Genomic DNA, 94,745 nt, shown 5'->3' with positions numbered 1-94,745 from the left:
CGCCAGCGTTCAATCTGAGCCATGATCAAACTCTTCAATTAAAAAGTTTTATGTCTTTCGACAGCTCAATGAATTCTGAATTTATTTTAATATCTTTCGATATTGAATTGACTGTGCCGAATAATTATCGAAATAACTATTCTGTTGGTCACTCAGTTTTCAATTGAGACTCTAATTTGTTTGCCTCGCTACTTGCTCAATAAAGAACGAAGTAGGTTGGCTGTTAGAACTCAATCTGTACGAGTGCCCACACAGATGATTGCTTTATATTGTTAAAGAACGTTGCGGTTAAAGTTAAACTTTATCTCGCTAGGGCTGCGCATATTACGCTTTCCTATTTTTTTGTCAACACTTAAGTTTAAACTTTCTAAAAAGATTCAAACTTAAATTTTACTTAACACCCTGAGTTGTTCGTGCCTCGCTATGCGTTGGCGTTTCCCGTCTCAGTGGGGTCGCATTATAGGGAGATCCGAAAACAGATCAACCCTTTTTTGAAGAAAACTTGAAATAATGTGCTGTTCGCTGAGTATTTGAGCTAAACGCTCAAAAACACAACTAAACTACCAATGTTAATAGGTTCTTATAGCTATTTGAAATGAAAATTATGATAACTACTAACAGGTAGAGATATATTTCGATCACCTATGTGGAAAAACTAACCAATAGAGTAAGAGTCGTATTGCTATAAATCATTTAAATTAATCAAAAGCGGATAATTGGATTGATCAGGCTATATTTAATAATAGTTTTACATATTTAAGAAGGAAGTTTGCATGGGCCATAATAGTTAACTTTACTATGAGGTTCTTAGTACCGGTCTATAGATAAGAGAGACCACGTTATATTTTCTAATCAGATCTATAAGTAAAAAGTTCGTTAGGCTTGCTTTATTTGTAGCTCAATTCGCAGCGGTATTATTAATAGCTGTAAATCACATATATAGTGGAAATGATCTTTGACTAGAATCTGATAGGCTATTTTGAATGAATGGTAAGTGAAGAGTAATTGGGTAGAGCTATTAAAGCAGCTGTCAAAACAACTTATCAATTCAGTATGTACTCACAATAGAAGGTAATTACTGGTTCATATAGTTTGACAAATTTTAGACAAGAAAAAGCCGAGCATAAGCTCGGCTTTTAGGTTTCTTTAAGACTTACTCTGCAGACTGTGCGTCTTCTTGAACTGCTTCGCTAGTCGCTGGGCGACCAACTAGTTCAATATAAGCCATTGGTGCATTATCACCAGTACGGAAGCCACACTTAAGAATACGAGTGTAACCACCTGGACGATCCGCGTTACGTGGACCGATTTCACTGAATAACTTACCAACAACTTCATTATCACGCGTGCGAGCAAACGCTAAACGGCGATTTGCTACACTGTCAGTCTTAGCCAGTGTGATTAAAGGTTCAATTACACGACGTAACTCTTTCGCTTTAGGCAAAGTAGTTTTGATGATTTCATGTTTCACCAAAGAACCTGCCATATTGCTAAACATCGCTTTACGATGGCTACTGTTACGGTTTAATTGACGACCACTCTTACGATGGCGCATGACCCTATCCTTCTAACTAAACTAATATAGTGATTTAGATTATTCAGCTAAACTTGCAGGTGGCCAATTTTCTAGGCGCATGCCCAGAGAAAGTCCACGTGAAGCTAGCACGTCTTTAATTTCAGTTAGAGACTTCTTACCTAAATTAGGCGTTTTAAGAAGCTCAACTTCAGTGCGCTGAACTAAATCACCGATATATTGAATTTGCTCGGCTTTCAAACAATTTGCTGAGCGTACTGTTAATTCAAGATCATCAACTGGACGAAGTAGAATAGGATCGAATTCTGGCTTCTCTTCTTTCTCTTCTGGCTCAGTTACATCACGTAAATCTACGAATGCATCTAATTGCTCAGCTAAGATAGTAGACGCACGGCGGATCGCTTCTTCTGGATCTAAAGTGCCGTTTGTTTCCATATCAATGATTAACTTGTCTAAATCTGTACGTTGCTCAACTCGAGCTGATTCAACCGAGTACGCAATACGTTCAACTGGGCTAAATGATGCATCAAGCAACAATCTACCAATTGGACGCTCATCGTCATCAGAGGATAAACGACTAGATGCCGGCACATAACCACGACCGCGTTCAACACGAATACGCATGCTGATCTCGCTGTTATTTGTAGTTAAATTACAAATAACGTGATCTGGATTAGCAATTGTTACATCGCCATCGTGCTGAATATCAGCCGCAGTAACAGGGCCTACACCAGATTTAGTCAGGGTCAGAAAAACTTCATCTTTGCCTTCTAACGTTACTGCTAAACCCTTAAGGTTTAATAGTATTTCAATGATGTCTTCTTGAACGCCTTCTTTCGCGCTGTACTCATGTAAAACACCGTCGATTTCAACTTCAGTTACTGCACATCCAGGCATAGATGAAAGTAATATACGGCGTAAAGCATTACCCAGAGTATGACCAAAGCCACGCTCTAATGGTTCTAAAACTATTTTAGAACGCGTTGGGTTGATAGCGTCGATGTCGACTAACCTTGGTTTTAGAAATTCTGTAACAGAACCCTGCATGTTATCCTCTCTTAACTCTTAACTTTACTTAGAGTAAAGTTCGACGATTAGTTGTTCATTAATGTCCGCAGACAAATCTGAACGCTCAGGTAGGCGCTTGAAGCTGCCTTCCAGTTTCTTACCGTCAACTTCAACCCAAGTCGGCTTTTCACGTTGCTCAGCCAACTCTAGAGCAGCGATGATACGTGCTTGTGTCTTAGACTTCTCACGGATTACAACAGTATCTTCTGGAGTAATTACGTATGAAGGAATGTTCACAACACGACCATTAACTAGAATCGCTTTATGGCTTACTAACTGGCGTGCTTCAGCACGTGTGCTAGCAAAACCCATGCGATATACAACATTGTCTAAACGTTGCTCTAAAAGCTGTAACAAGTTTTCACCTGTGTTGCCTTTAAGGCGAGCAGCTTCTTTGTAGTAGTTACGGAATTGCTTTTCTAATACACCGTAGATACGACGTACTTTTTGCTTTTCACGTAATTGTAAACCGTAATCAGATAAGCGACCTTTACGAGCGCCGTGCTGACCAGGTGCAGTCTCAAGTTTACACTTAGAGTCGATAGCTCTTACGCCGCTCTTAAGGAACAGGTCAGTACCTTCACGACGACTCAGCTTGAGCTTAGGGCCCAAATATCTTGCCATGTTATTTCTCCTAACCTATTGTTAAACGCGACGTTTCTTCGGTGGACGACAACCATTATGTGGTATTGGCGTCACGTCAGTTATGTTGGTAATACGGTAACCAGCAGCATTCAAAGCACGTACAGCAGATTCACGACCTGGACCTGGACCTTTGATGAAAACTTCTAGATTTTTTAAACCGTATTCTTGAGCAGCAGTACCTGCACGCTCTGCAGCAACCTGAGCAGCAAATGGTGTAGATTTACGTGAACCACGGAAACCTGAACCACCGGCAGTAGCCCATGATAGTGCATTACCTTGACGGTCGGTAATCGTTACAATAGTGTTGTTGAAAGACGCATGAACATGAGCCATACCATCAGCAACTTGTTTTTTAACCTTTTTACGACGAATTGGTGTCTTAGCCATAATACTATCCCCTTATCGCTTAATAGGCTTACGAGGACCCTTGCGGGTGCGCGCGTTAGTCTTAGTTCTTTGACCACGTAGTGGTAAAGAGCGACGGTGACGTAGGCCACGATAACAACCAAGGTCCATAAGGCGCTTGATATTTAAAGTAACTTCACGACGAAGATCACCTTCAACAGTGTACTTGCCAACTGCATCACGCAGTACGTCAAGAATTTCGTCTGAAAGTTCACCGATTTTTGTGGTTTCGGCGATACCAGTCGCTACTAAGATAGCCTTAGAGCGAGTCTTACCTATGCCATAAATAGCTGTTAAACCAATAACTGCATGTTTATGATCAGGGACGTTAATGCCAGCAATACGGGCCACTAACACATCTCCTATATTCGAATTTGGTAATCATCTGTTTGAAAAGCCCGTAAGGATACTCAAACGAAGACCAAATTACTACTAAAAACACAGGCCGAGAAAACTCAGCCTGCACGCTGTTTACTTAACCTTGCCTTTGCTTATGCTTAGGCTCACTGCAAATTACGCGTACTACACCAGCACGTTTAATAACTTTACAGTTACGGCATATTTTCTTAACGGAAGCACGTACTTTCATTGCTCAACTCCGTAAACTGACCTTATCGACCGTAGCCTTTAAGGTTCGCTTTTTTCAGCACAGAATCATACTGATGAGACATCAGGTGAGTCTGTACTTGTGCCATAAAGTCCATGATCACTACAACGATAATCAAAACTGATGTACCGCCGAAGTAGAATGGCGTTTGCCACGCCATCGTCATGAATTCAGGCACCAGACAGATAAAGGTTATATACAAAGCACCTGCCAATGTCAGGCGTGTCATCACTTTATCAATGTATTTAGATGTCTGCTCACCTGGACGAATACCTGGGATAAATGCGCCAGATTTCTTAAGGTTATCTGCAGTTTCACGTGGGTTAAACACCAACGCTGTATAGAAAAAGCAGAAGAAGATAATAGCCGCAGCTAAAACAAGCGAGTACAACGGCTGACCTGGGGTCAACGTAGTAGCAACAGCTTGTAATACATCAGCGACTGGACCTTCACCTTGGCCGAACCAGCTGGCAATTGTACCAGGGAACAGAATTATACTGCTAGCGAAGATTGGTGGAATAACACCCGCCATATTTACTTTTAGTGGTAAATGCGTGCTTTGGGCAGCAAATACTTGACGACCTTGTTGGCGTTTCGCGTAGTTAACAACAATACGACGTTGCCCACGTTCGAAAAACACTACAAGATAAGTAACAGCGAATACGATTACCGCAACCATCAACAGTACAAAAACATTCAAATCACCTTGGCGCGCCATTTCGACTGTCGAACCAATAGCAGACGGCAAGTTAGCTACAATACCAACAAATATTAGAACAGAGATACCGTTACCGATACCGCGCTCTGTTATTTGTTCACCCAACCACATAAGGAACATAGTACCAGTAACTAAACTCACCACTGCGGTGAAATAGAAACCCATACCAGGGTTAACAACTAACCCCTCCATCATGCCCGGTAAGCTAGAAGCAATACCGATTGATTGAATAGTAGCTAGCACAAGCGTGCCATAGCGTGTGTACTGGCTAATTTTTTTACGCCCTTGCTCACCTTCTTTCTTAAGCTCTATAAACGGAGGATACATATGCGTTAATAGTTGCGTAATAATCGAAGCCGAGATATACGGCATAATACCCAGTGCTAACACTGAAGCTCGCTCAAGAGCACCACCACTGAACATGTTGAACATCTCAACAATGGTGCCCTTTTGTTGCTCGAAGAAATCGGCAAGTACAGCGGCGTCAATCCCAGGGATCGGCACAAATGAACCTAGACGGTAAATTATGATAGCACCCAATACGAAGAGTAATCGGCGCTTCAATTCCGAAAGTCCACCTTGTGCACTTTGTGTATCTTGACCTGGTTTAGCCATTAGTACTTCCTTAGTCTTCTACCTTGCCTCCGGCAGCTTCAATAGCTTCGCGAGCACCTTTAGAGGCTTTAAGGCCTTTAACGGTAACAGCGCGTGAAACTTCGCCAGATTTAACAACTTTAACGAAAAGAACGTTCTTTTTAACTAGACCAGCTGCTTGTAACGCGCTTAGGTCTACCACATCGCCTTCAACTTTAGCGATTTCAAAAAGGTTTATTTCTGCAGATACTAAAGATTTGCGAGAAGTAAAACCAAATTTAGGTAGACGACGTTGCATAGGCATTTGACCGCCTTCAAAACCAACGCGTACTTTGCCGCCAGAACGTGATTTTTGACCTTTGTGACCACGACCGCCAGTCTTACCTAGACCAGAACCGATACCACGACCAACACGTTTTGGAGCAGTTTTTGAACCTGCAGCAGGTGAAAGTGTATTCAAATGCATCGAATTAACCCTCTACCTTAACCATGTAAGAAACCTTGTTTATCATACCACGTACACATGCTGTGTCTTCTAACTCAACAGTGTGGTTGATACGACGTAAACCAAGACCGCGTAATGTAGCTTTATGTTTCGGTAAACGACCGATAGAGCTTTTTACTTGTGTTACTTTTACAGTTTGATTTGCCATGGTTACCCCAGTATTTCGTCTACGCGAAGGCCACGTTTTGCAGCGATTGACTGTGGAGAATTCATATTCTCAAGAGCCGAAATCGTTGCACGTACCACGTTGATTGGGTTAGTAGAACCGTAACATTTAGAAAGTACGTTCTGCACACCAGTCACTTCAAGTACTGCACGCATAGCACCACCTGCAATGATACCAGTACCTTCAGATGCTGGTTTCATGAACACTAGTGAGCCAGCATGACGTCCCTTAACAGGATGCTGTAATGTGTTGCCATTTAGGTCTACGTTGATCATGTTACGACGTGCTTTTTCCATTGCTTTTTGAATAGCAGCTGGAACTTCACGTGCTTTACCATAACCAAAACCTACTTTACCTGCGCCATCACCAACTACAGTTAGTGCAGTAAAGCTAAAGATACGACCACCTTTAACTACTTTAGACACACGGTTCACCGCGATTAGCTTTTCAGCTAGATCAGGCTGTTGTTGCTTTGCTTCTACGTTAGCCATAGTCTACTCCTAGAATTGCAAACCGGCTTCACGCGCAGCATCAGCTAGCGCCTTCACACGGCCGTGATATTTAAAGCCACTGCGATCAAAAGCAATCTTTTCGATGCCTTTGTCAGCCGCACGTTCAGCAACCGCTTTGCCAACTGCTTGCGCAGCTTCAACGTTACCGGTGCCTTTAACTGTTTCGCTAATAGCCTTTTCAACAGTAGAAGCAGCAGCCAGTACATTACCCTCAGCATTTACAACTTGAGCGTAGATGTGACGTGGCGTGCGGTGGATAACAAGACGCGTTGTGCCTTGTTCAATATAATTTCTACGAGTGCGTTTAGCACGACGTAGACGAGCTGTTTTTTTATCCATCGTCTTACCTTACTTCTTCTTAGCCTCTTTACGGCGTACATTCTCATCTGAATAACGAACACCCTTACCTTTATAAGGCTCAGGTTTACGGTATGCACGAATGTTAGCAGCTGTTTGACCAACTAACTGCTTGTCTACGCCCTTAACTAGAACTTCTGTTTGGCTTGGAGTTTCAATCGTAATTCCTTCAGGAACTGCGAAATTAACTGGGTGTGAGAAGCCAAGAGTTAAATCTAATGTTTTACCCTTAGCTGCAGCACGGTAACCCACGCCTACTAACTGAAGTTTCTTCTCGTAACCTTCATGCGTACCAACAACCATGTTGTTGATTAGAGCGCGAGCAGTACCTGCTTGAGCCCATGCATTCGCTACGCCATCACGAGGTAAAGTAGTAATAACGTTGTCATTAACTTGTACTTCAACAGCGTTGTTGATAGTACGAGTAAGTTCACCGTTTTTGCCTTTAACTGTGATTTCCTGGCCTTTTAATGTAACTTCTACACCGGCAGGAACAGTAATTGGTGCCTTTGCTATGCGAGACATAGTTCCCCTCCGATTAAGCTACAAAACCAATGATTTCACCACCAACACCAGCACTACGTGCTGTGCGGTCTGTCATTAGGCCTTTAGAAGTTGATACGATAGCGATACCAAGACCACCCATTACCTTAGGTAATTGGTCACGTTTCTTATAGATACGTAGACCAGGGCGACTTACACGCTGGATATTTTCAATTACAGCTTTGCCTTCGAAGTACTTCAACTCGATAGAAAGCTCAGGTTTAGTTTCACCGTTAACGGCGAAATCTACGATATAACCTTCGTCTTTTAGTACTTTAGCTAATGCTACTTTCAGCTTTGAAGTTGGCATCGTTACAGATACTTTCTTCGCTGATTGACCGTTACGAATTCGTGTAAACAAATCCGCGATAGGATCTTGCAAGCTCATAGTCTTACTCCCATGATTCTATTACCAGCTAGCCTTTTTAAGGCCAGGAATTTCACCGCGCATAGCTGCTTCGCGAACTTTAATACGGCTCATGCCGAATTTGCGAAGGAAACCATGTGGGCGGCCCGTAATGTTACAACGATTACGTTGACGTGCAGGGCTAGAATCACGAGGTAAAGCTTGTAGCTTAAGTACCGCGTCCCAACGATCATCTTCAGATGTATTAACATCACTGATGATAGCTTTTAGTGCTGCGCGCTTTTCAGCGAACTGAGCAACTAGTTTTGTGCGCTTTGCTTCGCGCGCTTTCATAGAATTCTTTGCCATAACCCTACCCTTATTTCTTAAATGGGAAGTTAAACGCTTCTAACAACGCACGGCCTTCCTCATCAGATTTCGCAGAAGTAGTGATAGTAATATCCATACCGCGTACACGGTCTACTTTATCGTAATCGATTTCTGGGAAGATGATTTGTTCACGTACGCCCATGCTGTAGTTGCCACGTCCATCAAAAGACTTAGCACTTACGCCACGGAAGTCACGAATACGTGGGATAGCGATTGATACCAAACGCTCAAAAAAGTCCCACATACGCTCGCCGCGTAGGGTTACTTTACAACCAATCGGGTAACCTTCACGCACTTTGAAGCCAGCAACAGATTTGCGTGCTTTAGTGATTAGAGGTTTCTGACCAGAGATTGCTGCTAGATCCGCTACTGCGTTATCTAAAATCTTCTTGTCAGCTAGGGCTTCGCCCACGCCCATATTCAATGTGATCTTTTCGATCTGAGGGACTTGCATGACAGAGCTGAAACCAAACTTCTCTTGAAGTTCAGCAACTACTTTGTCTTTATATACTTCATGCAGTTTCGCCATCATTCTACTCCAACTATTAGATAGTTTTACCAGTAGATTTAAAGATACGTAATTTCTTACCATCTTCAATCTTGAAACCTACACGATCAGCTTTACTCGTTTCCGAGTTGAAGATCGCAACGTTTGATGCATCCATAGATGCTTCTTTCTCAACAATGCCGCCAGCTTGGTTCAATTGTGGAACCGGCTTTTGGTGTTTCTTGATCAAGTTTATGCCTTCGACAAAGATTCGACCAGATTCAGTAACAACTGAAAGCACTTTTCCGCGCTTACCTTTGTCTTTACCTGCTAGTACGATTACTTCGTCATCACGACGTATTTTTGCTGCCATGATTGGCTCCTTACAGTACTTCTGGGGCTAGTGAAACGATTTTCATGAACTTATCATTACGAAGTTCGCGAGTCACAGGGCCGAAAATACGTGTACCAATTGGCTGCAAGTTATCATTTAAGATAACAGCCGCGTTGCTGTCAAAACGGATCAGAGAACCATCTGGACGGCGAACACCTTTTCTGGTACGCACAACTACCGCGTTTTTAACATCACCTTTCTTCACTTTACCGCGAGGAATAGCTTCTTTTACAGAAACTTTAATGATGTCGCCAATCGCTGCGTAGCGACGGTGTGAACCACCAAGGACTTTTATACACTGCACTTTGCGAGCGCCGCTGTTATCAGCAACTTCCAGCTGAGTTTGCATTTGGATCATGTTAATGACCTCCGGTGTAGTAATTACAACGTGTCTAAAATTCGTTTGAAAATCAGACATTTCGATTAAATCCCAATCAAAAAACAAACGAGTTGTCTCTTAAGGGCGGGCAATTGTACCAGCATTGAGGGGGTAGTGATAGGTTATTTTTTAATTAATTTAGAGCGTACGGTTATTAAAGTTGAGTAATTACGGCTATGTAGCTATTTTACAGGTGGTTACAAAACAAACAAGGCACTATATAAGTGCCTTGTTTGTTTTAACTATAGATGATTAACCGAATAAACCTTTTAATTTATCTTTAATCTTATCCTTTGCTTTGTCTTTGGCTTTTTCTTTTGCCTCATCGACTTTTTGTTTAGCTTCATCTTTAAGCGCATTACCCACATCAAGCTTTATACCAACATCGTGGAAAGGCCCTTTTATACGTAGTGGTATTTTAAAACCAGTACTGTCATCAGTGGTTCCCTGTCCTTCGATTGATCCAACTATGCCTGTAACCAAACGGTAGTTAACCGCTGTTTGCGGTAAATCAACATCGCCTTCACCTGATATTCTTATGAGTGGGCTAATAAGTGATAAATCAGTATTTTTACCAACACCATTAGTAAAATTAAAACTACCAGTTAGTGCAGAGAAATCTGTTTGCTCAGATTCTTCAAATCCGGTATCCAGCCCTTCAGACGCTGCACCAAAGTTTCCTGAAATGAGTTCCTTACCTTTACGAACCATCTCAGCTATATTCGCACCTTTTACAGCCCCATCAGCAAACTCAAATCCAAGTTTTCCGTTAAGCGCACCAATAAACGACTTTTGACTTTGGCCAGTTGTGTTTAGGTTCCAATTTAAAGAACCCTTACCCATTAGCTTGTCAAAACCTGCCGCATCAGTTAATAAAGGCTGTGCATCTATACCAGCTAAGTCAAAGTTAGTTGATATTTTATAAGGCACTTGTTGTGCGTTTACATTGATAACCCCTTTACCTGACCCTTCATAAGCAGAAAAGCTATCTAAGCTTAGTTTTGCAACGCTATTTTTTAAAGCAACAGTAAATTGATTTGCGCCCAACTTAATATCGTTAGCTTTTAATCCACTTGAACGAATAACTACATTCGCATCTAGTGAATTTAACGCACTTAGATCAATTTTAGTGTCATCCCATACTATTGGCTCTGCAGGTTTATCATTTTGCTCTACTGGCTCTTCTTGTTTTGCTACTGCTTCAGGTAGGTACGGATTTAAATCAAGCATACCTAAATCAATATCAGCATTTACAGTTAAACGCTTACCTAGGTTAAGCTCGCTCTTACCTTTTATTTCCAATGCGTCTAACGTCGCAACTAAATCTTCTAAATTAAATTTCTCACCTGCTAGGTGCATTTTACCGTTTACACTAAATGCGTTAAAAGCATTATCTTTAGCGTCTAACTCTACACCTTGCCATTTCGCAATACGTTTAACAGACTCACCACTTAGTGCTAACTGACCTTTAATATCTTGGCCTTGCCCAGCGATGCTCCCTTCGAACGTTAGATCAACTAAACGAGAATCTAAGGTTTGTTTAACATTAAAAGTAGCACCTTCAATTGCTTTAGCAGGAGTATCTAATTTTATATCAAGCTCAAAACGCTCCTGCATATAAGTAATACCCCCTTTTACTTCTAATGTTTTACGAAGTGATGGAAGTAAAATAGCGAGTTCTAAATCACTAATTTGTTGCTTAGCACCTGTTAGACCATCTAGATAAGTAAATGTGCCGCCATAAATAGCAACCTCACCTAACTCAATATCAAAGTTATCTGGAAGCTTTATCGCTTCACCTGATTTGCTTTGCTCTTTAGGTTGTTCTGCAACTGCATCAAACAACTGCCAATTAGCTTTACCATTTTTGTCAGTTTCTAATAGGATATTTGGTTCGTTTATAACAAACTTATCTAATTTAAACTCACCACCAAATAATGAAAACCAAGGTATGTGTACAGCAAGCTGTTTCATACTCGCCATATCGGCGCGCGAACCTGATTCCATATTTGCAAAATGCACGTCGTTAAGTTCTAACTTTAATGCAGGGAATACGCTAAGTGTTTTATCACCTTTAATAGTAAGAGTGCGCCCAGTTGTTTGTTCTACCTGCTGCGACACTTTATTAAAAATAGTATCAGTAGGGATTAAAAACGGTGCGGCAACAATTAGTGCTATACATAATAAAAGTATTACACCTACAATTTTAAGTAAGGTTTTCATGATCGTCCTTTCAAACGTGCAAATAATGTTCTTATCATAGCTAGTGTTAGCCTTAAAATCATTGTAGTTGATGTAAAAAAGCCACTAAAACTACTTTACCTGTTCTATATGAATCTTTCCTGAAACATTTTGATACCTTTAGGTTACAAATAAGTATTGACCCGATGATACCCCAAGGTTACATTGATACCCAAAGGTTACAAAAAATAAAATACTATCACAGGATGAATACTATGAAACAACAGGATATTAAAACTGAAGAACAATTTATGGGTCAAAACATATGGATTAGTTTAAGCGCAGGGATAGTTTGTTTACTTCTCTGTGTTTACTCACTAATAAAACAAGATCAACATATTGGAGGGCTTTTAACTGTTGGAATGGGCGTTTTTTTTTATGTAGTTATAGTGATTATTTACCTCATTAAAGGGGGCTTTCCGTTAAAAATGTATTTTCAATACGCTTATAAAGATGAGTTTCTAAACACCATTGATACTAATGCCTATAAACATTTAAGTTTTGCATTTGTATTTTGCCTTCTTGGAGTTTTTTATAAAGGTGATGAAATAGCTAGCGAGGTCTCGCATGCAACTATGGCAATATTCTACCTAGGTATCATGCTCTTGGTATATGGCGCTTCATTGCTTTGGCAAAATCGTGATTAGGAGAGGAAATGCAAAATAACATAGCAAAGTATCGAAAAGAAGCCAGGCTTTCACAGCAAGAACTTGCTGATGCTATTAACGTGTCGCGCAAAACAATAAGTACCGTAGAAACAAACCGGTTTACGCCGTCGGTAATAATTGCTCTAAAAATAGCAAAGCATTTTAATACCTCAGTCGAAAGTCTCTTTGTACTGGATGAAAATGATTGATACATGTTAAAGCATTAGTCTCATTTTATTAGCAAAAATACTGATTTAGTCACTTCAATTGCAACGTATGGAGGACAGCGCTGTTGTTATTAGCGTAATTGCGCTAAAATAGACCAGCAAAAAAATATATATCTAAACCGGAGATTCTACAAGGCATGAAAAAACTGCTAATTTCACCGTCAAAAATGACGCTAGGCGAACAAGAAAATCAAATCTATCAGAACATTCTGAAGCAATCTTCAGAGTTAAGCCTTAACCTTATGGCCGTGAAAGTAGAAAACCACCCTGATGATTTTTTACCTTGGTGTTACGAATTGCTAAGTGCAAGCAGAGATCGTATGAACTACGATTTACTAGAGCCACAGCAGTTACCAGTACTTAAGAAGCTACACGATCAGCTTATTTCAGCTATCAGCTTTTTACAGGTTAAAACTTTACGTATTGCTCCGTGGCCTGTTGTAAGTGTATTTGTAGAACAACACAAAGATGTTATTGCACTTGATGAACAGCTTCGTTTGGTAGACTACATCAAAAGCATTCGTGAACAGTCTCTTAAAGATATGATTCCTGAAGACTTACTTACGTTTAGCGGTAAGCACATGGCATCACTTGATCCAAGCACATACAACTTTGACGTTGAATGGTTTGCATCTACAAAAAGTGCAAAGAGCTTCCATCAAATGCTTGGTGATTTACCAGGTGCTTTTGACGATGCACTAGTGAATATTCCACTTGAAGGTGATATTACTCAATACGAATATCAACAATTTGTTGCTGCTTATTCAAAAATATTCACCGACAACAACGAAAAACCAACACTTGCGCCTGCAACACGACTGCTTGCAATGCGTCGCCCTGATTTATTTACTCCGATTACAAATAATCGATTAGATGCATTATGTGGTGCCCTTGGTGTTTCTAAACTTAAAAATAGTGATTTTGAGCGTTACTGGCAAGATATCGTAAAAGGTATTCAAGCTATGTCATGGTACAAAATGGCTAAACCTAGTAATGAGTTAGAAGAACAATTGGTTGCTATTAAAGCATTAATTCCATGTTTCTTTCACTACGCTGATGCTAAAACACCAGATAACTCTAACTACATTAAACTGCTAACCAAGCCTAAACGTACTACAACTACTACAGGTAAAACTCAGCGTAGAGGTAAAGAGTCTGCAGAAATATTAGTAGACCGTGCACTTGCTGCTGACGATATTCCTGAGCATATTCGCAGTAAACGTGATTCAATTGTGAGTGAAGTACAAAAAGGTCGCAGCGTAAACGAAACAATTAGCCTTATGCGCACTATATTCGGTTAAAATCTTCTAATTTAGCCGTACTTTTATGGTGCGGCTAGGTTAATTTATGCACCAGCAATGTGCGCAATATCTTCCTTCATATTATCCCCCCATCCTATTCATAAAATTCAAGCTCATGTTTTTAATAAATAAAAAATAATTTTTAATAAAAAATAATGAAGCTGGCACATACAGTGCAATTATCCCGTTAGTTAAACAATAAAAAGCCGTCAGCCTAAAGGTTCCGATTACATAATAAAAACCTTGGCGAGCAAAAATCATATAACGGGAAATGGACATGCTAAAACTAAAAAAAACAATCGCTATCAGTGCTATAGCATTAATGGGCGCAACATCTTTAACGTCAACAGCCGTACATGCTGAAGTAACAGCAAACGCAGCGGCAACATCAAACTACTTATGGCGTGGTCAAGAGCAAACTGGGGGCGATGCAGCTATTTCAGGCGGTATTGATTATGCTAATGAATCGGGCTTTTATGCAGGTACTTGGGCTTCAAATGCATCGTGGGCAGATGAAATGACCTATGAGCTTGATTTATATGCAGGCTTTGGTGGCGACATTAACGAAAGCGTTAGCTATGATGTTGGCTATATTTATTACGCTTACCCAGATGCCGCTTCTGAAGCTGACGCAGATTTCTCTGAAATTTACGGTAGCATCAGTGTTGAAGGCTTTACCTTTGGTGCTTCAGTACTAGCAACATCAGCTGCAAGTGGTGATGGTACAGACTTTGGTGATTCACTTTACCTGACAGCTGACTACGGTTTTGCTGTTGGCAGTAACGGCACTGAAATGGCACTTCACTTAGGCCACTACTCTGGTGACTTTATTGGCGATGATAATATCTTAGATTACGGTGTATCAATTTCGAAAGATGGGTTCACTTTTGGTTTATCTGATACAGATATGGATGACTCAGATATTAAAGCTTACGTTGCTTATTCTGTAGACTTTAATTTATAAGAAAGAATGTGTTACTTGCTGCAACACGAAGGGCCTTTTGGCCCTTTTCTTATTTTTGAACAAGCCCCTTCACACCTGTTAACAAACCGTTACAATTGAATAAAAACAATACATACATTTTCCTTTATTCTATTACCTAGTCACTGGGCATTTATAACTGCCTAGCCATAAAATAGGTATAAAGGAATAATAATGAAATCACCTAACGCGTTTAGCGCCCTACTCGATATTTATATAAGTCCTAGTAAAGCTTTCAATGGTGTTGAACACGCCAGAGGTTGGTCATGGCTTGCTTTTATAGTCATGTCTTTAGTTTCAATGGCGAGTATTTATATTTTTTATTCCACTGTTGATATGCAGTTTTTGATTAATGAGCAAGTAGCAGCATCAACTATTGATGCGACGATTGGCGAGCAAAAAATGATTCGCCAAAGTATAGAGCAAAATGCAGAAGGCCAAGTATGGTTTGGTTTGTTTGGCGGCGTAATTGCGCTGGCTATCATGAATGCATTAATGGCACTTTATTATATGCTTGTGGCTAAACAGGATCCTGCATCAGAACATAGCTACGGAGCTTGGTATGGATTCTCTACCTGGACAATGATGCCAGTTGTTATTTCAAGCCTAGGAACAATTGCTCTTGTACTAAGTGCAAGTACAGATCAAATATCTCAACAAGCCGTATTTAGCTATGCATCCATTAACCAATTAATAATAGGACTTGAAATTGGCCATCCTTTTTATAGCTTATTAGAATCAATAAACTTGTTTAGCTTTTGGAGCATTGCGCTGGGAATGATCGGCTTAAAATGCTGGACTAATTTTTCAACTAACAAAGCACTCCTATTCTCTGCTCTTCCTTCAATTATTATTTTTGGTATTTGGGCAATCATTGCAGCAAGTTAACTCTTAAGTGGAGGTAGATACTAGCTCCACATTACTTAATTCACGGATAGATAAAATGAAAAAAGCAATAATCATCACACTCGCTGTAGGCGCATTTATAGCCCTAATTGTGTCAAAGCAAATTTCTGGCGATGAAAAACAAGCCGAAGTAAATATTGCTCAAGTAGAGCTTGGCGACATTGCTGACTCAATAATGGCTTCAGGTAATTTAGTTTTTAATACACAAGTGCAATTACGCTCTGAAGTGACAGGCCGAGTGGATAAAATATTTGTTCAAGAAGGCCAAGGAGTTAAACAAGGCGATATGTTAATGCGCCTTGATACAACTGCTTTTGAATCAGAAGTTACCCGTAGTAAAGCAATCCTTCGCGCCACAGAGATTGAAATTAAACATAGTAGAACACGCCTGACCAATCTAGAGCGACAACTTACAAGACAAAAAGACTTATACGATGTAGGTTTAGGTAATCAAGAAAGCTATGAGAACATTGAAAGCGCACGCGATCTAGCTAAAATCGATATTGAATCACGAATAGAGTCGTACAACCAAGCACAAGCGTCACTACAAATTGCGCAAGATCGCTTAAGTAAAAGTGTATTTAGAGCTCCAATGAGCGGCTTGCTTGCATCTGTAAATATTAAAGAAGGTGAAACCGTTATAGCCGGTACTACTAATATTATTGGCTCTGATTTAATGCTAGTAGCAGACCCAAGCGCTATTTTAGCCGAGCTACGTGTGGATGAAACTGACATTGCGAGTATTAAGCTTAACCAAAAAGCGAATATTTATGCGGCCGCATACCCTAATAAACCATTTAGTGGCACAGTAATCAATATTGGTACTTCAGCTAAAAACCAAGCCGGCTCTCAAGGTTTATCGTTTAAAGTAAAAGTATTACTCGATACTACTGAGCGCCAGCTATATGCAGGAATGAGTTGTAGAGCAGAGATCGCAACAAGTATTGCCGAAAATGGTTTAAAACTTCCAATAGAAGCAATCCATAAAGAAGACGATAAAACATTTGTATGGCGACTAAATAGTGATAATACAGTTAGCAAAATTGCCATAACTGTTGGAATATCATCTGATATAGAGCAAGCAATTACTGACGGCTTAAATGAAGGCGACAACATTGTTATTGGTCCTGCGCGCCCAGTAAGTCTTTTGACTGAAGGTGATGTGGTAAAACTTAAGTCAGATGCAGACAAGGAAGAAGCTTAATGTCTGCGGTAATCAAACTTGAGCATATTAATAAACAATACAAAATGGGCTCAGAGGTATTTAAAGCACTTGATGATGTAAACGTACATATAATGCAAAACGAGTACGTGGCGATTATAGGACCTTCTGGTTCAGGCAAGTCGACCTTAATGAACTTACTAGGTTGTTTAGATACACCCACCAGTGGCGAATACTACTTAAAAGACAAACTAGTAAAAAGTATGACCGAGACAGAGCTTGCTCATCAGCGTAATGAAAGCGTTGGGTTTATATTTCAAAGCTTTAATTTAATACCACGTGCAACCGCACTAGAAAATGTAATGCAGCCTTTAGTGTATCGCTTTATCCCTAGCAAACAGCGCAAGCAACAAGCCCTAGAAGCACTAAAACGGGTAGGTCTCGGTGATAAAGTTAATCATTTATCTAGCCAGCTATCGGGCGGGCAACGTCAACGGGTTGCTATTGCCCGCGCTTTAGTCACAAAACCACATATATTATTAGGAGATGAACCCACAGGTAATCTTGATAGTAAAACGACCCGCGAAATTATGGATTTGTTTGATGAGCTGCATAACGAAGGTCACACTATTATTTTAGTAACACATGAGCAAGAAATTGCCGATCATTGCCAACGCGTAATTCGTTTAGTCGACGGTAAAGTGGTAAGTGATGTAACTAAAGATGAAGGAATCAAGCAGCATGTTTAAATCAGCTCTTGCGATAATGGAAGGCACTAAAGCCGCTTTTTCAGCTATTAAAGCTAATGCAATGCGCAGCGCACTGACCTGTTTGGGCATTATTATTGGTGTTGCCGCCGTAGTTACTGTCGTTGCAGTAATGCAGGGTTTTACAAAGCAAATAAATGATCAATTTGCTGATATGTCGCCAGATGTAACAACAATAAAGCCTTACACCAGTATTGAACTCGAAATGGTTGGTAAAAATGCCAAGCTTACCTACGACGATTTTTTAGCTTTAAAGTCGCGTATAAAAGAAGCTGAAACGCTAACTGCCCTAATGTTTACCTGGCGTTTTTCGGGAGGGGCTGAGTATGGAAATAAAAGCCATTCATCGCGTGTAATAGGTACTGAGCAAGACTATCAAAAAGCGTATCGTACTTACCCTGAACTTGGCCGCTTTATTCGTGCCGAAGATGATGATAAACGTAGAAGAGTCGCATTTATCGGCCCTTCAATCATAGAAAAGCTAAACCTTCCTGAAAACCCAGTAGGTGAATATATAAAACTAGGTGGTGAATGGTTTAGGATTATTGGTGTTGCTGAAAAACAAGGTAGCTTATTTGGCTTTGACCAAGACGATTACATTAATATTCCAATTAGTACTATGAGTGCTTTAGAAGGCGGAAGTACACAAACTAATGTGCAAATTATGTTTAGGTTAAATGAAGGTACTAACGAAGAACAAGTGCTTGCAAAAATAACCCGTGTATTACGCCAACTACATAAACTAAAAGAGAAAGATGAAAACGACTTTGAATTTGAAACCGCTGAAAAATCTCGTGCCCAAATAGATAAATTTACCAGCAGTGCTACCGCTATTACTGCAGGTATTGTTGGCATTAGCTTACTCGTTGGCGGTATTGGTGTTATGAATATAATGCTCGTGTCGGTAACTGAACGCACACGCGTTATTGGTACATTAAAAGCACTAGGCGCAACGCCTGGCTTTATTATGCTGCAGTTTTTAGTTGAAGCCGTTGTGCTTTCACTCTTTGGTGGCTTAATAGGACTCATTATAGGGTATGGCGCCGCAGGGCTAATTTCATTCTTAGTCCCGAGTATGCCTGATGCATATATACCAGCATGGGCTGTAATACTATCGTTCGGATTTACATCAATGATTGGAATTATATTTGGTTTAGCCCCCGCAATTAAAGCAGCAAGACTAAACCCTATAGATGCACTACGTTACGAGTGATAGTGATAATAATTACTCAGCTTTAAATGGTACCTTATTACATTGTACTTCTACTGTTTTAGGGTACCAAGCTGGGCCGATTTGATTCACAACCACCTCAGCTAAACCATTAGTAAACGATTTATACGTATGAACGCTTTGCCACTCCCCTTGTGGGCAATGTGTTGTTAAATCTAACGGCTCTGTTCCCTCGTACAACGCAAGTGCAAAATTATGATGCCACTGTGAACTTTTTAGTGCTTTATTGCTTACTTTGCTCTGCATACCGTTATCAAAGTAAATATTTGTACATCCAGTTAAAATAATTAGTGTGCAACCGGCTGCAAATAACTTGATGCTCATAATGTCTCCCCTAGTACTTGCTCTTGGCACCACACTTTAATGGTATGGGGCGAGTATATTCCAAGCGTAATTAAACTCAGCGCTCCATCACTAAACGTTTGCTGTGACTGCATTTGAATAACCGGTGTATCTAAGCAAACTTGTTTTACATCTACCCGCTGCTCACCCACTAATCCCCATAAATAAAATGGGCGGCTATCCTCGTAGGTCGCTTTACTTGTAATTTTTGCGATAGCTTGTGGCTGAATGGTTACCGCAGAACAAGCACTGAGGCTTAATGCTATCGCCCCTATAATTAATGGTTTCATACTCTTCCTTATAAACTAAATACCAGTAAGGTAACTTTATAAGAGAACATAAAATATTAGCGTAAAAAGCTGTGGGGAATATGTAGAAACGCTATGAAGTTTTATACAGTTTATTACACATAAAGGCCGCATAAATGCGGCCTTTAAAGTAGTCAGTTTAAGTGGTTAGTAAATAAATAGACGTTAGAATTTAGCTAAATTATTTTTACTGTCTTTGTCGACCAGCTTAATGTAAGGATCTACCCCCGCAAATAATGGTTTTTCTTTTACTTTTAGCTCAATAGTATTGGTACCAGACACTATTTGATGCTTTTGCGAATAAATGACAAAGTCTTCAGCGAGTAAGTTTTCAGGATCATCGCTAAATAATGCAATATCAATTAGCTCATCGAGTGGTTGTTCAGTTTCTTCACCTTGGCCATCGGCATGCTGCTTAGTTGCTTCAACGCTCAGTGTTACCTTATAAAAACCTTCGCTATCAACATCATCTGTAACCGACACTTCTTTCATTTCAAGCTCATAAAGCGTTATATATTTAAACTGATCATCAATAAAACGTTGTTCAGCTTGTGTTGCATCTCGCTTTAAATAACTGAGTAAATCAAGTGTGGTTGGGTATGGCGTTGATTGGTATTTAAACTCATTCAAAAATGCTTTAAGTGCGGCATTTAAGCGTTTTTCGCCTAAGCGGTCATACAAAGCCATCATCGCAACTGAGCCTTTATTATAGTGAAGATACAGCTGACCCTGCGTTTTATATAGCGGCATTTCTTCAAAGGCTTCACCTGTACGGCCCATTAAGTATTTATCTAGCTCGTACTTTAAGAATTTACGAAGCTTCTCGGCGCCAAAGCGTTTTTTTAGCACCATTAGCGCACTGTATTGCGAAAGTGTTTCAGAAATAACAGCACTGCCCTCTACATTGGCCCCCGAAACTTGATGCCCCCACCATTGGTGCGCAACTTCATGTGCGGTTACATAGTAAGGTAGGTCAACTTTATTCTCATCTCTTAGGTCTGTAATAAAACCAATACTTTCAGAGTAAGGCACCGTATTGGCAAAACTTTGCGCAAACGAGCGATACTTAGGAAATTCAATAATACGTAACTGCTTATGCTGATACGGGCCAAAGGCTTGCGTGTAGTAATCTATTGAGTCTTGAACTGACTCAATCATGCGGTCAACATTCCATGCATGATCTTTGTGGTAGTACACCTCAATATTTACACCGTTATGCTCAACTTTTTTACTTTCAAGCTCTGCCGAAAGCACAGAGTAAAAGTTTAAAATAGGCGCATCCATTTCATAAACAAAAGTACGGCGCCCGTCTTTTACACTCTCACTTTTTAAGTAACCTGGTGTAATAGCAAATTGTGACTCATCGGTGGTTACCGTTGCCTTATAGTTTATAAAGCCATTAGCAGGCCCAAACTCATTTTGCGTATAATATCGGCTGTCTTCTAGTTTATGTGCGCGCTCAAGTTCAGGTAAATCGTGCTTGCGGCGCTCATACTTATCGGCAATTTGAATATACTTTTGATAACCAAAATTTGGTAATAATTCTCCATTATTTACAAATGTCCCGTTGTGCACGAGTTGAGTATCAGATCTTCTATCAACAAAACCGTCGTGTTCACGAGAAACTGAAAGCTCACCTTCGCGTACTTCATTAGGCATTAGCGGTTGTTCAAACTCAAACCATACCATGCCAAAATCGGTTAAACGCTCTACTATTTTTCCGCCCGCCATTTTTACATCCCAGCTTTTAGATTGGCTAGGCTCGTTGATTAACACACGGGTTATTGGCTCGTTTGCGGTATTGGTAAACTTAATTTTAGCCACGGCATTTAAAGCACGCTTTTTAGGATAAATATCAATGTTTAAATCAACATCAGTTATTATAGGCAGTGGCAAGTCTTTGTATCGTGAAAACTCTTGCTCATACCTTACTTGTAGCGCTTCGCTATCATCACTTGTTACAAACTCGTTGATTACACGGGTGTTGTAATAAATGTTATAACCCGCGCCCACAAATACCAATAAACTTATAACGGCTGCAATCTGGCCTTTTAAAGACATGTTGTAACGTACTAAAGATAAACGAGTACGCAATGTTTGCGACGGGCCGCGATGCCATAAAGCAAACCCTACAATAGCTAAAAACACACTCAATGCCCCCCAATATAGGGTATACCAATGCGCGCCTTGTAAAAAATGCCCGTAACCGTTTATATCTGAATACGGTACGCTACTGCTTTGCGAAAAATGATACATATGATGCTCAAACCCGTAAGCACCCATTACCATTTGAGCAATGTAATACAAAATAAATAAACCCATACCTATGTATTTATTAGGGCTAATTATTTGTAAAAAGAACGCCAATATAGCCATCATAATAAAAGGCAGTAATGTAAGGTAACCCAACCTAAATAAGTACTGGCCAAGCTCTAGGTTAAATTGCCCCTTAAACAGTTGCACTGCAATGGTAAACATCATGCCTACTAAATAAAGACCACAAACTGCAGTGATTAACGCAATAATTTTAGATACCCAAAACACACTGTTATGCACCGGGAAACTGTCAACAATATCACCCATACCACTGTGGCGTTCTCGCCAAACCAGCTCTGCGCTGTAATAAGCAATAATGATAAACATAAACAAAGCGGAGGAGTTTTGAATAATGCCCACCATGTTTTGTGTAAGCGGCCAATCTGTTGTGCCATACGCGCCAATAGGCGCAAAGAGTGGTGCGAGTAACATAGTAATACTGACACCCGCTAAAATCATAAAAGGGGCACTTAATATAACCTGCTTAAGTTCAAATAAGCTGCGCATTACTAATTGCGATTGCGTATTTACCCCTTTTGACTTGTAATTTTTAGCGCTGCTAATAAGTGCTGCTTGTTTATTTTTTACAAACGTTGAGACAGCAAATTGCTTTTTCTGTTTTTTACTTACTACGCGATTACCTAACTTTCCGAGGCCAAAAAACATCGCTAAACTTATTGCTACCCATAAAATACGGTTAATTAAAAAATCGCCCGAGAGCGTTAACACTTCGGTATTTTTATCACTTACAGTCCAGTAACGGGTTAAGTCAATTAACGAACCGAGGCCGAATGGATCTGCGTAAACAACAATATTCCTAAACGCTAAATCATCAAAATAGATACTCGCCAATTGGTAGGTTATATAAATCACTACGGCCGTTACATATACCGCCATCATGGTTTTAAAATAGACCGCCACACTATTAAAAATAGCACTGAGTACCAGTAAGCTGGGTATTGCTAAATATAAAAAAGGCGCTGCGTAATATATAAACTTATTAGGGCCTACTAGCTCACTATCAAGCCAGCCAACCAACAAGCCAAATTGAGATCCCAAAAACACGCCTAATGGCACAGTTAAAAAAACAACTAGCACAACCAAGTAAGCACCAAAAAAACGTCCTGATTGATAAACAAGAGGGTCAACGGGCTTACTAAATACCAGCTCATCCATTTTGCTTTCACTGTTGCGAATAGCGGAGCTGGCAACAAAATTAACCACTAAAAACATAGCGAGTGTACAAAATGTAACGGTTAAAAGCATAATAGAGAAAGGCGAGTTCATATGAACATTCGCCCCACCTAGCGGAAACTTACTACTGGAGCTTATAAAAAACGCCATAAAAAAGAAGATTAACGACGTCACATAAAACGAAGGCTGGCGCACAAAGTAGCGCAGCTCAAACGCGAGCATATTAAAAAACATAACGCCTCCTTATGCTACTTGGCTGTTACGATGATTAAGCAGAGTAGAAAAATACACATCTTCTAGGTTTGCATTACTTGCTTCAAACCCTTGTGGGGCTTGCTCTGCTATTACATGTAAAATTGTTTTCCCTGCAAATAGGCGCTTAGAAATAACCGGTAATTGTGGTTCCAGCTCTTGCGCTTCTTCTTGGCTCATGGCTTTGCGCCAGATTTGCCCTTGGAGTTTATCGGTAAGGGCAATTGGGTTGCCCTCTAATAGTATTTTGCCGCCGGCCAGTACGGCCATGTTTGGGCAAAGCTCTGCTACATCTTCAACAATGTGAGTCGATAATATAACGACTTTTTGCTCACCTAAGCTTACTAACAGGTTATGGAAACGATTACGCTCTTCAGGATCTAACCCTGCTGTTGGTTCATCAACGATTAGTAAATCAGGGTCGCCTAATAACGCTTGAGCAATACCAAAACGCTGACGCATACCGCCCGAAAAGCCACTTACGGCTTTAGAGCGATGTTGATATAAATTAGTGTGCGCAAGTAATCCTTCAACCGACTCTTTACGCTCGGCTTTATTATGAATCCCCTTTAAAACAGCCATATGATCCAGCAAATCGTAAGCACTAACACGTGGATACACACCAAAATCTTGCGGGAGGTAACCTAAACGTTGGCGCAGTGCCTGTGGGTCTTTAAAAACATCAATACCATCAAAAGTAATTGAACCTGAATCAGCCGACTGCAGTGTTGCAATGGTACGCATTAGCGATGATTTACCTGCGCCATTTGGCCCAAGTAATCCAAACATCCCTTTACCTATAGATAAATCAACACCTTGTAGTGCATGTACGCCGTTATCGTAGGTTTTAGATAACCCTGTTATTGATAGCATTTTTACTTCCTTGAATATGAGTAATTATTTTTATAATGTTTTATACCACAAGAAAAATAGGAACATAAGTTACTTGCTGGTTAAATTTGTAACAACAAATAAACATAATTTAAACTCATAACACTTGCCTGCACTGTATTCACTCGGTATAAAAACCACATATACTTTTATAAGAAGCGAAAAGCCATGCAAGATCACCAAAGCCAGCCATTAAACGACTTTATAGAATACCCACACGACGAAATGCTAAATCGCGCTAACGAGTTTTTAACCACTAGCCAACGCCGCCATAGCATTCGCAGCTTTAGCGATCGCCCTGTACCAAAAAATATTATTGAAGCATGTATAAAAGCAGCTGGCACAGCACCTAGTGGAGCGAATCATCAGCCTTGGCATTTTGTGGCTATAAACAGTAGCGATGTAAAAAAACAAATAAGAGAAGCCGCAGAAAAACTAGAGCGTTCTTTTTACGAAGGCAGAGCAGGTGAAGAATGGTTAGATGCGCTAAAACCGTTAGGTACCGACGCCAATAAACCTTACTTAGAACATGCGCCTTGGCTTATAGCTGTATTTAGTCAAAAAAAGGGGGGCGTAAGCACCGATGATAAAAATACGAATTATTATGTGCATGAGTCTGTTGGCTTAGCTACCGGCTTTTTAATTCAGGCTTTGCATCGTGCTGGTTTGGCAACCCTTACTCATACTCCAAAACCAATGAGTTTTTTAACCGACATATGTGGTCGCGATAAAGATAACGAGCGCCCGTATATGCTACTTATTGCAGGCTACCCTAGTGACGATGCCACAATACCCGCGCATGCACTGGATAAAAAATCTATTGATGAAATAGCTACGTTTATTTGAGTTGGTATTCAACCGCAAATTTTCGCTTGAGTTAAATCTTGCGATAACATGCTGCTACATATCTATAGTTTGGTCTAAGCATAGTAGCTGTTTTCGTACGAGCTCTATTTACGTACAAACATTTTAAAAATTAATAGCACAAAAGTAATAGAGCTGAGGTTATTCTTTTGTGCTTTCACTGCGCTACTGACGCAACTAAAAGCGTTAGTCTTTACAAAATAAGCTATATAGCGTGCTAAGTAATTGCACTGCGTTATCGTCAATTACACGATAATAAATAGTTTGGCTTTCACGGCGAGTGGCAACAACATTCGCTTTTCGTAGTGCAGCTAAATGCTGAGAAAGTGCCGATTGTGCTAAAGGTACGGCTTCATTTAGTTGCGATACGCTCATTTCTTTATCTTGCAAAGAGCATAAAATCATTAAACGATTTTTATTCGCTAAAATTTTTAATAACTGCTCTGCCTGCGCCACATTCCCAGCCATTGCAATAAAGTCGATGTCCATAACATGCTCTTATTATAAAAAGTGATTGGAGTATAAATATATACATTGTTAATGTCTAACATTAGAATTTACTAATATAGAAAAAACGAATATAGTAAATAAAACACTAAATAAAGCTCAATAGCTCATTTTTTAATTGCGGAACTCATAATTACCGTATTTGTGTTGCTGCAATATTTTGATCCTAGATGAATATGGCTTACTGTTTTTACTACAATAAACTTAATTCAACTGCTATTAGTTGCTGGTATCTGATGATCACACTATTACGCAAACGTAACCTTAAGGAATAAAAAAGCATGCTTACATCAATCCCTGATTTACTTAAAATTATCACACCTAACCAACGCCGTATTGACGCAGCGCAAGCGAAACTCGAGCTTGAACAAAATAAAGGTTTACTTATTGATGTGCGAGAACCTGCAGAGCATGCAACAAAAGCAGCTGTTGGAGCAATAAATATTCCGCGTGGGTTACTCGAAATGAAACTAATGGAAATAGAAAAAGACGCAGCACGTCCAATTTACGTGCACTGCGCAAGTGGTGCTCGCGCAACGTTGGGAGCAGAAGCATTAACGCGTGTGGGTTATGAAAACGTGACCGTTATTACCTGTGATGCAAACCAAATATGTAGTGTGTTTTAAGCATCTACTTAAGTGCATGCAGTTATGCACCTAACAAAGGTAGGCGTTTAACGCTGTGATAAGTCAGTGCTAATTTAATACACGCTTTAAGTGGGTGTTCTGGTAATGGCTTTTCACTATTTAACACTATTGCTCTATTTCCTTCAAAGGTAAGATTATGAGAGTACAATTCTCTAAATGTGCTTACTAGCTTTGATTGGCAATGAAAAAACAAATAACACGATGAGCCCTTAAAGCCTATGCGAATGGGGCTGCCATTTATTACGCTATAACTTGGCTATCCCCACTTTAGTGACTCTTCAACGGCTCCTAAGTTTTGCTCTTGTGCTACGATATAAATTAACTCTCGTAATTTTATGAGCTTACTTTTAATTAACTCAGGATAATTATTAAATATATTTTCGACACCCTTATTCATAAAAGCATCCTTCTTAGCAGAGCATTCGTTACATTTAAGGCTAAACTATTTTTGCTGCCTTTCATCAAGTAAAACTAGTAGCATCTGCTCAATATTTTTAACACTATAAGTAAGTGCTCTCAGTAGCTCTTTCTCACTTTGCTCTGTTGCCTGCTGCGACGTTTTACCTTGATTAGCCAATACATCTTTTTGCTCAAGTATCGCCTCTCTAAACTCACTCGCATTAACTACACCAAGTAAAGATACTAAAGCGCCATTTCCTGACTGCCCAGCTGTTTCAAAACTTAAACGGTACAACCCAAACAGTCGCATTAGTGGGCCTTGGCTTAAACCTACATCGGTTATTTTTTCAAGCGGAATAGATTTTTCTTCTTTAAATAATATGCCACGTTTAACTACCAATTTTTGTGGTAATAAGTCAGCAGACATAGCTGCGAGTATTCGCCCGCCCACTAGCCATACAATCGCTAAGACAATGGGTAACAACGGAATAGTCACCAGCGCTAGTACACTAAAAAAAGCGGCCATTAGCATCCAGTATTGCTGAACCTTCGGGTCGAAAGATGCACTTTTTAAAATATGTTTTGTCATTGTTTTAATCCTTTATCTATATAACTAAAAATACACTCTGCAAGCTTCAATAATCTCTACTCAATCTTACAAGCTAATAACAACTTTTATAGCAAGAGCAATAAACACAACACCCAGTATTTTATCAAGCCATGGGTTTTGCTTAGTAAAGCCAAAGCGGGTTTTAGAAACCTCGGTCAATAATGCCACCAGCAAATACCAGCCGGTATCAATGACAAACACCGTTAAACACATAATTATGCCCACACTTAAAGTAAGTGCCTGAGGGTCTATAAACTGTGAGAACAAGGCTAAAAAGAAAATAGCGAGCTTGGGGTTTAAAAACGCAATGGCAAAACCATCTTGTAATGCTTTAGCTTCACTTACCTCACTTTTTTGTACTTCAAGTTCGTTATTACTTGGTTTTGCTAGCAATATTTTTATACCTAAATACGCCAAATAGGCCGCACCTAAGTAAACTAGTATTTGATAAACAGTTGGAAACTGCGTCATTAAAGCGCCTAACCCCAATAACGATGCACCGGCATACAAGCCAACGCCAATACCATGACTGAGCGCGGCAAGCATACCGTTTTTCATACTGCCATTAAGTGAGTGCTTTAAAACCACCGCTAAACTTGGCCCTGGTGACATTGCACCCATCATGCAGATAGCCGCTAGGCTTAACCATACTGAAAGTGTCATCTAAAGCTCGTCAGTTTCAATAAATAATGTATAACCGTGCACTTGCCCATAAAAGCCAGTTAATGGCACTGCGTTTATTACTTTCCAACCATCTTGGTTTAATTCCTGTATGCGATCATTCAGTGCGACTATATCTACGCCACCCAAAAAACGGGTCTTTCTAAATTCGATTACTTTTTGCATTTTAGTCCTTGAGTATCTTATAACGTGTATTCAAAATCGTAGTAGTGAATCCCTTGCTCAATACGTATTTTCATACTGCCCGTTAACCCTTCTAGCTCATGAGTGCCTGAATCGGGAATTACATTTAAAATTAGGCTGTCTTGCCCTTTATCCATCGTGCCAAAATGCTGCAGTACAAAACTGCCTTTTTTGCCGTCAAGCTCACCTATCACTTGCTCTATGGCAACATAACCGGCACTGCCTTGGGTTGGTGTCATGGCGCTTAGCATTTCGCCCTGGCTGGTAGCATTAAGCACACCACTAAATGTTTTATCTATCGACATACGCCCTAAGTTAATACCATTTTGGCCGCTTGCGTAGCCTTCTATTGGCGCTAGATTTACATTAAATTCTCCACTTACGGTTGCAGTAGTCATAACGTTTCCTTATTGATGCTAATATTTAAGAGTATTGATTTTTATTATCTTAGTGCCATATCTATACCTTAACCTTTAAAAAGAATCCACTATGTCAAAAAACACCTCTGCATCCGAAAAAGCTGCGTTTAGCAGTTTATTACCTGTTTTTGCGTTTATTAAACCGTACAAATGGATGGTAGTAGCCGCCCTAGCTGCGTTATTAGTTACCGCAGGCGTTAACTTGTCATTAGGGCAAGGTGTTAAATTTGTTATTGATCATGGCTTTATTGCAGGATCAAAGGCCCAATTACAGCAGGCCGTATTAGTACTTATTGGTTTAATCAGCTTATTAGCGATAGGTACCTTTAGCCGCTTTTATTTAATGTCGTGGATTGGCGAACGAGTCAGTAACGATATTCGCAAAGCCGTGTTTAATCGCATTGTTACTTTGCACCCAAGCTACTTTGAAGAAAACCGCAGTGGCGAGCTTATGTCGCGTTTAACAACCGATACAACCTTACTGCAATCAATTATTGGTTCATCATTTTCTATGGCGCTTCGCAGTGTACTTATGCTGGTTGGTGGACTTGCTATGCTGTTGTTTACTAATTTAAAACTTACTTTAGTGGTTGTTGCTTGTGTGCCGCTAGTATTAGTGCCGATGATGGTATTTGGCAAAAAGGTTCGCAAACTTGCCAGTTCTAGCCAAGATGCAATAGCCGATATAAGCACCTATGCCGGCGAGATCATTCAAAATATTAAGGTAGTACAAAGCTATAGCCATGAAGAGCAAGAGCAACATGCCTTTGCGCTTGAGACCGAAAAAGCCTTTAACGTGGCTAAAAAACGTATTAAGCAACGTTCATTTTTAATAGCCGTGGTGATTTTTTTAACCTTTAGTGCCATTAGCGCTATGTTATGGGTAGGTGGTAATGACGTACTTGCAGGCACCATGAGCGGGGGGGAGCTAGGTGCGTTTGTGTTTTACGCTATTATGGTTGCAATGTCGGTGGCAACCGTTGCTGAAGTATATGGCGAACTACAACGTGCAGCAGGCGCTGCGGCGAGATTACTTGAGTTACTTGCTGTTAAAAGTGAGATAGAAAACCCGCTAAACCCACAAGATAGTCATTTACTGCATGATAGTAGTAGCCCTGCGATTACGCTTGAAAATATAAGCTTTAACTACCCTTCTCGCCCAGACGTAAGCGCGCTTAATAAAATAAGCCTAAATATAAATCAAGGCCAAACCGTGGCAATTGTTGGCCCTTCTGGCGCAGGTAAAACAACATTATTTGAATTACTACAGCGCTTTTACGATCCTGCTAGCGGAGCCATTAAATTTAAAGATGTAAACATTAAAGATTTATCACTTAATACTCTGCGCAATAAAATGGGCATGGTAGCGCAAAACCCTATTTTATTTAGCTCCGATGTAATGCATAACATTCGTTACGGCAACCCAAGTGTAACCGATGAGCAAGTATATGCCGCAGCAAAGTATGCGCATGCCGATGAATTTATCAAACAGTTACCGCAAGGTTATAACAGCTTTTTAGGTGAGCAGGGTGTGAGGTTATCCGGTGGGCAAAAGCAGCGAATTGTGCTTGCACGCGCCATATTAAAAGACCCTGAAATACTTCTTCTTGATGAAGCCACCAGCGCGCTGGATGCGCAAAGCGAACACCATGTACAAGCTGCACTTGAGCATTTAATGCAAAACAGAACAACGTTAATAATTGCCCATAGGCTGGCAACGGTAAAACATGCCGATGTAATTGTAGTAATGGAGAATGGGGAAATCATAGCAACGGGTACTCACCAAGCGTTGTTAGCAAGTAACCCGTTGTATCAAAAACTGTGTGAATTGCAGTTTAATAAAGATTAGGGTCTGTTGACCTTTCTAGGTTAAATTTACAGCAGTCTGTTTGGTATTTAGGCAAGGCAGAGCCTAAGTAGTGTGGTTGCTCCCCATAAATAGGCGATAACGTAGCATTAATGCCAAACAGGCGCTGCCCAAAGGGTTCTTCCTAGGGGCTATTTACTCTTTGTTGCCTACATGGATGTAGGTAAGGGGCGTGAGCAAGACGCGGAAGCTTTGCTCGCTTTTACTTAGCCCACTAGGTTACAAATCTCGCGCCGTGATTAAATAGCCCCTAGTTCGAACAAATTTTAATCCGCAAAGATCAGCAGACCCTAACCTTCGGTATTTGGCACTATCTGAATTTCTACACGGCGGTTTTGAGCACGGCCATTTGCACTATCATTAGTTGCAATTGGGCGTGTTTCGCCATACCCCATGGTGCTAATACGTGTAGCCATAATTTGTTGGTTCACTAAGTAGTCTTTCACACTTTGTGCGCGTTCACGCGATAGGTTCATGTTGAAGCTATCTTTACCCGTACTGTCGGTATGACCTTCTACACTAAGGTAGGTTTTTTCGTACTTGTTCATTACTTTAGCAATCGCATCTAACGTATCGTTAAAGCCTGATGAAATATAAGATTGAGCAGTCGCAAACGTAATGTTTGATGGCATTACTAAGCGTAAGTTATCGCCCTCTCGTACTACTTCTACACCAGAGCCCGCTAATTCATCACGAAATGCTTCTTCTTGCTTATCCATGTAGTCGCCAACAGCTGCGCCCGCTAGTGCACCAATAGCTGCACCAATAAAAATACGTTTATCTTTATGATTACCCGTAGCCTTACCTAATACACCTCCGGCTGCGGCGCCTATAGCGGCTCCTTTACCTGTGTTATTCATTTCACAACCAGAAAGTAATACAGCTACTACGGTTACGCTTAAAAGTGATTTAGTTAAAGTCATGGTGATACCTTATTCATTAAGAATTTAGCAAGAGTATGCAAATACATGTATGAACAAACTATGAAGAGAGTGTTAAAAGCAACGCATCTTGCTTGATTGTTAAACAGACCTCAAACTAATGTGCCATTTTAATAAAAATGTCATACTACGCTGTGACAATTTAATGAATTTTACAAAGGATATTGGCGCAATGTTAATTGCTATTTTTAGACAGTTTTTTTTACTAGGGTGTATGAGCTTTGGAGGCCCTGCTGCGCATTTAGGTTATTTTAAACGCCACTTTGTAGATTCGTTAAATTGGTTAACTAACACGCGTTACGCACAACTTATTAGTTTAAGCCAAGCACTGCCTGGGCCGGGCTCTAGCCAAGTTAGTTTTGCTATTGGTGTTGAGCGTGCTGGAGTACTGGGTGGTATAGCTGCTTTTGTAGGTTTTACTCTGCCTTCGTTTTTAATAATGGTGCTGCTTGCGGTTAGTGCTCATCAGTTTGACGCTGTTTACTTTGCTATTATTACAGGCTTAAAGTTATTTGCCGTTGTTATAGTTGCTGATGCCACACTTAGTATGGCTAAAAGCTTTTGTACAAGTGCTGCGCTTAAGTTACTTGCCGTAATGAGTACACTTGCTTTGGTATTATTTCCAATGATGGCCACTCAAATCGCTATTTTAATAACCGCTGCAACAGTAGGTGCTATATGGCCTTTATTAAAACTGGGTACAGCCACAGAAAATGTTAGCAGTACAAAAAGCAATATTAATTGGATTGCACTGGGGTTATTTGCGCTCTTACTTGGTGTGAGCTTTATTCCACTAGGCCATGAGTTTGCTTTGTTTGCCCCTTTTTACCAAGCAGGTGCAATGGTGTTTGGCGGCGGACACGTAGTACTACCAGTACTTCAAGCAGGCGTACCAGCATTGAGTGATGATCAGTTTTTAAGTGCTTACGCGAGTGCACAAGCGGTGCCAGGACCTATGTTTACTATTGCTACTTACTTAGGCGCACAACTTACTACAGAGCAACCTTTAGTGGGTGCTCTTATAGCTACACTACTTATATTTATGCCTGGTTTTTTACTTATACTCGCGTTTCAAAAGAGCTGGATTAACTTGGCAAGTAAGCCACGCTTTGCAAGCTCAATAGCGGCGCTTAATGCTGCGGTAGTCGGTTTTTTAGCGGCTGCACTGTATTCGCCAATCTGGACATCAGCTGTGCATAGTCTTTGGCAAGTTGCGTTAGTAATAATTGTATTTGCATGGCTGCAATTTAAAAAGCCACCTATTTGGTGGCTCTTAGCTTTGTTTATTACTGTGGGTCTTTTACAACACTATTTGCCATCACTCTAAATGTTGGCTTATCTGTTTGTTGCTCGTTAGGAGGGCTTAACTGCCCACTAACACTTTGATACGCCCTAAGCCCAAACACAGGTAATACCGCAAGCAAATGATCCATTATTTCGGCTTGTAAGTGCTCGTACGAAATCCAGCGTTTATCTTCACTAAAGCAATAAAACTCAATAGGCAAACCATGATTAAGTGGTTGTAGCTCTCGTACCATTAACGTAAGCGACGTATTAATTTTACTGTGCTGTTTTAAATAGCCTTCAGCATAGCGACGGAATAGCCCTAAATTAGAAACCTGAGCAGGTAATGTCGTCACTCGAATATAGTCGTGCAGCGGAATAGCCGCATCAATTTGTTTTCTAAACTCATCACCCACTAAACAAATACTGTGCATATCTATGTTAAGTGAACGTTTAATACGCCTACCGCCCGACTCTTGCATGCCGCGCCAGTTTTTAAATGAACCCGCTACCAACATATAAGTTGGAATAGTTGTTATGGTGTTATCCCAGTTACGTACCTTTACAGTGTTTAAACCCAAATCAATTACTTCGCCATCGGCGCCGTAGTTTTCTACTTGAATCCAATCACCATAGGTTACTAAACGGTTTGCTGCTATTTGAATACTGGCTACAAAGCCTAAAATAGTGTCTTTAAATACTAATAACGTAACGGCAGCAATAGCACCAAAGCCAGAGAGAATATAAGTAGGTGACTTCTCAAGAAAAATGCTCACAATTAAAATTGCACACACAATAAAGGTTATTAGCTTAACAACCTGAATTAAGCCTTGAATGGGTACTTCGCGGGCAAACTCTAACTGGTTATAAATAGTACCCGCAATGCTCACAATACTACTAAAAATGAACCCTGCATAAATAATGAGTAAAGCTTGTCCTATCGTTTTTAGTATTTCTGCTGCTATTTCGTTAACTGGGTATACACTATCAAATGTAGCTAAAAACAATACGCAGCAAAGCATTCCTGCAATACGTTTATTTAGCTTATTAAGCATAGGCGAAAGCGCACCAATTCGCTCAGGGGAAAGCCTCGTCACTATTTTTTGAATGCCAGGTAACATTAACCTACGAGTAAATAAGTAAACAATTAATAAAGAAAAGATCCCTATCGAGACTGCGGTGATTGAGCTAAGAAAATCCGCGTCGGGTACTTTTTCAAACCAAGGAGCAATTAATTCCTGTAGGTGGGTGTTGGTCATAGTGTTTCAATTTCCTTACTGATTTGTGGTTCAGGTAAATCTTGTTGAGCATAAATGTCGGCAAGCTGCTGATCTTTAGCAACCCATAGCTCATTCACATAATGTTGAAAATTAACTTTAAATACGTCATCGCTTTGATAGCTGCCCTGCATACTTTCATTAATGGGCGTTACATTTATTGAAACATAAATAGAATCTAGCTCACCTTTTAACAAGTTACGACAAACATGATCTGTTTTACCGCTATACACTAAACTTGTATTAAGCATGGCATCAAATTGATCCGCTAATACTTCAAGCGCAAAAGCAATGCCGCCAGCTTTAGGCTTTAATAAATACTTAAAAGGACTTTGTTGCAGATTATGTTTGGCTGGCGTATAGCGTGTACCTTCAACAAAATTAATGATGGTAGTAGGATGATGACGAAAATTACGACAGCTACGCTTGGTGCGCTCTACATCTAATCCTTTCAACTTTGGGTTTTTAGCTAGTTGCGCTTTGCTTACCCGTTTCATAAACGGCATACCCATAGCCCACGCACCAGTCCCAATAAAAGGCATGTATTTTAACTCGTCTTTTAAAAAGAACTTAGGGGCAGGCAATGCATGTAATGAGCTAAGTACGGTTATATCTAACCAACTCGCGTGGTTACAAATAAGTAAATACCAACTTTTTGAGTTTAAGTCGCCACTTATATCAACCACAATATTAGGGCAACCTAACCAAAGCCCTAAACGGTTGCCGTTACACCAACCTCGGTAAGCGCTGTGTAATATAGAGTTAACCACAGGCAAAGGCAGTAATAACTTAATAAGGCCCAGTACAAATACTAGCGAGCCAAAAAGTATCATGTTAGAAAACAATACGCAGCCTACAATTAAGCCGTTAAGCCAATTGGGTAACCACTTTTTTAGCATAACTGTAAGCTCATATTTTTACCTTTTACTTATGGTTTTTTCGAGCGATTGCAGTGTTTGCTCTTTGTTTTCCCATAAGCGGTTTAACTCGCTTTGAAAGCGAACTCTAAATTCAGAATCACCTGTGTAGTCACCAATAAGTTCTTCGCTTACCGGCCTTACTTCCACGTGTACGTTGATATTTTTTACCTTACCACCAGCAAAATCCATAAAAGTAGGAATGCCATCAGGGTAGTGAATTGTTACGTTAACCACTTTAGTAATTTGCTCGCCCATTGCTTGCATTACAAAAGCAATACCACCCGCTTTTGGTTTTAATAAATGTGGGAACGGGCTATTTTGACGTTCATGCTTTTGCGTAGTAAAACGAGTGCCTTCTACAAAGTTAACTACGGTTACTGGCATTTCTTTAAATTTTTCACACGCTTTACGCGTGGTTTCTAAATCTTTGCCACGCAACTTTGGATTCTTTTTTAATTGGCTTTTGCTCGTGCGAGTCATAAACGGAAAATCAAGCGCCCACCAACACAAACCTAAAATAGGCACGTAAATAAGCTCTTTTTTCAAAAAGAAGTTTAAAAATGGAATTTTTCGATTAAACACACGTTGTAATACTAAAATATCGACCCAGCTTTGGTGATTTGCTATTACTAGGTACCAATCCTTTAGTTTAAGGTCTTCGAGGCCAGTTACATTAAGTTTAGTTGGCGTAAATAACTTTTGATTTAAGCTATTAAAGGTAACCCAAATAGTTGCAAATTGCTTAGCTGCCCAGCTCATAAGCTTTTGTAAAGGCTTAATAGGGATAAGCTTTATAAGCCCACAAACAAAAATAGGCACAAACCAAAAAAGTGTGTTTATTGTGTAAAAAATAATACTAAATACACTGCGAATAACTGACATTACTTCCATTCCTTTAAACATTGCGCAGCCACTAATACTGCGTTTTCAGTTGCTTACAAATTAATCTTCAAAATAGGTATAGCCTTCAAGGCCTGCATTAAGCTCAGCTAAATAACCTTCTTTACACTGCGTCGATACATCAAGTTTATTAACTTGGTACGCAAAGTTGTCAGCTAAAATGGCGCTATCATAGTCAACAAACTTTAATACATCCTTAACGCTATCACCTTTTATGGCATTGGTTAACACATAACCTTCATCGTTAAGCTCTACGTGCACCGAATCAGTGTCACCAAATAAGTTATGTAAATCGCCTAAAATTTCTTGATACGCGCCGACCATAAACATAGCAATATGGTACTGCTCGCCATGCTTATATTCAGGTATTGGTAGGCTGGTTTCGATACCAGCGCCTTCAACGTACTCACGAATTTGCCCATCAGAGTCACAGGTAATATCTTGAATAATCGCGCGCTGAGTCAATGGCTGAGTTAAATTTTCGATTGGCATAACCGGAAACAACTGCTGAATACCCCACACATCAGGCAATGACTGAAATAATGAAAAGTTAACGAACAGTTTATCTGCAAGTTTTTCGTTTAAATCGTCGAGTACTTCACGGTGCGCGCGCGCGTTATTACTAAGTGATGCCCGCACACGATGTAAAATAGTAAAGTAAAGCTGCTCTATTTTCGCCCACTCTAGCATGCTTACTAAGCCATGCACGTACTGATCGTGCGCTTCGCTAAATAAGTGCATAGCGTCGTGATAAATCTCTAATGCCATACGCGGGTTTAAACGCTGTAAACACTGCCACATTTCATCAAGCACTAATGCGCTATTTTCAAGCGGTGGCTCTGGATTTAGATGATTAGGCGCTTTTTCTACGTCTATTACATCGGTAATTAATACCGCATGGTGAGCCGTTAAAGCACGCCCCGACTCGGTGATAATGGCCGGATGCGTAAGGTTATGCTGATCGCACACTTCTGCAAATGCATTCACTACGTTACGCGCATACTCTTCTACGGTGTAATTCATTGAACACGCACTACGCGAGCCAGAGCCCTCGTAATCAACGCCTAAGCCGCCGCCCACATCAACGGTATTTAACGGTACGTTTAATTGTGTAAGCTCAGCAAAGTGGCGTGCACATTCACGTAAAGCACGGTGAATATCACGAATGTTGGCAATTTGAGAACCAATATGAAAATGCACCATTTGCATTAAGTGCAGCTTATTATGCTTTTTAAGCACTTCAACAGCACTTAGTACTTGGCCTGCTGTTAAACCAAACTTGCCTTTTTCACCGCCCGTGTTTTGCCACTTGCCTTTGCCTACTGAGTTTAGGCGAATGCGAATACCAATAGCCGGTTCAATGCCTAGGTTGTCTATTTCTTCTAATAAGGTGGTCAGTTCTGAAAGCTTTTCTACCACAATTTTTACGCTGTGGCCCATTGCTTGACCAATACACGCTAAGCGTAAAAACTCACTGTCTTTATAGCCGTTACATACAATAGTGATTGGCTCTTTTGCCACGCCCAAAATAGCCATAAGTTCTGGCTTTGAGCCTGCCTCTAAGCCAACAAGCCCGCTTGGATGCGCTAATAATTTACTCACTACAGAGCGCTGTTGATTTACTTTAATTGGATAAACACAAGTGTATTTGCCGTTATATTCACGATTTGCTCGCGCTTGCGTAAACGCGTTAGTAAGTGTGTCTACACGATTTTTTAAAATATCAGTAAAGCGCACTAAAACCGGCAACGTTAAACCTTGTTGCTTAAACTGCTCAGTTAATTGCGTTAAAGAAATGGCCGGTTTTGTTTGGTCGCCATCTGGGTAAGCCACCAGTTCGCCTTGTGCATTAATATCAAAATAACCATCACTCCAATGAGCAACGTTATAAGTGGCGCGTGCTGTTTCTAAACCCCAGGTCATGGCAACTCTTCTTTAGTCAATTAGGTATAAAGGCGCATTTTAATACGTCACTATCCACTAGGCTAACAAAAATTGAACTTTCACTCACTCCTAACTAACTTTATTCGTCAAATCAGTTAAAATGTCATTGAGCAAAACGCCAAGCACTGGCAGAATTGCCCCTTTTTCATACTCAACCTAAAAAGTGTAATAGTAACTATGGCAAATTTAGATCAAAGTAAGTGGTTTACTGAAATTAGCGACCGTGATGGCAGCGCATTTTCATTACGTATTAATAAAAAGTTAGATGAAAAACAGTCTCCTTTTCAAAAGGTAGAAATGTTTGAAACCACAGACTTTGGTAATTTAATGATCATCGACGGGTGTACTATGGTAACAACCCGCGAAAACTTCTTTTATCATGAGATGATCAGCCACCCTGCACTTTTAGCGCATCCAAACCCTAAAAACGTCGTTATTATTGGCGGCGGCGACTGCGGTACTTTACGCGAAGTATTAAAACACCCAGGCGTAGAAACTGTAACGCAAATAGATATAGACGAAGTAGTAACGCAAATGTCGTTAAAATACTTCCCAGAGCTTTGTGAATCTAATAACGACGCCCGTGCAACGGTTATGTTTGACGACGGTATTAAATACATGCGCGAAGCCGCTGGCGAATCTATCGACGTGGTTATTGTTGATGGCACCGATCCGGTAGGTCCGGGTGAAGGTTTATTTAACCATGCGTTTTACACAAGCTGTTTAGATGCACTGCGCCCAGGAGGTATTTTAGTGCAACAAAGTGAATCGCCACTTACGCACATGCCATTATTAGTTGAAATGCGCGAAGCAATGCTAAGCGTAGGCTTTAACGATTTACAAACATTACCATTCCCACAACCAATTTACCCAAGCGGTTTATGGTCAGTAACACTTGCACGTAAATCACAAGCATTTGACGGCTTTAGAGAAGATGGCGCGGCACAAATAGCCGAGCACAGTGAATACTACAATAGCGGTATTCATCATGGCGCACTCGCTACACCTAACTACATGAAACGCGCATTCGATAAAAAATAATACCAATCTGCTTATATATGGGGTCTATTTAACGTTAAGAAAATTACGCTAGAACTAGGCAAAAATTTTTGTATCTAGTTGTTCTAAATAAAAAATTTTTAACGACGTTATAGTGCAATTTAATTCGTTAAATTGATCAAAGATTTATGCAGGTTGGTATAATCTATACCAATTTTATTAAACTAAAAAGGGAGCTTTAAATGCTCCCTTTTTTATACTTTTAAAAACGCCATTGCGCATTTAGCATTATTTGCTGCTGCGAGATTCGTTCATTAAATCCAATTGGCTCTCTATTTTTAGCAGCACTTTTAAGTGCAGAACCTTCAACCCCTATTTGTAGTTTATTAGTGAGCTGGTAGCGCCATGTTGCTGTTAAACCTTCGCCATTGCTTGCATTAGGGTCAAACGCGGTTGTGTCGTTGTCAGTAACTTTAAAATAATCGTAACGTACTGAAACGCGATGTTTGCCTTCTTTATGGCTTAGCATTAAATAATGACTATAAAAAGCATTATCAATTAATGCGTTACTGCCCATTTCAGTTTTACCATTGAGTGCCTGAGCAATAAAACGTGTCTTGCTGTTAAATTTATAAAGCCAAGCGGCGCTCGTAAATCGAGTATTCCAAGCATATTGCCCAGAACTATAATTAACAGTATTTGGATCGCCATTATTATCATAATAGTAGATTCTAAATTGAGACTGCTTTAAGTAATCCCAATGTATACCGGCGTAATAACCAAAGCGCCCGTCTACTTCCTCAAACGGTAAAACCTGATTAGCTTGCCAGCGTAATTCGTATTCATTTAATGCCGCTACAGGCGCAAATTGCACGCTTTCGTTAAACGTTGTTTGTCTATCGTGTAATGCAAAGCCACGCCATGCGAGTAAAGTACCTGCGGGGTCATTGCCTTTAAATGTCGCACCGACAAAGCTAAAGCTATGTCTGCTGTTGAAACGTTTTGCTGGGCGCTTAATAGTTACTTCAGCACCAACGGTACGCACTTCCTCACCTATCCAGCTATTAATAGCTGAATTTGTATAGTTATAAGGAGAAGTCCAGCCTATGTCAGGGTTTTCAAGCGACATAAGCGGATAAAATCCCCCTACGCGCACGTGCCATTTATAGTTACTGTTAGATAGTGGCTGATACTTTACAAAAGCTTGCGTAAAACCAAGGCCAACGTCAGGATCTTGATTCGCATTTAACACGCCGTGAGCCGACCAGCTAGATGCTAAATCAACATTAAAATCTAAAATACCTTGCGATAGAATAAGCTCATCACTTTTAGTATCGTGCCGATATAGTCCGATACCGCCTTCTTGAAAACTAAGCGTATTATCACCCTGCACGGCTCTAATTTGTATTAAGCCTTTTACTTGTGCATACAACACATTACTAAAACATAAAGCACCGGCTAAAAGTGCCAGTCTCATTAGCCTATTAATAATCATCAAATTCATCCGTAGCAAAATCAATTTGCTCCGCTATTTCCTGCTTTACTTTATAAGTGATAGGGTTGGTAGCCACAGTAATAGTTTGAGATTCAATCTTACTAATATCGCTAAACCCAGAATGCCAAACACTTAACGTGTATTCGCCTGCATTCGTGTTTAAATCTACATGTCCATTTTCATCAGTGATTGCAAAAATAGTGCTATCTACCACCACAATATAGCCTAACATCCAATCATGAATATTACAGCCAAGCTCAACAACACCCGTTTGATCAAAAGTAATGGGCGCTTTTGGATGCTCCTTATATAGTTTTAATTCAAACGTTTTAGCTTTAGAAAATGAATAAACATGATGCATGATTGAGTCCGCATTCGGAAACTCTACCTTTGCATTTTGTGGGACAACTAAAATACGCGGCTTAAATTCTCGATTTTGCTGGGTCATCGCATAAGGTGCTTCTGGAGGAATAACGCTAGAGGGGCCTCCTGCAGTTAGCCATACAACAGCATTAGGTAATGGGTCATTATTAGCATTTTTAATTGTAATATTTGCTGCAAAAACTCCAGTACTAACACTTAGTAAAAATACACAAAGTAAGCTTTTTATCATTTTCTTGTCGCTATTATCAATTTGTTTACATTATAGACCGATTAAGCCAGCAAATTCTTTCTATTTTTTAAAACATTGAATACGTATGTAGGCAGTCGTATTAATCATCAACAGTCATTATCCTTAAATGTCACCACCGACTCATCTAAGGACACACCATGAGAATACCAGCACTTGTGCTTTTAGCCTTTGCTAGTAATAGCTACGGACAAACCGTAGAGCTAAAATCGCCAGACACACAAATAACAGTAAGCATCTCTGACGAAAACAACACGCCAAGCTACGCAATAAAATTTAAAAACAAAGCGGTTATAAACAAATCTTTACTGGGGTTTGAATTTAAAACACAAGCGGCCTTTAGCGACGGCTTTAAAATTAAAAGCATTGAACAACAAAGCGTTAATACGCAGTGGCAACAACCCTGGGGCGAGCGCAAAAATGTTGTTGACGAATATAACGAAGTAGCTGTTACTTTTACAAAAAAAGAGCCAAATAAAGACACCTACACTATTCGATTTAAAGCATTCGATAGTGGCGTAGGTTTTAGATACGAAGTACCAAAACAAACCGGTTTTGAGCACACAGAAATAACCAAAGAGTTGACTGAATTTGCAATAAACAATAGCCATGATGCAACAGCATGGTGGATACCTGCTCGTGGCTGGAACCGCTACGAATATGTTTACAACACCACCCCACTTAACGAAGCTCCACTAGCCCACACACCATTTACGTTTAAAACAAGTGATGGTACTCATATTAGTATTCATGAAGCCGCACTTGTTGATTATGCAGCCATGGTACTTAATCAGCGTCGCTCTGGTACGTTTACTGCCGATTTAACGCCGTGGTCAGATGGTGTCGCCGTTAAAAAACAAGGTGCTTTTAAAACACCATGGCGCACCATTCAAATAGCCGACAGCGCTGTTGGCTTAGTTAACTCAGATATAATACTAAATCTAAACGAGCCTAATAAACTCGGTGACGTGTCGTGGGTTAAACCTGGTAAATACGTCGGTATTTGGTGGGGTATGCATATAAACACGCAAACTTGGGGTAGCGGTAAAAAACACGGCGCCACTACGCAAACCACAAAATACTATATGGATTTTGCAGCACAGTATGGTTTTGATGGCGTACTCGTTGAAGGCTGGAATATTGGCTGGGATGGCGATTGGTATTTTAATGGCGATGTATTTAACTTTACCAAACCGTACGACGACTTTGATATAGCAGCGCTTACTCAGTACGGCAAAGAAAAAGGCGTACAACTCATTGGCCACCATGAAACATCAGGCAATGTAAGCAACTACCGTGACCAAATGGAAGATGCTTTTGCCCTTTACGAAAAATCAAACGTAAGCCAAGTAAAAACAGGTTATGTAGCCGATGGCGGAAATATAAAACGTATAGACAAAAACGGTATTGCTCGCCACGAATGGCATGACGGCCAGTTTATGGTTAACGAATACCTTTATAACGTAAAACTTGCAGCTAAACATAAAATTAGCATTAACACTCACGAGCCAATTAAAGATACCGGCCTGCGCCGTACTTATCCAAACTGGATTGCGCGCGAAGGCGCACGCGGACAAGAATACAATGCATGGGGTTCGCCACCTAACCCACCAGAGCATGTACCAATGCTTGCTTTTACCCGCATGCTATCTGGGCCGATGGATTTTACGCCAGGTATTTTTGATATGAGCTTTAATGGTTTAGGAGGCAATACAAACCGCCCACAAACCACTCTCGCCAAACAACTCGCACTTTACGTTGTTTTGTATAGTCCAATTCAAATGACTGCCGACTTACCTAAAAACTACTTAGCTAAGCCCGATGCGTTTCAATTCATTCAAGACGTACCAACAGATTGGCAGCAAAGCATTGCTCTTGATGGTGAAGTAGGCGACTTTATTGTATTCGCTCGTAAAGAGCGTAAAAGCACTAAATACTCAGGAAACGATTGGTACTTAGGTGCTGTTACTGACGAAAAAGCCCGAACTATTGAGGTAAAACTCGACTTTTTAGAGCAAGGCAAAAAGTTCGAAGCGCAAATTTATAAAGATGGTAAAAACGCAGAGTGGAAAAATAATCCGTACGATATAACTATCGAAAAACGTATTGTAACTACAGACGATAAACTAACGCTTGAGCTGGCCACCAGTGGCGGCACAGCTATTCGTTTTAAAGCACTTTAATATAATAAAACCCCTGCATTTACTATGCAGGGGTTAATACTTTTATTGGCAAATATACTTGTGCACTTAAACCGCCTTCTGGACGGTTTTCTAGTTTTACTTTACCGTCGTGCATATCAACAATGCGTTTAATAATAGCAAGACCTAAACCACTGCCTTCACTGCCACGTGCAGCATCGCCTTGTTTAAAGGGCTCAAACACAGACTCTAATTCGTTTTCAGGAATACCGGGGCCACTATCGTTTACAGCAATAACCACGTATTTTTTGTTTGAATTAAAGTAGCTAAGTACTTCAATATCGCCCTCAGAATAACGCAGTGCATTACCAATCATATTGGTAATTACACGCTTAATAGCCACAGAGCTTAACGGTATATTGCCTATATTAGGATTACTTTTAAAGGTAATAGTACGTTGATGTTGAAGCTCAGAATTGACAACCTCGGCAACTAAAGCATTTATATCTTCGCAACTTAGTTCTTCACGTTTATGGTGGCGTAAATACTCAATAAACTGATCAATAATCCCGTTCATGTCCTCTATATCGTAAATTATACCTTCACGAAGATAATCATCTTCATCAACCATCATTTCGGTAGCTAAACGAATACGCGTAAGCGGCGTACGTAAATCATGAGATACACCGGCCATTAGTAAACGGCGGTCGTTTTCGAGTGCGGCAATTCCGCGCGACATTTGGTTAAACGCACGCGTTACTTCTATTACCTCTGTTGAGCCTTGTTCTTCTAACTTAGTAGAAAAATCGCCTTTACCCACTTTCACAGCAGCTTGTTGCAGTGCTTTTAATGGCCTATTAAGGTGCCTTGCAAACAACCACCCACCCAGCACACTTAAAAAACCAATACTTGATAAGTAAAACGTTAAAAACTCTAAGTTATTCTCTTTAAAGCCTTTAAGCGGTACCTTTACCCAATAACCTGGTGCTTGCGGTGCTTCAACCCAATAAATCAACGGATCAGTTTGGCTAATACGTACACGAGAGTAACCACCAAGTTGCTCAGTCATGCTACGCGATAGCATAGAATACTCGCGGCTTTGCCCAAGCCCTTGGCGCATTGCTTCTCGCTGAGTCATCACTTCAATGCCAGTGATTTCAAAAAACTTTGCAGATACTTCGTCGTTTATTTCAACGCCATCTTCCCAGTCAATAAATACCGTTTTAATTTGCTTAGCAAGCATCAAGTTAACCTGCTCAATGGTTGGTTTTACAACATAAAAACTAACCGTAACATAAGACACTATTTGATTTATGAGTAGCAGAGCCGCCACTAAAAAAACAGTTTGTCCAAAAGCACTGCGCGGAAACATGCCCATAAATATTACTTTTCACCGTCGGGAACAAACACATACCCCAAACCCCAAACGGTTTGAATATAACGTGGATTAGCAGCATCTACTTCAATCATGCGTCGAAGTCGCGACACTTGCACATCAATACTTCGCTCAAGCGCACTGTAATCACGCCCACGCGCTAAGTTCATTAGCTTATCGCGGCTAAGTGGCTCACGCGGATGCGAAACAAGCGCTTTTAGCACTGCAAACTCACCACTGGTAAGCGATATTGTTTTATCCCCTTCACTCATTTCGCGCGTTGCTAAATTAAGCGTAAATTTACCAAAAGCGATTAAGTTTTCTTCAGCAGCAGGTGCGCCTGGCACTTCTTTTGCGCGGCGACGTAAAATTGCTTTTATGCGAGCGAGTAGCTCACGTGGATTAAATGGTTTTGGAATGTAATCGTCAGCGCCAAGTTCAAGGCCAATAATGCGGTCTACTTCGTCGCCCTTTGCAGTAAGCATAACAATAGGAATTTCATTTTCTTTTTGGCGTAGACGGCGGCAAATCGATAAGCCATCCTCGCCCGGGAGCATTAAATCGAGAACCATTAAGTGAAAGTTTTCTCGCTCTAGGAGTCTATCCATTTGCTCCGAGTTTCCTGCGGTTCTAACAATAAAGCCTTGCTCTACTAAGTAACGTTCAAGCAAACTGCGTAAGCGCATATCGTCATCAACAACTAATACTTTTGTGGTTTCGTGTCCCATGATCTCTTTCTTATTTTTATATCCAATTACTAGTTAATATAAATGAAAAACTTAATAATCAAAAACTAATTACTTGCTTAGATTGTTACTGAACATTTCAAAGCTTACTTACTCGTACTTTATTATATTTTACGCTCGACAAGTTTTGACAAATTTAATAACGTGCACACCATTAGAGCTAATAAAGAATTCACCATGAAAACAAATTTAGTTACCCGCGAAGGTTACTTACAATTACAACAAGAACACGACCAACTATGGAACGTTAAACGCCCAGAAGTAACAAAAATAGTAAGCTGGGCAGCCAGCCTCGGAGATCGCTCTGAGAACGCAGACTATCAATATAACAAGCGTTTGCTACGCCAAATTGACCGTCGGGTACGCTATTTACGCAAACGCATACCTGATTTAAAAATCATCGACTACTCTCCCGTACAAGATGGAAAAGTGTTTTTTGGTGCGTGGGTCGAAATTGAAAACGAAGAAGGTGAAGTTAAAAAATTCAGAATTGTAGGTCCTGATGAAATTTACGACCGTAAAGATTACATATCAATAGACTCACCTATGGCGCGGGCGCTGATAAAAAAACAAGTGGACGACGATTTTGAAGTACCTACTCCTCAGGGTAAAAAGCAGTGGTATGTAAACAGTATCGATTACCAAAAAAAGAAATAAAAAGTTTTGATTCAGATCATGTTAACTTTTGATTGTGTAAATTAAAGCAATAAGCTATAACTGAATTATTCAAGTTGATTTGTTTAATTTGAAAGCAGTTAATTAAGGTCGTGGTTATGTCAAACATAGTACAGCGCATATTTAGTAATGCCGTATTGTTTGCACTTTTAATGAGTGTAAGTTTGACGCTGCATGCCAGCAACACTGACGTAAACCTTGATAACGCTAAACTATCTAATCACTTTATTGCTTGTGATATTCCTGACCAAGCAAACCTCGATTTTGACGTAGACTCTCACGTTAATACTATTACCTTTAGGTCGCTTCAACCACTTCCTAATGTCGTAGATTCTTTTTATAAGAGCACCAATCTAAACAGACCTTTTAGCACTGCATACCAACGCGGACCACCTAGCTATTTAATTTAATTCATTATTTTACAACTTAATTAAATTTTATAACTACTAAGGTGACTATTATGTCTAACTTTAAAGAATTGCGTACTCAGAATGTTTCTCACGGCGTTATAGCAAGCACATTTGCAGATGACCAACCATTGATTGATTTATCATCTCCAGCGCTAAAAATGGTAAATAACTTTACTCAAAAAACGCCTATTCGTGCAGAGCATACAACAACGATTACAGATGCACTTAAACAAATTAGTGCACAACAATCTGATTTTGTTTTAGTAACCGACGAGAACCAAAAATTAATTGGCCTAGTTTCTAGCGCCGATTTACAAAGCTCTAAAATTACTATTATTGCAGAGCGCTTAAATATGCAACGAAGCGAAGTAAGCTTGCGCGATATTATGACACCAGTTAACCGTCTTACCGGTGTAAGCATGCAAAGCTTAAGCTATGCATGCATTGGTGATGCGCTGCAAACGATGGAGCATCAGGGCACAATGTTTTTATTAGTTACAACAGCAAGTAGCGAAATTTGTGGTCTAATTTCAGCTCGCCAAATAGCTAAAACATTACATATTCCACTGCATATTAGCCCTATTGCTCACTCTTTCAGTGAAGTATTAGAAAACATTGAGCACCCTCACTAGGGCGCTCTTTTAGTTGAATTGATTTACTCCCTTCCCAACCATCTTAAAGCAAGTGAAATAGCTTGCTTTAAGAGCTTTTTATTACTACCTCCTGTGATATTATTCAAGCAATTAACGGCGCCAGTAACACGCTTCTGGTCTTATTTTATTGTATAAAAAGGTTTTTGCATGAGCGATATCTCTGCACGTTTAGCCGGTGAGTTAAACGCACAGCAGCAACAGGTTGTTGCAGCTACAAAATTACTTGATGAAGGCGCAACTGTTCCTTTTATTGCCCGCTACAGAAAAGAAGTTACCGGCGGCCTAGACGACACCCAATTACGCCTTTTAGAACAACGTCTATCGTACTTACGTGAACTAGAAGAACGCCGTAGTTTTATTTTATCGACCATCGAATCGCAAAATAAATTAACGCCAGAGCTAAGTGCCGATATAACTAATGCACAAAGTAAAACTGAACTTGAAGATTTATACCTACCTTATAAAGCTAAGCGCCGTACTAAAGGCCAAATAGCAATTGAAGCTGGTTTAGAGCCACTTGCAGATGCACTATTTAAAGATGCTAACCTTGACCCAGAGCAACAAGCCGAGCAATTTGTAAGTGCTGAAAAAGGCTTTGCAGATACAAAAGCGGTACTTGAAGGCGCTAAATTTATCTTAATGGAGCGCTTTGCTGAAGACGCAAAATTACTTGCTAAATTTAGAAGCCACATAAGCCAAAACGGTGCAATTGAAAGCACCGTAATTAAAGGCCAAGAGCAAGCTGGTGCAAAATACCGTGATTACTTTGAGCATCAAGAACTTCTCAAAAAAGTACCTTCTCACCGTGCGCTTGCTATGCTTAGAGCCCGAAATGAAGGTGTACTTCAGTTAAATGTTAACCCAGAGCCTAGCGCTGAAAATTCAGCGCAACTATGTGCCAACATGATCGCGGAGCATTACCGTTTAGATATTAAATATAAAGCGGCAAGTCCTTGGTTATTAAACGTTGTGCAATGGGCGTGGAAAATTAAGTTAGGGTTACACCTAGAGAATGAATTTTTTGCAGCAATGCGCGAAAAAGCAGAAGCTGGTGCAATCGACGTATTTGCCAAAAACTTAAAAGATTTATTAATGGCAGCACCTGCCGGCCCTCGTACTACTTTAGGTCTTGATCCAGGCCTTCGTACTGGCTGTAAGATTGCCGTTGTTGATAGCACAGGTAAATTACTAGCTACACAAACTATTTTCCCTCATGCACCACAAAATCATTGGGATAAATCAGTGCGTACGTTAGAGCAACTTTGTCGTCAGCATAAAGTTGAGCTAATTGCGATTGGTAACGGTACTGCATCACGCGAATCAGATAAGTTGGTTGCTGAGCTTATGAAAGCAAACAGCGAACTTAAACTTAGTAAAATTATGGTTAGCGAAGCCGGCGCATCGGTTTACTCAGCTTCTGAATTTGCAGCTAATGAATTTCCAGATTTAGATGTTTCTATACGAGGGGCTGTGTCTATTGCGCGCCGCCTTCAAGATCCACTTGCTGAACTTGTTAAAATTGAGCCAAAATCAATTGGTGTTGGCCAATACCAACACGATGTATCGCAAAGCCAATTAGGCCAAAGCCTTATTTCAGTAGTTGAAGACTGTGTAAACTCAGTAGGCGTAGATTTAAACATGGCATCGGTACCGCTACTTACACGCGTATCTGGTTTGAACAAAACATTAGCGCAAAATATCGTTAATTATCGCGATGCTAACGGCACTTTTACTAAACGTAGTGAGCTTAAAAAGGTTGAGCGTTTAGGTCCAAAAGCATTTGAACAAGCAGCTGGTTTTTTGCGTATTAACAATGGTAGCGATCCATTAGATAACTCATCAGTTCACCCTGAAGCTTATCCTGTTGTTAAACGCATTTGTGAACGCAATAGCGTAGATGTCAGTAACCTAATTGGTAACAGCGACTTTTTAACTAAACTTGCTGCTAACGATTATACTGACGAAAAATTTGGCTTACCAACCGTTACTGACATTATTACTGAGCTTGATAAACCAGGTCGCGATCCGCGTCCTGAATTTAAAACAGCTGAGTTTAAAGCTGGCGTTGAAAAAATTAGCGACTTAAAACCAGGTATGATTTTAGAAGGCGTGGTTTCAAACGTTGCTAACTTTGGTGCATTTGTTGATGTAGGTGTTCACCAAGATGGTTTAGTGCATATTTCAGCAATCACGAATAAATTTATATCAGACCCACGCGAAGTAGTAAAAGCGGGCGATATTGTAAAAGTGAAAGTAGTTGAAGTAGACGCTGCTCGTAAACGCATAAGCTTTACTATGCGTTTAGATGACGATATTGATACAAGTAATAAGTCAGCAGCACCAGCTACGCAAAAGCCACAAGCACGTGCTAATAATTCACAACCTCGTGCTGCAAAGCCTAAACGTGATAACGGTAATGCGTTAATGGGTAATGCATTTGCCGATGCGTTCGCTAATGCTAAAGTGAAAAAATAATACTTGTACAACTAAGCTAAAACGAAAAAAACCGCGTAAGCGGTTTTTTTGTGTTCACTTTACGAAATTATTAACCATACGCCGAAAAGCCACTTTCACTTTGTGGTGAACTCGTCATTTGATAAAAATTGGCAATGCGCCCAGCTCGAGCTTCCACATCGGCATCGCGAGATTGCTCTCTATTCGTGTCGCTTTCTGATTCTGCAGTGCTGGTTTCGTTGGCTGAAAGCTTATTACTTTGCTCATCTTCTTCGCTTTGCTCTTCTTCTGGCATCGCAAGTTCAGCTTGAGCAGCTGCCATTTTTTGTGTTGCATCAGCTGCTATTGATCTATCAGCTCCCGATGGCTCTGCAGGCGCTAATGCGGCAGCCCGCACGGTTTGCATCTTATCGATGGTGGCTTGCGGATCATTGGGGACTTCAGATACATCAATTTGTACCTCACCACTTACGGCATAGTTGGTGCCATCTGGACCGCGTTCATAACCATAGCTAGGCGATCCTGCATGTTGCCCGCCAACAGCAGCATGAGCTTGTTCGTGTACACGTACTTCTGTATCACGGGCTTTAAGTTCTTTAATTTGCTGTTGTTCTTGTTCGAGCTGTTGCTCTTCTTGCTCAGTTTCTTGTTGAGATGCTTCTTGTTCGGCATCTTGATCGGCACTCTCTGAATTTTCTGAGTTGCCTTCACGCTGCTCAATTGCTTTATCGTCAGCTAGTTTACCGGTAGCATCGTAAGTAGATACATCACTATTATTGCTTGGAAGTTTGGCTTTTTCAGCATCACTTTGCGCTTTGGTTTCTGTATTGCTTGCGCTACTAGATGCGGGAGCAGGAATAACTTCGCGTAGTTGGTTGTCACGCCGTGCAGTTTCCGTATAAACATTTGCTGTGTTTATATTGATAGACGGAAATGGCGTGACAATATTCATTATTGCTAAACTTTAATATCGATTAACGTGCCAAGTACATCATCGGCCGTTTGAATTGATTGCGTGTTTGCCTTAGCATTAAACTCTTCAACTTTTAAGTTAACAAGCGCTTCATCAACACGAGCTGGTTGTGCTACTGGTGCAGTAACAGCTTCTTCAGGGCGTGCTGCGCTAAGCTGACGTTGCTGCGCTAATTGTGCATCATCTTGCTGTTCTATACTGGCACGGTTAATCTCAGCACTGGCTTTTTCAATACCTTGGCTAGCGCGATTAAACCCTTCTACACCACTGTTAAATACAGATCCGATTGGCATATTAAAATCTCCACCAAATAAACATTGTTTAATTATCGCTCAGGTTCTGCTCAAAATAAAGCTTTAAACAGGGCTATTCTTAGCTCTATTTTAAAGCATTGATTTAACGACAGATAAAAACTCACTTTTATGAGAAATAAATGGTGCGTGCGACGCTTTATCTAGTACTTCGTATTCAAACTCAGTATTTAGTGCTGACATTTCACTAATTGCTTTATAAGGCACTAAGGCATCAAGTCGACCAAATACTCCTTTGATAGGTACTGGGCAATGAGCAAATAAATCACGTAAATCGTCGTTTTGTAAAATATCCAAGCCAGTACTCAGCGCTTCGACTTTTGGCGCACTATATTGGTTTAATAATTGTTTAAGTTGCTTTATATCATCACGTGCCGACTCGCTACCCATTGCTTGAATAGCTAAAAAGCGATCTATGGTTTTTTCTCTGTGATTAACTAATTGTTCTTTAAATTGGGTAAGTACTTTTGCTTTTATTCCGGGCCAATTGTCACATTCTGCAAAAAAAGGGGTGGAAGCAATTAAAATTACTTTTGACACTTTTTCGGGCCAATGCTTTGCAATATAAAGTGCAAATAAACCACCTAACGACCATCCCATTAAAATAGATTTAGGCTTTAACTGCTCACTTAAAATTACTGCTGCATCATGTAAAGTATAAGGGCTAGGGCAAACAAGGCTATTACCAAATCCCGGTAGGTCAAGGCTACGTACATTTCCTGAATATAAAGACTCAAGTTCTGGCTGTACTAACTGCCATACGCCCTGATTCACTCCCCAACCATGTAATAACACTAACTCATTTTGCATATTTGCCTAACCTTTACCAAACTTAGGCTTATCATAACGTTTAAATAGGTGGTTGTAATGCACGGAGTAAATCAATGAAACAAGCTGTTTTAAATTGGTTATTTCCCTCTTATTGCGTGCAATGTCAAAGCCCGATTACAGCTAATTTAGGGTTGTGTGATTATTGCCTTGAAGATTTACCGTTATTTGATTTTAGTAAGCATAATAATTTACTGCACCGACCCGATATTGTTGAGATGTTTCCTAATTGCGAGTTTGATAAGTTATTTGCCTGCGCTTTTTATCAACCGCCCTTTGAGCATTGGCTTAAACGGCTAAAATTTAATAACCAAATTCATTATAAAAAAGCATTACAGCAAACTATCAAAAAGCAGTTAGCGCAGTTTTTTGAGCAAAGTCCCGTTTTACCAAATATTTTTATTATTTTACCTCTCCATAAAAGCCGATTCATTACTCGCGGGTTTAATCAAGTAAGCCAAGTTTGGCGACCATGTTTAGATAATTACGCACCACTGAGTAACGTACTTATTCGCAATAAAAAAACACAAGCTCAGTCGGAGCTATCTAAAGCAAAGCGTATTAAAAACTTAAAAAATGCCTTTATTTGTACAGAGGATATGGGCGGTAAAACAGTCGCTATTGTTGATGATGTGATGACGACAGGGGCAACACTTAATGCGGCTACACACGCCCTAAAGCAAGCCGGCGCTAAACACGTTTGGGCTTTTACAACGTGTTTAACGCCAATTTAGTTTTAACGATTAAAAACGAGCTCTTATACCTAGGCTAACTGAACGACCAGGTAGAGGTGCCTCATCTTTTAAGTATGACGAATGTACCCGCCCTTCTTTATCAGCTAAATTCTCGCCTTTAATATAAATAGTCATATCAACATCGCCTAAATCAAGATAATAATTAGCTGAAGCAGAAAGCATAGTATAACCATCTGTATTAGTTTCATTTTCGGCTATTTTATCTTGCTTACTGTTACGGATAACTTCTACTTCAGTATGCCAATTTCCATACTCGTAGTGCACAGATGATCCAAATCTCATTGGTGGTATTCTTGGTACATTACCGCCTGCATCTAATTTAGCGCGTGTATAATCGGTAAAAACTTCTAAGCGCCAGTCATCATTTAAATGCCAATCAACTTGTGCCTCGTAGCCGTATAAGCGTGCGTCTTGCTGTGCAAACAACACAACAGGTAAGCCATCGGTTTCTTCATCTGGCTCACCTGATATAGCCACTTGCTCCTCAAAGTCAGCTGATGTGATAAAGGCACCATCGCTGATAACTAAATCTGTAAAATCTTCAAAAATATAATTATTAATCTCATTATTAAACACACTAACGCTGGCATTCCATGTATCTGCATTGTAACGATAAGTAATGTCTAAATTATTTGAGACCTCTTTGTCCATACTGTCACCAGTTTGCACAACATTATATTGACCGTTGTCGTCGTTAAGCTCAAACCCACCGCCTATTTCATAAGTACCCGATCCAATATGAGGACCATATGCATATATTTCTGAAGCCGATGGTGCACGTTGTGAATAGGCATAATTAAAAGCAAGTGAGTGTTTATCGTCAATACTCCAAACCACTCCAGCAGAGCCTGATACGGCTGTGTAATCTTTGTTGTCGAATGAAACAATATTTGATCCACTTAACTCAGTAAAAAATTCATTATTTACATTATGCGTTAATTGTTCAACACGCGTACCAACTTGCCATAGCAGTGAACCCACCTCTTTTTCTTCCATTAAAAATGCGGCAATACTGTCTGTTTTTGTTGGTGGAGTAAACGCTTCTTCACCTATCGCTTCAAAGTCGCTTTTGTTGTAATGCAAACCAACAATACCTTTCCAACCATAAACAGGTGCATGTTCAGCCCATAACCTTGACTCTATACTTTCGTTTTTAAAAGTAGTGCCAATTTCAGCACCTTCGATTTCAGAATGCTCATAGTCTGTATACGCATTTTGCCAATGCACTGCTTTAATAAAACCATCGAGATTATTCCAATCAACAACCCCTTGGTAGCGGTTTTGATTTAGCTTTATAAATACCCCCTCTTCACCCGGTAAACCGTATTCAGAGTCCATATGGCCATACGCAAGAGCAACTCGGGTATCATCTGTTATCCAACCAGCACCAAAATTATAACCGCTGGCATCAATAGCTGAGTTAGCAAGTGTAGTGCTGCCACCGTCTTCATCTATATTTGCCGGCACTGGGATTTTATAATCATCGGTTTTTCGGGTATATCCATCAATATGGAAAGCGAAATCACCTGAACCTGCATTTAAATCTGTTGAAACGGTGTTAGCATCTGCAACATTATCGTATTGTGCAAACACTTCACCACTCACCCCTTCTTGTCTTTGTGTGGGCAGTCGGTTATCAACCACATTTACCACCCCACCAATTGCACCACTTCCGTATAAAAGCGTGGCTGGTCCTCTTAAAACTTCAATTTGGGTTGCTGTAGAGGTTTCGGTAGAAACTTGGTGATCGGGTCCTACGCGCGATGCATCAGAGGCACCTAAACCATTTTGCACAACCTTAATTCGCGGTCCATCTAGGCCACGAATAATGGGGCTACTTGCAACAGGACCAAAGTAAGAGCTATGTACTCCAGGTACATTCTTTAAAGTATCACCTAACGTTGCAGCTTGGTTTTGATCTAGCGCTTCACCACTCAAAATGGTTACAGGTGTACTTGATTCAAGCACGGTGCGCTTTAGTGGAGAAGCTGTAATCAACACTCTTTCTATATCTGTTTCATCTTTTTGAATGTTTTTGTCAGCTGCATATGCCGTGCTACTCATTGCTGTTAATAAGGCAATCACTAAAGGCGAATAATTATTTTTCATGTCGTTATCTCTAAAAATACACAATAAAACTCACTCGCTATCATTAAATAACGAGCGTTTGAAATACGTTTAACTGGTTAGCTTTAAAGAACGACGGGTGGGTCTCTGTTACCTGTAATTGCAAAAAATACACTGTAAAAGTGCTGAGTATTTAACTTTGTAAAGGAGAAATAATGAACGTCTGACTCAAACAGAGTCACTTTAGCGGGTATAGAATCTTCTAAATCAAGAGAGCTTAAGCATAGCTCACATTCTTGACCCGTTTTTAATGCGTGAGAGGTGTCGTGCCAAGCAGAAAAAACACTGAATAGCACAACAAACACTAATATATATTTTAATAGTGTTGTTTGGTTTCTAAGTGAATGTAATGTAAATCTCAGCATGATAGATATAATATAACGTTACTGATATTTATGTCGATAGATTAATTTACTTTTTATCTACTTCGCATATAGACCCTGTTAAAAAATCTCTCAACAGGGTCTATCTTTTATACTTTAAAGCTATCCCATGGACCTGTAATAGCAAGTGTTTTAGTGGGTGAATATACGTTTACAAATAGCGTGTTACCATCAGGTGAAAAGCACGCGCCAGCAAGCTCTGTTTGCGCGGTTAAGCGAGCAAAGGTATACACATCTCCGCTAGGTGTTACACCACGTAAATGATTGTCTACTACGTCGGTATATTGATCTTCACATACGATTAAGTGCCCATTAGGTGCAACCGTTAAATTATCACCAAAATTAAACAACGATTTATCTTCACTTTCTACAAATAATTGCATTGTCCCTGGTGATGAGCTTTCATTCTCTTTGCCTTCAAACTCTGAGGGTTGGTATTTCATAACTTGCCCAAGTTGTTTTTTACCGCCATTAGTACAGCAAAAATAAAGCTCTTTATTACCCCAATGCACACCTTCACCTCGAGCAAAAAGTGCAGCACCTTGCTTATGTCCACGTATTCTTAAATCATCTTTAGGGCTTTGTGGTTCATCTAAATCAACCCACTCAACATCAAAACTGGTATGTAGAGGCATTATTGCTTCACTCCAATTTCGAGTATCAAACTGTGGAGTACTCTTTATAGCCATCGCTTGCAACTTGCCGCCGTTTTTAAGCTTGCCGTATTCATTAGGAATAAAACGATAAAATAAGCTATCCCCTCTGTCTTCAGTAAGATAAACAATGCCTGTACGTGGATCTATTGCAGCCGCTTCATGATTAAAGCGCCCCATTGCAACAAGCGGCTCTGGTTTTACCAAACCTTTTGCCGTTGCGGGCACTTCAAATATGTAACCGTGAGATTTACCTAATCCATCAGCCTGATCCGTAACGGTTTCTTCACACGTAAGCCAACTTCCCCAAGGAGTAATACCACCAGAGCAATTACGTATTGTTCCGCAGAGCGATAGAAATTCTTGTTCTTTTTTATGCTCTTTAATATTGTAAATAATGTGGCTTGTACCACCAGGGAGCGCTACACCATCATTAAATATATCGTAAGCTAAAGGCGTTTTATGCAACTTAATACTTGTTGCCGCCTGCTTAATATTTTTTGGTGAAAGCTCATGGTTACGTACCAATGCCACTCTTTCATTATCAAGCGCAATACAGCCCATACCATCGGCTTTATCTGGCACAGATAAGCCATCGTCCATTTTATCGCCCAGTTGAGAAATAACGCGGTAGCTAAAACCAGCAGGTAAATCGAGTAATTTATTAGGGTCAGGAATTAAAGAACCATATGCCAATACGCTATCGGCTAAGTTAGCTAAAGTAACTTTTCCAAATGCACTTTTAGAAAGGCCAATAAATGCGAGTGTGCCAGCACTTAAAAGAAACTGTCTTCTGGAAACCATAATTAAACCTATAGCAATAATGCTTTTAAAATAGGGTAGATAGTAAATTAAAATGACGGACTAAAATGCGTCTGTATTGCAAATTCATAGAAATGTCATATTTAAAACTAACCACAAATATATAAAACCCCGAGGCTTAGCAGCCTGCTTTAAATATAAATAGCATTAACCGCCATTAACTCTGAATGTATGGCCAAAAAACAAAGCGTTACTTAGTAAGCGGCTTGTGCCATACCAATACCCCCTAAACACAGGGTTATCTGTCATAGCGATAACACTTCCTCGCCCGTATGAGTGAGCAATTAAGCCTGCACCGCCAGCAACTTGCTCAACATTAACGGCATCGGTAAAGCCTGCCAATAATGGATTTTTAGTGTAGGTAAGCACATTTACAAACGGTGCATCGGAAGCTTCTAGCAACCAAGTACTGTTTTTGAATACGGGCAATGTATTACGCTTAAGTGAAAATGTAAGCGGATGAGTTAAATCTACGTTAGTATTAAAAATAGCACCTGCAATGCGCTGACGCCCTGCTAAATGATCTTTATCACCATAACTTAAACCTGTCGTTTTAAATGCACTTGCTACATCTTGTCGTGATAGATAACTTGCTTTGAGTAATTGCTGATCAGCTAAAAATTTAGCGCCGCCTTTGTGACCCCAAATAACGCCGCCTTTTCTTACCCAGCTTTTAATAGCCACTTTGTCGGCATCAGATAAGCTATTGTAATTGCCATGAGCAAGCACAATATGGCTGTAGTCACTTAATTCGAGTGAGCTTAAGCGGTTCATTTCAACAATTGTTGGTGCAACACCTACAAAGCGATCTAAGTAATACCACACTTCACCGACTTCGTACTGGCTTGCGCCTTGCCCGCCAATGAGCAGTACTTTTGGAGCACTAACAACCGCCATTGATCGCGACCCTAAATCGGCTCCTTTACTTGTTAAGCCTGATGTAATTGGTTTAATTGCAATACCAAACTCATTTTGTGCTTTATTTAGCAGAGTAATCCAATCTGTATTTGTTTGTAATCCTGCCGGTATAATAATACTTCCAGGTTTAAAATTAATTTCTCCTGATGTTGATTTAGCCGTTAACGCTTTTAGCGCTACACGTGCTTTTATACCTTGCTGTAATAAGCTATTTAACATTTTAGGTGCTAAATAATCATCCCACGAAAAACCAAATGCGTAACCCTCGGTGAGTGGAGAAAATGATGGGGTTGCTACTTTTTCCCATGCTTTATCAGCAACCTTTAATCCCCAACTACTTTTAACTTTAGAAAATGGCAGATTAAACGCATGCGCTAATGTCCAGCCTGATACATCGTAAAAAGTATTATCAGTAAAGTTTTTTTGCTCACTAAAAACCGCTTTTACCAAACGGTATTGTGGCTGCGCTAATGGTACAAAGTAGCTATGCGTACTGAAATTCTTACCATCTGCTTTTAATGATTTAGTAAGTGGGTAAGCGTTAATTTGATGCTGCTTTAACAATTCTAAAAAATGCTCAATACGGGTGTTGTCACTTGCACCTTCAACAACATAGCCTTCAAAGCTTTCATCACTGGCTAAATCAGCTGCCTGATTATAAAACTTAGCTTGGTAATCAAGTAAAGCAGTTCGGTTATCAACAGCCGCCTTAAAGGTTGATAAGCTCGTTAATAACTGATTTTTAATAGTAAAAGGAAAAGTCAGTGTACCGTTTATGGTTTCTTGCACATGTCCGCGAGAGCTGGCTTGCTCAAATAAAATACCGACACCACCATTTACATCAGGATAGGTTGAACCTTTACCGTAATAGAAGTCATCAAAGCTTTCTTCGGTAAAGTACAGTGCGTTGTTTTTATCTAACGTTTTTGCGTGATAGTTAGCAATCGCTTTGGTTAAAGTTACATTTTCATCCGGTGTTATTGGGTGTTTACGGCTTGGAATACCTGGTTGGAAAAAGTAACTGCTATTAGGCCCCATTTCATGAAAATCGGTTAAGACATTTGGTTTCCACTGATGAAATTTGGCAATACGCGCGCGCGATTCAGGATGTTGTAGTAATAACCAGTCACGATTTAAATCAAACCAGTAATGGTTAGTACGGCTACTTGGCCAGTTTTCAACATGCTCACGGGTTTTAGGGTCACTTGATAAGTTCATGCCTCGGTTACTGTTGGCCCAATTAGCAAAACGAGCAAGCCCGTCAGGATTAAGTGAAGGGTCGAGTAAAATAACCGTGTTATTTAATAGCTCATCTATTTCAGTACCTTGTGCAGCAGCTAAGTAATATGCCACCAGCAAAGATGAGTTACTACCTGATGACTCATTACCATGAACACTGTACCCCATCCATACAACGGCAGGATCGTCTTGTGCCTTACCACTGTTATTACTTAAGCGTGCTAAGTGGGCTTGCCGTGTCTGCTCTATGTTTGATAACTTATCAGCAGCAGTAATTGTTAGCATTACTAACGGGCGTTGTTCATGCGTGCGGCCAATCACCTCAAAATTTATACGGTCGCTTTTATCAGCAAGTATTTCCATATAACGTACGAGCTGATCGTGTCTCACGTGCCACTCTCCTACTTCGTAACCGAGTACTTGCTCAGGAGTAGGAATTGAAGGGTCAAATTTTACATCTTGTTCAAAATAATACGAAAGTGGCTTAGCTACACTTGAAAAGCTAAGCAACACCACCATTAATGTTAATACCAAACGCATATAAATCACTCAAAAAATGTTCGTTGTTTGCACGCTACCATTGCTTAAAATAGATGCCAACTTTTTACGCTCAACACTAGCCGCAACACGATGAGCGGAGTATGATACGCAGTATCCGAGTAATTTAGTCAAGTATAGATGGTTTTATGATTTCTATTTCCGAAACAGCGCAAGCGCATTTTGCTAAACTATTAGCAGATCAATCACAACAAACCAATATTCGTGTGTTTGTTGTAAACCCTGGTTCATCACAAGCGGAATGTGGTGTGTCTTATTGTCCAGAAGACGCTGTAGAAGCGAGCGATATTCGCCTAAACTTTAACGGTTTTGATGCCGTTGTAGATGCAGAAAGTGCTCCATTTTTAGAAGAAGCTGAAATCGATTTTGTTACCGACAAAATGGGTACTCAGTTAACGCTAAAAGCACCAAATGCAAAGGCGCGTAAAATAGGTGATGATGCATCGTTAAACGAACGTGTACAGCACATGCTAGAAACCGAAGTAAATCCACAACTTGCTAACCACGGTGGTCAAGTAAGCCTTGTTGAAATTACAGCTGCAGGTATAGCTATACTTCAGTTTGGTGGTGGTTGTAACGGTTGTTCTATGATCGATGTAACGCTAAAAGAAGGCATTGAAAAAGAAATGATAGCTAAGTTTGAAGAAATCACCGGTGTTGCTGATATAACAGAGCACGAAGCGGGCGATCACTCTTACTATTAGGCCTTTTAAATGCTAAAGCAGCTTATCTATCGCTTAGGGAGCAACCCTAAGCTGAGCTTAAAGCGCTTTTTTCGCGGCTTAGCACTGTTTGTGCTAGCCGTGATATTCATATCTATTGGGTATTACACTCACTACAGCTTACAAATAATTGGCGTTATAATTTTACTCCCCGCATTATTTTTTGCCGGTTGGGGCTACTGCGGTATTTTTGCCAATCGTTTTTCACAAGTTTTAAAAGATATGGGCCCTAAACACCACGACCCCGATCTCTGGAAATAAACCATTCATTTATTTAATCTAATAGCTGATTATTTATTTTTAAGTGGTAATATTTAATGATTAATGTAACCCCGCGCATTAACATAAAGCAGCTCATAGCCAGCCATAACCCATTATTTTCCCAGTCTATAAACACCAAAAACACACCAAAAAAACCAACTCCAGCGGAAAGTATCATACTGTTACGCATGTTCTTTGCTCTTGTGAGTCCAACAAAAACACCATCAAACAAAAAGCAGCTCATGGCCAAAATAGGCAATACTATTAGCCATGGCAAATAGTGAGTTGCCTCTTGAATAACCTCTGGCACATTGGTTAAAAGCTTTATTATAGTGCTGCCAAATAATGCAAAAAAAGCGCTATATAACACGCCAAAAAGCATGCCCCAAAATACACTTATTTTAACCCATAGTTCTATATTTTTAACACTTCCTTGGCCTTTAGCTTGTCCTACTTTTGCCTCAGATGCGTAAGCAACGCCATCAAGAGCAAAACTCACCAACATTAGAAAGTTAAGTAAAACAGCATTAGCGGCGAGTGTAGTTTCGCCAATTCGCGCTGCGTAGAATGTCATAAAACTAAAACATAATTGCAGTATCAAAGAGCGAATAAATATATCTCTATTCAAACTCAATAATTCAGCCATTTTGCTAATACTTAGCCAATTCGGTACATTTAGTTCAATACCTTGCTTTTTAGCTAATTTAACCACTAAAAACAGTGCAAATACTAAAGCCGTATAATCAGCAATAAGTGAAGCCCAAGCAGCGCCTGCAACTGCCCAATCTAAATAAACCACAAAATAAATATCGAGCACTATATTAACGATATTAGTGACGAGTAATAAATAAAATGGTCCTCGACCATAATGCACGCCAAGCATCCAACCCAATAACACTAAATTACATAATGCTGCTGGAGCACTAAAAATACGAATGCTAAAATACTGATATGCTTGGGTGAGTACATCGCCATTGGCGGCGGAGAGATAAGCAATAGCGTGCTTTATTAATGGGGATAACACAATTAATAGCAAAGCCACTGCGCTTGCAAGTAATAGGCTTCGTTTAAGTAAAGCGGCAAGTTGGGTTAAATCGTTTTTTCCGTACGCTTGTGCCACGAGTCCTGTGGTGCTCATTCTTAAAAAACCAGCAAGCCAAAATAAAATAGATATAACTGCAGAGCCAAGGGCAATACCCGCTAAGTAATGAGCGCTTCCTAAGTGCCCAATTACAGCAGTATCAACAATTCCTAACAACGGCACTGTGATATTTGATAGTATCATCGGACCCGCTAACAACAGCAAGCTTTTATGGTGTGCCTTATTATGTATAAGAAATTGTTTCATTTAGTATTATTTATCCTCATTAGTATATCTGTGCGGGCTCAAGCAGCCGTTATTTTACAGTATCATCATGTTAGTGAAACCCTACCCGCTGTAACGAGCGTTAGCGCGAATACTTTTACTAAACATTTAAGCTATTTAAAAGAGCACAACTTTAACGTTATTCCTCTTAATGAGTTAATAAGCGCGCTTCAGCAAGGTGAAACCTTACCTGATAAAACTGTCGCTATCACCTTTGATGACGGTTATAACAATAACTATGAACAAGCTGCACCTATTTTAGAAAAGTTTGGCTACCCGTACACTATCTTTGTAAATCCTAAATTAATAGACGAAGGTATGAGTTACGTAATGGGGTGGGATAAGCTCAAAGAATTATCTAAAAAAGGGGCATTAATAGCCAATCATAGCGGACAACATGATTACTTACACCTTAAGCTTGAAAACGAAACTGATGCGCAATGGCAATCACGTATTAAGCAAGATATTCTTAGCTCTCAAAAGCGTATAAAAGAAGAAATAGGCCACGACTATAAATACTTAGCATACCCGTATGGTGAGTTTAATAACGAGCTGCAAGCACTTGTGACAGGGCTTGGTTTTGTGGGTATTGGTCAGCACTCCGGCGCTGTAAATAAAGATTCCAATTTTAGCCGCTTACCGCGTTTTCCTGCATCAGGCTTTTACAGCAAACTAGAAACTCTTATTACTAAGCTTAACTCACGCGCGTTTAATATCACCAATTTAACTTATCAAGATAGCGTTACACAACAAAATCAACCTGCGCTCACAATTGAATTTAATATGGGTGATTTCCATAAGAGTCAATTTGCCTGTTACGTATCAAGCGTAGGACAAGCTGATTTAAAATGGATAAATAAAAATACAGTTGAAATAACCTCACCAAAAGTACTTAATGAAGGGCGCTCTCGCTTTAACTGTACTGCCCCTTCTATTTCAAGTCCTAGTGATTATTTTTGGTTTTCACAGCCTTGGGTAATCGAAGCGCCTAAACCTTAACGGCCTGATGTAAAAGCCGCTGGGTTATTTTATCCAGCGCAACTATTTCGTCTGCCGCATTTAGCTCAGCGGCAGCTTTAGGCATACCCCATACCACCGATGAGTACTCATCTTGAGCTAGGGTATACGCACCGTTTTGTTTTAGTGCAAGTAGCCCTTTTGCGCCATCACTCCCCATTCCAGTTAATATTGCTGCAACTACATTTTTAGCCCCAGTCTCTACTAATGAGTTAAACAACACGTCTACCGCGGGTTTATGTCTGTTGACCGGCTCGCCATCATCAAGCTGGCAATACAGGCTAACACCCCGTTTTTTAATACTTAAATGAAAACCACCTGGTGCTATATAAGCCCAGCCCGCGCTGAGCTTATCTCCATGTTCAGCCTCTTTCACATTTATCGCGCATGTACGGTTCATTCGCTCAGCAAATGAAGCGCTAAACACAGGAGGGATATGCTGAGTAATTACAATGGGCGGGCAATTTGGTGGCATTTTAATAAGTACTTCTTTTATAGCCTCAGTTCCACCCGTTGAAGCACCTATCGCAATTACTTTATTAAGTAAAAACTGAAAATGAGTATTAATAGGCTCATTTGTGATGGCTACTTTTTTATAGCTTCTTACTCTTGCTCCAGCAGCTATTCGCACCTTTTGCTGGACAAGTGATGCATATTGGCTCAATTGCTCTCTTACGTTGTTAGTCGGCTTAGCTATAAAATCAACAGCCCCTAATTCGAGTGCTTCTAATGTGATAGGAGAGCCTTTTTGAGTTAGTGTTGAAATCATCACTACTGGCATTGGCCTTAATCGCATTAAGTTTTTTAAAAAACTAATACCATCCATTTTTGGCATTTCGACGTCGAGCGTTAATACATCAGGACTGAGCTTTTTTATCATTTCACGAGCTTCGTAGGGATCCTCAGCGCTACCCACTACTGTAATATCTTCAGCTTGTTGTAATATTTCAGTGAGTAAACGCCTTATTAAAGGAGAGTCATCAATTATTAATACTTTAATCATGCATACTCCTAAAACAGCTCTATATCAGTCACTACTTCTTGCTTTTTAAGATTTTGTAAATAACGGACTTCGCGTTTTTCAATCGTATTGTTGTGTAGGTTTTTAAGCTTTTTCATATGAACTTTACCGGTATTCGGATGAAAAAATATTTTCCGCGGCCATGGTCCACCCATATCGTGGGCAACTAGATTTAATGCCTCTTCTTTAATATACGCCGCTGCAAAACTAATATTACCTAGCCCTATATCCGTCATCGCACTAATAATTTTACCCCCGCCAAAAAGCTTTACTTTTAGGTTGCATCGAGACGCGCCATTTTTTAAAACTTCATTTATAAGATACTCCATAGCCCAGTTGCCGTAACGACAACTTAAACTATGCGCATTTTTAAGGTCTGCCCCTTTTTGAATTGGCAACATAAAATGATTCATGCCTCCAATTCCTAGCACTTCATCATAAACGCAAGCCGCAATACATGAGCCCAAAACAGTAGAAATCAGCTCATTATTTTTAGAAACATAAAACTCACCCGGAAGCACTTTGGCAACAACGCTACCTCTGCCTGAATCCCAATATCGTTTAATATGTTCAAAGTTAGGTAATACCGGCCTAAACTCTGTGTGCATCTTGTCCCTTTTGGTACATAGTTTTTCCTAAATTTTTAAATTGCGTATGCTCTTTCCCCATACTTTCTGAGTGACCTAAAAACAAATAACCTTGTTCATTTAATATATTGGCGTAACGTTTAAACAGCTGATCTTTTGTTTCTTTATCAAAGTAAATAACAACATTACGGCATAAAATAAGATCAAATGATCCTTTCATTGGCCAATTTTGCAATAAGTTTAAGCGCCTAAATGAAATAGATTCTTTCAGCCTATCTTTAACTTTGTAGTTTTCACCATCTTTACTTTTTAAAAACCAACGCTTAAGTTGCACATCATCTAAGCCGTTAACATTCGCTGCGGTGTAAATACCCTTTTGTGCCTTTGCCAATACATTAGAATCTAAATCGGTTGCTAGTATTTTTACATCCCAATTGCTTGGAAATGCATTATTTAAAGTCATCGCCAAACTGTAAGGCTCTTCCCCTGTTGAGCAACCTGCAGACCAAATTCTTACTCGCTTACTGTCTTTATTTGCCTTTAAAAGAGCTGGTACAAGCTCAGATTTTATAAATTCAAAATGGTGTATTTCACGAAAAAAAGACGTTAAGTTAGTTGTTATAGCATTGATGAAGGCATCAAACTCTTTATCTTTATGGTTATTTAAATACTCTAAATACGCTTTAAAATCAGTTAGTTTACGCTCTCTAATACGTCTTGCTAAGCGTGAATAAACCATCTCTCTCTTATGTTCACCTAATACAATTCCACACGCGTTATAAACTAAGTTAGCAATTTCTTTAAAGTCGCGTTCGGTACACAAAAACTCTTTCATTGTTCGCTCTCAATTAAGCCTACCGAATAACACCTCGCTGTGATTATGTATCCAGCGAGGTATATTAAGAAGATTGGTTATTAAAACTCTTCCCATTCATCAGCAGAGTCTACAAAGTTATCGCCTCTGGGCTTATTACTCACAAAGCTACTTTGCGATCTATGAGATAATTTAGGCGTGTGCATAGTCGGCGAAATCATTGCCATCTCTTGCTGGCCTATTGAGAAAAAATTGAGTAGTCGACGCATCTCATTAGCTTGCTCAGCCATAGACTCGCCTGCTGCAGAAGCTTGCTCTACTAAGGCAGCATTTTGTTGCGTCATTTCGTCCATTTGGGAAATGGCTTTATTAACTTGCTCTATACCCGCACTTTGCTCTTCAGATGCCTCTGTAATATCAGAAATCATTTGTGTCACTCTTTGCACCGACACAACAATTTCTTTAAGTGTAGCGCCCGACTCATTAACTAATTGAGAGCCATCGGCTACTTTGCCTACGCTATCTCTTATTAACTCTTTAATCTCTTTAGCTGCACCTGCAGAGCGCTGTGCTAAATTACGCACTTCACCTGCCACGACGGCAAAGCCTCGACCTTGTTCACCCGCTCTTGCAGCTTCTACTGCAGCATTAAGCGCTAATAAATTAGTTTGAAATGCTATTTCATCAATGACACCAATAATGTCTGCAATTTTCTTACTCGATTCATTAATTGCCGACATGCTCGTAACGGCTCTATTAACAACCTCACCACCTTGAATCGCTTTTTCGCATGTTTCTTCTGCTAGATCGTTCGCTACTTTTGCGTTATCAGCATTTTGACGAACGGTACTGGTCATTTCTTCCATACTTGACGCTGTTTCTTCAAGTGACGAGGCTTGCTCTTCTGTACGTTGGCTTAAATCAGCATTACCTTGAGAGATTTCTTCTGCACCACTGGCTACTAGCGTTGCTGATGAATTTATGCGATTAATCACTTCCGTTAACTTATCTGCCGTAGCATTTGCGTCGCGTTTAAGCTTATCAAATGAACCTTTATATTCTTTTTCAATACGTTTTGATAGATCACCACTTGCCATCGCATCGAGCATATTGCCAGTGTCGGCAACTGCATCATCAACTATTTTAACTAAGCTGTTTAGCCCTTGAGCCAAACGTAAAAAGAACCCTTCCTTCCCATCTTCCGCCACTCTTGTATCTAATTCGCCATTACCTGCAGCACCAATAAGCTCAGCAATTTCTTTTTCAAGCGCAACTTCATTGGTCCTATCTTCCCACTCAACAATAGTGCCTAAATGCTTTCCGTCTTGACTAATCCAAGGTGAAGCAATCAAGGTGAAAGTGACACCCGCTAAAAGTAATTCGGCTTTATGAGGCTTATCGAGATTTTTTAATAAATCGCGCTGATGGTTAGGGTGTTTATGAAAATCATCAACACAGGTGCCAATTAAATTATCAACAGAAAAGCTTGGTAATACAGTTTGTAATTCTTTTTCACGTACTTTTAGCATTTTCTGAACACGGTCGTTCACAAATACTATATTGAGATCTTTATCAGCAATCATTACATTAGCTTGGCAAACTTTAAGCGCATTTGCTAAATCGGCTGCTTTGCGAGATGCTTTTTCAAGCTCTTTTTGTTCAGTAATATCAGATGCATATTTGATCACTTTAAACGGCTTACCGTTCATATCATAAATTGGGTTATAAGAAGCCTGGATCCAAACCTCCTGACCCTGTTTCCCTATTCTTAGATATTCCCCTGAATCAAATTCACCGCGACCTAGTTTGGCCCAAAACTCTTTATACTCGATACTATTTGCATGTTCGGGTTCAATAAAAAGCCTATGATGCTGACCTTTAATCTCACTGAGTTGATAGCCTAGCGCATTTAAAAAGTTATCATTAGCATCAATAATAGTGCCATCTAAATTAAATTCGATAACCGCTTGGGATTTACTTATAGCGCTAATTTGTCCGGAAGCTTCTGCTGAAATTAACTTTTGTTCAGTCACGTCGGTAGCAAATTTAACGACTTTTAATACTTGCCCTTCCTCATCAACAATTGGATTATAAGTTGCTTGAATCCATACCTCAGTTCCACCTTTAGCATTTCGCTTAAACTCATCTGAGATAAACTCGCCGTTACGCAAGCGTTGCCAAAAGTTTTTATAGTCGTTGCCCTGAGCTTCATCTGGGTCCACAAACATAGAGTGATGCTGGCCTTGAACCTCTTCAAGACGATAGCCCATCGCGTTTAGAAAGTTCATATTTGCAGTAATTATCTTACCGTTAGGTTCAAACTCAATCACCGCTAATGATTTATTTAATGCATCTACAATTAAATCGTTGCTTGATTTTGACTGCTTTGGATTACTAAACCATCCCATGCCCATCACCACCTTTAAGTTTATTATTCATTTAGTTTCTATTTGCTAAATATTCATTGTTTTTTGCAGGTCAATTAGCGCTACCATTTTTTCACCGACATTCACCAACCCCGCTACATATTCACAATTACTCGATTCAGATAAACTAGGGACCGCTTTCGCATCCTGCTCTGCAATACTGTAAACATCAGAGACGGCATCAACAGCAACACCTATAATTTTACTACCTAATTCAAATTCTATTTTGACAACGATAACCACCGTTAATGGGCCATAGTCGACACTTGGTAATCCAAAGCGCAACCGTAAATCAATAATTGGCACTATTGTTCCACGTAAATTAATAACGCCTTTTACAAATTCAGGCGCATTGGGCAGTACTGTAATTTCTTCCCAACTGCGAATTTCTTGTACTGTTAAAATATCAACGCCGTATTCTTCATCAGCCATAATAAAAGTTAAAAACTGTTTTACACCTTGCTGTTGCTGAAGATTTAATTGATTACTTAACTGGCTTTGCTCTGAGCTCATAACGCCTCCAAAGTGGCTTGCGTTTCAATCGTTAGTTCTTGGCTACCTGGTTTTTTTAAACCTGAGAGCTTTATTAAGCCGCTAACGTCAACAATCAGTGATACACGCCCATCGCCTAAAATAGTGGCTCCTGATACGCCATCAACTTTGTGATAGTTAGCCTCTAAACTTTTAATAACAACCTGTTGTTGAGACAGTAAATCATCAACTAATAAACCGACCTTTTGATTATCTGTTTCTACAACAACAAGTAGCGTTTTATCGAGTGATTCAATGGCATTTTTATGATTAAAAATATCGTAGAGCCTTAAAATAGGAATGTATTCGTCCCGAAGCCTCAATACATCAAGGTTTTTACCCACTCGACTCACTTTAGCAATATCAATTTGCAGAGATTCCACAATAGAAATGAGCGGAATAATATAAGTATGCTGAGCCACCTTAACTAATTGCCCATCTAAAATAGCGAGAGTAAGTGGTAATCTAATAGTAAACGTAGAACCAACACCGGGCTCTGAGGTTACCTCTACTGAGCCATTTAAAGATTGAATATTTCTCTTAACTACATCCATCCCAACTCCACGACCAGATAAATCACTTACCTCATCCATTGTTGAAAAGCCGGGCATAAAAATAAGCTCATTTATTTCATCGTTATTGAGGTGGTTATCAGCTGGGATTAATTGGTTAGCGATGGCTTTTTCTTTTATTTTTTTTGTATTTAACCCCTGCCCATCATCCATTATTTCAATAACAATGTTTCCACCCTGATGAAATGCATTTAAGGTTACTGTGCCAACGGGATCTTTACCTGCCGCCAGCCTTTGCTCAACAGTCTCTAATCCATGATCAAGTGAGTTCCTCACTAAATGGACCATAGGGTCGGATATTTTTTCCATTACTGTTTTATCAAGCTCGGTTTGCTCTCCAATCAACTTTAGCTCAACCTGCTTGTTTAGCTTTTGTGCTATATCTCGCACTAATCGAGGAAAACGGCTAAATACAAAGTTTATCGGGAGCATACGAATGCGCATCACATTTTCTTGTAAATCACGCGTATTATGGGCAAGTTGCGCTAGGCCTTCTTGTAGTAAAGTGATTGTGGCTGGTGTGATTTCTTGTTCGCTAAGCTGATTTAGCATAGCTTGTGTAATAACAAGTTCACCAACCATATTTATTAACGAATCCACTTTATCAATGCCAACACGAATGGAGGTGGATTCTGGTGTACTTGCAGGTTTTTTTTCTTTATTAGCAGCCGGTTGCTGAGGCTCACTTGGTAACTCAGCTACTTTTATTGAATCGGATTCTTCAAGCTCAACAGCTTTAGATATTTCACCTTGATTAGGTTGTATTGGCTCATCATTGCCAAATAAGCCTCCGCACAATTCAATTGTTATGTCGGCATCGTCTTCAACCCATTCAAATACTTCTTTTATGGCTTTTTCATCATGGCTAGTGCTTAAAAAAAAGCGCCAATGTAAAAAGCATTCATCACTACTTAAATCGGTGATTTCTGGAACTTCATCGTAAAATGCTGTGGTTTCTAACTCGCCTAGCTCTTCAAGCTCACTGATCATATACAGTGGCTCGTTTCCTGTTTTAAATAAATGATGATGAGGTTTAAAGTCTATTTGATAGGTATTACTGCCTGTTTGCGGTTCTTGGCTTTGAGGTTTACTTGCTTGTGTTTCGTTTTTCATTCCAAGTACATGTTCAAATTGTACTTTTAACGAATCTGCCTCGGTTAAATCAGGCTCTTGCTCACCTTGAAGTGCAGCAAGTAAACCGCGTAAGCAGTCCACAGCTTTGAGTAATAAATTTACATGATCGGTGCTAAGCACACGTTCACCTTGGCGAATTTGATCTAGTAATGTTTCAAGTACATGAGTAAAATCAGCAACGGAGCTAAAACCAAATGTTCCACTGCCTCCTTTAATCGAGTGAGCAGCTCTAAAAATAGTGTTGATAGTTTCTAAATCTTCCTCACCTGGCACTAAGTTTAATAGCTCAGCCTCCATGGTATCGAGGCCTTCAAAACTCTCTTCAAAGAAAACTTCAAAAAACTGACTTAAATCTATACTCACACTGCGCTCCCTAGCGAATAACCTTTTTAATTACCGCTAATAGCTGATCGGGATTAAATGGTTTAACAATCCAACCTGTTGCCCCTGCAGCTTTACCTTCTACTTTTTTTTCTAAACCCGACTCTGTTGTGAGCATTAGTAGTGGTGTAAATTTATAACTCGGTAAAGTACGCAGCTCTCGTATTAATGTAATTCCATCCATTATTGGCATATTTACATCTGAAATAACGGCATCAAAGTCTTGCTGTTTGGCAATAGCGAGTGCCTCACTACCATCTTTAGCTTCGGTTACATCAAACCCGGCAGTTTTTAATGTAAAGCTCACCATCTGACGCATCGATGCTGAATCATCAACCGCTAAAATTTTTTTCATATATACCCCTAACTTTTACTTTCGGTTGTTAAGTATTGGCTTAAGCCAAGTTTATTAATTGTATGTGTTAAGGCCTCGCTACTGCCTACCCATATTATTTTGTGCTGTATGGTAAGTAGGTGCTTTTGTAAGGCGCATAAAAGTTGAATTGAGGCAGTATCAGCAGAAATTACATCGTTAATATCAAGACAGATATCATCGTTGCTATTGAGTTCTTGTAGTAAATCTTGATGTAGTGTTTCAACTTGCGAAATAGCAAGTTCGCTCGGAAGTTTTAGCATTAAGTAAGTGCATTCCCTGTCAATTCAATTCATAACAAAAGCTTAGCCCTAGTTATTAAAATTGCCATAAAATGCTTAATTAAATTTAACTTGTCGTTAAAAAACAAAAAAAGGAGCCTAAAGCTCCTTTAAAATTGTTAAAAAGTAAAAACTAGTTTTTGTAGTAATCAGCTATTTTTTTAAACTCTTCAGTTAAAGTAGTCGCATTAATTAATGGCACACTACCTTGTTTAAATTCTGGTTTAAAAATAGCTCTAACGGCTCCATTTTGATCAACCATAGCGACCGAGGCACTATGATCAACAGCATATTCTGATTCACTACTATCGCTAATGGCGTAGATTAAACCAAGCTCTCGAACTACAGGAAAAAGGTGTTTATGCTCTCCTGATACAGCTAAAAAGTCAGGGTTAAAGTAATCTATGTATTGCTTTCGTTTAGCTGGCGTATCGCGTTTTGGATCAACCGATAAAAACCAAACTTGCAGCGGATAATCTGCTTGTAAATTTTTATAAACAGCATTTAACTTAGCAAGTGTTAATGGGCAAATATCTGGACAGCTTGTATAGCCTAAAAATACTAAATTCCACTGCCCTAAAAATTGTTGTTTAGTCACTAATTCGCCGCGCTGATCGTTTAGCGTAAAATCAGACAGTGGCTTTGCATTTTCGTAAACTAATGCATCTACATCTGGTCGACTATTTTCATTTGAACATGCTGATAAAAACAAAACTAAAATAACAATTAATCCAAGCCATAACTGCTTCATAAAGGGAGCCATTTATCTATAAATAAGATTACAAAGAGTACCATTAAATGAATAATCGAAAAATGAAATAAGTCCATTGCAGCCTCATCATTTCCAGCAATTTTTAATTTAACCGCTTTATATATAAACACTGCATTTAATACACACGCACCTATTAAATATATTAATCCAGACATACCAATTAAATAAGGCAATACGCAAACTACAGCGAGTAAAACAGAGTAAGCAACGACGCACGTTTTACAAAAATCGATACCATGTGTTACTGGCAGCATAGGGATTTTAGCGCGTTCATAATCACTTTTTCGTGCTATAGCCAGCGCCCAAAAGTGTGGTGGGGTCCAGGTAAATATTATCATTACGAGTAACCAAGGGGCTGCTGCCATTTGGTTTGTTTCTGACACCCAACCTAATAATGGAGGCATTGCACCAGCCAACCCACCTATAACAATATTTTGCGGCGTTGCACGCTTTAAAAATGATGTATAAACAAATGCATAACCTACCAATGCAAATAACGTTAATATAGCGGTTAAGACATTAGCCCACACCATCAGCATAATAAAGCCAGCAATCCCAATAACAGCTGCAAAACTAAGCGCATGTGTTTTACTTAAGCGCCCTTTAGCCACAGGGCGATGACGAGTCCGTGCCATTTTTGAGTCTATCTCGCTATCAACCACATGATTAATAACCGCTGCAGCAGCAGAAAGTAGCCCTATGCCTAACAAGCTAATAAACTGTACGACCATACCGCGCCCCACATCGGGAGCCAGCGCTAAACCAACCCAAGCTGTTAGCACCAGCATGGCTACCACTTTAAATTTACTAATTGCTAAGTAGTCTTGCAGCAAACTATGAGTACGCGAAATTAGCGATTGAGTATTAACGGGTAGCAGTATTTTTTTATCAATTATAAGTGCCATCATATTTCCCTTTTATGTGCGTGATTTTAGGTAATAACACAACCTAACCATGCTTAATAACAGTATGGCAGCCATCAAGTTATGCGCCAGTGCAACTCCCAACGGAATATGCCAATGTACTAAAATAAGCCCTAAACTAATTTGGCACAGCAGGACAAGTAATACGCTCACAACACAATTTTTAATTTTTTTAGAGTACGCTTGTCTGTATATTTTCCACATAATTAATGCCAGAACGATGCAAGTAACGAGTGCCCAAATGCGGTGTAATAAATGGATAGACATACGCGCTTGCTGTGATAACACACCAAACTCATAATTACTGTGCTCAAGTGGTAATTGAAATACGCTACTCAATGAAAACGGTTGTGCGTAATTACACAATGGCAAACCACTACAATGCGGAGCGGCGTAATTTGCAGCCAGCCAACCACCAAGTGCAATTTGGATAACCAACACACTAAGCGCTACTAAACTCAAACCAAAATAGCGTTTTGCGCCGCTATCGCCCCCCATAATAGGTTTTGCGGTTAGCCGTAAATATAAAAGTGTTATAAGTGACAAAATACTAAAGCCACCTAATAAGTGGCCCATTACAATAAGAGGCTGAAGGCTCATAGTTACTGTCCACATACCAAGGGCAGCCTGAAACACCACTAGTAGAAGCAAAGCCAAAGGCAATTTAACTGGCGTAGTTGGATATTGGCGTTTTAAAAAAGCCAACACAAATAAACCTAAAATAAGTAAGCCTAAAGCACCTGCAAAATAGCGATGAATCATTTCTTTCCACGCTTTTGCGGTTTCGAACATCATATCGGGGTAGCTTTGAATTGCTAAGGCTATATCGGCCTCATGCTTAGGTACCGTTAAAAAGCCGTAACAGCCAGGCCAATCGGGGCACCCTAAACCTGCATCGCTTAAGCGGGTGTACGCACCTAAAGCAACCACAATTAAAGCGAGTAATCCTGTTATTAATACTAAGTTTTTATAATTTTTATACATTAGACACTCCACTTAAATAAGCTGATCAATTAGCTAGAACGAGAATAGTTAAGTAATTTTTTTAGATCTTTTAATAACCCTTTTTGTACTATACGGTTTTCTTGTGGCTCGACCTTAAAGGGATATTCAAGTACCACTAACCCCATATGATCAATTAAATATAAACTTGCAGGTTTTAAGCTCTGTTGTTCGGTAATAATTTTCCATGGTAGATTTTTATTGTCGAGGCTTCCCATTACAGCCATATCAACCTTGCCTTGGTTTTTACCAAGTGCCACATATAAATTATTAAATGCATTGAGCTGTTCGCTGCATGGGGTGTTACATTCTTTTGAGTAATTAAGTGCGATAGTCCATTGTTTGGGATTATTTCGCGGCCAATTTTTAAGTTTTATTTCTTGGCTTAAAAACTCGCCATTATTAGTAATTGCAGTAGGCAACCAATCAAACTTTAATGCGCCATACGCCAAAACTAATGGGATTGCACAGCAACCCACAAACAATAAAAGGGGATTATTTTTCATTATGTGTCCTTTTTTTACTCGCAAAAATAGCAACAACAGCACATGCAACAGCAATTAAAAACCATTGCACAGCGTAGGCATTATGTTTTTGAGGGCTCATAACAACAGCCTCATAATGAGGTGTTGCAATCTCATCACCAGTACCTTGTCTGTAAGCCATAAAATTAATTAATGATTGCTGGCTTTGAGTGCTCAGCATATTCAAGTCGATAGATTGGATTCTTGTAGGTAAGTCGTTATTTGTAGTTTTATCTTCAAGCGTAAAGCTACTTAAGTTATTTTCTTTTATTTGCGCTTTAAGAATAAAAACACCTGTAGGCAGAGTAACCTTTGGCAGTGTACCTCTAGATATAGGCGCTTTTACCCATCCTAAATTAACTAAAATCACTTTTTCTTCGCTGTCTGGCTTTAGTAAAGCAAGTAAGTCGTACCCTACTTGCCCGTTATAAACTTGATTATCTAAAAGCCAATATTGGTTTTGTACAAACCGCCCTTTTAACTCAACCAATACACCTGTTTTGTTCCAGCTATCAGGCAGGTTAAGTAATTGAGACCAGCTCATCACACCACGAGTCTGTTGCTTAGCAATAGCGGTTAGTTGCTGCTGTTTTTGCTCACCCCGCTCCAGCTGCCAAAATCCTAGTCGCACACACACAAGTACAACAACCACAACCATACAAAGTGTGATTAGTGAACTAAGCTTTTGTTTGTGCCATAAAACTAACTGCATAAAGGGTCAACTCAGTGATTATTAAAATTATTATCGTACTGTTGTTAATATTTATACTTTTTAACTTATTTAGAGCATTGTTTATTATGGTGTCAGGAAAAACTGGGGGACGACCTATGTCTCACTTTTTAGGTCGTCGCGTATTGTTTTCGGTCGTTGTTTTAGTTGTTGTTATTGCAGCACTTAAACTTGGTTTTATTAAAGCAAATAATTCGCCAACAAACGCTACAGCACATATACAAATACAAACAAACACAGCCACACCACATCAACAAAGTGCCAATACCAAGCAGCTGCTTGAAAAGCAAAATGCTTATCTTTAGTAAAGTGCCCTTTTAATATCCGTAAAAATATTACAAATAAAAGTACGGTTCCAAGGGTTACATGCATGCCATGAAAACCAGTCAATAAAAAGAACGTATTACCGTAAACACCTGCATCTAGCGTTAAGTTTAAGTCGTTATACGCATGAATATATTCCTCAACTTGTAACCCTAAAAAGCAAACACCCAATAAAATAGTAGCGCCTAAAAAAACTTTAAGTGGAGTACGTTTATTGTTTTCCATCGCTACATGGGCAAAATGTAAAGTAACTGAGGAAGTAAGCAGTATTAAGGTATTAATAAGCGGCAAACCTTGCCAGCCCATAGCTTGAGTAGTTTCGCCTGCAGGTGTTGAAACTAGCGGCCAAACAGCTTCGAAAGTTGGCCATAATACTTCATTGGTCATTGCATTATTGCCTGCGCCTCCAAGCCAAGGTACCGACAATACGCGTGCATAAAAAAGCGCACCAAAAAAGGCCATAAAAAACATCACTTCAGAAAAAATAAACCAGCTCATACCTTGCCTAAAAGAGCGATCCATTTGTGCTGAGTACAAACCTTGGTCCGACTCACTAATTACATTTTTAAACCAGCTAAACAACATATACAAAAGCACAGCAATACCGGCATAAAGCAGGTAAACCCCGATCCCCCCTTCTTTGCCTACACTCATAACTGTTAAGCCTGCCCCTACTGCAATAAAAAACAATGCAACCGCGCCCACAATAGGCCACGGGCTTTGCTCTGGTACATAATAATGCTCATATTCTTGATTCATTTTATTTACTCCTAGTTTCACACTAGTTTAAAAAGCTAGTTATTACTTGCCACCAGCTGTTCACTAATATCAAATACGGTATAAGATAAAGTTAATTCTTCAATGTCGCTTGGCAGTGCGGTATCAACATAAAAAAGTAATTTAAATTCAAGTTCTTCCCCTGCTTTTAGAGGTTGCTGATCAAAGCAAAAACACGCTATTTTATGTAAATACTTTGCCGCTTTACCTGGCGAGACTGATGGTACAGCCTGCATTACTTTATCTAGGTTGCTGTTATTTTTAGCACTAAACATTACTTCACGCATTGCACCGGGTTTTACCACAACACTGTATTCTTTTGATTTAACTTCAAACGGTGCACCTCTTTGCGCGTGAGTAGTAAAACTAACGCCAACTTCTCGGTTTTGTACTATTTGTGTACTTTGCTCTGCTTGCTCAAGCGAAGGTTTTCCATTAAGCCCTGTTACGTCGCAAAACACGTCATACAAAGGCACTAAAGCAAAGGCAAAGGCAAACATGCCTATGCAAATAAGTACCAAACGTTTGAGTAGCGGTGCGTGTGTCACTACTTGATTACCGGCGGCTTAGAAAAAGTATGATATGGCGCTGGAGAGTCAACTTCCCACTCAAGCCCTTCTGCCCCTTCCCATACTTTTGCAGGTACTTTATCGCCACCGCGTGCACATTTAATTACCACAGCTACAAACAACAATTGCGATAAACCAAAGGCAAATCCACCAATACTTATGATTGCGTTAAAGTCGGCAAATTGGAGTGCGTAATCGGGAATTCGACGCGGCATACCGGCAAGCCCTACAAAATGCATAGGAAAAAACAGTACGTTCACGCTCACCAGTGATAGCCAAAAATGCCATTTAGCTAACGTGATATTAAACATATTGCCCGTCCACTTGGGCAACCAGTAATAAGCCCCTGCCATTATCGAAAATACGGCCCCTGTTACTAATACATAATGAAAGTGCGCCACTACAAAATAAGTATCGTGATATTGAAAGTCAGCAGGTGTAATTGCCAGCATCAATCCCGAAAAACCACCTAAGGTAAACAGCACAATAAACGCAATACTAAAAAGCATTGGCACTTCAAAAGTTATTGAGCCTTTCCACATTGTGGCAACCCAATTAAATACTTTTACGCCTGTAGGTACCGATATAAGCATGGTCGCGTACATAAAAAACAACTCGCCAGCGACCGGCATCCCAGTGGTAAACATATGATGAGCCCATACAATAAAGCTCAATAGTGCTATGGAGGATGTGGCGTATACCATTGAGGCATAGCCAAAAAGTTTTTTACGAGAAAAGGTAGGTACTATTGTAGATATAATGCCAAAGGCAGGAAGAATCATTATGTATACTTCGGGGTGACCAAAAAACCAAAAAATGTGTTGGAACATCACCGGATCGCCACCGCCTGCGGCATCAAAAAAGCTGGTCGCAAAGTACTTATCGGTAAGTACCATAGTGACAGCCCCTGCAAGCACAGGCATTACCGCTATTAATAAAAAAGCAGTAATTAACCACGTCCATACAAATAAGGGCAACTTCATCCATGTCATGCCGGGGGCACGTAAGTTCACTATGGTTACAATCACATTGATTGCGCCCATTATTGAGCTAATTCCCATAATATGTACGGCAAATACAAACAATGCAGTATTATCATTACTGTATGTTGTGGACAGTGGTGCATAAAAAGTCCAACCAAATGCAGGACCCCCACCAGGCATAAATAACGATGCCAATAGGATTAAAAATGCAAACGGTAAAATCCAAAAGCTCCAGTTATTCATTCTTGGCAATGCCATATCTGGCGCGCCAATCATTAGCGGTATCATCCAATTAGCAAGGCCTGTAAAGGCCGGCATAACCGCACCAAACACCATAATTAAACCATGCACTGTGGTCATTTGATTAAAAAAGTGAGGGTCGACCAACTGTAAACCAGGTTGAAATAATTCAGCTCTGATCACCATGGCCATTCCACCACCAATTAAGAACATGGTCAGCGAAAAAATTAAATATAAACTACCTATATCTTTATGATTAGTTGTGTAAAGCCAGCGTTTAAAACCTTTAGCTGGGTGATGAGCATGATGAGCTTCATTGGCGTTAGGTTGTTCTACTATGCTACTCATTAGTTCGCCTCCACTTTGGCATCAAGTGCTGCCTGTATTTGACTCGGTTGAATAACATCACCCGTATCATTACCCCACGCATTACGTTTATAAGTAATAACCGCTGCTAATTGCTTTATAGATAACTGCTTGGCAAATGCTTGCATTGCCGTACCAGGTCGTCCATGGATAACTACATCAATGTGATCTTTTATACCGCCAAGCACTATCGGGCTGCCTTTAAGTGCAGGAAATACACCCGGTAATCCCATGCCAGTGGGCTGATGACATGCAGCGCAATTGGCCATATATACTTGTTCGCCTAAAGTCATTAATTCTTCTTTTGGGAGGGTTTTATCAAGTAATGCGGCATCTGCTAATGCTGCTTTTTGTTTAGCCTGCTTTGCATCTGCAAGCCATGTTTTAAAATCAGCCTCAGATTTAGCAACCACCACAACGGGCATAAAGCCATGATCTTTACCACACAACTCAGCACATTGGCCTCGGTAAGTACCTTCTTCGTTTATGTTCGTCCATGTTTCGTTTATAAAGCCGGGATTCGCATCTTTTTTAACTGCAAAATCAGGTACCCACCAAGAGTGGATAACATCGTCAGAAGTCATTAAAAATCGTACTTTTTGATTTATTGGCAGTACGAGAGGTTTATCAACCTCAAGTAAGTAGTTAGGATTTTTATCTGCAAGATTAGCGATTTCATCTTGCGGGGTAGATAAAATAGAGTAGAACTCTACATCTTCGCCCATATATTCATAATGCCATTTCCATTGTGAACCTGTAATTTTAATAGTGAGATCAGCTTTGCTGGCATCTTCCATTGCAATTAGGGTTTTAGTAGCTGGTACTGCCATAGCAATTAAAATAACAAACGGAATTGCAGTCCAAAGTATTTCTACTTTAGTGCTTTCGTGAAATTGGGCAGGTACAGCCCCTTTAGATTTACGGTGATGAATAAGTGCCCAGAACATAATTGCGAACACTATCACCCCAATCACACAACATATTATAAATATGGTCATGTGCAGCTGATATACATTATTGCTTATATCGGTTACGCCTTTGCGCATATTGTATTGGCTGTTAGCCAAAACTGGGTGCGAAAAAACACATAATATAAGCCACAAGGTAGAGGTCAGTTTACCCATGTGGTGGCTCCTTTGATGCTATTGCGAATGCAAAGCGAAGAGGCATACGGCTTAAACGCCAATTCGTTATTTTTATTTTTTTAGCCAATCTCATTTAATATTGATTGGTTTTGCTGCGCCAACAACGTGTTTGTGTATATTGTGTGTTCTCAAAACTAAAAAGCTGTGAGTTATTATTAGCTCAGCACATTAACAACTAGCTAAAAAATGAACAACAAGCAAGTTTTAGTATAAAAAACAATCAGGTTGTAATTGGGTAATTAACAAAAAATCAGCAACTAGCTAGGCAACAGGAAGTTCAAAAGATGAGAAAAACAAAGGGGTTTAACGCATTTGGAGGGGAAATTATAAGTGCAAAAAAGTTTACAGGTTGAATAGTCAGTGGGCTGTTTACGCCCTATTTTAGTACGAATTTTAAAACAAAAATGCGTACTAATTAGTACGCATTTATAAAACTGCTTGTTTAAAAGCTATTTTTAAAGTCACATCCAATCAGCGTTTCTTATAACGCCAACGGCTAAGCCTTCAATATTAAAAGACTCATTCTCAAGATCTACTTCAATAGATTCAAAATCGTCGTTTTCAGCATGAAGTAATACTTTACGACCTGCTTTCTCAAGACGTTTTACAGTTACGTCTTCGTCTAAGCGGGCAACAACAACTTGTCCGTTTTCAGCGGTTTGAGTACGATGTACAGCAAGTAAATCACCATCCATAATACCAATATCTTTCATGCTCATACCGTTAACGCGTAGTAAAAAATCTGCAGCCGGTTTAAACATTAATGGATCGATTTTGCAGTGACTTTCAACGTGCTCTTGCGCCAAAATAGGTGAACCAGCAGCAACACGCCCTATAAGCGGTAAACCTAATTGTTCTGGCTCTTCTTCTTCAATTAACTGAATACCACGGCTTGCACCTGGCTTCATTTTAATGGCGCCTTTTTTAGCAAGTGCTTTTAAATGTTCTTCAGCAGCATTGGCACTTTTAAAACCTAATGTTTGCGCTATTTCAGCACGTGTAGGAGGCATACCAGTGTCTTTAATAAAAACTTTAATTAGTTCGAGTATTTGAGCTTGGCGGTTCGTTAATGGTCGCATACAACTGGTTTTCCATACAGTACATTTAACTGTGAGTATATACAGTTAAATAAAAATCGCAAATTTAAATTAAGCCTTAAAATAGCCAAAGTAATTTCACTTGTGTACATTTTAGGGATATAACTAAAACTAAGTTTATAAATGATAAAAAAAGCAAAGGAGTCATTATGAGTATTTGGTATCAACCTATTACTTTAGAGTTTTGCAAACAGCTAGATGAAGGTATAAATGGTCAAGGTACGCTGATGAAAACTATGGGGATAGAAATCACAGAGATTGGCGATGATTACTTGGTTGCCACAATGCCAGCAATTCCTGAGCATCATAACCCAATGGGGATGGTTCACGGCGGTGCTAACGTTGTACTTGCCGAAACAGTTGCCAGCTATGCAGCTAACTTTGTTGTCGATTTTACAAAATTTTACTGCGTGGGACAGGAAATTAGCGCAAGTCATTTAAAAGCGTCTCGTAACGGCACTTTAACAGCCACGGCAAGAGCATTTCATATCGGTAAACGTAGTTCAGTATGGGAAATAAAAATTACAAATAGCCGCAATGAGCTGTGCTGCGTATCTAAAATGACCGCAGCAGTCGTAGAGCGAAGATAGTTACTTTTCGATTGGGTAAATTGTAATTTCCATACCCGCACCAATCGCAGATATACGTAGTAATGTATCTGCATCTAAGGCTTGATTAAAGCACTTAGGAGAAGTGCCTGATTCAAAACCAATATCAAACGTTCTACGTGAACAGCTTAACCATTGCTTTAGCGCGTTACGCGAACACGATTCAATAAGCTCACATATATGGTTTATTGCTTTGTCAGGCGTGTTTACTACACCTGTTGCTTCAATACGCGCTAATTGACGGTATTCGTCTTTGTCATAATGTAAAATCGTAGCGACTTTTTTCAAGTCCGCCACTAGCAAACTAATATCTTGCTTTGATTCAAGCTCAAGATCTACATTTAAAAATTGAATTTCCGACATCGTTTCGTATTTATCCTCTAATAATTTCATTGCAAACTTTAACGCAGTTTTACCGTTATACCAAATCAACTATGCTCTATTAACCACTTTATATGGATATTTCGCAGCTTTTAAGTATTTATTAGCATTTAAAGCTAGCTAGATATCAAACATTCAGCTCAATTAAACAAATAAATCATGTTAGCAATTTAAGTGTAATCTTTTTTATTTTTAAATGATTACAGTAAGCTATAGTTTAAACTGCGACAAAATGTCGCAGTAACTTATCTCATTAATGTAATAAACTAGCCTCTAAAAATAATAAGACTAAAACATGAATAAAAAAATATTTAAACATGCTCGCAAGTTACATAAATGGTTAGGTTATTTATTAGCATTACAAATTTTAGCTTGGCTATTAGGTGGTTTAGTAATGAGCGCTATCCCTCTTGATAAAGTTCATGGGAAGCATCTTGCAACACGCACTCTTAATAACCCATTTACGCAAGCTGATTATGTTGCCTCCCTTGACGATATTGCATCTCAGGTGGCTAATCCAACACAAATAATTTTTGAGAACTTCTTAACCACACCTATAATTACAGTTATAAATAAAGATGAACAGCAAAGCTTTAACGCTATAACAGGCCGGCCTTTTGAGCCGCCAACTAAAATACAAATTACCGCAAATGCTAAAGCACACTTACTTATTGATGCTCAAGTGACAAGCGCTGTATTGCTAAAGCAAGGTATGCGAGAAGTTGGATATAAAACCAATGTTTGGCAGGTACAATTTGACGACACATTTAACACAACACTGTACTTGTCAGAAAATAACGGCAGAGTTGTCACCGTTCGCAGCACACTCTGGCGAATTTTCGACTTTTTTTGGATGTTACATATTATGGATTACGATGAGCGAGAGGATTTTAATAATCCGCTGCTTATTAGTTTTGCAGCAACCAGCGTACTTTTTTGTTTAAGTGGAATATTACTACTTATACAAAATATACGACTAAAACGATTTATCCGAATTAAAAGTAAGAATAAATCAAAGTAGTCATATTTCATATTGGTTTTTGAGAACTAGCTCACTCTCACCATAGAGTAAGTAAGCCCTAGGAAGTACACAAGGGCAGATTTTATTCCAAGTGTTTAAATCGACTCAAATGTCGCTTTAACATTTCGTTTTCGAAAATCAACTCATCACGCTCATCCAGTAATTGTAAAACTAAGGCTATTGCCGACCAATCTAACGAAAAGTCATGTTGAATACGGGCCGCTTTTTTAACTAAAGTCACTGCAGATACCGTAAATTGCCACTGCGTAACATGATCCCCCTCAATTGGAACCGCAATATTATGCTCAACTAGCTCATATAAAATTGCTTCGCTAATATCACTGCTCAAACATAGCTCTTTGCTAGTAAGTAAATCGTCTTTTTGTGTCACGATAATTTGCATTATAGTTTGCTCCAGTTATTACGGGGATCAAAGTGAGCTTTTTCGGCTAATTCTTCCCACAGTTTTTTACTGGCATCATCAATAGATGTTGGATTAACAATTTTAAGCACAGCAAATAAATCACCTTTGGCTTTTTTACTCATTAATCCCTTACCTTTAATACGCAAGCGTTGACCAGACTGACTATTAGATGGAATAGTTAATTGGATTTTGCCTGCCAACGTAGGCAAATTTATTTTTGTACCAAGAGCCGCTTCCCATGGTGCAAGAGGGACGACTATATTTAGGTTATGGCCTTCAACATCAAATAATGGGTGAGGCACTAAACTAATTTGTAAATACAAATCACCATTTTGCCCATTTGCTGACCCTAATCCGCCTTGCCCTTTTAGTCGAATTCGCTCACCATTTACTGAACCTGCAGGAATTTTCACTTTAAGTGATTTTTTAATTTCAGAGACACGCCCACTGCTATCTCGCTGCGGTAACATAAACTCAACAGGCTTAACGGTATCAACTAAAGTCTCTTCAAGAAAAATCGGGAACTCTATTTCCACATCTTGTCCTTTTTGCGCGCGGGCGGCGTTACTTCTGCTCTGCCCGGAACGATCGAACCCACCAGCTCCGCCAAACATTGAATTAATAAAATCAGAAAACTCTTGGTCGGTTTGAGGATCGCTTTGCTGGTAATTACTTTGCGAAGAGGTATTTTTACCACCATAATTACCTTGCTGTTGACGAGCACGATTTTGCTGGTGACGACGTAACTCGTCGTATTTTACACGTTCTTCTTTGTTATGAATGACTTCGTAAGCTTCTGCTATTTCTTTAAACTTATCTTCTGCTTGAGGCTCTTTGCTTACATCTGGGTGATATTTTCTGGCTAACTTTTTATAAGCTACTTTAACCGCTTTATCGTCTGCATCAGGCGATATTCCAAGCACTGCATAATAATCAACAAATTTCATTTGCAATCCAAATCCCCATATTGAGTAAGCTTTAAGCATACTCCTTAACGGGTAATCTTGTGTGGTTAAAATACGATAAATAGTAAGAAATAAATGAATAGTGAAAATAACTTTAAGTAAAAAATTAATCAGACACCTTTTAGTAATATAAGTACAGGCCTTAAGTTAACTTTATCTTTTATCTTCAAGGCTTTAAACTGCCTGTTCCTGTAGTTCACATTTGTGATGGATATGACTCGATTTATTCTGGCCTTACTGGCTTGTTGTGTGTGCGTTTCGGTATCTGCCGAACAATTTACCCGTTTTTCAACGGCTAAAAGACATTTAATTAAAACCCTACCAGACAACGCTAAAAGTATTTACTGCGGTTGTGATATTAAAAAAGAAGGCAAAAAACTCATTCCTGATCCTTCTAACTGTGGTTACATTCCTCGAAATACACTTACCCGCTCAGGTAAAGTAAATGTGCGAGCACTACGCATTGAGTGGGAACATATTGTTCCGGCGTGGGAATTTGGTCACCAGCTACAGTGTTGGCAAGATGGCGGGCGTAAAAACTGCCGTAAAGTAAGTGCTAAATTTAGAAAAATGGAAGCTGATATAAATAACTTAGCGCCAGCTATTGGCGAAATTAATGCCGATCGCTCTAATTATCGTTTTGGTATGCTTAGCGAAAACGCCACACAGTATGGTCGCTGCGAAGTAAAAGTAAACTTTAAGCAACGTGTAGTTGAACCGCCTGTTTATGCACGTAAACGTATAGCCGACACCTACACTTACATGCAAAAAACATACGGTTTAAAAATCTCAGATAAACAGCAAAAGTTATTTAATGCATGGCAAAAGCAAGCATTCGCAGATACAAGTAGTGCGAGCAAGCTCTAAGCTTTAACACTCATTTACATAAATCAAAGCTATAAATGTTGAATAAATGAGCGAGTGTTGTAATATTTTAAACAACTTATTTACAGAAAGTCCTTAACTATGTTTGAAAATAATAAAACCTCGCTAGCCATTTTTACAGCACTTTCGGGCTTTGCTTTAACGGGTTGTGGCGGCGGTAGCGGCATCGACTCTGCTCCTGTAATTACTACTCCTATCGTTACAACACCTGTTAGTAGCAGTCCAACATGGACAGCAGGGGTATTTGAGCCCTCTAATGATTTAAAAAACTTTTGCGAAACCCCTCGTACGGGTAACGATCCCTTTAATAACAACGAGCCTTACCCAGATCAAGCTGGCTCTGCCCTTTACGAAAAACTCTGGCTTCGCTCTTGGAGCGACGAAACCTACCTTTGGTATGATGAGATTACCGATAACGACCCTGAAAGCTTTGGCACAGTAGCCGATTATTTTGCCCAATTAAAAACAGAGCAACTTACCGACTCAGGGGCAAAAAAAGATAACTTTCATTTTTCAGAACCTACTGAAGATTACTTTCAAGAAGCGCAATCGGGCGTTACTTCTGGTTACGGTATAAATTGGGCGTTTATTGGCGATACAGCCGACCGTATTTTACGCGTCGCTTATCTTGAAGATGACTCACCCGCAAGCCAAATAGGCTTTCAACGTGGTGATACTGTACTTTCAGTTGACGGTGTTAGCATTAATACTAATACAGAGTCGGGTGTAGATACGCTTAACGAAGGTTTATTTAGCCCAACTAACGGCGATTCACATACTATTGTTGTACGCAGTAACGATGGCGCCGAAAAAACATTTAATGTAACCGCTGGTAATATTGAGCAAACACCAGTTCAAAATGTTAAAACGATTCCGACTGAAAATGGTTCAAACGTGGGTTACATGCAGTTTAATAGCCATATAAGCATTGCTCAAGAGGGCCTTATTACTGCGGTAAATAAGTTTAAAACCGATGGTATTGATGAGCTTGTAATCGACTTTAGATATAACGGCGGCGGGTTATTAGCGCTATCAGCTCAATTGGCTTATATGGTTGCCGGTAATGCCAACGTTAACAACCGCTTTTATTATCAAACTCAACAAAACGATAAACAGCCCGTAGATTCGCCTTTTCCATTTATTGATGAAGAAATAGATTACTCTACTTTTTTTAGCACAGGTGAAAACCTACCTGATTTAAACCTATCAAAGGTTTATGTATTAAGCACATCAGGCACCTGTTCGGCATCAGAAGCTTTTATTAATGGTTTAAAGGGTATAGACGCAGAAGTTATTTTAATTGGCGATACAACCTGCGGTAAGCCCTATGGCTTTACCCCAACTCATAACTGCGCAACAACCTATTACACTATTCAATTTAGTGGGGTAAATAGCAAAGGATTTGGCGAATACGCTGCGGGTTTTACACCAACCCCTACGCCACAATTTGATGCTGATGTTCAAGGTTGTGAAATTGAGGACGACTTCGATCATCAGTTAGGCGACAGTGACGAGGCCGTTTTAGCCACCGCATTATTTCATGTTGAAAATGGCAGTTGCCCAGTTAGAACGGCTGCTGCAAAAGCAGAGCCAGCTAGTTTTTCAGGCTCTCGTGAGTCCCTCATTCCTTTAAATATGCCTGAGCAATTTACCCAGCGTAATATGGACTTAACTTGGCCAACACTGAGTGAGGAAAGATAGTGGCTAAATTATTACTCCCATTAGCCATCTTGCTCACTTTAGGTGGATGCCAAAGTGTAAATAGTGAGCCCGCTAAACCCGCTATATTAACGAGCGTTAATCCCAGCGTTATTACAACACTACAACAGGCAATTCAAAAAATTAAGGGAGGCGCATTAGTAACACTTGCCGATTCGGTATTTACTAAACGTAGCGAACTGCTAATTGATCATGCAATGAGTAAAGGGTCTGATGGCAGAGTAATTATGGGCGCGCATAATATAAAATCTGAGAAGTTTATTTTGCAACTACGCAATAACCAATGCGAGCTTTACTATCCTAAAAAAGAGCTTACTACAGTACTTGAAGGTGTTACCTGTAAAGAATTATAAGGCACTTTAAAGTTTATAAAAAAGGCGCGCAGCACATCGCTGCACGCCTTTTTCTATTTTAAAGCGTTATTACAAGTCTTGGTGCGGACCAAACACTTCATAATGAATCTGCTCGTTTTTAACACCTAGCTCAAGTAACTGGTTTTTTATAAATGCCATAAACCCGGCAGGACCACATAAGTAAAAGTCGCCATTACTCAATGGTAGCTGTGCTTGTACTGCATTTAGGTTCATTAACCCTGTAAAGTCAGCGCCCTTTGTCGCTTGGTTAAACCACGTCATTGTTTGTAAGCGGTTATAAACTGTATTTAACTCATTTAAATATTTTGAAAACGAATGCTGCTGAGTATTTTCGCAGGCATGTAAATACACAATCTCTTGATTAGAGTTTTCACTTAATAGCGTTTCAAGCATAGCCAGCATTGGCGTTTGCCCAACACCTGCTGAAATTAGTACCGCTGGACTTGTATTATTACGTAAAAAGAAGTCTCCTGCCGGCGGGTATAACTCAACAATAGTGCCTTGCTCTAATGAGTGTAAATAATTAGACACCATGCCAGGCTTTGGCTGTAGCTCTTTTTTAACACTAATACGGTAGTTTTTAGCGTTACTTTTTTGTGAAATAGAATACTGGCGAATTTCTTCATATTCAGCGCCCTCTAGCTTAACTTTAATACCTAAATACTGCCCTGGTTTATGTGTAATAACAGCTTCGCCATCAACTGGCGTAAGTGTAAAGCTTGTAACAAGTTCTGATTCAGCCTGTTTGTTGGTTATTTCAAATTGGCGAGTTCCCGCCCAGCCACCGTGTTTATTTTTACTGTGCTCATACAAAGCAGCTTCTTCGGTTATACAAATATCAGCAAGTACGCCGTAAGCTTCGCGCCAAGCATATTCAACATCGGGAGTAAATTGATCAGGAATAAGCTCTTTTAAAGTACCAATTAAATGCGCACCTACAATAGGGTAATGCTCAGGTAAAATATTCAAGCTTGTATGCTTATGATTAATACGTGTTAGCGCTTCTTTTAATACGACTAAATTATCAATATTTTGTGCATACGCAGCCAATGCATTAAAAAGTGCAAATTGCTGACGACCTGTATCTTGATTCGCCATATTAAAAATATTTTTAAGCTCAGGATTATGGCTAAATAAACGCTTATAAAAATGATCGGTAACAACCGTACCCGCCTGCGCTAGTAACGGAACAGTGCTTTTTACAATCTCAATGGTTTTATCAGATAACATATGTGTTTCCTATGGATGAACTAATCACGACGCCCATCAACACGACGCCGCGTTAATATAGGTGTGCAGTGAATTAAAAATAATAAAAAAGCCACTAACCACAGCACAGCACTTATTTGCCAAGCAAGGTGAGGCCCAATAATAAAAGGGAGTAATGAACGAGTAATAGCGGCCACAAGCAAAAACGCAAAAGCAACAGCCATGTAATGAGGAATAGTGAGTGTCCGCCCTGTATGACCATGTGATACACGCGTCATCATTGCTAAAATCATCATACCTATTGTGCCAATAGTGATTAAGTGCAGCGCATCTTTAAATTGTATTGCACTGCTATAAAAGCTGAATGCAACCATCATTAACCCTACGCCTAACGTAAGGTAGGAGAAATGCAAAGACCATAACAACGGCACTCTCAATACCTTGCTGTCCCACCAAAAACCAGCCCTAAGCAGGTGAAGCGCAGCAACAGTTGCAACAACTAACGCAGGGTTAATCGTGTTCAAAAACAACTTGTTGATAAAAAATAAAGTGATAACCACAATAGATAAATACATCACTGCTTTATCTATTTTAGGCGTGCGAACTTGCTCGGTTAAACCCAGACCTTTAGCGGTAAAAAATGGTAAAACGCGACCCGCAACAATGCCAACTAGTAAAGTAATGACGAGTACTGCGGTATCAACCACACCAAGTGCAAGCTGCATGTTTTGCTGTAAAATGAGTATTAAATACAATACATTGAGCCCACAAAGCACAGCTAAAATAGCTAAAAACGGATAGTTACTTTTGCTATTGGCTTTTAATAACATATTAGCCAATACAGCTATGGCGCCTAGCCACCAAATAACTTGTAATGTAAGTGCAGCATATAAATTAAAATGAGCAATATCGGGCAATATCACAAAAAAGGCTAAGCGCGCTGCAAGCCATATAAACGTAAGCCACATAAGAGCTTTGCCACTTATGCTCGCAACGCCTGTCCATGTTTGTGCTGCGGTAAGTAAAAAGCCAACAGCTACAACTCCTGCAAAGCCAAACAGCATTTCGTGCGCGTGCCATAATGTCGCAGGTATCGATAAGTGCCAACTTGCATGGCCTGTTAAAATAAGTAGCCAATACCCCACCGACAAAAATGCCAATAAGCCACCGCCTAAAAAGAAAGGTCTAAAAGCGAGCATCCATAACGGCCATCGAGATACTTGATGAATAGCCACTCGTGCTGGCATTGGCTCAGTTAAGTTTATAGGGAGCATTATCGTACCTCCTGCCCTAAACCATGTTGTGCAACACAGCGCAGTACGTAACTTACTTTTAAAATAGCAGCAATAACAATAGTGCCAATATGAGCTGATACTTGCATCGCCATAGAAAAGTATTCAGCAAACGGGTAACTAATTAAAATACTGGCCGAAATACATACTAAACTCACGAGCAATGCAGTATTGGCAGCAAATAATACTGTTTCGTATAGTGAACTGAACTGTGTTTGATTGTTTAAATTATTCAGCATTAGTGTGTTCATAGCGACCTCTGTAACTAACTACGTTACTTAGCTATTACACATACTGTGCCAAAAAATTTAATTAACTAAATTCAATAAGTTAAATTAAACTACTTTACACTATGAGTCTTTATGACCTACTATAAATTAACTCATAAAACACGAATAGGTCATTTTGACATGGACCAGCAATTCAACCTTACACAAGTTGCTCTAGAGCTTGCTCAAAGTACACTACACGAGCATAGCTTTGATCAATTACTAGCAACGGTTGAGCGGGTAATTCCTAGTGATGCAAGTGCGTTATTAGTGCTTCAGGGCGAGCAATTAAAACCACTGGCAATTAAAGGGTTAATGTCCGACAGTCTTGGCAGACGATTTAAAATAGTAGAACACCCTCGCCTAGAAGCTATTTGCAAAAGCACACTCGCGTTACAATTTGCGCACGACTGCCCGCTACCCGATCCATACGACGGATTACTATTAGCTAAAACTGGCGACATACCGGTACATGCATGTTTAGGCTTACCTCTTTATGATAAAAACGCGCTACTTGGCGTACTTACGTTTGATAGCCTTAACGCCAATGCATTTAACAGCATAAGCGCTGATACACTCAATACCTTACAAACGCTGTGTAGTGCGCACTTTAAAACAGCTTTAGAGCTTGCCCATTACAAACAGCATGCACAGCACTCAAGTGCATTAGTGCAAGAACTAAATCGTGAAGCGTTAACACGGGACGGCGGTGAAATTATTGGTCAAAGCCCGCTAATGCAAACACTTAAAAACGAAATTAAACTCGTTGCAGCATCTAATTTTAGCGTGCTTATATTAGGTGAAACAGGGGTAGGGAAAGAACTTGTTGCGCGTAATATTCACTTAAATTCAGCTCGAAAAGATCAACCGCTTATTCACTTAAATTGTGCATCGCTCCCTGAGAATCTTGCCGAAAGTGAATTTTTTGGTCATGCAAAAGGGGCTTTTACAGGCGCACAAAATTCGCGCCAAGGTAAATTTCAATTAGCTGATGGAGGCACGTTATTTTTAGATGAAATTGGCGAACTGCCTCTTGCCATGCAAAGTAAATTATTACGAGTGCTACAAAGCGGCGAAATACAAACGGTAGGAGAAGACACGCCAAAGTACGTAGATGTACGCGTCGTTGCCGCAACCAACAGAAATTTAAAAGAAGAAGTAGAACAAGGTCGCTTTAGAGCCGATTTATACCATCGCCTCAGTGTCTACCCTATTACTGTGCCACCACTTAGTAAACGGGAGCACGACATAACACTCTTAGCTGGTTATTTTATTGAGCAAACAGCCCGTAAACTAGGGATAAAACAATTAAAACTGAGCCCTGAAGCGCAAGTATCGCTTAATCAATACAACTGGCCAGGTAACGTTCGCGAGCTTGAGCATGTTATTAGCCGCAGCGCCCTAAAAGCAAAACAAAGCCAATGGCAAAATCCAATAATAACCATTACAAGCGAGCACTGTGATTTAACACCGAGTGCACCGAAAAACTCTTTAGTAGCAAGCCAAAGTACAACCAACACCTTAATCAACCAACCTTTAAAGCAAGCTGTAGAATCGTTGCAATACAACGTAATTACTGAGCAATTAAAGAAGCATAACTACAACTGGTCAGCAGCAGCAAGAGTGCTTGAATTAGATAGAGCTAACTTAGTACGCTTGGCTAAACGCATAGGGATAGAAGTAAAAAAAACACTATAATCATCCAAAACACAGCTAAAATTATTGATTAGCAGCCAACTTACTAAAGTGTGTTTTTAACAACCCTGCAAAAGCTTGTACTTTAGCAGTGCGATGTACTAGGTGATGCGTGACTAACCATACATCTGTAGGCCAGCTTAACTCACTGTGTAATATAGGTACTAAATCAGAATATTGCGCCGCCACATCATGTTGTAATCCGCCAATGCCTAGCCCTTTAATTATTGCACGAGTTGCTTCTGCGGTTTCAGACACTCGCAGCTTTATTTGCGATGCGGGAATATGTTCATCAGCCCATGCAAAATAAGGCACGCGGGCATTAAAACCCGCCACACCTGATACAAAATTATGTTGTTGTAAATCACTTAATAATTTAGGCATGCCGTATTTATTGATGTAACGTTTATTAGCGTATAAACCCGATGAAAGCTGCGCTAAATGCTGAGCAATATAATCGCCCTCATCAGGTCTTGGGCCTGCACGCACTGCAATATGTGCTTGTCCGTGATCAAGTCTTAACCTTTTTTGTTCTAAAATAACCTCAAGCTGCACTTGTGGATGTAGTGCCTGAAATTGCTCACATACATCACCAAGTACATCCATAAAACCACTTACCGTCGTTAGTAATAAACTCCCTCTAAGAGTGCTATCGGCCGCTGCTATATCGTTATGTAACTGCTCTAAGGAGCTATGGATAGTTTGTGCTGTTGCAAATAATTTGGTGCCAATCTCAGTAACCTTGTAACCACGGGCATGGCGATGAAAAAGGCGTGTATTTAAGTTTTTTTCAAGATTATTAATTCGCCTAAGAACTGTGCTGTGGTGCACATTAAGCTCTTCTGCCGCCGCCGTTAACGTGCCTAATCGTGCTACTTCAAACGCTACTTTGACGTCTTGCCAATCTTCAAATTTTATCGCCATGCTGCTTACCTTATACTTATGTGCATTTACGCACATAAGTGTTGCGTTTATTGGGGTTTTCTACAAGCAAAATTTTGCTACATTAGCGTTGTAAGTTTAAACACTAAAAGGTCACTAACATGTCAGCACCAAAAATTATTGCCCTAGCAGGGAGCCTTCGCCAAGAAAGCTTTAATCAAAAAATTATTAATGAGGCAGCACGTTTTGCTCTACAAACAGGTGCTGAAGTAGAGGTAATAATACTAAACGGATTAAACATCCCACTATTTAACGAAGACATTGAAGCACAAGGTACACCAAGCGATGTACAGCTTTTAAAAGACAAACTACGTGCAGCTGACGGTATTTTACTAGCAAGCCCGGAGTACAACGGCTCTATAACTGCAGCGCTTAAAAATACGATTGATTGGGCATCGCGTACAGAGCAAGGTGCTGTTCCTGCTTTTCGTAATAAAGTGGTGGCGCTGTTTTCAGCATCACCAGGTGGACTTGGTGGGTTGCGCGGTTTAAATCATGTACGAGATATATTAAGTGGTATTGGATCGTTAGTGCTTGCCGATCAACTTGCAGTACCCGCTGTACACACATTGTTTGATGAAAGTGGGCAAATTAATGAACCTGTTACAGCTGAAAAAGTATCAGCACTTGCTCATCAGTTAGTAAGCGTTGCAAGTAAGTTAAAATAACTTGCACGCCTAAATAATTACTTTGTCGCCGCGATTTTTGCGGCGATAAAATCGGTATGCGTTACATATAAAAGCCCCGCTACTTTACGTATTACGTAGTCCTCCTGGGGATCTATTTCTCCATCAGCATAAGCCAAGCGCCATAGCAGTTCTATTATTTCAATGCGCTGAACTGCACTACAATGCTCATTAATTTGTTTTGAAAACTGAAAGTAGTCAATAGCACCATCTAAACTACTTGCTGCGTTATTAGTAAGCTCTTCAACTTCTGCATCTGTTAAATTAAAGTATTTTTTTAAGGTTACAGTCAGGGTTCGTTGTTCATCATGGTCAAGCTTAGTATCAGCACGCATAACCTCAATAAGCAATGCAGCGACCGCTGTTTTTAAATCATGCTGCTCTATACTAGGTTCCTGATCATCGAATACAGCAAAAAGCTGCTTTATTTGTTTGAACATCACATTATCCCTTTTTGGGTGTTAGACTAATACGTAAAGAAATCGATCTTATTACTCTTATTAATGGGTATAAAGTTCGCAAATTAAAGGATACATTTTATGAAAGGAATAAACACACCACGCTTATTTATAGGCGCTACACTGGTGGCTCTTTCGAGTGCAAATACTGCACTTGCCGAAAAAGCCGAAACAGAGAAGCTCTACGACTTTGACAACAAAGTGCATTACTACCAAACAAAAATTGGCGAAGACAACTATAAAATAGAAATCCAGTCAGACGATTACAAACACTTTACCAATCAAAGTGTATTTTTATTACGCCATGCTGACCGTCTATGTCGTGGCAACACCTTTATGTTGAAAATACTTGAAGGCGTGCAAGAGTACGAGCGCTTTCCAACAAAACCACGTGCTTATCAACCAGATTTAAGTGTTTTACTACAATGCGAAACTAAAGAAGATACAAACAAGGGTAAGTAACCTTAGTCTTTATAACCCCAAGGTGCTGATGGTGGAGTAATCGGTTTCGTTAAATCAAAATCCACCTTAAACTCACGTCCTTGGCGAATTAATCGATAAGTAAATACTTCTGGGTAAATATACATTTGCCATGTATTACCTACAGACTGTGCAATGCCTTCTTTTACGAATAACTCTTTAGAGTATTGATCTGCTGGAAACGACTGCATTTGCGCAAACCCTGCATCAAGCGTATGGCCACCATACATAGTTGATGCGTCGTCTGTTCCATCTTTATGACGATGATCGTGCTTTAAACTCAAGCCACTACCCGTTTTAGTTATGATCCACGTACGTGATGCATCGTCTCCTACATGAAACGGTACTTGTAACTCAGTCTCGCTACATTTACGTACATGCATAACCAGCTTTTTATCTGTAAATGAGCTTGGCCCCTTCGCGTTATCTACCGCTACTTCACCTTCAAAAGCTTTACCGCAATGCGCTGCAATACTATTAAAAAAGGCATCATGAGTAGGGATAGACACTAAAGGTGCAGGGCGTGAAAAAGCTGTCGATGAAGCAAGTATTAGAGTTGCTGCAGTTAATAATTTCATATTTTTCTCGTTATAGTTATTTTAAAACACCTGTAATAGTACAGCTTTCTTTAGTGCTTTATTAGAAGTATCTCTACCTAATTAAATATGCAATTCAGTTGAGTGTTTAATGGATAATTAAATGAACCATAATAACTCACGCATTATTTTCTGCAGACGTAAAAAAGCCCGACTCTTTCGAATCGGGCTTTCTACAATGTGAAGTCGGTGCGCTACACAGTAGAATGTCGGAGTGCCCACAGCGGTAAAAAGTCACCTAGCAAATGCTACATACTTATCGGCGTGCAGAGATATTGAGGGCTTTTGGTGTGATTCTAGCGTCGGAAGTCGCTTCGCTCGCCCTACGTGATAGGTGTTGATGTGAGTGTCTATTAATTACGCGCATTTTACTTTTCTGCAGACGTAAAAAAGCCCGACTCTTTCGAATCGGGCTTTCTACAATTTGAAGCCTGGTAATGTCCTACTTTCACATAGCAAATGCTACACTATCATCGGCGCTGTTTCGTTTCACTACTGAGTTCGGCATGGAATCAGGTGGGTCCAAAACGCTATTGTCACCAAGCAAATTTGGGCGTTAATCCGTATCGCTACGCACTAACTGAATTTGGAAAATATCTGATAATATTTTTTAAGTCTTTCAGTAATATCTACTTTAGTTATATTAACTTCTTCGCTTGTTTCACTATCACATAAAACGCGTTTGGCGTTGTATGGTTAAGCCTCACGGGTAATTAGTACAAGTTAGCTTAATGGCTCACACCACTTCCACATCTTGCCTATCAACGTTGTAGTCTTCAACGGCCCTTCAGAGACTT

The 94,745-nt window shown here is 39.8% G+C and carries 102 protein-coding genes, 2 rRNA genes and 1 pseudogene; 31 read left to right on the top strand and 74 right to left on the bottom strand.

The genetic code is table 11. From position 1 onward, the window contains the following. Positions 1 to 1,153: 1,153 nt before the first annotated feature. From rplQ to BW142_RS18115, 18 genes are all read right to left on the bottom strand, one after another. Positions 1,154 to 1,555, bottom strand: coding sequence for a 50S ribosomal protein L17 (gene rplQ / locus BW142_RS18200; RefSeq protein WP_002959450.1), 402 nt, complete (start codon positions 1,553 to 1,555; stop codon positions 1,154 to 1,156). A gap of 39 nt (positions 1,556 to 1,594) precedes the next feature. Continuing rightward, positions 1,595 to 2,581, bottom strand: a complete 987-nt coding sequence (gene rpoA / locus BW142_RS18195; RefSeq protein WP_002959452.1) for a DNA-directed RNA polymerase subunit alpha — start codon at positions 2,579 to 2,581, stop codon at positions 1,595 to 1,597. A gap of 24 nt (positions 2,582 to 2,605) precedes the next feature. Next, positions 2,606 to 3,226 (bottom strand): 30S ribosomal protein S4, encoded by a 621-nt coding sequence (gene rpsD / locus BW142_RS18190; RefSeq protein WP_002959461.1) that lies wholly within the window; start codon positions 3,224 to 3,226, stop codon positions 2,606 to 2,608. A gap of 21 nt (positions 3,227 to 3,247) precedes the next feature. Further along, positions 3,248 to 3,634 carry a 30S ribosomal protein S11 gene (gene rpsK, locus BW142_RS18185; protein ID WP_002959471.1) on the bottom strand — a complete coding sequence of 129 codons (387 nt, stop codon included), beginning with the start codon at positions 3,632 to 3,634 and terminating at the stop codon, positions 3,248 to 3,250. A gap of 12 nt (positions 3,635 to 3,646) precedes the next feature. After that, positions 3,647 to 4,003 carry a 30S ribosomal protein S13 gene (gene rpsM, locus BW142_RS18180; RefSeq protein ID WP_007584664.1) on the bottom strand — a complete coding sequence of 119 codons (357 nt, stop codon included), beginning with the start codon at positions 4,001 to 4,003 and terminating at the stop codon, positions 3,647 to 3,649. A 124-nt stretch (positions 4,004 to 4,127) separates the two neighbouring features. Further along, positions 4,128 to 4,241 (bottom strand): 50S ribosomal protein L36, encoded by a 114-nt coding sequence (gene rpmJ / locus BW142_RS18175; RefSeq protein WP_002959476.1) that lies wholly within the window; start codon positions 4,239 to 4,241, stop codon positions 4,128 to 4,130. A gap of 22 nt (positions 4,242 to 4,263) precedes the next feature. Beyond that, positions 4,264 to 5,592: a preprotein translocase subunit SecY gene (gene secY / locus BW142_RS18170; RefSeq protein WP_024599499.1), complete on the bottom strand. Its 1,329-nt coding sequence runs from the start codon at positions 5,590 to 5,592 to the stop codon at positions 4,264 to 4,266. Between the two features lie 10 nt (positions 5,593 to 5,602). Then, positions 5,603 to 6,037, bottom strand: a complete 435-nt coding sequence (gene rplO, locus BW142_RS18165; protein ID WP_002959480.1) for a 50S ribosomal protein L15 — start codon at positions 6,035 to 6,037, stop codon at positions 5,603 to 5,605. 4 nt (positions 6,038 to 6,041) lie between these two features. Then, entirely contained in the window at positions 6,042 to 6,224 is a 183-nt protein-coding gene (gene rpmD / locus BW142_RS18160) for a 50S ribosomal protein L30 (RefSeq protein WP_002959482.1), read from the bottom strand. A 2-nt stretch (positions 6,225 to 6,226) separates the two neighbouring features. Continuing rightward, positions 6,227 to 6,733 carry a 30S ribosomal protein S5 gene (rpsE, locus tag BW142_RS18155; RefSeq protein ID WP_002959485.1) on the bottom strand — a complete coding sequence of 169 codons (507 nt, stop codon included), beginning with the start codon at positions 6,731 to 6,733 and terminating at the stop codon, positions 6,227 to 6,229. A 9-nt stretch (positions 6,734 to 6,742) separates the two neighbouring features. Continuing rightward, on the bottom strand, positions 6,743 to 7,093 hold the full coding sequence (gene rplR, locus BW142_RS18150; RefSeq protein ID WP_002959486.1) for a 50S ribosomal protein L18: 351 nt from the start codon (positions 7,091 to 7,093) through the stop codon (positions 6,743 to 6,745). Positions 7,094 to 7,102: 9 nt separating this feature from the next. After that, entirely contained in the window at positions 7,103 to 7,636 is a 534-nt protein-coding gene (gene rplF, locus BW142_RS18145) for a 50S ribosomal protein L6 (RefSeq protein WP_002959488.1), read from the bottom strand. Positions 7,637 to 7,649: 13 nt separating this feature from the next. Further along, complete coding sequence (gene rpsH / locus BW142_RS18140) at positions 7,650 to 8,042, bottom strand: 30S ribosomal protein S8 (RefSeq protein WP_007584660.1); 393 nt, start codon at positions 8,040 to 8,042, stop codon at positions 7,650 to 7,652. A gap of 21 nt (positions 8,043 to 8,063) precedes the next feature. Continuing rightward, positions 8,064 to 8,369 carry a 30S ribosomal protein S14 gene (rpsN, locus tag BW142_RS18135; RefSeq protein WP_010554914.1) on the bottom strand — a complete coding sequence of 102 codons (306 nt, stop codon included), beginning with the start codon at positions 8,367 to 8,369 and terminating at the stop codon, positions 8,064 to 8,066. Between the two features lie 10 nt (positions 8,370 to 8,379). After that, positions 8,380 to 8,919 (bottom strand): 50S ribosomal protein L5, encoded by a 540-nt coding sequence (gene rplE, locus BW142_RS18130; RefSeq protein ID WP_010554915.1) that lies wholly within the window; start codon positions 8,917 to 8,919, stop codon positions 8,380 to 8,382. 16 nt (positions 8,920 to 8,935) lie between these two features. Then, positions 8,936 to 9,250, bottom strand: a complete 315-nt coding sequence (gene rplX, locus BW142_RS18125; protein WP_002959496.1) for a 50S ribosomal protein L24 — start codon at positions 9,248 to 9,250, stop codon at positions 8,936 to 8,938. Positions 9,251 to 9,260: 10 nt separating this feature from the next. Continuing rightward, positions 9,261 to 9,629, bottom strand: a complete 369-nt coding sequence (rplN, locus tag BW142_RS18120; protein WP_002959498.1) for a 50S ribosomal protein L14 — start codon at positions 9,627 to 9,629, stop codon at positions 9,261 to 9,263. A 273-nt stretch (positions 9,630 to 9,902) separates the two neighbouring features. Then, on the bottom strand, positions 9,903 to 11,873 hold the full coding sequence (locus tag BW142_RS18115) for an AsmA family protein (RefSeq protein WP_076925850.1): 1,971 nt from the start codon (positions 11,871 to 11,873) through the stop codon (positions 9,903 to 9,905). Positions 11,874 to 12,106: 233 nt separating this feature from the next. Between BW142_RS18115 and BW142_RS18110 the strand changes: the two genes are divergently transcribed. From BW142_RS18110 to BW142_RS18070, 8 genes are all read left to right on the top strand, one after another. Continuing rightward, positions 12,107 to 12,538, top strand: a complete 432-nt coding sequence (locus tag BW142_RS18110) for a hypothetical protein (protein WP_076925855.1) — start codon at positions 12,107 to 12,109, stop codon at positions 12,536 to 12,538. Between the two features lie 8 nt (positions 12,539 to 12,546). Beyond that, entirely contained in the window at positions 12,547 to 12,747 is a 201-nt protein-coding gene (locus BW142_RS18105; RefSeq protein WP_024599496.1) for a helix-turn-helix transcriptional regulator, read from the top strand. A 155-nt stretch (positions 12,748 to 12,902) separates the two neighbouring features. Further along, the gene (locus tag BW142_RS18100) at positions 12,903 to 14,066 is read left to right on the top strand and encodes a hypothetical protein (protein WP_076925849.1); all 1,164 of its coding nucleotides are present in this window, start codon (positions 12,903 to 12,905) and stop codon (positions 14,064 to 14,066) included. A 277-nt stretch (positions 14,067 to 14,343) separates the two neighbouring features. After that, positions 14,344 to 15,030, top strand: a complete 687-nt coding sequence (locus BW142_RS18090) for a TorF family putative porin (protein ID WP_024591363.1) — start codon at positions 14,344 to 14,346, stop codon at positions 15,028 to 15,030. 192 nt (positions 15,031 to 15,222) lie between these two features. Continuing rightward, entirely contained in the window at positions 15,223 to 15,936 is a 714-nt protein-coding gene (locus BW142_RS18085) for a YIP1 family protein (protein ID WP_076925848.1), read from the top strand. Between the two features lie 55 nt (positions 15,937 to 15,991). After that, the gene (locus tag BW142_RS18080) at positions 15,992 to 17,158 is read left to right on the top strand and encodes an efflux RND transporter periplasmic adaptor subunit (protein ID WP_076925847.1); all 1,167 of its coding nucleotides are present in this window, start codon (positions 15,992 to 15,994) and stop codon (positions 17,156 to 17,158) included. Further along, positions 17,158 to 17,865, top strand: a complete 708-nt coding sequence (locus BW142_RS18075; RefSeq protein WP_024599491.1) for an ABC transporter ATP-binding protein — start codon at positions 17,158 to 17,160, stop codon at positions 17,863 to 17,865. The genes BW142_RS18080 and BW142_RS18075 overlap by 1 nt, the downstream gene beginning before the upstream one ends. Beyond that, on the top strand, positions 17,858 to 19,096 hold the full coding sequence (locus BW142_RS18070; protein ID WP_076925846.1) for an ABC transporter permease: 1,239 nt from the start codon (positions 17,858 to 17,860) through the stop codon (positions 19,094 to 19,096). The genes BW142_RS18075 and BW142_RS18070 overlap by 8 nt, the downstream gene beginning before the upstream one ends. Positions 19,097 to 19,108: 12 nt before the next feature. On the opposite strand, the gene BW142_RS18065 is transcribed toward BW142_RS18070, so the two are convergent. The 4 genes from BW142_RS18065 to BW142_RS18050 all read right to left on the bottom strand — a co-directional run bounded on the left by BW142_RS18065 (position 19,109) and on the right by BW142_RS18050 (position 24,399). Next, the gene (locus tag BW142_RS18065; RefSeq protein WP_076925845.1) at positions 19,109 to 19,438 is read right to left on the bottom strand and encodes a hypothetical protein; all 330 of its coding nucleotides are present in this window, start codon (positions 19,436 to 19,438) and stop codon (positions 19,109 to 19,111) included. Beyond that, positions 19,435 to 19,746 (bottom strand): Bor family protein, encoded by a 312-nt coding sequence (locus BW142_RS18060; protein ID WP_024599488.1) that lies wholly within the window; start codon positions 19,744 to 19,746, stop codon positions 19,435 to 19,437. Before BW142_RS18060 ends, BW142_RS18065 begins: the two co-directional genes overlap by 4 nt. A 183-nt stretch (positions 19,747 to 19,929) precedes the next feature. Continuing rightward, positions 19,930 to 23,508, bottom strand: a complete 3,579-nt coding sequence (locus tag BW142_RS18055; RefSeq protein WP_076925844.1) for a M1 family aminopeptidase — start codon at positions 23,506 to 23,508, stop codon at positions 19,930 to 19,932. Positions 23,509 to 23,517: 9 nt separating this feature from the next. Then, on the bottom strand, positions 23,518 to 24,399 hold the full coding sequence (locus BW142_RS18050; RefSeq protein ID WP_007584623.1) for an ABC transporter ATP-binding protein: 882 nt from the start codon (positions 24,397 to 24,399) through the stop codon (positions 23,518 to 23,520). A 186-nt stretch (positions 24,400 to 24,585) separates the two neighbouring features. On the opposite strand from BW142_RS18050, the gene BW142_RS18045 reads away from it, so the two are divergent. After that, a complete protein-coding gene (locus BW142_RS18045) occupies positions 24,586 to 25,263 on the top strand; it encodes a nitroreductase family protein (protein ID WP_024599486.1) in 678 nt (225 codons plus the stop codon). Between the two features lie 204 nt (positions 25,264 to 25,467). Here the strand turns inward: BW142_RS18045 and BW142_RS18040 are convergent, their stop codons facing one another. Further along, positions 25,468 to 25,770: a metalloregulator ArsR/SmtB family transcription factor gene (locus BW142_RS18040; RefSeq protein ID WP_024599485.1), complete on the bottom strand. Its 303-nt coding sequence runs from the start codon at positions 25,768 to 25,770 to the stop codon at positions 25,468 to 25,470. Positions 25,771 to 26,069: 299 nt separating this feature from the next. On the opposite strand from BW142_RS18040, the gene BW142_RS18035 reads away from it, so the two are divergent. Continuing rightward, a complete protein-coding gene (locus BW142_RS18035; protein ID WP_024599484.1) occupies positions 26,070 to 26,414 on the top strand; it encodes a rhodanese-like domain-containing protein in 345 nt (114 codons plus the stop codon). 22 nt (positions 26,415 to 26,436) lie between these two features. On the opposite strand, the pseudogene BW142_RS18030 reads toward BW142_RS18035, so the two are convergent. From BW142_RS18030 to BW142_RS18010, 5 genes and pseudogenes are all read right to left on the bottom strand, one after another. Then, positions 26,437 to 26,832, bottom strand: a pseudogene (locus BW142_RS18030) (DUF1801 domain-containing protein). A gap of 45 nt (positions 26,833 to 26,877) precedes the next feature. Next, a complete protein-coding gene (locus tag BW142_RS18025) occupies positions 26,878 to 27,423 on the bottom strand; it encodes a PH domain-containing protein (RefSeq protein ID WP_024599482.1) in 546 nt (181 codons plus the stop codon). A gap of 66 nt (positions 27,424 to 27,489) precedes the next feature. Next, positions 27,490 to 28,107 (bottom strand): LysE family translocator, encoded by a 618-nt coding sequence (locus tag BW142_RS18020; RefSeq protein WP_024599481.1) that lies wholly within the window; start codon positions 28,105 to 28,107, stop codon positions 27,490 to 27,492. Further along, positions 28,108 to 28,290: a hypothetical protein gene (locus tag BW142_RS18015; protein WP_024599480.1), complete on the bottom strand. Its 183-nt coding sequence runs from the start codon at positions 28,288 to 28,290 to the stop codon at positions 28,108 to 28,110. Positions 28,291 to 28,307: 17 nt separating this feature from the next. Further along, entirely contained in the window at positions 28,308 to 28,706 is a 399-nt protein-coding gene (locus BW142_RS18010) for a DUF3224 domain-containing protein (protein WP_076925843.1), read from the bottom strand. Positions 28,707 to 28,797: 91 nt separating this feature from the next. Between BW142_RS18010 and BW142_RS18005 the strand changes: the two genes are divergently transcribed. Continuing rightward, entirely contained in the window at positions 28,798 to 30,576 is a 1,779-nt protein-coding gene (locus tag BW142_RS18005; RefSeq protein ID WP_076925842.1) for an ABC transporter transmembrane domain-containing protein, read from the top strand. Positions 30,577 to 30,884: 308 nt separating this feature from the next. Here BW142_RS18005 and BW142_RS18000 read toward each other — a convergent pair whose 3' ends face one another. Beyond that, entirely contained in the window at positions 30,885 to 31,517 is a 633-nt protein-coding gene (locus tag BW142_RS18000) for an OmpA family protein (RefSeq protein ID WP_024599477.1), read from the bottom strand. 190 nt (positions 31,518 to 31,707) lie between these two features. On the opposite strand from BW142_RS18000, the gene chrA reads away from it, so the two are divergent. Further along, positions 31,708 to 32,862 carry a chromate efflux transporter gene (gene chrA, locus BW142_RS17995; protein ID WP_024599476.1) on the top strand — a complete coding sequence of 385 codons (1,155 nt, stop codon included), beginning with the start codon at positions 31,708 to 31,710 and terminating at the stop codon, positions 32,860 to 32,862. On the opposite strand, the gene BW142_RS17990 is transcribed toward chrA, so the two are convergent. From BW142_RS17990 to speA, 4 genes are read right to left on the bottom strand one after another with little or no spacing between them, the layout of a single operon-like run. Next, positions 32,822 to 34,078, bottom strand: coding sequence for a mechanosensitive ion channel domain-containing protein (locus BW142_RS17990; protein WP_024599475.1), 1,257 nt, complete (start codon positions 34,076 to 34,078; stop codon positions 32,822 to 32,824). The genes chrA and BW142_RS17990 overlap by 41 nt on opposite strands. Continuing rightward, positions 34,075 to 34,995, bottom strand: a complete 921-nt coding sequence (locus BW142_RS17985) for an acetyltransferase (protein ID WP_076925841.1) — start codon at positions 34,993 to 34,995, stop codon at positions 34,075 to 34,077. The genes BW142_RS17990 and BW142_RS17985 overlap by 4 nt, the downstream gene beginning before the upstream one ends. 18 nt (positions 34,996 to 35,013) lie before the next feature. Next, positions 35,014 to 35,898, bottom strand: coding sequence for an acyltransferase (locus BW142_RS17980; protein WP_024599473.1), 885 nt, complete (start codon positions 35,896 to 35,898; stop codon positions 35,014 to 35,016). Between the two features lie 60 nt (positions 35,899 to 35,958). After that, positions 35,959 to 37,839: a biosynthetic arginine decarboxylase gene (speA, locus tag BW142_RS17975; protein ID WP_024591379.1), complete on the bottom strand. Its 1,881-nt coding sequence runs from the start codon at positions 37,837 to 37,839 to the stop codon at positions 35,959 to 35,961. A gap of 198 nt (positions 37,840 to 38,037) precedes the next feature. Here speA and speE point away from each other — a divergent pair, with 198 nt between their 5' ends. Then, positions 38,038 to 38,901, top strand: a complete 864-nt coding sequence (gene speE / locus BW142_RS17970) for a polyamine aminopropyltransferase (protein ID WP_076925840.1) — start codon at positions 38,038 to 38,040, stop codon at positions 38,899 to 38,901. Positions 38,902 to 39,121: 220 nt separating this feature from the next. On the opposite strand, the gene BW142_RS17965 is transcribed toward speE, so the two are convergent. Together BW142_RS17965 and BW142_RS17960 are read right to left on the bottom strand one after the other, a co-directional pair. Next, positions 39,122 to 40,354 carry a hypothetical protein gene (locus BW142_RS17965; protein WP_076925839.1) on the bottom strand — a complete coding sequence of 411 codons (1,233 nt, stop codon included), beginning with the start codon at positions 40,352 to 40,354 and terminating at the stop codon, positions 39,122 to 39,124. After that, entirely contained in the window at positions 40,344 to 40,967 is a 624-nt protein-coding gene (locus BW142_RS17960; protein WP_076925838.1) for a methylamine utilization protein, read from the bottom strand. Before BW142_RS17960 ends, BW142_RS17965 begins: the two co-directional genes overlap by 11 nt. A gap of 158 nt (positions 40,968 to 41,125) precedes the next feature. On the opposite strand from BW142_RS17960, the gene BW142_RS17955 reads away from it, so the two are divergent. After that, the gene (locus BW142_RS17955; protein WP_076925837.1) at positions 41,126 to 43,168 is read left to right on the top strand and encodes a glycoside hydrolase family 97 protein; all 2,043 of its coding nucleotides are present in this window, start codon (positions 41,126 to 41,128) and stop codon (positions 43,166 to 43,168) included. 22 nt (positions 43,169 to 43,190) lie between these two features. Here BW142_RS17955 and envZ read toward each other — a convergent pair whose 3' ends face one another. Then, a complete protein-coding gene (envZ, locus tag BW142_RS17950) occupies positions 43,191 to 44,504 on the bottom strand; it encodes a two-component system sensor histidine kinase EnvZ (protein ID WP_024599469.1) in 1,314 nt (437 codons plus the stop codon). Positions 44,505 to 44,509: 5 nt separating this feature from the next. Then, positions 44,510 to 45,229 carry a two-component system response regulator OmpR gene (ompR, locus tag BW142_RS17945; protein ID WP_002959552.1) on the bottom strand — a complete coding sequence of 240 codons (720 nt, stop codon included), beginning with the start codon at positions 45,227 to 45,229 and terminating at the stop codon, positions 44,510 to 44,512. Between the two features lie 195 nt (positions 45,230 to 45,424). Here ompR and greB point away from each other — a divergent pair, with 195 nt between their 5' ends. The 4 genes from greB to BW142_RS17925 all read left to right on the top strand — a co-directional run bounded on the left by greB (position 45,425) and on the right by BW142_RS17925 (position 49,460). Continuing rightward, a complete protein-coding gene (greB, locus tag BW142_RS17940; RefSeq protein ID WP_076925836.1) occupies positions 45,425 to 45,904 on the top strand; it encodes a transcription elongation factor GreB in 480 nt (159 codons plus the stop codon). Between the two features lie 116 nt (positions 45,905 to 46,020). Further along, entirely contained in the window at positions 46,021 to 46,332 is a 312-nt protein-coding gene (locus BW142_RS17935; protein WP_024599664.1) for a hypothetical protein, read from the top strand. A gap of 50 nt (positions 46,333 to 46,382) precedes the next feature. Next, on the top strand, positions 46,383 to 46,964 hold the full coding sequence (locus tag BW142_RS17930; RefSeq protein WP_076925835.1) for a CBS domain-containing protein: 582 nt from the start codon (positions 46,383 to 46,385) through the stop codon (positions 46,962 to 46,964). Between the two features lie 168 nt (positions 46,965 to 47,132). Beyond that, positions 47,133 to 49,460, top strand: coding sequence for a Tex family protein (locus tag BW142_RS17925; RefSeq protein WP_076925834.1), 2,328 nt, complete (start codon positions 47,133 to 47,135; stop codon positions 49,458 to 49,460). A gap of 70 nt (positions 49,461 to 49,530) precedes the next feature. On the opposite strand, the gene BW142_RS17920 is transcribed toward BW142_RS17925, so the two are convergent. The 3 genes from BW142_RS17920 to bioH all read right to left on the bottom strand — a co-directional run bounded on the left by BW142_RS17920 (position 49,531) and on the right by bioH (position 51,533). After that, positions 49,531 to 50,391: a putative metalloprotease CJM1_0395 family protein gene (locus BW142_RS17920; RefSeq protein ID WP_076925833.1), complete on the bottom strand. Its 861-nt coding sequence runs from the start codon at positions 50,389 to 50,391 to the stop codon at positions 49,531 to 49,533. A 5-nt stretch (positions 50,392 to 50,396) separates the two neighbouring features. After that, a complete protein-coding gene (locus tag BW142_RS17915; protein ID WP_024599660.1) occupies positions 50,397 to 50,705 on the bottom strand; it encodes a hypothetical protein in 309 nt (102 codons plus the stop codon). Between the two features lie 90 nt (positions 50,706 to 50,795). Further along, the gene (gene bioH / locus BW142_RS17910) at positions 50,796 to 51,533 is read right to left on the bottom strand and encodes a pimeloyl-ACP methyl ester esterase BioH (RefSeq protein WP_076925832.1); all 738 of its coding nucleotides are present in this window, start codon (positions 51,531 to 51,533) and stop codon (positions 50,796 to 50,798) included. A 74-nt stretch (positions 51,534 to 51,607) separates the two neighbouring features. On the opposite strand from bioH, the gene BW142_RS17905 reads away from it, so the two are divergent. Further along, positions 51,608 to 52,285 (top strand): ComF family protein, encoded by a 678-nt coding sequence (locus BW142_RS17905; RefSeq protein WP_076925831.1) that lies wholly within the window; start codon positions 51,608 to 51,610, stop codon positions 52,283 to 52,285. 9 nt (positions 52,286 to 52,294) lie between these two features. Here the strand turns inward: BW142_RS17905 and BW142_RS17900 are convergent, their stop codons facing one another. The 4 genes from BW142_RS17900 to BW142_RS17890 form a co-directional block, all read right to left on the bottom strand. Then, positions 52,295 to 54,415: a TonB-dependent receptor gene (locus BW142_RS17900; protein WP_076925830.1), complete on the bottom strand. Its 2,121-nt coding sequence runs from the start codon at positions 54,413 to 54,415 to the stop codon at positions 52,295 to 52,297. Between the two features lie 83 nt (positions 54,416 to 54,498). Then, complete coding sequence (locus BW142_RS20635) at positions 54,499 to 54,729, bottom strand: hypothetical protein (RefSeq protein WP_143475958.1); 231 nt, start codon at positions 54,727 to 54,729, stop codon at positions 54,499 to 54,501. Positions 54,730 to 54,905: 176 nt separating this feature from the next. Then, positions 54,906 to 56,273 carry an alkaline phosphatase PhoX gene (locus BW142_RS17895; RefSeq protein ID WP_076925829.1) on the bottom strand — a complete coding sequence of 456 codons (1,368 nt, stop codon included), beginning with the start codon at positions 56,271 to 56,273 and terminating at the stop codon, positions 54,906 to 54,908. A 165-nt stretch (positions 56,274 to 56,438) separates the two neighbouring features. After that, complete coding sequence (locus BW142_RS17890) at positions 56,439 to 58,988, bottom strand: M14 family zinc carboxypeptidase (RefSeq protein ID WP_076925828.1); 2,550 nt, start codon at positions 58,986 to 58,988, stop codon at positions 56,439 to 56,441. A gap of 146 nt (positions 58,989 to 59,134) precedes the next feature. Between BW142_RS17890 and nfuA the strand changes: the two genes are divergently transcribed. Together nfuA and BW142_RS17880 are read left to right on the top strand one after the other, a co-directional pair. Beyond that, positions 59,135 to 59,710 (top strand): Fe-S biogenesis protein NfuA, encoded by a 576-nt coding sequence (nfuA, locus tag BW142_RS17885; protein WP_002959571.1) that lies wholly within the window; start codon positions 59,135 to 59,137, stop codon positions 59,708 to 59,710. 9 nt (positions 59,711 to 59,719) lie between these two features. After that, complete coding sequence (locus BW142_RS17880) at positions 59,720 to 59,989, top strand: hypothetical protein (RefSeq protein WP_002959572.1); 270 nt, start codon at positions 59,720 to 59,722, stop codon at positions 59,987 to 59,989. A gap of 13 nt (positions 59,990 to 60,002) precedes the next feature. On the opposite strand, the gene BW142_RS17875 is transcribed toward BW142_RS17880, so the two are convergent. After that, positions 60,003 to 61,274 (bottom strand): MATE family efflux transporter, encoded by a 1,272-nt coding sequence (locus BW142_RS17875; protein WP_076925853.1) that lies wholly within the window; start codon positions 61,272 to 61,274, stop codon positions 60,003 to 60,005. A gap of 42 nt (positions 61,275 to 61,316) precedes the next feature. Here BW142_RS17875 and BW142_RS17870 point away from each other — a divergent pair, with 42 nt between their 5' ends. After that, positions 61,317 to 62,354, top strand: coding sequence for a polysaccharide deacetylase family protein (locus BW142_RS17870; RefSeq protein WP_076925827.1), 1,038 nt, complete (start codon positions 61,317 to 61,319; stop codon positions 62,352 to 62,354). Here the strand turns inward: BW142_RS17870 and BW142_RS17865 are convergent. The 13 genes from BW142_RS17865 to BW142_RS17805 form a co-directional block, all read right to left on the bottom strand. After that, complete coding sequence (locus BW142_RS17865) at positions 62,344 to 63,375, bottom strand: chemotaxis response regulator protein-glutamate methylesterase (RefSeq protein ID WP_024599654.1); 1,032 nt, start codon at positions 63,373 to 63,375, stop codon at positions 62,344 to 62,346. The genes BW142_RS17870 and BW142_RS17865 overlap by 11 nt on opposite strands. 8 nt (positions 63,376 to 63,383) lie before the next feature. Next, positions 63,384 to 64,001, bottom strand: a complete 618-nt coding sequence (gene cheD / locus BW142_RS17860) for a chemoreceptor glutamine deamidase CheD (protein ID WP_024599653.1) — start codon at positions 63,999 to 64,001, stop codon at positions 63,384 to 63,386. Then, complete coding sequence (locus tag BW142_RS17855; RefSeq protein WP_076925826.1) at positions 63,985 to 64,815, bottom strand: protein-glutamate O-methyltransferase CheR; 831 nt, start codon at positions 64,813 to 64,815, stop codon at positions 63,985 to 63,987. The genes cheD and BW142_RS17855 overlap by 17 nt, the downstream gene beginning before the upstream one ends. Positions 64,816 to 64,895: 80 nt before the next feature. After that, positions 64,896 to 67,202, bottom strand: a complete 2,307-nt coding sequence (locus BW142_RS17850) for a methyl-accepting chemotaxis protein (RefSeq protein WP_076925852.1) — start codon at positions 67,200 to 67,202, stop codon at positions 64,896 to 64,898. Positions 67,203 to 67,247: 45 nt separating this feature from the next. Continuing rightward, the gene (locus tag BW142_RS17845) at positions 67,248 to 67,733 is read right to left on the bottom strand and encodes a chemotaxis protein CheW (protein WP_024599650.1); all 486 of its coding nucleotides are present in this window, start codon (positions 67,731 to 67,733) and stop codon (positions 67,248 to 67,250) included. Further along, positions 67,730 to 69,820 carry a chemotaxis protein CheA gene (locus BW142_RS17840; protein WP_076925825.1) on the bottom strand — a complete coding sequence of 697 codons (2,091 nt, stop codon included), beginning with the start codon at positions 69,818 to 69,820 and terminating at the stop codon, positions 67,730 to 67,732. The genes BW142_RS17845 and BW142_RS17840 overlap by 4 nt, the downstream gene beginning before the upstream one ends. A gap of 10 nt (positions 69,821 to 69,830) precedes the next feature. Further along, complete coding sequence (locus BW142_RS17835) at positions 69,831 to 70,193, bottom strand: response regulator (RefSeq protein WP_024599648.1); 363 nt, start codon at positions 70,191 to 70,193, stop codon at positions 69,831 to 69,833. Between the two features lie 8 nt (positions 70,194 to 70,201). Next, positions 70,202 to 70,474: an STAS domain-containing protein gene (locus BW142_RS17830; protein ID WP_024599647.1), complete on the bottom strand. Its 273-nt coding sequence runs from the start codon at positions 70,472 to 70,474 to the stop codon at positions 70,202 to 70,204. 151 nt (positions 70,475 to 70,625) lie between these two features. Then, a complete protein-coding gene (locus BW142_RS17825) occupies positions 70,626 to 71,243 on the bottom strand; it encodes an SCO family protein (RefSeq protein ID WP_076925824.1) in 618 nt (205 codons plus the stop codon). Continuing rightward, positions 71,240 to 72,169, bottom strand: coding sequence for a heme o synthase (gene cyoE, locus BW142_RS17820; RefSeq protein ID WP_076925823.1), 930 nt, complete (start codon positions 72,167 to 72,169; stop codon positions 71,240 to 71,242). The genes BW142_RS17825 and cyoE overlap by 4 nt, the downstream gene beginning before the upstream one ends. 12 nt (positions 72,170 to 72,181) lie before the next feature. Further along, a complete protein-coding gene (locus BW142_RS17815; RefSeq protein WP_076925822.1) occupies positions 72,182 to 73,171 on the bottom strand; it encodes a COX15/CtaA family protein in 990 nt (329 codons plus the stop codon). Between the two features lie 29 nt (positions 73,172 to 73,200). Continuing rightward, positions 73,201 to 73,695, bottom strand: a complete 495-nt coding sequence (locus tag BW142_RS17810) for a transmembrane cytochrome oxidase associated protein (RefSeq protein WP_076925821.1) — start codon at positions 73,693 to 73,695, stop codon at positions 73,201 to 73,203. After that, complete coding sequence (locus tag BW142_RS17805) at positions 73,685 to 74,425, bottom strand: SURF1 family protein (RefSeq protein ID WP_076925820.1); 741 nt, start codon at positions 74,423 to 74,425, stop codon at positions 73,685 to 73,687. Before BW142_RS17805 ends, BW142_RS17810 begins: the two co-directional genes overlap by 11 nt. Positions 74,426 to 74,439: 14 nt before the next feature. Here BW142_RS17805 and BW142_RS20935 point away from each other — a divergent pair, with 14 nt between their 5' ends. Next, a complete protein-coding gene (locus BW142_RS20935) occupies positions 74,440 to 74,748 on the top strand; it encodes a DUF2909 family protein (protein WP_076925819.1) in 309 nt (102 codons plus the stop codon). Here BW142_RS20935 and BW142_RS17795 read toward each other — a convergent pair. The 5 genes from BW142_RS17795 to lexA form a co-directional block, all read right to left on the bottom strand. Beyond that, positions 74,651 to 75,526 (bottom strand): cytochrome c oxidase subunit 3, encoded by an 876-nt coding sequence (locus BW142_RS17795; protein WP_076925818.1) that lies wholly within the window; start codon positions 75,524 to 75,526, stop codon positions 74,651 to 74,653. The two genes, BW142_RS20935 and BW142_RS17795, sit on opposite strands and share 98 nt — an antisense overlap. A gap of 35 nt (positions 75,527 to 75,561) precedes the next feature. Next, on the bottom strand, positions 75,562 to 76,092 hold the full coding sequence (locus BW142_RS17790; RefSeq protein ID WP_076925817.1) for a cytochrome c oxidase assembly protein: 531 nt from the start codon (positions 76,090 to 76,092) through the stop codon (positions 75,562 to 75,564). After that, positions 76,092 to 77,684, bottom strand: a complete 1,593-nt coding sequence (ctaD, locus tag BW142_RS17785; protein WP_024595091.1) for a cytochrome c oxidase subunit I — start codon at positions 77,682 to 77,684, stop codon at positions 76,092 to 76,094. Before ctaD ends, BW142_RS17790 begins: the two co-directional genes overlap by 1 nt. Next, on the bottom strand, positions 77,684 to 78,826 hold the full coding sequence (coxB, locus tag BW142_RS17780; RefSeq protein WP_024599639.1) for a cytochrome c oxidase subunit II: 1,143 nt from the start codon (positions 78,824 to 78,826) through the stop codon (positions 77,684 to 77,686). Before coxB ends, ctaD begins: the two co-directional genes overlap by 1 nt. A gap of 482 nt (positions 78,827 to 79,308) precedes the next feature. Next, positions 79,309 to 79,926, bottom strand: coding sequence for a transcriptional repressor LexA (gene lexA / locus BW142_RS17775; RefSeq protein ID WP_007584941.1), 618 nt, complete (start codon positions 79,924 to 79,926; stop codon positions 79,309 to 79,311). Positions 79,927 to 80,093: 167 nt separating this feature from the next. On the opposite strand from lexA, the gene BW142_RS17770 reads away from it, so the two are divergent. Further along, on the top strand, positions 80,094 to 80,534 hold the full coding sequence (locus BW142_RS17770) for a PaaI family thioesterase (protein WP_024599638.1): 441 nt from the start codon (positions 80,094 to 80,096) through the stop codon (positions 80,532 to 80,534). On the opposite strand, the gene BW142_RS17765 is transcribed toward BW142_RS17770, so the two are convergent. Next, positions 80,535 to 80,915, bottom strand: coding sequence for a hypothetical protein (locus BW142_RS17765; RefSeq protein ID WP_008138697.1), 381 nt, complete (start codon positions 80,913 to 80,915; stop codon positions 80,535 to 80,537). Positions 80,916 to 81,228: 313 nt separating this feature from the next. On the opposite strand from BW142_RS17765, the gene BW142_RS17760 reads away from it, so the two are divergent. Beyond that, positions 81,229 to 81,954 carry a hypothetical protein gene (locus BW142_RS17760; protein ID WP_076925816.1) on the top strand — a complete coding sequence of 242 codons (726 nt, stop codon included), beginning with the start codon at positions 81,229 to 81,231 and terminating at the stop codon, positions 81,952 to 81,954. A gap of 82 nt (positions 81,955 to 82,036) precedes the next feature. Here the strand turns inward: BW142_RS17760 and BW142_RS17755 are convergent, their stop codons facing one another. Further along, a complete protein-coding gene (locus BW142_RS17755) occupies positions 82,037 to 82,357 on the bottom strand; it encodes a chaperone modulator CbpM (protein WP_024599636.1) in 321 nt (106 codons plus the stop codon). After that, positions 82,357 to 83,325, bottom strand: coding sequence for a DnaJ C-terminal domain-containing protein (locus BW142_RS17750; RefSeq protein ID WP_024599635.1), 969 nt, complete (start codon positions 83,323 to 83,325; stop codon positions 82,357 to 82,359). Before BW142_RS17750 ends, BW142_RS17755 begins: the two co-directional genes overlap by 1 nt. A gap of 231 nt (positions 83,326 to 83,556) precedes the next feature. On the opposite strand from BW142_RS17750, the gene BW142_RS17745 reads away from it, so the two are divergent. The 3 genes from BW142_RS17745 to BW142_RS17735 all read left to right on the top strand — a co-directional run bounded on the left by BW142_RS17745 (position 83,557) and on the right by BW142_RS17735 (position 86,300). Next, entirely contained in the window at positions 83,557 to 84,210 is a 654-nt protein-coding gene (locus BW142_RS17745; protein WP_076925851.1) for an endonuclease, read from the top strand. A 99-nt stretch (positions 84,211 to 84,309) separates the two neighbouring features. Continuing rightward, positions 84,310 to 85,929, top strand: coding sequence for a S41 family peptidase (locus BW142_RS17740; protein ID WP_076925815.1), 1,620 nt, complete (start codon positions 84,310 to 84,312; stop codon positions 85,927 to 85,929). Further along, positions 85,929 to 86,300, top strand: coding sequence for a hypothetical protein (locus tag BW142_RS17735; protein ID WP_076925814.1), 372 nt, complete (start codon positions 85,929 to 85,931; stop codon positions 86,298 to 86,300). The genes BW142_RS17740 and BW142_RS17735 overlap by 1 nt, the downstream gene beginning before the upstream one ends. Positions 86,301 to 86,369: 69 nt before the next feature. Here the strand turns inward: BW142_RS17735 and hmpA are convergent, their stop codons facing one another. Genes hmpA through BW142_RS17720 form a run of 3 tightly spaced genes read right to left on the bottom strand, consistent with a single transcriptional unit; the run spans position 86,370 to position 89,073 of the window. Next, a complete protein-coding gene (gene hmpA, locus BW142_RS17730; protein ID WP_076925813.1) occupies positions 86,370 to 87,551 on the bottom strand; it encodes an NO-inducible flavohemoprotein in 1,182 nt (393 codons plus the stop codon). A 20-nt stretch (positions 87,552 to 87,571) separates the two neighbouring features. Then, positions 87,572 to 88,804, bottom strand: coding sequence for an NnrS family protein (locus BW142_RS17725; RefSeq protein ID WP_076925812.1), 1,233 nt, complete (start codon positions 88,802 to 88,804; stop codon positions 87,572 to 87,574). Next, complete coding sequence (locus BW142_RS17720; protein WP_076925811.1) at positions 88,804 to 89,073, bottom strand: hypothetical protein; 270 nt, start codon at positions 89,071 to 89,073, stop codon at positions 88,804 to 88,806. Before BW142_RS17720 ends, BW142_RS17725 begins: the two co-directional genes overlap by 1 nt. 159 nt (positions 89,074 to 89,232) lie before the next feature. Between BW142_RS17720 and norR the strand changes: the two genes are divergently transcribed. Beyond that, positions 89,233 to 90,789 carry a nitric oxide reductase transcriptional regulator NorR gene (gene norR / locus BW142_RS17715; protein WP_076925810.1) on the top strand — a complete coding sequence of 519 codons (1,557 nt, stop codon included), beginning with the start codon at positions 89,233 to 89,235 and terminating at the stop codon, positions 90,787 to 90,789. A 21-nt stretch (positions 90,790 to 90,810) separates the two neighbouring features. Here the strand turns inward: norR and BW142_RS17710 are convergent, their stop codons facing one another. Continuing rightward, complete coding sequence (locus BW142_RS17710; RefSeq protein WP_024599628.1) at positions 90,811 to 91,710, bottom strand: LysR family transcriptional regulator; 900 nt, start codon at positions 91,708 to 91,710, stop codon at positions 90,811 to 90,813. Positions 91,711 to 91,829: 119 nt separating this feature from the next. Between BW142_RS17710 and BW142_RS17705 the strand changes: the two genes are divergently transcribed. Then, positions 91,830 to 92,396 carry an NAD(P)H-dependent oxidoreductase gene (locus BW142_RS17705; protein WP_076925809.1) on the top strand — a complete coding sequence of 189 codons (567 nt, stop codon included), beginning with the start codon at positions 91,830 to 91,832 and terminating at the stop codon, positions 92,394 to 92,396. A gap of 17 nt (positions 92,397 to 92,413) precedes the next feature. Here the strand turns inward: BW142_RS17705 and BW142_RS17700 are convergent, their stop codons facing one another. Beyond that, positions 92,414 to 92,854: a TerB family tellurite resistance protein gene (locus tag BW142_RS17700; protein WP_024599626.1), complete on the bottom strand. Its 441-nt coding sequence runs from the start codon at positions 92,852 to 92,854 to the stop codon at positions 92,414 to 92,416. A gap of 99 nt (positions 92,855 to 92,953) precedes the next feature. Between BW142_RS17700 and BW142_RS17695 the strand changes: the two genes are divergently transcribed. Continuing rightward, entirely contained in the window at positions 92,954 to 93,334 is a 381-nt protein-coding gene (locus BW142_RS17695; RefSeq protein WP_076925808.1) for a hypothetical protein, read from the top strand. A 2-nt stretch (positions 93,335 to 93,336) separates the two neighbouring features. Here BW142_RS17695 and BW142_RS17690 read toward each other — a convergent pair whose 3' ends face one another. From BW142_RS17690 to BW142_RS17680, 3 genes are all read right to left on the bottom strand, one after another. Further along, complete coding sequence (locus tag BW142_RS17690) at positions 93,337 to 93,930, bottom strand: hypothetical protein (protein ID WP_076925807.1); 594 nt, start codon at positions 93,928 to 93,930, stop codon at positions 93,337 to 93,339. Between the two features lie 447 nt (positions 93,931 to 94,377). Continuing rightward, positions 94,378 to 94,492: ribosomal RNA gene (gene rrf / locus BW142_RS17685) — 5S ribosomal RNA — on the bottom strand. Positions 94,493 to 94,640: 148 nt separating this feature from the next. Continuing rightward, positions 94,641 to 94,745, bottom strand: a 23S ribosomal RNA gene (locus tag BW142_RS17680); the annotation flags it as partial.

The sequence above is a fragment of the Pseudoalteromonas sp. EB27 genome (assembly GCF_001974875.1).
GTDB lineage: Bacteria > Pseudomonadota > Gammaproteobacteria > Enterobacterales > Alteromonadaceae > Pseudoalteromonas.
The sequence above is the reverse complement of the archived record's forward strand: the minus strand, read 5'-3'. Positions and strand labels throughout refer to the sequence as shown.

Bases quoted from the DNA above. Each gene is read 5' to 3' on its own strand.
- BW142_RS17760 (WP_076925816.1), top strand. From the start codon at position 81,229: ATGAATAAAAAAATATTTAAACATGCTCGCAAGTTACATAAATGGTTA.
- envZ (WP_024599469.1), bottom strand. From the start codon at position 44,504: ATGGGCATGTTTCCGCGCAGTGCTTTTGGACAAACTGTTTTTTTAGTG.
- BW142_RS17805 (WP_076925820.1), bottom strand. From the start codon at position 74,425: ATGCAGTTAGTTTTATGGCACAAACAAAAGCTTAGTTCACTAATCACA.
- rplN (WP_002959498.1), bottom strand. From the start codon at position 9,629: ATGATCCAAATGCAAACTCAGCTGGAAGTTGCTGATAACAGCGGCGCT.
- BW142_RS18020 (WP_024599481.1), bottom strand. From the start codon at position 28,107: ATGACACTTTCAGTATGGTTAAGCCTAGCGGCTATCTGCATGATGGGT.
- BW142_RS18065 (WP_076925845.1), bottom strand. From the start codon at position 19,438: ATGAGCATCAAGTTATTTGCAGCCGGTTGCACACTAATTATTTTAACT.
- BW142_RS18045 (WP_024599486.1), top strand. From the start codon at position 24,586: ATGCAAGATCACCAAAGCCAGCCATTAAACGACTTTATAGAATACCCA.
- BW142_RS17720 (WP_076925811.1), bottom strand. From the start codon at position 89,073: ATGAACACACTAATGCTGAATAATTTAAACAATCAAACACAGTTCAGT.
- rpsK (WP_002959471.1), bottom strand. From the start codon at position 3,634: ATGGCTAAGACACCAATTCGTCGTAAAAAGGTTAAAAAACAAGTTGCT.
- BW142_RS17990 (WP_024599475.1), bottom strand. From the start codon at position 34,078: ATGACCAACACCCACCTACAGGAATTAATTGCTCCTTGGTTTGAAAAA.
- BW142_RS18105 (WP_024599496.1), top strand. From the start codon at position 12,547: ATGCAAAATAACATAGCAAAGTATCGAAAAGAAGCCAGGCTTTCACAG.
- BW142_RS17925 (WP_076925834.1), top strand. From the start codon at position 47,133: ATGAGCGATATCTCTGCACGTTTAGCCGGTGAGTTAAACGCACAGCAG.
- BW142_RS17810 (WP_076925821.1), bottom strand. From the start codon at position 73,695: ATGAAAAATAATCCCCTTTTATTGTTTGTGGGTTGCTGTGCAATCCCA.
- BW142_RS18085 (WP_076925848.1), top strand. From the start codon at position 15,223: ATGAAATCACCTAACGCGTTTAGCGCCCTACTCGATATTTATATAAGT.
- BW142_RS17980 (WP_024599473.1), bottom strand. From the start codon at position 35,898: ATGTCAGTTATTCGCAGTGTATTTAGTATTATTTTTTACACAATAAAC.
- bioH (WP_076925832.1), bottom strand. From the start codon at position 51,533: ATGCAAAATGAGTTAGTGTTATTACATGGTTGGGGAGTGAATCAGGGC.
- BW142_RS17930 (WP_076925835.1), top strand. From the start codon at position 46,383: ATGTCTAACTTTAAAGAATTGCGTACTCAGAATGTTTCTCACGGCGTT.
- BW142_RS17895 (WP_076925829.1), bottom strand. From the start codon at position 56,273: ATGGTTTCCAGAAGACAGTTTCTTTTAAGTGCTGGCACACTCGCATTT.
- BW142_RS17740 (WP_076925815.1), top strand. From the start codon at position 84,310: ATGTTTGAAAATAATAAAACCTCGCTAGCCATTTTTACAGCACTTTCG.
- BW142_RS17955 (WP_076925837.1), top strand. From the start codon at position 41,126: ATGAGAATACCAGCACTTGTGCTTTTAGCCTTTGCTAGTAATAGCTAC.
- rpmD (WP_002959482.1), bottom strand. From the start codon at position 6,224: ATGGCAAATCAAACTGTAAAAGTAACACAAGTAAAAAGCTCTATCGGT.
- BW142_RS18010 (WP_076925843.1), bottom strand. From the start codon at position 28,706: ATGACTACTGCAACCGTAAGTGGAGAATTTAATGTAAATCTAGCGCCA.
- greB (WP_076925836.1), top strand. From the start codon at position 45,425: ATGAAAACAAATTTAGTTACCCGCGAAGGTTACTTACAATTACAACAA.
- rplF (WP_002959488.1), bottom strand. From the start codon at position 7,636: ATGTCTCGCATAGCAAAGGCACCAATTACTGTTCCTGCCGGTGTAGAA.
- BW142_RS17870 (WP_076925827.1), top strand. From the start codon at position 61,317: ATGTATAAGAAATTGTTTCATTTAGTATTATTTATCCTCATTAGTATA.
- BW142_RS17890 (WP_076925828.1), bottom strand. From the start codon at position 58,988: ATGCGTTTGGTATTAACATTAATGGTGGTGTTGCTTAGCTTTTCAAGT.
- rpsH (WP_007584660.1), bottom strand. From the start codon at position 8,042: ATGAGCTTGCAAGATCCTATCGCGGATTTGTTTACACGAATTCGTAAC.
- rpsN (WP_010554914.1), bottom strand. From the start codon at position 8,369: ATGGCAAAGAATTCTATGAAAGCGCGCGAAGCAAAGCGCACAAAACTA.
- BW142_RS17695 (WP_076925808.1), top strand. From the start codon at position 92,954: ATGAAAGGAATAAACACACCACGCTTATTTATAGGCGCTACACTGGTG.
- BW142_RS17920 (WP_076925833.1), bottom strand. From the start codon at position 50,391: ATGAATATTGTCACGCCATTTCCGTCTATCAATATAAACACAGCAAAT.
- BW142_RS17880 (WP_002959572.1), top strand. From the start codon at position 59,720: ATGCTAAAGCAGCTTATCTATCGCTTAGGGAGCAACCCTAAGCTGAGC.
- BW142_RS17900 (WP_076925830.1), bottom strand. From the start codon at position 54,415: ATGAAAAATAATTATTCGCCTTTAGTGATTGCCTTATTAACAGCAATG.
- rplE (WP_010554915.1), bottom strand. From the start codon at position 8,919: ATGGCGAAACTGCATGAAGTATATAAAGACAAAGTAGTTGCTGAACTT.
- BW142_RS17755 (WP_024599636.1), bottom strand. From the start codon at position 82,357: ATGCAAATTATCGTGACACAAAAAGACGATTTACTTACTAGCAAAGAG.
- BW142_RS17850 (WP_076925852.1), bottom strand. From the start codon at position 67,202: ATGGGATGGTTTAGTAATCCAAAGCAGTCAAAATCAAGCAACGATTTA.
- BW142_RS17845 (WP_024599650.1), bottom strand. From the start codon at position 67,733: ATGAGCTCAGAGCAAAGCCAGTTAAGTAATCAATTAAATCTTCAGCAA.
- norR (WP_076925810.1), top strand. From the start codon at position 89,233: ATGGACCAGCAATTCAACCTTACACAAGTTGCTCTAGAGCTTGCTCAA.
- rpmJ (WP_002959476.1), bottom strand. From the start codon at position 4,241: ATGAAAGTACGTGCTTCCGTTAAGAAAATATGCCGTAACTGTAAAGTT.
- BW142_RS18015 (WP_024599480.1), bottom strand. From the start codon at position 28,290: ATGCAAAAAGTAATCGAATTTAGAAAGACCCGTTTTTTGGGTGGCGTA.
- BW142_RS17745 (WP_076925851.1), top strand. From the start codon at position 83,557: ATGACTCGATTTATTCTGGCCTTACTGGCTTGTTGTGTGTGCGTTTCG.
- BW142_RS18040 (WP_024599485.1), bottom strand. From the start codon at position 25,770: ATGGACATCGACTTTATTGCAATGGCTGGGAATGTGGCGCAGGCAGAG.
- BW142_RS18060 (WP_024599488.1), bottom strand. From the start codon at position 19,746: ATGAAACCATTAATTATAGGGGCGATAGCATTAAGCCTCAGTGCTTGT.
- rpsE (WP_002959485.1), bottom strand. From the start codon at position 6,733: ATGGCTAACGTAGAAGCAAAGCAACAACAGCCTGATCTAGCTGAAAAG.
- BW142_RS18080 (WP_076925847.1), top strand. From the start codon at position 15,992: ATGAAAAAAGCAATAATCATCACACTCGCTGTAGGCGCATTTATAGCC.
- BW142_RS18070 (WP_076925846.1), top strand. From the start codon at position 17,858: ATGTTTAAATCAGCTCTTGCGATAATGGAAGGCACTAAAGCCGCTTTT.
- BW142_RS17825 (WP_076925824.1), bottom strand. From the start codon at position 71,243: ATGAAGCAGTTATGGCTTGGATTAATTGTTATTTTAGTTTTGTTTTTA.
- BW142_RS17865 (WP_024599654.1), bottom strand. From the start codon at position 63,375: ATGATTAAAGTATTAATAATTGATGACTCTCCTTTAATAAGGCGTTTA.
- BW142_RS17690 (WP_076925807.1), bottom strand. From the start codon at position 93,930: ATGAAATTATTAACTGCAGCAACTCTAATACTTGCTTCATCGACAGCT.
- BW142_RS17915 (WP_024599660.1), bottom strand. From the start codon at position 50,705: ATGCCAATCGGATCTGTATTTAACAGTGGTGTAGAAGGGTTTAATCGC.
- BW142_RS17855 (WP_076925826.1), bottom strand. From the start codon at position 64,815: ATGAAAGAGTTTTTGTGTACCGAACGCGACTTTAAAGAAATTGCTAAC.
- BW142_RS18000 (WP_024599477.1), bottom strand. From the start codon at position 31,517: ATGACTTTAACTAAATCACTTTTAAGCGTAACCGTAGTAGCTGTATTA.
- BW142_RS18050 (WP_007584623.1), bottom strand. From the start codon at position 24,399: ATGCTATCAATAACAGGGTTATCTAAAACCTACGATAACGGCGTACAT.
- BW142_RS17815 (WP_076925822.1), bottom strand. From the start codon at position 73,171: ATGTATAAAAATTATAAAAACTTAGTATTAATAACAGGATTACTCGCT.
- rpoA (WP_002959452.1), bottom strand. From the start codon at position 2,581: ATGCAGGGTTCTGTTACAGAATTTCTAAAACCAAGGTTAGTCGACATC.
- secY (WP_024599499.1), bottom strand. From the start codon at position 5,592: ATGGCTAAACCAGGTCAAGATACACAAAGTGCACAAGGTGGACTTTCG.
- BW142_RS17875 (WP_076925853.1), bottom strand. From the start codon at position 61,274: ATGATACTATCAAATATCACAGTGCCGTTGTTAGGAATTGTTGATACT.
- BW142_RS17750 (WP_024599635.1), bottom strand. From the start codon at position 83,325: ATGAAATTTGTTGATTATTATGCAGTGCTTGGAATATCGCCTGATGCA.
- BW142_RS17700 (WP_024599626.1), bottom strand. From the start codon at position 92,854: ATGTTCAAACAAATAAAGCAGCTTTTTGCTGTATTCGATGATCAGGAA.
- rpsD (WP_002959461.1), bottom strand. From the start codon at position 3,226: ATGGCAAGATATTTGGGCCCTAAGCTCAAGCTGAGTCGTCGTGAAGGT.
- BW142_RS17985 (WP_076925841.1), bottom strand. From the start codon at position 34,995: ATGCTAAAAAAGTGGTTACCCAATTGGCTTAACGGCTTAATTGTAGGC.
- rplX (WP_002959496.1), bottom strand. From the start codon at position 9,250: ATGGCAGCAAAAATACGTCGTGATGACGAAGTAATCGTACTAGCAGGT.
- BW142_RS17795 (WP_076925818.1), bottom strand. From the start codon at position 75,526: ATGAATCAAGAATATGAGCATTATTATGTACCAGAGCAAAGCCCGTGG.
- BW142_RS18025 (WP_024599482.1), bottom strand. From the start codon at position 27,423: ATGACAAAACATATTTTAAAAAGTGCATCTTTCGACCCGAAGGTTCAG.
- rplQ (WP_002959450.1), bottom strand. From the start codon at position 1,555: ATGCGCCATCGTAAGAGTGGTCGTCAATTAAACCGTAACAGTAGCCAT.
- coxB (WP_024599639.1), bottom strand. From the start codon at position 78,826: ATGGGTAAACTGACCTCTACCTTGTGGCTTATATTATGTGTTTTTTCG.
- BW142_RS18100 (WP_076925849.1), top strand. From the start codon at position 12,903: ATGAAAAAACTGCTAATTTCACCGTCAAAAATGACGCTAGGCGAACAA.
- cyoE (WP_076925823.1), bottom strand. From the start codon at position 72,169: ATGGCACTTATAATTGATAAAAAAATACTGCTACCCGTTAATACTCAA.
- BW142_RS17770 (WP_024599638.1), top strand. From the start codon at position 80,094: ATGAGTATTTGGTATCAACCTATTACTTTAGAGTTTTGCAAACAGCTA.
- BW142_RS18035 (WP_024599484.1), top strand. From the start codon at position 26,070: ATGCTTACATCAATCCCTGATTTACTTAAAATTATCACACCTAACCAA.
- rplO (WP_002959480.1), bottom strand. From the start codon at position 6,037: ATGCATTTGAATACACTTTCACCTGCTGCAGGTTCAAAAACTGCTCCA.
- BW142_RS17710 (WP_024599628.1), bottom strand. From the start codon at position 91,710: ATGGCGATAAAATTTGAAGATTGGCAAGACGTCAAAGTAGCGTTTGAA.
- ctaD (WP_024595091.1), bottom strand. From the start codon at position 77,684: ATGAGTAGCATAGTAGAACAACCTAACGCCAATGAAGCTCATCATGCT.
- BW142_RS18115 (WP_076925850.1), bottom strand. From the start codon at position 11,873: ATGAAAACCTTACTTAAAATTGTAGGTGTAATACTTTTATTATGTATA.
- hmpA (WP_076925813.1), bottom strand. From the start codon at position 87,551: ATGTTATCTGATAAAACCATTGAGATTGTAAAAAGCACTGTTCCGTTA.
- BW142_RS17965 (WP_076925839.1), bottom strand. From the start codon at position 40,354: ATGATTATTAATAGGCTAATGAGACTGGCACTTTTAGCCGGTGCTTTA.
- rplR (WP_002959486.1), bottom strand. From the start codon at position 7,093: ATGGATAAAAAAACAGCTCGTCTACGTCGTGCTAAACGCACTCGTAGA.
- speA (WP_024591379.1), bottom strand. From the start codon at position 37,839: ATGACCTGGGGTTTAGAAACAGCACGCGCCACTTATAACGTTGCTCAT.
- chrA (WP_024599476.1), top strand. From the start codon at position 31,708: ATGTTAATTGCTATTTTTAGACAGTTTTTTTTACTAGGGTGTATGAGC.
- ompR (WP_002959552.1), bottom strand. From the start codon at position 45,229: ATGGGACACGAAACCACAAAAGTATTAGTTGTTGATGACGATATGCGC.
- BW142_RS17765 (WP_008138697.1), bottom strand. From the start codon at position 80,915: ATGTCGGAAATTCAATTTTTAAATGTAGATCTTGAGCTTGAATCAAAG.
- BW142_RS17705 (WP_076925809.1), top strand. From the start codon at position 91,830: ATGTCAGCACCAAAAATTATTGCCCTAGCAGGGAGCCTTCGCCAAGAA.
- nfuA (WP_002959571.1), top strand. From the start codon at position 59,135: ATGATTTCTATTTCCGAAACAGCGCAAGCGCATTTTGCTAAACTATTA.
- lexA (WP_007584941.1), bottom strand. From the start codon at position 79,926: ATGCGACCATTAACGAACCGCCAAGCTCAAATACTCGAACTAATTAAA.
- BW142_RS18005 (WP_076925842.1), top strand. From the start codon at position 28,798: ATGTCAAAAAACACCTCTGCATCCGAAAAAGCTGCGTTTAGCAGTTTA.
- BW142_RS17835 (WP_024599648.1), bottom strand. From the start codon at position 70,193: ATGAAAAAAATTTTAGCGGTTGATGATTCAGCATCGATGCGTCAGATG.
- BW142_RS18055 (WP_076925844.1), bottom strand. From the start codon at position 23,508: ATGTTTTTTAATATGCTCGCGTTTGAGCTGCGCTACTTTGTGCGCCAG.
- speE (WP_076925840.1), top strand. From the start codon at position 38,038: ATGGCAAATTTAGATCAAAGTAAGTGGTTTACTGAAATTAGCGACCGT.
- BW142_RS17830 (WP_024599647.1), bottom strand. From the start codon at position 70,474: ATGCTAAAACTTCCGAGCGAACTTGCTATTTCGCAAGTTGAAACACTA.
- BW142_RS17960 (WP_076925838.1), bottom strand. From the start codon at position 40,967: ATGATAAAAAGCTTACTTTGTGTATTTTTACTAAGTGTTAGTACTGGA.
- BW142_RS18090 (WP_024591363.1), top strand. From the start codon at position 14,344: ATGCTAAAACTAAAAAAAACAATCGCTATCAGTGCTATAGCATTAATG.
- BW142_RS17935 (WP_024599664.1), top strand. From the start codon at position 46,021: ATGTCAAACATAGTACAGCGCATATTTAGTAATGCCGTATTGTTTGCA.
- BW142_RS17905 (WP_076925831.1), top strand. From the start codon at position 51,608: ATGAAACAAGCTGTTTTAAATTGGTTATTTCCCTCTTATTGCGTGCAA.
- BW142_RS18110 (WP_076925855.1), top strand. From the start codon at position 12,107: ATGAAACAACAGGATATTAAAACTGAAGAACAATTTATGGGTCAAAAC.
- cheD (WP_024599653.1), bottom strand. From the start codon at position 64,001: ATGCACACAGAGTTTAGGCCGGTATTACCTAACTTTGAACATATTAAA.
- BW142_RS18075 (WP_024599491.1), top strand. From the start codon at position 17,158: ATGTCTGCGGTAATCAAACTTGAGCATATTAATAAACAATACAAAATG.
- BW142_RS17725 (WP_076925812.1), bottom strand. From the start codon at position 88,804: ATGCTCCCTATAAACTTAACTGAGCCAATGCCAGCACGAGTGGCTATT.